Annotated in this window: 112 protein-coding genes, 2 tRNA genes and 1 pseudogene (2 of these 115 only partly in view); 57 read left to right on the forward strand and 58 right to left on the reverse strand. The window is 62.1% G+C overall.

The window, feature by feature from the left end; translation table 11 throughout:
• Positions 1-790, forward strand: partial view of a DUF1217 domain-containing protein gene (locus AC1DIJ_RS12605; protein ID WP_112386492.1) — the final stretch only. It extends 2,039 nt beyond the left edge of the window; 790 of the gene's 2,829 nt are visible here — the last part of the coding sequence; the start codon falls outside the window, past its left edge; the stop codon is at positions 788-790.
• Here the strand turns inward: AC1DIJ_RS12605 and AC1DIJ_RS12610 are convergent.
• Genes AC1DIJ_RS12610 through AC1DIJ_RS12620 form a run of 3 tightly spaced genes read right to left on the reverse strand, consistent with a single transcriptional unit; the run spans position 787 to position 3,863 of the window.
• A complete protein-coding gene (locus AC1DIJ_RS12610; protein ID WP_112386491.1) occupies positions 787-2,211 on the reverse strand; it encodes an FAD-binding oxidoreductase in 1,425 nt (474 codons plus the stop codon). The genes AC1DIJ_RS12605 and AC1DIJ_RS12610 overlap by 4 nt on opposite strands.
• A gap of 16 nt (positions 2,212-2,227) precedes the next feature.
• Positions 2,228-3,202 carry an L-threonylcarbamoyladenylate synthase gene (locus AC1DIJ_RS12615; protein ID WP_112386490.1) on the reverse strand — a complete coding sequence of 325 codons (975 nt, stop codon included), beginning with the start codon at positions 3,200-3,202 and terminating at the stop codon, positions 2,228-2,230.
• 55 nt (positions 3,203-3,257) lie between these two features.
• Positions 3,258-3,863, reverse strand: a complete 606-nt coding sequence (locus AC1DIJ_RS12620; protein ID WP_112386519.1) for a DUF6656 family protein — start codon at positions 3,861-3,863, stop codon at positions 3,258-3,260.
• Positions 3,864-4,259: 396 nt separating this feature from the next.
• Between AC1DIJ_RS12620 and AC1DIJ_RS12625 the strand changes: the two genes are divergently transcribed.
• Positions 4,260-5,504 (forward strand): aromatic ring-hydroxylating oxygenase subunit alpha, encoded by a 1,245-nt coding sequence (locus tag AC1DIJ_RS12625; RefSeq protein ID WP_112386489.1) that lies wholly within the window; start codon positions 4,260-4,262, stop codon positions 5,502-5,504.
• Between the two features lie 160 nt (positions 5,505-5,664).
• Entirely contained in the window at positions 5,665-6,126 is a 462-nt protein-coding gene (locus AC1DIJ_RS12630; protein ID WP_112386488.1) for a BA14K family protein, read from the forward strand.
• A 54-nt stretch (positions 6,127-6,180) separates the two neighbouring features.
• Here the strand turns inward: AC1DIJ_RS12630 and AC1DIJ_RS12635 are convergent, their stop codons facing one another.
• Positions 6,181-7,176, reverse strand: coding sequence for a transporter (locus tag AC1DIJ_RS12635; protein WP_112386487.1), 996 nt, complete (start codon positions 7,174-7,176; stop codon positions 6,181-6,183).
• Between the two features lie 226 nt (positions 7,177-7,402).
• On the opposite strand from AC1DIJ_RS12635, the gene AC1DIJ_RS12640 reads away from it, so the two are divergent.
• From AC1DIJ_RS12640 to mcpU, 3 genes are all read left to right on the forward strand, one after another.
• Positions 7,403-9,181 carry an acyl-CoA dehydrogenase family protein gene (locus AC1DIJ_RS12640; protein ID WP_112386486.1) on the forward strand — a complete coding sequence of 593 codons (1,779 nt, stop codon included), beginning with the start codon at positions 7,403-7,405 and terminating at the stop codon, positions 9,179-9,181.
• 7 nt (positions 9,182-9,188) lie between these two features.
• Positions 9,189-9,941, forward strand: a complete 753-nt coding sequence (locus AC1DIJ_RS12645; protein ID WP_112386485.1) for a crotonase/enoyl-CoA hydratase family protein — start codon at positions 9,189-9,191, stop codon at positions 9,939-9,941.
• A 217-nt stretch (positions 9,942-10,158) separates the two neighbouring features.
• Positions 10,159-12,228, forward strand: coding sequence for a methyl-accepting chemotaxis protein McpU (gene mcpU / locus AC1DIJ_RS12650; protein ID WP_112386484.1), 2,070 nt, complete (start codon positions 10,159-10,161; stop codon positions 12,226-12,228).
• A 230-nt stretch (positions 12,229-12,458) separates the two neighbouring features.
• Here mcpU and AC1DIJ_RS12655 read toward each other — a convergent pair whose 3' ends face one another.
• Positions 12,459-13,709, reverse strand: coding sequence for a class I SAM-dependent RNA methyltransferase (locus AC1DIJ_RS12655; protein ID WP_112386483.1), 1,251 nt, complete (start codon positions 13,707-13,709; stop codon positions 12,459-12,461).
• On the reverse strand, positions 13,706-14,452 hold the full coding sequence (locus AC1DIJ_RS12660) for a TlyA family RNA methyltransferase (protein ID WP_112386482.1): 747 nt from the start codon (positions 14,450-14,452) through the stop codon (positions 13,706-13,708). Before AC1DIJ_RS12660 ends, AC1DIJ_RS12655 begins: the two co-directional genes overlap by 4 nt.
• 128 nt (positions 14,453-14,580) lie before the next feature.
• Between AC1DIJ_RS12660 and AC1DIJ_RS12665 the strand changes: the two genes are divergently transcribed.
• Positions 14,581-15,582, forward strand: coding sequence for a DUF4424 domain-containing protein (locus AC1DIJ_RS12665; RefSeq protein ID WP_477831434.1), 1,002 nt, complete (start codon positions 14,581-14,583; stop codon positions 15,580-15,582).
• A gap of 215 nt (positions 15,583-15,797) precedes the next feature.
• Entirely contained in the window at positions 15,798-17,741 is a 1,944-nt protein-coding gene (locus AC1DIJ_RS12670; RefSeq protein ID WP_477831413.1) for a methyl-accepting chemotaxis protein, read from the forward strand.
• 267 nt (positions 17,742-18,008) lie between these two features.
• Here AC1DIJ_RS12670 and dxs read toward each other — a convergent pair whose 3' ends face one another.
• The 6 genes from dxs to AC1DIJ_RS12700 form a co-directional block, all read right to left on the reverse strand.
• Positions 18,009-19,925: a 1-deoxy-D-xylulose-5-phosphate synthase gene (gene dxs, locus AC1DIJ_RS12675; protein WP_112386479.1), complete on the reverse strand. Its 1,917-nt coding sequence runs from the start codon at positions 19,923-19,925 to the stop codon at positions 18,009-18,011.
• Positions 19,926-20,029: 104 nt separating this feature from the next.
• A complete protein-coding gene (locus AC1DIJ_RS12680; protein WP_112386478.1) occupies positions 20,030-20,953 on the reverse strand; it encodes a pirin family protein in 924 nt (307 codons plus the stop codon).
• A gap of 3 nt (positions 20,954-20,956) precedes the next feature.
• Positions 20,957-21,313 (reverse strand): HepT-like ribonuclease domain-containing protein, encoded by a 357-nt coding sequence (locus tag AC1DIJ_RS12685; protein WP_162705929.1) that lies wholly within the window; start codon positions 21,311-21,313, stop codon positions 20,957-20,959.
• Positions 21,303-21,611, reverse strand: coding sequence for a nucleotidyltransferase domain-containing protein (locus AC1DIJ_RS12690; RefSeq protein ID WP_112386476.1), 309 nt, complete (start codon positions 21,609-21,611; stop codon positions 21,303-21,305). The genes AC1DIJ_RS12685 and AC1DIJ_RS12690 overlap by 11 nt, the downstream gene beginning before the upstream one ends.
• A 44-nt stretch (positions 21,612-21,655) precedes the next feature.
• Positions 21,656-21,907: an exodeoxyribonuclease VII small subunit gene (locus tag AC1DIJ_RS12695; protein ID WP_003545921.1), complete on the reverse strand. Its 252-nt coding sequence runs from the start codon at positions 21,905-21,907 to the stop codon at positions 21,656-21,658.
• Between the two features lie 2 nt (positions 21,908-21,909).
• Positions 21,910-22,845: a histone deacetylase family protein gene (locus AC1DIJ_RS12700; RefSeq protein WP_112386475.1), complete on the reverse strand. Its 936-nt coding sequence runs from the start codon at positions 22,843-22,845 to the stop codon at positions 21,910-21,912.
• Between the two features lie 161 nt (positions 22,846-23,006).
• Here AC1DIJ_RS12700 and AC1DIJ_RS12705 point away from each other — a divergent pair, with 161 nt between their 5' ends.
• Positions 23,007-23,408, forward strand: coding sequence for a hotdog family protein (locus AC1DIJ_RS12705; protein WP_112386474.1), 402 nt, complete (start codon positions 23,007-23,009; stop codon positions 23,406-23,408).
• Here AC1DIJ_RS12705 and AC1DIJ_RS12710 read toward each other — a convergent pair.
• Genes AC1DIJ_RS12710 through AC1DIJ_RS12720 form a run of 3 tightly spaced genes read right to left on the reverse strand, consistent with a single transcriptional unit; the run spans position 23,405 to position 25,275 of the window.
• Complete coding sequence (locus AC1DIJ_RS12710) at positions 23,405-23,968, reverse strand: biotin transporter BioY (protein ID WP_112386473.1); 564 nt, start codon at positions 23,966-23,968, stop codon at positions 23,405-23,407. The genes AC1DIJ_RS12705 and AC1DIJ_RS12710 overlap by 4 nt on opposite strands.
• A gap of 24 nt (positions 23,969-23,992) precedes the next feature.
• The gene (locus tag AC1DIJ_RS12715) at positions 23,993-24,601 is read right to left on the reverse strand and encodes an energy-coupling factor transporter transmembrane component T family protein (RefSeq protein ID WP_112386472.1); all 609 of its coding nucleotides are present in this window, start codon (positions 24,599-24,601) and stop codon (positions 23,993-23,995) included.
• A complete protein-coding gene (locus AC1DIJ_RS12720) occupies positions 24,601-25,275 on the reverse strand; it encodes an ABC transporter ATP-binding protein (RefSeq protein ID WP_112386471.1) in 675 nt (224 codons plus the stop codon). Before AC1DIJ_RS12720 ends, AC1DIJ_RS12715 begins: the two co-directional genes overlap by 1 nt.
• Positions 25,276-25,373: 98 nt before the next feature.
• Between AC1DIJ_RS12720 and AC1DIJ_RS12725 the strand changes: the two genes are divergently transcribed.
• The gene (locus tag AC1DIJ_RS12725; protein WP_112386470.1) at positions 25,374-26,564 is read left to right on the forward strand and encodes a winged helix-turn-helix domain-containing protein; all 1,191 of its coding nucleotides are present in this window, start codon (positions 25,374-25,376) and stop codon (positions 26,562-26,564) included.
• 118 nt (positions 26,565-26,682) lie between these two features.
• Entirely contained in the window at positions 26,683-27,033 is a 351-nt protein-coding gene (locus tag AC1DIJ_RS12730; protein ID WP_112386469.1) for a KTSC domain-containing protein, read from the forward strand.
• A 21-nt stretch (positions 27,034-27,054) separates the two neighbouring features.
• Here AC1DIJ_RS12730 and ribB read toward each other — a convergent pair whose 3' ends face one another.
• The 3 genes from ribB to AC1DIJ_RS12745 all read right to left on the reverse strand — a co-directional run bounded on the left by ribB (position 27,055) and on the right by AC1DIJ_RS12745 (position 32,607).
• Positions 27,055-28,158 carry a 3,4-dihydroxy-2-butanone-4-phosphate synthase gene (ribB, locus tag AC1DIJ_RS12735; RefSeq protein ID WP_112386468.1) on the reverse strand — a complete coding sequence of 368 codons (1,104 nt, stop codon included), beginning with the start codon at positions 28,156-28,158 and terminating at the stop codon, positions 27,055-27,057.
• Between the two features lie 10 nt (positions 28,159-28,168).
• On the reverse strand, positions 28,169-29,266 hold the full coding sequence (gene aroC, locus AC1DIJ_RS12740) for a chorismate synthase (protein WP_112386467.1): 1,098 nt from the start codon (positions 29,264-29,266) through the stop codon (positions 28,169-28,171).
• A 164-nt stretch (positions 29,267-29,430) separates the two neighbouring features.
• Positions 29,431-32,607, reverse strand: coding sequence for an EAL domain-containing protein (locus tag AC1DIJ_RS12745; RefSeq protein WP_112386466.1), 3,177 nt, complete (start codon positions 32,605-32,607; stop codon positions 29,431-29,433).
• A 245-nt stretch (positions 32,608-32,852) separates the two neighbouring features.
• Here AC1DIJ_RS12745 and AC1DIJ_RS12750 point away from each other — a divergent pair, with 245 nt between their 5' ends.
• Entirely contained in the window at positions 32,853-33,113 is a 261-nt protein-coding gene (locus AC1DIJ_RS12750; protein WP_112386465.1) for a DUF1344 domain-containing protein, read from the forward strand.
• 6 nt (positions 33,114-33,119) lie between these two features.
• Here AC1DIJ_RS12750 and AC1DIJ_RS12755 read toward each other — a convergent pair whose 3' ends face one another.
• The 4 genes from AC1DIJ_RS12755 to AC1DIJ_RS12770 all read right to left on the reverse strand — a co-directional run bounded on the left by AC1DIJ_RS12755 (position 33,120) and on the right by AC1DIJ_RS12770 (position 36,559).
• The gene (locus tag AC1DIJ_RS12755; protein WP_112386464.1) at positions 33,120-33,710 is read right to left on the reverse strand and encodes a histidine phosphatase family protein; all 591 of its coding nucleotides are present in this window, start codon (positions 33,708-33,710) and stop codon (positions 33,120-33,122) included.
• Between the two features lie 26 nt (positions 33,711-33,736).
• Entirely contained in the window at positions 33,737-34,555 is an 819-nt protein-coding gene (fabI, locus tag AC1DIJ_RS12760) for an enoyl-ACP reductase FabI (RefSeq protein ID WP_112386463.1), read from the reverse strand.
• A gap of 122 nt (positions 34,556-34,677) precedes the next feature.
• The gene (locus AC1DIJ_RS12765) at positions 34,678-35,859 is read right to left on the reverse strand and encodes a J domain-containing protein (RefSeq protein WP_112386462.1); all 1,182 of its coding nucleotides are present in this window, start codon (positions 35,857-35,859) and stop codon (positions 34,678-34,680) included.
• Positions 35,860-36,100: 241 nt separating this feature from the next.
• A complete protein-coding gene (locus AC1DIJ_RS12770) occupies positions 36,101-36,559 on the reverse strand; it encodes an RT0821/Lpp0805 family surface protein (RefSeq protein ID WP_112386461.1) in 459 nt (152 codons plus the stop codon).
• A gap of 66 nt (positions 36,560-36,625) precedes the next feature.
• Between AC1DIJ_RS12770 and pdxH the strand changes: the two genes are divergently transcribed.
• Positions 36,626-37,246: a pyridoxamine 5'-phosphate oxidase gene (gene pdxH / locus AC1DIJ_RS12775; protein ID WP_112386460.1), complete on the forward strand. Its 621-nt coding sequence runs from the start codon at positions 36,626-36,628 to the stop codon at positions 37,244-37,246.
• A 4-nt stretch (positions 37,247-37,250) separates the two neighbouring features.
• Here pdxH and AC1DIJ_RS12780 read toward each other — a convergent pair whose 3' ends face one another.
• On the reverse strand, positions 37,251-38,297 hold the full coding sequence (locus tag AC1DIJ_RS12780; RefSeq protein WP_112386459.1) for a polysaccharide deacetylase family protein: 1,047 nt from the start codon (positions 38,295-38,297) through the stop codon (positions 37,251-37,253).
• A 221-nt stretch (positions 38,298-38,518) separates the two neighbouring features.
• On the opposite strand from AC1DIJ_RS12780, the gene AC1DIJ_RS12785 reads away from it, so the two are divergent.
• Positions 38,519-39,796 (forward strand): D-alanyl-D-alanine carboxypeptidase family protein, encoded by a 1,278-nt coding sequence (locus AC1DIJ_RS12785; RefSeq protein ID WP_112386458.1) that lies wholly within the window; start codon positions 38,519-38,521, stop codon positions 39,794-39,796.
• A 61-nt stretch (positions 39,797-39,857) separates the two neighbouring features.
• Positions 39,858-40,157, forward strand: coding sequence for a pyrophosphohydrolase domain-containing protein (locus tag AC1DIJ_RS12790; protein WP_112386457.1), 300 nt, complete (start codon positions 39,858-39,860; stop codon positions 40,155-40,157).
• Between the two features lie 10 nt (positions 40,158-40,167).
• Here the strand turns inward: AC1DIJ_RS12790 and AC1DIJ_RS12795 are convergent, their stop codons facing one another.
• The 3 genes from AC1DIJ_RS12795 to AC1DIJ_RS12805 all read right to left on the reverse strand — a co-directional run bounded on the left by AC1DIJ_RS12795 (position 40,168) and on the right by AC1DIJ_RS12805 (position 42,788).
• Positions 40,168-40,662 carry a GNAT family N-acetyltransferase gene (locus AC1DIJ_RS12795; protein WP_112386456.1) on the reverse strand — a complete coding sequence of 165 codons (495 nt, stop codon included), beginning with the start codon at positions 40,660-40,662 and terminating at the stop codon, positions 40,168-40,170.
• 18 nt (positions 40,663-40,680) lie between these two features.
• Positions 40,681-42,096, reverse strand: coding sequence for a metalloprotease TldD (tldD, locus tag AC1DIJ_RS12800; protein ID WP_112386455.1), 1,416 nt, complete (start codon positions 42,094-42,096; stop codon positions 40,681-40,683).
• A gap of 86 nt (positions 42,097-42,182) precedes the next feature.
• Positions 42,183-42,788: an invasion associated locus B family protein gene (locus tag AC1DIJ_RS12805; RefSeq protein WP_112386454.1), complete on the reverse strand. Its 606-nt coding sequence runs from the start codon at positions 42,786-42,788 to the stop codon at positions 42,183-42,185.
• A 340-nt stretch (positions 42,789-43,128) separates the two neighbouring features.
• Between AC1DIJ_RS12805 and coxB the strand changes: the two genes are divergently transcribed.
• The 6 genes from coxB (at position 43,129) to AC1DIJ_RS12835 (ending at position 48,447) form a co-directional block, all read left to right on the forward strand.
• Entirely contained in the window at positions 43,129-44,016 is an 888-nt protein-coding gene (coxB, locus tag AC1DIJ_RS12810; RefSeq protein WP_112386453.1) for a cytochrome c oxidase subunit II, read from the forward strand.
• Between the two features lie 20 nt (positions 44,017-44,036).
• Complete coding sequence (gene ctaD, locus AC1DIJ_RS12815) at positions 44,037-45,737, forward strand: cytochrome c oxidase subunit I (RefSeq protein ID WP_112386452.1); 1,701 nt, start codon at positions 44,037-44,039, stop codon at positions 45,735-45,737.
• Positions 45,738-45,803: 66 nt separating this feature from the next.
• Complete coding sequence (locus tag AC1DIJ_RS12820; RefSeq protein ID WP_112386451.1) at positions 45,804-46,760, forward strand: heme o synthase; 957 nt, start codon at positions 45,804-45,806, stop codon at positions 46,758-46,760.
• Complete coding sequence (locus AC1DIJ_RS12825) at positions 46,757-46,897, forward strand: hypothetical protein (RefSeq protein ID WP_162698648.1); 141 nt, start codon at positions 46,757-46,759, stop codon at positions 46,895-46,897. Before AC1DIJ_RS12820 ends, AC1DIJ_RS12825 begins: the two co-directional genes overlap by 4 nt.
• A gap of 4 nt (positions 46,898-46,901) precedes the next feature.
• Positions 46,902-47,510, forward strand: coding sequence for a cytochrome c oxidase assembly protein (locus AC1DIJ_RS12830; protein WP_112386450.1), 609 nt, complete (start codon positions 46,902-46,904; stop codon positions 47,508-47,510).
• Positions 47,511-47,568: 58 nt separating this feature from the next.
• Positions 47,569-48,447 carry a cytochrome c oxidase subunit 3 gene (locus AC1DIJ_RS12835; RefSeq protein ID WP_112386518.1) on the forward strand — a complete coding sequence of 293 codons (879 nt, stop codon included), beginning with the start codon at positions 47,569-47,571 and terminating at the stop codon, positions 48,445-48,447.
• Between the two features lie 60 nt (positions 48,448-48,507).
• Here AC1DIJ_RS12835 and AC1DIJ_RS12840 read toward each other — a convergent pair whose 3' ends face one another.
• Positions 48,508-49,149 carry a chloramphenicol phosphotransferase CPT family protein gene (locus AC1DIJ_RS12840; protein WP_112386449.1) on the reverse strand — a complete coding sequence of 214 codons (642 nt, stop codon included), beginning with the start codon at positions 49,147-49,149 and terminating at the stop codon, positions 48,508-48,510.
• 128 nt (positions 49,150-49,277) lie between these two features.
• Here AC1DIJ_RS12840 and AC1DIJ_RS12845 point away from each other — a divergent pair, with 128 nt between their 5' ends.
• The 6 genes from AC1DIJ_RS12845 to AC1DIJ_RS12870 all read left to right on the forward strand — a co-directional run bounded on the left by AC1DIJ_RS12845 (position 49,278) and on the right by AC1DIJ_RS12870 (position 53,926).
• Positions 49,278-49,658 carry a DUF983 domain-containing protein gene (locus tag AC1DIJ_RS12845; RefSeq protein WP_112386517.1) on the forward strand — a complete coding sequence of 127 codons (381 nt, stop codon included), beginning with the start codon at positions 49,278-49,280 and terminating at the stop codon, positions 49,656-49,658.
• 1 nt (position 49,659) lies between these two features.
• Positions 49,660-50,409, forward strand: coding sequence for an SURF1 family protein (locus AC1DIJ_RS12850; protein ID WP_477831435.1), 750 nt, complete (start codon positions 49,660-49,662; stop codon positions 50,407-50,409).
• A 62-nt stretch (positions 50,410-50,471) separates the two neighbouring features.
• Positions 50,472-51,473, forward strand: a complete 1,002-nt coding sequence (gene ispH, locus AC1DIJ_RS12855; protein WP_112386516.1) for a 4-hydroxy-3-methylbut-2-enyl diphosphate reductase — start codon at positions 50,472-50,474, stop codon at positions 51,471-51,473.
• A gap of 222 nt (positions 51,474-51,695) precedes the next feature.
• Positions 51,696-52,661 carry a homoserine kinase gene (locus tag AC1DIJ_RS12860; protein WP_112386447.1) on the forward strand — a complete coding sequence of 322 codons (966 nt, stop codon included), beginning with the start codon at positions 51,696-51,698 and terminating at the stop codon, positions 52,659-52,661.
• Positions 52,658-53,098 carry a ribonuclease HI gene (gene rnhA / locus AC1DIJ_RS12865; protein WP_112386446.1) on the forward strand — a complete coding sequence of 147 codons (441 nt, stop codon included), beginning with the start codon at positions 52,658-52,660 and terminating at the stop codon, positions 53,096-53,098. The genes AC1DIJ_RS12860 and rnhA overlap by 4 nt, the downstream gene beginning before the upstream one ends.
• A 24-nt stretch (positions 53,099-53,122) precedes the next feature.
• Positions 53,123-53,926: an endonuclease/exonuclease/phosphatase family protein gene (locus tag AC1DIJ_RS12870; protein WP_112386445.1), complete on the forward strand. Its 804-nt coding sequence runs from the start codon at positions 53,123-53,125 to the stop codon at positions 53,924-53,926.
• On the opposite strand, the gene AC1DIJ_RS12875 is transcribed toward AC1DIJ_RS12870, so the two are convergent.
• Positions 53,923-55,818, reverse strand: coding sequence for a diguanylate cyclase (locus AC1DIJ_RS12875; protein ID WP_112386444.1), 1,896 nt, complete (start codon positions 55,816-55,818; stop codon positions 53,923-53,925). The two genes, AC1DIJ_RS12870 and AC1DIJ_RS12875, sit on opposite strands and share 4 nt — an antisense overlap.
• A 234-nt stretch (positions 55,819-56,052) precedes the next feature.
• On the opposite strand from AC1DIJ_RS12875, the gene AC1DIJ_RS12880 reads away from it, so the two are divergent.
• On the forward strand, positions 56,053-56,454 hold the full coding sequence (locus AC1DIJ_RS12880) for a DoxX family protein (RefSeq protein ID WP_477831414.1): 402 nt from the start codon (positions 56,053-56,055) through the stop codon (positions 56,452-56,454).
• 60 nt (positions 56,455-56,514) lie between these two features.
• Here AC1DIJ_RS12880 and AC1DIJ_RS12885 read toward each other — a convergent pair whose 3' ends face one another.
• Positions 56,515-57,957, reverse strand: a complete 1,443-nt coding sequence (locus tag AC1DIJ_RS12885; protein WP_112386442.1) for an FAD-binding oxidoreductase — start codon at positions 57,955-57,957, stop codon at positions 56,515-56,517.
• A gap of 248 nt (positions 57,958-58,205) precedes the next feature.
• On the opposite strand from AC1DIJ_RS12885, the gene AC1DIJ_RS12890 reads away from it, so the two are divergent.
• Positions 58,206-58,514, forward strand: a complete 309-nt coding sequence (locus AC1DIJ_RS12890; protein WP_112386441.1) for a Dabb family protein — start codon at positions 58,206-58,208, stop codon at positions 58,512-58,514.
• A gap of 37 nt (positions 58,515-58,551) precedes the next feature.
• Here AC1DIJ_RS12890 and AC1DIJ_RS12895 read toward each other — a convergent pair whose 3' ends face one another.
• The 3 genes from AC1DIJ_RS12895 to AC1DIJ_RS12905 are packed head-to-tail and all read right to left on the reverse strand — an operon-like array spanning position 58,552 to position 61,076.
• Positions 58,552-59,451: a metal ABC transporter solute-binding protein, Zn/Mn family gene (locus AC1DIJ_RS12895; protein WP_112386440.1), complete on the reverse strand. Its 900-nt coding sequence runs from the start codon at positions 59,449-59,451 to the stop codon at positions 58,552-58,554.
• 15 nt (positions 59,452-59,466) lie between these two features.
• Complete coding sequence (locus AC1DIJ_RS12900) at positions 59,467-60,339, reverse strand: metal ABC transporter permease (protein ID WP_112386439.1); 873 nt, start codon at positions 60,337-60,339, stop codon at positions 59,467-59,469.
• Positions 60,336-61,076, reverse strand: coding sequence for an ABC transporter ATP-binding protein (locus tag AC1DIJ_RS12905; protein ID WP_112386515.1), 741 nt, complete (start codon positions 61,074-61,076; stop codon positions 60,336-60,338). The genes AC1DIJ_RS12900 and AC1DIJ_RS12905 overlap by 4 nt, the downstream gene beginning before the upstream one ends.
• Before the next feature lie 243 nt (positions 61,077-61,319).
• On the opposite strand from AC1DIJ_RS12905, the gene AC1DIJ_RS12910 reads away from it, so the two are divergent.
• Complete coding sequence (locus tag AC1DIJ_RS12910) at positions 61,320-61,448, forward strand: hypothetical protein (protein ID WP_477831415.1); 129 nt, start codon at positions 61,320-61,322, stop codon at positions 61,446-61,448.
• A 351-nt stretch (positions 61,449-61,799) separates the two neighbouring features.
• Here the strand turns inward: AC1DIJ_RS12910 and AC1DIJ_RS12915 are convergent, their stop codons facing one another.
• Both AC1DIJ_RS12915 and AC1DIJ_RS12920 read right to left on the reverse strand, forming a co-directional pair.
• On the reverse strand, positions 61,800-62,285 hold the full coding sequence (locus AC1DIJ_RS12915) for a peroxiredoxin (protein ID WP_112386438.1): 486 nt from the start codon (positions 62,283-62,285) through the stop codon (positions 61,800-61,802).
• Positions 62,286-62,351: 66 nt separating this feature from the next.
• Entirely contained in the window at positions 62,352-63,188 is an 837-nt protein-coding gene (locus AC1DIJ_RS12920; protein ID WP_112386437.1) for a protein-disulfide reductase DsbD domain-containing protein, read from the reverse strand.
• Positions 63,189-63,330: 142 nt separating this feature from the next.
• Between AC1DIJ_RS12920 and AC1DIJ_RS12925 the strand changes: the two genes are divergently transcribed.
• From AC1DIJ_RS12925 to AC1DIJ_RS12935, 3 genes are all read left to right on the forward strand, one after another.
• Positions 63,331-63,936: a YqgE/AlgH family protein gene (locus AC1DIJ_RS12925; protein ID WP_112386436.1), complete on the forward strand. Its 606-nt coding sequence runs from the start codon at positions 63,331-63,333 to the stop codon at positions 63,934-63,936.
• A gap of 87 nt (positions 63,937-64,023) precedes the next feature.
• On the forward strand, positions 64,024-64,215 hold the full coding sequence (locus AC1DIJ_RS12930; protein WP_112386435.1) for a CsbD family protein: 192 nt from the start codon (positions 64,024-64,026) through the stop codon (positions 64,213-64,215).
• A gap of 85 nt (positions 64,216-64,300) precedes the next feature.
• Complete coding sequence (locus AC1DIJ_RS12935) at positions 64,301-65,386, forward strand: putative zinc-binding metallopeptidase (RefSeq protein ID WP_112386434.1); 1,086 nt, start codon at positions 64,301-64,303, stop codon at positions 65,384-65,386.
• On the opposite strand, the gene AC1DIJ_RS12940 is transcribed toward AC1DIJ_RS12935, so the two are convergent.
• Complete coding sequence (locus tag AC1DIJ_RS12940; protein ID WP_477831416.1) at positions 65,383-65,976, reverse strand: TetR/AcrR family transcriptional regulator; 594 nt, start codon at positions 65,974-65,976, stop codon at positions 65,383-65,385. The two genes, AC1DIJ_RS12935 and AC1DIJ_RS12940, sit on opposite strands and share 4 nt — an antisense overlap.
• Positions 65,977-66,172: 196 nt before the next feature.
• Between AC1DIJ_RS12940 and AC1DIJ_RS12945 the strand changes: the two genes are divergently transcribed.
• Positions 66,173-66,571, forward strand: a complete 399-nt coding sequence (locus AC1DIJ_RS12945) for a RidA family protein (RefSeq protein ID WP_112386432.1) — start codon at positions 66,173-66,175, stop codon at positions 66,569-66,571.
• 62 nt (positions 66,572-66,633) lie between these two features.
• Here the strand turns inward: AC1DIJ_RS12945 and AC1DIJ_RS12950 are convergent, their stop codons facing one another.
• The 5 genes from AC1DIJ_RS12950 to thrC all read right to left on the reverse strand — a co-directional run bounded on the left by AC1DIJ_RS12950 (position 66,634) and on the right by thrC (position 74,289).
• On the reverse strand, positions 66,634-67,734 hold the full coding sequence (locus tag AC1DIJ_RS12950; protein ID WP_112386431.1) for a porin: 1,101 nt from the start codon (positions 67,732-67,734) through the stop codon (positions 66,634-66,636).
• A gap of 279 nt (positions 67,735-68,013) precedes the next feature.
• The gene (locus tag AC1DIJ_RS12955; RefSeq protein ID WP_112386430.1) at positions 68,014-70,926 is read right to left on the reverse strand and encodes a sensor domain-containing phosphodiesterase; all 2,913 of its coding nucleotides are present in this window, start codon (positions 70,924-70,926) and stop codon (positions 68,014-68,016) included.
• Positions 70,923-71,537, reverse strand: a complete 615-nt coding sequence (locus AC1DIJ_RS12960) for a GNAT family N-acetyltransferase (RefSeq protein WP_112386429.1) — start codon at positions 71,535-71,537, stop codon at positions 70,923-70,925. Before AC1DIJ_RS12960 ends, AC1DIJ_RS12955 begins: the two co-directional genes overlap by 4 nt.
• Positions 71,538-71,565: 28 nt before the next feature.
• The gene (locus AC1DIJ_RS12965) at positions 71,566-72,864 is read right to left on the reverse strand and encodes a M16 family metallopeptidase (protein ID WP_112386428.1); all 1,299 of its coding nucleotides are present in this window, start codon (positions 72,862-72,864) and stop codon (positions 71,566-71,568) included.
• 24 nt (positions 72,865-72,888) lie between these two features.
• Positions 72,889-74,289, reverse strand: coding sequence for a threonine synthase (thrC, locus tag AC1DIJ_RS12970; RefSeq protein ID WP_112386514.1), 1,401 nt, complete (start codon positions 74,287-74,289; stop codon positions 72,889-72,891).
• Between the two features lie 198 nt (positions 74,290-74,487).
• On the opposite strand from thrC, the gene AC1DIJ_RS12975 reads away from it, so the two are divergent.
• Positions 74,488-75,186, forward strand: coding sequence for a hypothetical protein (locus AC1DIJ_RS12975; protein ID WP_310293753.1), 699 nt, complete (start codon positions 74,488-74,490; stop codon positions 75,184-75,186).
• A 60-nt stretch (positions 75,187-75,246) separates the two neighbouring features.
• Positions 75,247-76,164: a diacylglycerol/lipid kinase family protein gene (locus AC1DIJ_RS12980; protein WP_112386426.1), complete on the forward strand. Its 918-nt coding sequence runs from the start codon at positions 75,247-75,249 to the stop codon at positions 76,162-76,164.
• On the opposite strand, the gene AC1DIJ_RS12985 is transcribed toward AC1DIJ_RS12980, so the two are convergent.
• Positions 76,165-76,854, reverse strand: a complete 690-nt coding sequence (locus AC1DIJ_RS12985; RefSeq protein ID WP_112386425.1) for an HAD family hydrolase — start codon at positions 76,852-76,854, stop codon at positions 76,165-76,167.
• A 180-nt stretch (positions 76,855-77,034) separates the two neighbouring features.
• Between AC1DIJ_RS12985 and AC1DIJ_RS12990 the strand changes: the two genes are divergently transcribed.
• Positions 77,035-77,700, forward strand: a complete 666-nt coding sequence (locus tag AC1DIJ_RS12990) for a GntR family transcriptional regulator (protein WP_112386424.1) — start codon at positions 77,035-77,037, stop codon at positions 77,698-77,700.
• 5 nt (positions 77,701-77,705) lie between these two features.
• Here the strand turns inward: AC1DIJ_RS12990 and AC1DIJ_RS12995 are convergent, their stop codons facing one another.
• Entirely contained in the window at positions 77,706-78,392 is a 687-nt protein-coding gene (locus tag AC1DIJ_RS12995; RefSeq protein WP_112386423.1) for an ArsR/SmtB family transcription factor, read from the reverse strand.
• 71 nt (positions 78,393-78,463) lie between these two features.
• Between AC1DIJ_RS12995 and AC1DIJ_RS13000 the strand changes: the two genes are divergently transcribed.
• The 5 genes from AC1DIJ_RS13000 (at position 78,464) to AC1DIJ_RS13020 (ending at position 82,642) form a co-directional block, all read left to right on the forward strand.
• On the forward strand, positions 78,464-78,793 hold the full coding sequence (locus AC1DIJ_RS13000) for an NIPSNAP family protein (RefSeq protein ID WP_112386422.1): 330 nt from the start codon (positions 78,464-78,466) through the stop codon (positions 78,791-78,793).
• The gene (locus tag AC1DIJ_RS13005; RefSeq protein ID WP_112386421.1) at positions 78,790-79,146 is read left to right on the forward strand and encodes an antibiotic biosynthesis monooxygenase family protein; all 357 of its coding nucleotides are present in this window, start codon (positions 78,790-78,792) and stop codon (positions 79,144-79,146) included. Before AC1DIJ_RS13000 ends, AC1DIJ_RS13005 begins: the two co-directional genes overlap by 4 nt.
• 203 nt (positions 79,147-79,349) lie before the next feature.
• Positions 79,350-80,723: a pilus assembly protein TadG-related protein gene (locus AC1DIJ_RS13010; RefSeq protein ID WP_112386420.1), complete on the forward strand. Its 1,374-nt coding sequence runs from the start codon at positions 79,350-79,352 to the stop codon at positions 80,721-80,723.
• Between the two features lie 148 nt (positions 80,724-80,871).
• Positions 80,872-82,002, forward strand: a complete 1,131-nt coding sequence (locus tag AC1DIJ_RS13015; RefSeq protein ID WP_112386419.1) for a site-specific DNA-methyltransferase — start codon at positions 80,872-80,874, stop codon at positions 82,000-82,002.
• 169 nt (positions 82,003-82,171) lie between these two features.
• Positions 82,172-82,642, forward strand: a complete 471-nt coding sequence (locus tag AC1DIJ_RS13020) for a DUF6790 family protein (protein ID WP_112386418.1) — start codon at positions 82,172-82,174, stop codon at positions 82,640-82,642.
• Between the two features lie 75 nt (positions 82,643-82,717).
• Here AC1DIJ_RS13020 and AC1DIJ_RS13025 read toward each other — a convergent pair whose 3' ends face one another.
• Genes AC1DIJ_RS13025 through mutY form a run of 5 tightly spaced genes read right to left on the reverse strand, consistent with a single transcriptional unit; the run spans position 82,718 to position 85,964 of the window.
• Positions 82,718-83,638, reverse strand: a complete 921-nt coding sequence (locus AC1DIJ_RS13025; protein WP_112386417.1) for a hypothetical protein — start codon at positions 83,636-83,638, stop codon at positions 82,718-82,720.
• Between the two features lie 9 nt (positions 83,639-83,647).
• Positions 83,648-83,875: a hypothetical protein gene (locus tag AC1DIJ_RS13030; RefSeq protein ID WP_112386416.1), complete on the reverse strand. Its 228-nt coding sequence runs from the start codon at positions 83,873-83,875 to the stop codon at positions 83,648-83,650.
• Positions 83,876-83,892: 17 nt separating this feature from the next.
• Entirely contained in the window at positions 83,893-84,258 is a 366-nt protein-coding gene (locus tag AC1DIJ_RS13035) for a nuclear transport factor 2 family protein (protein WP_112386415.1), read from the reverse strand.
• Positions 84,259-84,260: 2 nt separating this feature from the next.
• On the reverse strand, positions 84,261-84,869 hold the full coding sequence (locus AC1DIJ_RS13040) for an HAD family hydrolase (RefSeq protein ID WP_112386414.1): 609 nt from the start codon (positions 84,867-84,869) through the stop codon (positions 84,261-84,263).
• Positions 84,870-84,872: 3 nt separating this feature from the next.
• Positions 84,873-85,964 carry an A/G-specific adenine glycosylase gene (gene mutY / locus AC1DIJ_RS13045; RefSeq protein ID WP_112386413.1) on the reverse strand — a complete coding sequence of 364 codons (1,092 nt, stop codon included), beginning with the start codon at positions 85,962-85,964 and terminating at the stop codon, positions 84,873-84,875.
• Between the two features lie 95 nt (positions 85,965-86,059).
• Between mutY and AC1DIJ_RS13050 the strand changes: the two genes are divergently transcribed.
• From AC1DIJ_RS13050 to ppdK, 5 genes are all read left to right on the forward strand, one after another.
• Positions 86,060-86,545: a DUF721 domain-containing protein gene (locus AC1DIJ_RS13050; RefSeq protein WP_112386513.1), complete on the forward strand. Its 486-nt coding sequence runs from the start codon at positions 86,060-86,062 to the stop codon at positions 86,543-86,545.
• Positions 86,546-86,595: 50 nt separating this feature from the next.
• The gene (locus AC1DIJ_RS13055) at positions 86,596-86,769 is read left to right on the forward strand and encodes a hypothetical protein (RefSeq protein ID WP_162705928.1); all 174 of its coding nucleotides are present in this window, start codon (positions 86,596-86,598) and stop codon (positions 86,767-86,769) included.
• 128 nt (positions 86,770-86,897) lie between these two features.
• A complete protein-coding gene (locus AC1DIJ_RS13060; protein WP_112386412.1) occupies positions 86,898-87,590 on the forward strand; it encodes a DsbA family protein in 693 nt (230 codons plus the stop codon).
• A 90-nt stretch (positions 87,591-87,680) separates the two neighbouring features.
• The gene (locus AC1DIJ_RS13065; protein WP_112386411.1) at positions 87,681-91,142 is read left to right on the forward strand and encodes a chromosome segregation SMC family protein; all 3,462 of its coding nucleotides are present in this window, start codon (positions 87,681-87,683) and stop codon (positions 91,140-91,142) included.
• 414 nt (positions 91,143-91,556) lie between these two features.
• A complete protein-coding gene (ppdK, locus tag AC1DIJ_RS13070; protein WP_112386410.1) occupies positions 91,557-94,235 on the forward strand; it encodes a pyruvate, phosphate dikinase in 2,679 nt (892 codons plus the stop codon).
• On the opposite strand, the gene AC1DIJ_RS13075 is transcribed toward ppdK, so the two are convergent.
• Entirely contained in the window at positions 94,232-94,495 is a 264-nt protein-coding gene (locus AC1DIJ_RS13075; protein ID WP_477831417.1) for a hypothetical protein, read from the reverse strand. The two genes, ppdK and AC1DIJ_RS13075, sit on opposite strands and share 4 nt — an antisense overlap.
• Before the next feature lie 99 nt (positions 94,496-94,594).
• Positions 94,595-94,984 carry a hypothetical protein gene (locus tag AC1DIJ_RS13080; protein WP_112386409.1) on the reverse strand — a complete coding sequence of 130 codons (390 nt, stop codon included), beginning with the start codon at positions 94,982-94,984 and terminating at the stop codon, positions 94,595-94,597.
• Positions 94,985-95,241: 257 nt separating this feature from the next.
• Between AC1DIJ_RS13080 and AC1DIJ_RS13085 the strand changes: the two genes are divergently transcribed.
• Positions 95,242-96,150, forward strand: a complete 909-nt coding sequence (locus AC1DIJ_RS13085; RefSeq protein ID WP_112386408.1) for a DUF1499 domain-containing protein — start codon at positions 95,242-95,244, stop codon at positions 96,148-96,150.
• On the opposite strand, the gene AC1DIJ_RS13090 is transcribed toward AC1DIJ_RS13085, so the two are convergent.
• Genes AC1DIJ_RS13090 through AC1DIJ_RS13105 form a run of 4 tightly spaced genes read right to left on the reverse strand, consistent with a single transcriptional unit; the run spans position 96,102 to position 99,505 of the window.
• On the reverse strand, positions 96,102-97,835 hold the full coding sequence (locus tag AC1DIJ_RS13090) for a saccharopine dehydrogenase family protein (protein WP_112386407.1): 1,734 nt from the start codon (positions 97,833-97,835) through the stop codon (positions 96,102-96,104). The two genes, AC1DIJ_RS13085 and AC1DIJ_RS13090, sit on opposite strands and share 49 nt — an antisense overlap.
• Positions 97,832-98,290 carry a thiol-disulfide oxidoreductase DCC family protein gene (locus AC1DIJ_RS13095; RefSeq protein ID WP_112386512.1) on the reverse strand — a complete coding sequence of 153 codons (459 nt, stop codon included), beginning with the start codon at positions 98,288-98,290 and terminating at the stop codon, positions 97,832-97,834. Before AC1DIJ_RS13095 ends, AC1DIJ_RS13090 begins: the two co-directional genes overlap by 4 nt.
• Positions 98,290-99,204: an MBL fold metallo-hydrolase gene (locus AC1DIJ_RS13100; RefSeq protein WP_112386406.1), complete on the reverse strand. Its 915-nt coding sequence runs from the start codon at positions 99,202-99,204 to the stop codon at positions 98,290-98,292. Before AC1DIJ_RS13100 ends, AC1DIJ_RS13095 begins: the two co-directional genes overlap by 1 nt.
• 4 nt (positions 99,205-99,208) lie before the next feature.
• Positions 99,209-99,505, reverse strand: a complete 297-nt coding sequence (locus AC1DIJ_RS13105) for a cupin domain-containing protein (protein ID WP_112386405.1) — start codon at positions 99,503-99,505, stop codon at positions 99,209-99,211.
• Between the two features lie 161 nt (positions 99,506-99,666).
• Between AC1DIJ_RS13105 and AC1DIJ_RS13110 the strand changes: the two genes are divergently transcribed.
• A tRNA-Gln gene (locus tag AC1DIJ_RS13110) sits at positions 99,667-99,741 on the forward strand.
• Between the two features lie 139 nt (positions 99,742-99,880).
• On the opposite strand, the gene AC1DIJ_RS13115 is transcribed toward AC1DIJ_RS13110, so the two are convergent.
• The gene (locus tag AC1DIJ_RS13115) at positions 99,881-100,294 is read right to left on the reverse strand and encodes a hypothetical protein (RefSeq protein ID WP_112386511.1); all 414 of its coding nucleotides are present in this window, start codon (positions 100,292-100,294) and stop codon (positions 99,881-99,883) included.
• Positions 100,295-100,565: 271 nt separating this feature from the next.
• Between AC1DIJ_RS13115 and AC1DIJ_RS13120 the strand changes: the two genes are divergently transcribed.
• The 3 genes from AC1DIJ_RS13120 (at position 100,566) to AC1DIJ_RS13130 (ending at position 102,221) form a co-directional block, all read left to right on the forward strand.
• Positions 100,566-100,642 (forward strand) — tRNA-Pro (locus tag AC1DIJ_RS13120).
• A gap of 58 nt (positions 100,643-100,700) precedes the next feature.
• The gene (locus AC1DIJ_RS13125; RefSeq protein WP_112386404.1) at positions 100,701-100,943 is read left to right on the forward strand and encodes a MerR family transcriptional regulator; all 243 of its coding nucleotides are present in this window, start codon (positions 100,701-100,703) and stop codon (positions 100,941-100,943) included.
• Positions 100,944-101,186: 243 nt separating this feature from the next.
• Complete coding sequence (locus tag AC1DIJ_RS13130; RefSeq protein WP_112386403.1) at positions 101,187-102,221, forward strand: LacI family DNA-binding transcriptional regulator; 1,035 nt, start codon at positions 101,187-101,189, stop codon at positions 102,219-102,221.
• A 32-nt stretch (positions 102,222-102,253) separates the two neighbouring features.
• On the opposite strand, the gene cysN is transcribed toward AC1DIJ_RS13130, so the two are convergent.
• The 3 genes from cysN to AC1DIJ_RS13145 all read right to left on the reverse strand — a co-directional run bounded on the left by cysN (position 102,254) and on the right by AC1DIJ_RS13145 (position 105,548).
• Positions 102,254-103,735, reverse strand: a complete 1,482-nt coding sequence (gene cysN / locus AC1DIJ_RS13135; protein ID WP_112386402.1) for a sulfate adenylyltransferase subunit CysN — start codon at positions 103,733-103,735, stop codon at positions 102,254-102,256.
• Position 103,736: 1 nt separating this feature from the next.
• Positions 103,737-104,690, reverse strand: coding sequence for a sulfate adenylyltransferase subunit CysD (gene cysD, locus AC1DIJ_RS13140; RefSeq protein WP_112386401.1), 954 nt, complete (start codon positions 104,688-104,690; stop codon positions 103,737-103,739).
• 114 nt (positions 104,691-104,804) lie between these two features.
• Positions 104,805-105,548, reverse strand: coding sequence for a phosphoadenylyl-sulfate reductase (locus AC1DIJ_RS13145; RefSeq protein WP_112386400.1), 744 nt, complete (start codon positions 105,546-105,548; stop codon positions 104,805-104,807).
• A 420-nt stretch (positions 105,549-105,968) separates the two neighbouring features.
• Between AC1DIJ_RS13145 and AC1DIJ_RS13150 the strand changes: the two genes are divergently transcribed.
• On the forward strand, positions 105,969-106,415 hold the full coding sequence (locus AC1DIJ_RS13150; RefSeq protein WP_112386399.1) for an RrF2 family transcriptional regulator: 447 nt from the start codon (positions 105,969-105,971) through the stop codon (positions 106,413-106,415).
• 108 nt (positions 106,416-106,523) lie between these two features.
• Complete coding sequence (locus tag AC1DIJ_RS13155; RefSeq protein WP_112386398.1) at positions 106,524-107,843, forward strand: hypothetical protein; 1,320 nt, start codon at positions 106,524-106,526, stop codon at positions 107,841-107,843.
• 27 nt (positions 107,844-107,870) lie between these two features.
• Here the strand turns inward: AC1DIJ_RS13155 and AC1DIJ_RS13160 are convergent, their stop codons facing one another.
• Complete coding sequence (locus AC1DIJ_RS13160; RefSeq protein ID WP_112386397.1) at positions 107,871-109,220, reverse strand: chloride channel protein; 1,350 nt, start codon at positions 109,218-109,220, stop codon at positions 107,871-107,873.
• Between the two features lie 149 nt (positions 109,221-109,369).
• Here AC1DIJ_RS13160 and AC1DIJ_RS13165 point away from each other — a divergent pair, with 149 nt between their 5' ends.
• The 3 genes and pseudogenes from AC1DIJ_RS13165 to AC1DIJ_RS13175 all read left to right on the forward strand — a co-directional run.
• Positions 109,370-109,753: a DUF6152 family protein gene (locus tag AC1DIJ_RS13165; protein WP_112386396.1), complete on the forward strand. Its 384-nt coding sequence runs from the start codon at positions 109,370-109,372 to the stop codon at positions 109,751-109,753.
• A gap of 3 nt (positions 109,754-109,756) precedes the next feature.
• Positions 109,757-110,233 (forward strand): annotated as a pseudogene (locus AC1DIJ_RS13170) (DUF6644 family protein).
• Positions 110,234-110,315: 82 nt separating this feature from the next.
• A protein-coding gene (locus tag AC1DIJ_RS13175; protein ID WP_112386395.1) for a ribbon-helix-helix domain-containing protein crosses the window boundary here: on the forward strand, positions 110,316-110,324 show its 5' portion. 207 nt of this gene lie beyond the right edge of the window; 9 of the gene's 216 nt are visible here — the first part of the coding sequence; its start codon is at positions 110,316-110,318; its stop codon lies off the right edge, out of view.

Consider the following 110,324-nt stretch of genomic DNA (forward strand, 5'->3'; position numbering starts at 1 on the left):
GGCGCCGCTCTCCGACGCGTCGATGGCGAAATACGCTACCAATTACAAGTCGCACCTGCTGATGTTCATGGCTGACGGCCCGGCCAAGGACAAGGCATCGAAGGATGCGGCAAAGGACGTCGATGCGTTCGCCAAGGGCATGGACGATGTGAAGTCGCTGGACGACTTGCTGGGCAACAGCAAGCTCACCGACTTCATCCTCAAGTCCGTCGGTCTCGACCCGAAGGACTACAAGAAGGATACGCTGAAGAAGATCTTCACCTCTGATCCCGCCGATCCGAAGAGCTATCTGAACACCAAGGCCGATACCAAGTTCAAGGACATCGTCGCCGACTTCAACTTCGACAAGGACGGCAATCTGACGCGCTCCAAGCTCGGCGCGGTCCAGGACCAGGGTGCGCTCGACCGTACGCAGCAGGGCTATCTGGCGCAGACGCTGGAAACGCAGCAGGGGCAGAACAACGACGGCACCCGTCTTGCGCTCTACTTCACCCGCCAGGCGCCGAACATTACGTCGCTCTACACGATCCTTGGCGACAAGGCGCTGTTCCAGGTCGTCCAGACGGCCTTCAACCTGCCGAGCCAGGTTTCCAGCATGGATGTCGACAAGCAGGTGGCGATGCTGCAGAAGTTCATGGATCTGAAGGATCTCGGCGATCCCAAGAAGGTCGACAAGCTGGTGAAGCGCTTCACGGCGATGTACGATATCCAGAACAGCACGACCCAGGCGCCCGCCCTGCAGATCCTGACGAATGGCGGAACGACCAAGGCGGCCGGCGTACTCGGCTAATCGAGGTTGACGACCTTGCCGGGGTTCATGATGCCGGCGGGGTCGAAGGCGCGCTTGATGCGGCGCATCAGATCCATCTCGATCTCGGAGCGGATCGCGGCCAACTCGTCGCGCTTCAGCTGACCGATACCATGCTCGGCCGAGATCGAGCCGCCATGGGCGCGCACGATGCCATGCACGATCACGTTCATTTCATGCCATCGGGCGATGAAGGCGTTCTTGTCGGCGCCGATGGGCTGCGAGATGTTGTAGTGGATGTTGCCGTCGCCCATGTGGCCGAAGGCGCAGATGCGCGCGCCGGGCATCGCCGCCATCACGGCCTCGGCCGCTTCCGCCATGAAATGCGGGATCCGCGAAACCGGCACCGAGACATCGTGCTTGATCGAACCGCCCTCGGGCTTCTGCGCCTCCGACATGCTTTCGCGCATGTGCCAAAGCGCCTGCTGCTGAGCAACCGATGAGGCGATCGCCGCATCCTGTACCAGGCCTTCCTCAAAACCTTTTTCCAGAAGCGCGTTCATCATCCGCTCGGCGGTTTCTGCCGAATCCGAGGTCGAGATGTCGATCAGCACATACCAGGGGTGCGGGCTTTCCAACGGATCGCGCACGCCGTCGATATGCTTGCTGGTGATCTCGACACCGAAGCGCGGCATCAGCTCGAAACCGGTCAGCGAGGTGCCGCAAAGGCTGCCTGCGAGATTGAAGAGCGCCAGCGCGTCCTCGACGCTGCCGATCCCGGCAAAGGCCACCTGCTTGCCGAGCGGCTGCGGGAAGAGCTTCAGCACTGCGCCGGTAATGATCCCGAGGGTTCCTTCGGCGCCGATGAAGAGGTCGCGCAGGTCGTATCCGGTATTGTCCTTCTTCAGCCGCCGCAGTCCGTCCCAGATTTCACCGGTCGGCAGCACCACCTCGAGGCCGAGGCAGAGCTGGCGCATATTGCCATAGGCCAGCACCGCCGTGCCGCCGGCATTGGTCGACAGGTTGCCGCCGATACGGCAGGAGCCCTCGGAGCCGAGCGACAGCGGAAACAGCCGTCCATGCGCCTCGGCCGCCTTCTGCACTTCGGCCAGAATGGCGCCGCCGTCAGCAACCAAAACGTTGGCGACCGAATCCACATCGCGAATCTTGTTCATGCGCTCCAGCGAGATGATGATGTCCGACTTGCCTTCGCGTGGCGTCTGCCCGCCGACCAGCCCGGTATTGCCTGTCTGCGGCACGACTGCGGTGCCGGTCTCGGTGGCAAGCTTCAGGATCGCTGAGACTTCACCGGCATTGGCAGGCTTCAGGAGGAGAGGGGAGGAGCCGTGATAGAGGCCGCGGTTCTCGACCAGGTGCGGTGCAAGTTCGGCCTCGCTGCGCAGTGCGTATTTTTCGCCGACGATGGCGGTGAAGCGGTCGAGAAGTTCCGGGGATACGCTCATCGGGGCTCGGTCCTTTTTATTCGCGCGGTGCGGCAGCGCGCCTCAAGCGGTCGTTGATCGCCTCGCCAAGTCCCTCATCGGGGATTGGTGAAAACGCGATCGTCGCCGCGCCGCTGGCATCGGCTTTCTTCATGTAGTCAAACAGGTTGGTGGCTGCCTCGGCAAGGTCGCCTGCCGGGCTGAGGTTCAGCTGGATCGCGGCATCTGCAATGCCGCGGATTTCAGCTCGCCCGAACAGGATTACTGCCTCGCCAGGCAGGACGGTATCGGCATCGAGCCGCACGGCGGCACCCGGCGCATAATGCGAGGCAAGCATGCCCGGCGCTTCGATGGCTGCCGAGGCCTTCTTCCTGCGGCGCAGGCGCTTGCCCGCAACGCGCTCGATGTCCGCGGCTGCCAGCCCGCCGGGCCTCAGGAGTGTTATCTCGCCGTTCTCGACCTTGACGATCGTCGACTCGACGCCGACGTCACTTGATCCCGCGTCGAGGATCAAACGGATCTTGCCGCCGAGATCATCGGCAACGTGGTCTGCGCTGGTGGCGCTGATCTTGCCGGATGTATTGGCGCTGGGGGCGGCAAGCGGCCTTCCGAAGGTGCGGATCAGCTCGCCGGCAAAACCCTTCGGAATCCGGATCCCGACGGTGTCGAGCCCGGCGGTTGCCAGGGCATGAATGCCGCTCTGCTCTTTCAGCGGCAGCACCAGGGACAGCGGCCCGGGCCAGAAGGCCTCCGCCAGAAGCCGCGAGAGCGGATCGAACACCGCATATTCCTCCGCCATCGCAAGGTCGGCCATATGGCAGATCAGCGGATTGAACTGCGGGCGGCCCTTGGTCTCATAGATCCGGGCAATGGCGGCGGGGTTGGTGGCATCGGCCGCAAGCCCGTAAACGGTCTCGGTCGGGATCGCCACCGGATAGCCTTCGCCAAGCACGGCAGAGGCTGCGCTGAGCGCTTCTTCGCGGCTTGCGGTAATGTCGATGATACGTGCCATGAACTGCCTATAATCTCAGGCAGTCCCTTATGCTCTTGAGCGCCTGCGATCAATATCAGAGCTGGCGAATGATTTCCCGGAGCTGTTCGTTGCGCGCGCCTAGCAGCAGCACGTTGCGGATCGCCGCCTGCGGATCGTCGGTGCGGAAGAGCACGCCGTTGCCGCGCACCGACCGGTCGATCGTCATCTTCTCGGCCGTATGCTCGCCGGGCTTGATCGCCACGGCGAAATACATGCGCGAATACTGCATGTTGATCTTGTGGAAGAAGTTGTCGTTGTCGCCGATATCGGCATAGAAATTGGCGATATAGAAAGCCCAGCTGACTTCCTCGTAGCGCGCAAACTTGGTGCGCGAGGCCGTCACATGACAGTAGCCGAGATGCGGGCTGTCGCTGAGCGTCCGGTGAAATACCATCTTGGGGAACTGGATAGCCCGATGAAAGCCGTTGATCTGCTGATGTGCCTGGTTTCCGGCCGATTGCAGCTTGCGGCCTGTCTTCTCGGCAACTTCGTCATGCGTCAGGTAGCGGCGCTCTTCCGCCAGCCAGTGAGCGCGGTCACGGGTGATCTTTCCCGTCCGCAGAAACTCGGAATGGGGCGCCGCAGGGGCCTCCTCCGGTCTGGTTTCGTCCTTGGCGTCGAAATAGCGAAGTTTCGCCATGATCCGCATTCCCGCGTTTGTCTCTGCCGCAAGAATAGGAGTTCATGCTTAATGCGCCCTTAAGGCCGCCAATGGCATCGACCCCCGAAAACTTGCAGTGCCATCGTGTCGTATCTGGGATAATATTGCCTTTGGGAAAGCGGAAAGCGGGCGGCGGCAGTTCTTCTTGTGATGTCGCAATCGAATGAAAAGAGTGGAAAATCCATCGGGGCTCCGATTTTCGCAGCCGCTCGTCATCCTGTCGTCAATTTCGAAGCCGATGTCGCTTTACAACCAAGAACCGGGGATGCCCGGTGCTTAAATGCCCCCATGACCAATGCTCCCGGAAGGGAGGGAAGCGATCGCTTCCAAAAGCCATGCCTTTGATGGCTGAGCCGATTGCACGAGGATATGCAAATGGACATTCGAAGCAACGTTTTGCGGCAGCTCAAAAACCGGCGCGAAGGCTTCAGCCTTGAGCAGCCTTTCTATATCGACGAGGATTATTTCAAGCTCGATATGGAAATGATCTATTACCGCGACTGGCTCTTCATGGGCCATGATTGCGAGCTGCCGAAGCCCGGCGCCTATTTCACGGTGCAGATCGGCCAGTATCCCGTCGTCATCGTCCGCGGCCGCGACAATGTCATCCGCGCCTTCCACAATTCCTGCCGCCACCGCGGCTCGCGCGTCTGCACCAAGGAGCATGGCTCGTCGGTCCGCCTCGTCTGTCCCTATCACCAGTGGGCCTACGATCTCGATGGCAAGCTCGCCTTCGCCCGCCACATGGGCGACGATTTCGACAAGAGCGGTTTCAGCCTGAAACCGATCCATTGCGAAAGCTTCGGCGGCTATATCTTCATCTGCCTCGCCGACAAGGCGCCGGACTTCCAGCCAGTTCGCGACATGGTGACGCCTTACATGCTGCCGCATCGTTTGGCCGAAGGTAAGATCGCCTTCCAGAGCACCATCATCGAGAAGGGCAACTGGAAGCTCGTCTGGGAAAACAATCGCGAGTGCTATCACTGCGCCGCAAACCACCCGGAACTCTGCCGCACCTATCCGGAAGCGCCGAGCGTCACCGGTACCGATGGCGGCGCCGATGATCCTGAGATCGCCGGCCACTGGGCTCGCTGCGAGGCCGCCGGCCTGCCGAGCAAGTTCCAGATCTCGCCTGACGGCCAGTTCCGTACCGCGCGCATGCCACTGATCGAGGACGCCGAAAGCTACACCATGTCGGGCCGCCCGGCGGTCAAGCGCAAGCTGTCCGAGGACGTCACCATCGACCGTATCGGCACGATGCTGCTTTTCCATTATCCGACGACCTGGAACCACCTGCTCGGCGACCACGCGATCTCCTTCCGCGTGATCCCGCTCAGCGCCAACGAGACAGCGGTTACGACCAAGTGGATCGTTCACAAGGATGCCGTCGAAGGCGTCGATTACGATCTCGAAGAACTGACGCATGTCTGGACCGAGACCAACGACCAGGACCGCCGCATCGTCGAAGAAAACGCTTTCGGCATTCACTCGCCGGCCTATGAGCCCGGTCCCTATTCGATGCTGCACGAGGGCGGCGTCATGCAGTTCCTCGAATGGTACTCGAACTTCATGGTCAATCGCCTGCAGGGCGATCAGGCGAAGCTCTCAGTCGTCGCCTGACATTTGCGTGATCTTGCCAGCGCCGATGAGCCGGTTAATCTCCGGTTCATCGGCGCTTTCGTAACTTCAACCCGTGCTTGAAGAAAACGGTGCCGGGAACCTTTTCCGTCCCTGCGCGTTTGCTGACAGGCAAATTCCGCTCTTGGGATGGAGAACGACAATGATTGGTCTCAGTAAGAAGATTTCGGCCGCTGTGCTGTCCGCCGCTGTTGTCCTGACGAGCTTCCTGCCGTCTGAGGCCATGCCGCTGGCAGCAGCGCCGAAGGTCATTCAGCAGCAGGAACAGGCTTCCAGCATTCAGGACGTCCAGTATCGCCGCTATTATCCGCGCCGGGGCCCCGGCTGGTATGGCGGCTATCGTGGCTATCCGTATTACCGCAACGGCTACCGCCACTATAACGGCTACTGGTATCCGTTGGCTGCCTTCGGTGCCGGTGCGATCATCGGTGGTGCCATCGCTTCGCAGCCGCGCTACTATGCGCCGCCCCCCCGCTACGCCGCACCGCGCCTGACGGCCGCCCATGTGTCGTGGTGCGAGAACCGCTACCGCTCGTATCGTGTCTACGACAACACCTTCCAGCCGTATAACGGCCCGCGCCAGCAGTGCTACTCGCCCTACTGATGCAAAGCGCATCAAGATGATCGAGGCCCGGCAGAAATGCCGGGCTTTTTGCTGTCAGAGAATGTTGACGCGTTTCAGCAGCCACCAGGCAAATACGATCGAGGCGAGGATCAGCGCCACCGCATATTCCGTCCCGCCCGACCCCTGGGCGAAGGGCAGATTAGCGGTGTTCATGCCGAAGAAGCCTGTGACCAGCGTCGGCGGCAGCAGGAAGGCGGTCATGATCGACAGGATGTAGAGGTGCCGGTTGGTCTCCGACGACAGCTTCGAGTCGATTTCTTCGTGCAGCAGCCGGGCGCGTTCCTGCAGCGCGTAGATGTCGTGATCGACTGTCTCCAGCCGGCTGGTCAGCCGCCCCGCGATGTCGTCGAAACCGAAGGGCATCTCGTCCTCGTCGGATGCCGAAGCCCGGCGCATCAGCGCCAGCACGTTTCTGAGGTGGCGGTGGAGGCGCACGACCGTGCGGCGCACCGGCGCCAGCCGCCGCCGCTCGTCGCGCGGCGTGTTGTCGTAGACAAAGTCTTCGATCAGGTTCAGCTCTTCCGTCAGTTCCATGACGACGGAGATCAGCGTGCGCTGGAATTCGATCACAAGCAGCTCGAAGATATCGACCGGCCGTTCGAACTTTGCCGGGTTCTTTTCGATCATGATGCGCGCCCGGTCGGCGCTGCGCAGCGGCTGCAGCCGGGTGGTGACGATGAAGCGGCCGGAGATCGCAAAATGCAGCCAGCCGAGATCGGCGGTATCCTGGTCGAATTCGCGCTGGCAGTCGATGAGCGTGCCGTAGAGCATCTGCTCGTCGACAGTGAGCGCCGCATGGGTGTCGCGCGTCGTCAGCGCCGACTTGGCATCCTCGGTCAGGCCTTCAAGCGTGTCCAGTAGCGCCGGGACGCGCGCATCGGCCAGGTTCAGATGCAGCCAGTAGAAACCGTCTCCGGCCGTCAGCTCCGCCGCCATCGCGCTGTTATCGAGCCGGATCGCGGTCTTCGAACCTGCCGGGAAACGGTATGCCCAGATGAGGCCGGGGATATTGGCAGGCAGTGTATCCATCAGTCACCGGTCCTTCGCAAAGCCGTCATTCTCTTTTTGGCATTCCGCTCTAGAGATTCTCCATGACGTTTGTTTGCACAACGCTGCGAATAAGCAAGAGGCGAGACAACGTGGCGCAGCCCTGACACGCTTCAAAATCGAAATTGACGTTTACGTAAAAATCAATTAGCCCTGAGGCTGGAGGATGGCCGGTACCGATCACTGGCCGGATATGCGAGGAGACACCATGTACAAGGCGCCCGTCGAAGAGATCGCTTTCACGCTGAAGCATGTCGCCGGCCTGAAGGACGCGTTGGACAAGGGCCTGTTCGGCGATCTCGGCGAAGATCTCGTCGATGCGATCCTGACGGAAGCCGGTCGCTTCGCCACTGATGAGGTCGCGCCGCTCGGGGAGATCGGCGATACGCAGGGCGCCCGACTGATCGATGGCGCGGTCAAGACGCCGGATGGCTGGGCGAAGCTCTATCAGGACTGGATCGCCGGCGGCTGGAACGGCCTGACCGGCCCGGAAGAATTCGGCGGGCAGGGGCTCCCTGTTCTTCTCAATGTCGCCGCTCTCGAAATGTGGAATTCCGGCGCCACCGCCTTCGCGCTCTGCCCGACGCTGACCATGGGCGCCGTGGAAGCACTTCTGGCCCACGGCTCCGAAAACCTGCAACAGACCTATCTGCCGAAACTCGTCTCCGGCGAGTGGACCGGCACGATGAACCTCACCGAGCCGCAGGCAGGCTCCGATGTCGGCGCGCTCAAGAGCCGCGCCGAGCGCCGTGACGATGGCACCTACCGCATCTTCGGCCAGAAGATCTTCATCACCTGGGGCGAACACGACGCTACCGATAATATCATCCACCTCGTCCTCGCCCGCCTGCCGGATGCGCCTGCCGGAACGCGCGGCATCTCGCTGTTCCTGGTGCCGAAATTCCTCGTCAATGCCGACGGCTCGCTCGGCGCCCGCAACGACGTCTTCGTCCATTCGCTCGAGCACAAGATGGGCATCCACGGCTCGCCGACCTGCACGATGATCTATGGCGACGGCAAGTTCGGGGGTGAGAAGGGCGCGATCGGCTGGCTGATCGGCGAGGAGAACAAGGGCCTCAACTGCATGTTCACGATGATGAACAACGCCCGCCTGACGGTCGGCATGCAGGGCGTGGCGATCGCCGAAGCCGCCACCCAGAAGGCGATCGCGTTCGCCAAGGAGCGTACCCAGGGCAAGGCGCCCGGCTGGACCGGCTCCGGCATGAGCCCGATCATCGAGCACCCCGATGTCATCAGGATGCTGCTGACGATGAAAGCGCTCACCCAGGGCTCGCGCGCCATCTCCTACGCCTGCGCCCATGCGATCGACATGTCGCATCACGCAGGCAGCGATACGAAGCACTGGCAAGAGCGCGCCGCTCTCCTGACCCCGATCGCCAAGTCCTTCTCGACCGACGCAGGCGTTGACGTCGCCTCGCTCGGCATCCAGGTGCATGGCGGCATGGGCTTCATCGAGGAAACCGGTGCCGCCCGCTTCCTGCGCGATGCCCGCATCGCCCCGATCTATGAAGGCACCAACGGCATCCAGGCGATCGACCTCGTGACGCGCAAGCTGCCGCTCTCGAATGGCGAGCATGTGAAGGGCTTCATCGCCGAGCTCGGTGCCATCGCCGAAGCGGTACGCGGTTCAAACCTCTCTGCCTTCGGCGAAACCGCAGCCCGCCTCGACACCGCCATCGCCGATCTGACCGAGGCAACGGAGTGGCTGATGAAAGCCCAGGCCGATGGCAAGATCGCCGAAGCACTCTCGGGCGCCACACCCTATCAGCGTCTGTTCGGCCTGGTGCTGACCAGCGCCTATCTCGCCAAGGGCGGCCTCGCCAAGACAGGCGACGGCGCTGAAGACGGCCGCATCGCGCTCTGCCGCTTTGCCGCCGAAAACCTGCTGTCCGAAACCGCTGCCCTGAAGGACCGCACCGTCAATGGTGCCGCGAGCCTTGCCGCAGCCCGCGCCATCCTGGCCTGAGGATCCCATGACCGACCATATCATCGTCGAGCAATCCGCCGGGCATCCGGGTGTCCAGATCATCCGCTTCAACCGGCCGGACAAGAAGAACGCCATCACCCGCGCCATGTATGTGCGGATGACAGAAGCGCTGAAGGCCGCCGATACCGACGAGGCGATCCGTGCCACCGCCTTCCTCGGCACCGAAGGCGCGTTTTCGGCGGGCAACGACATCGCCGATTTCCTGGCCGCCGCGATGGGCGGCAGCCTCGGCCACGAGCTTCTCGATTTCCTCTATGCTCTGGTCAATGCGCAGAAGCCGCTGATCTCGGGCGTCGACGGCCTGGCGATCGGCATCGGCACCACCATGCACATGCATTGCGATCTGACCATCGCCTCCCTCCGCAGCCAGTTCCGCACCCCCTTCGTCGATCTGGCGCTGGTGCCGGAAGCCGCCTCCAGCCTGCTCGCGCCACGCATCATGGGCCACCAGCGCGCCTTCGCGCTGCTGGCCGCAGGCGAAGCTTTCACGGCTGCCGAGGCACGCGATGCCGGATTGATCTGGAAGGTTTGCGCTCCAGGCGAGGTGGAGCATCTGACGCTGTCAACGGCCGCCAAGCTTGCGGCCAAGCCCGCCAAGGCGCTGAAGATCGCCCGCGATCTTGTCCGCGGTCCGCGCGAAGAGATTACCGCACGTATAGATGAAGAAGCACACCACTTCGCCGCACAGTTGAAAAGCGACGAGGCAAGAAAAGCCTTCGAAGCTTTCATGCGGCGCTAATATAAAAACATAGGGTTTTAGCTAAATTTTAAGTGTGTTTTAATGCGACCCTACTAATCAGGAAGTGACGAATTGCCCGTTCGTCCAGGCGCATGACGCGCCTTGTGCAGCTTTGCCCCCAAGCCCCATCCGCCCGATCCGTTCCGCCGCGCAGTCCATCCGCGCAAACGGCAAGGTGGTAGACTTCGAAAGAACGCACTTGAAGAAGACGAATTTGATGACGCGCATTCTCGTCGCCGCGTCCGCAGTTGTCCTGGCGGCCTTTGCCGCCTTCTCCTTTTACATCAACTCCGTCCAGCGCGACGTTACCACCGCCTCGATCGAAGCCAATATCCAGTCCTCTGGCGAGCAGGCCGCCCACAGCCTCGCCAACTGGATGAACGGCCGCGTCACGCTGACCGCCATGGTCGCGAACGCCATTGGCCGTGCGTCCGATCAGGCCGGCACACTCAACGTGCTGCAGAATGACGTCCTCACCAGCCAGTTCGTCAGCACCTATTTCGGCGATGAACAGGGCGTCTTCACCATGTGGCCGAAGCTGCCGATGCCCGATGGCTACGACCCGCGCAAGCGCCCGTGGTATCAGGACGCCGTCAAGGCCAATGCCAGCGTCATGACCGAGCCTTATGTCGATGCATCCAGCGGCGACCTGATCATCAGCGCTGCCGTTCCGGTTCAGCGCGATGGCAAGCTCGCCGGCGTCGTCGGCTCCGACTTCTCGCTCGAAACCATGGTCAAGATGATCAAGGAGATCGATCTCGGCGGCCAGGGCACGGCTTTCCTCGTTAACAAGAGCGGCCAGATCCTCATCCATCCCGATGCCAAGCTGGTCACCAAGACGCTGGCCGATGCCTTCCCGAAGCAGACCCCGAAGATCGGCACCGGCCTCGTCGCCACCGAATTTGCCGGCAAGCCCGTTCTCGTCAGCTTCATGCCGGTCGCCGGGCTGCCGACCGTCGAGTGGTCTCTCGGCTTCGTCGTCGATAGCGACAAGGCCTTTGCCGCACTCAACGAATTCCGCATCGCTGCCACCATTGCCACGCTACTCGCCGTCGGCCTGATGATCGCCGCAATGGCCTGGCTGCTGCACGGCCTCGTCGTCCAGCCGGTCACGGCGATGACCGCCGCGATGCAGAAGCTTGCCGCAGGTGATCTCTCGGCCGCCATTCCCGGCCAGGAGCGCCGCGACCAGATCGGCTCGATGGCCGAGGCCGTTGCGGTCTTCAAGTCGAACGCTATCGATCGCCAGCGTCTCGAAGGCGAGGCCGAGGAAGGCCGCTCGCTGACCGAGCGGGAGCGTCAGGAGCGCGAGGCACAGAAGGCCCGCGAAGCGGCCGAAATCCGCACCGCCGTCGACGCCCTTGGCGGGGCGCTCGGCGCGCTGTCGGACGGCAACCTCGCGCACCGCATCGAGACGCCCTTTGCCGCCCATCTCGACCGCCTGCGCAATGACTACAACAGCGCTGTCGGCAAGCTGCATGGCGCTCTCCAGACCGTCGGCAGCAACGCTAATGCGATCGACGCCGGTGCAACCGAAATCCGCACCGCCGCCGATGGTCTCGCCCGCCGCACCGAGCAGCAGGCCGCTTCCGTCGAAGAAACCGCAGCGGCGCTGGAAGAGATCACCACGACGGTCAAGGATACCGCCCGCCGCGCCGAGGAAGCCGGCAACCTGGTTTCTAACACCCGCAGCGGCGCCGAAAAATCCGGCCAGATCGTCCGCAAGGCTGTCGATGCCATGACCGGCATCGAACAATCCTCGGAGCAGATCTCCAGCATCATCAGCGTCATCGACGACATCGCCTTCCAGACTAACCTTCTGGCGCTGAATGCAGGCGTCGAGGCAGCGCGCGCCGGTGAAGCGGGCAAGGGCTTTGCCGTCGTCGCTCAGGAAGTCCGCGAACTTGCCCAGCGCTCCGCCAAGGCCGCGAAGGAAATCGAGGCGCTGATCACCACCTCGAACGCTCAGGTCCGCTCCGGCGTGACGCTGGTTGGCGAAACAGGCAAGGCGCTGGAAGCCATCGTCACGCAGGTCCAGGAAATCAGCCGTCATGTCGGCGCGATCGTCACCGCCACCCGCGAACAGTCGACCGGTCTCCACGAGATCAACACGGCCGTCAACACCATGGACCAGGGCACGCAGCAGAACGCCGCCATGGTCGAGGAACAGACCGCCGCCAGCCACGGCCTCGCCGCCGAAGCAGCCAAGCTGATGCAGCTGCTGTCGCAGTTCAATCTCGGCAGCGGCCAGTCCGACGCTTCGTCGGGTCACCGCCGCGTCGCTTGATAAGGCCTGCTGTGAACTGAAAATGCCCGCGGAGACGCGGGCATTTTTGTTTTGGGACTCTCCCTCATTCCTGTGCTTGTCACAGGAATCCAGCCGGCCCAAGTCTTTGGGCCGAAAGGACTCTTCCCACCACGCAGACGCGTGGTGACTGGATTCCTGTGACAAGCACAGGAATGAGGGACGGAGAGCGCGCGATTCACAGAAAGATACGCGGCCCGACCAGCTGCGGCCTACTTCTCCAGCGTCGCCACCACTTCCACATGCGCCGTCCAGAGGAACTGGTCGATCGGCGTGACGCTGGTGAGGCGATAGCCACCGGCGATGAGAATGGCGAGATCGCGCGCCAGTGTCAGCGGATTGCAGCTGACGGCGACGACCTTCTTGACCGCGGAGCGCGCCAGCTCCTGGCTCTGGAATTCGGCGCCAGCGCGCGGCGGATCGAAGACCACAGCATCGCAATGCTTGAACTCGGCGGTCATCAGCGGGCGGCGGAAGAGGTCGCGCTTTTCGATGCTGACGGGCTTCAGCCCCTGCGCCTTGCGTGCCGCCTGGTCGAGCGCGGCGAGAGCCTTGTCTTCGCCTTCCACGGCATGCACCCGGCCGATACGGGCAAGCCTCAGCGAGAAGGTGCCCGATCCGGCAAAGAGGTCGGCGATGCGCTTGGCCTTGCCCACATGGGCGACGACCAGCTCGGCCATCGCGTCTTCCGCCGGCTTGGTCGCCTGCGTGAAGCCGCCGGCCGGCGGCGAAACCTGTACGCCGCCGAAATCGACGACCGGCTTGGCAGGCTCGACCAGAATCTCGCCATTCAGCGAAACGCGGGCGATGCCGCGCATGCCGAGCACGGTTTCTACCGCCTTGCGGCGCTGCTGGTCGGAAAGCTTCTTGATGCCCTCGACGGCAAGGTCGAGCCCGGACGCGGTCTCCAGCACGGAGATGCGGAAGGCTTCGGCATTGGCCGCCATGGAGGCGCCGATGGCCTTGATCGCCGGCAGCCGGGCCATGATACCCGCCGCCGAGATGGGACATTCCTCGATATCGACGATGTGGTGGCTTTCGGCCTGATTGAAGCCGATCAGCATATCCTTCTCGGTCTTGCGTGCCGCAAAGACCACGCGGCGGCGCTCGCCGGGATGGGCCACGACCAGATCGCCGACCTCGGCCTCGATGCCCTGCGATTTCAGTGCGTTGACCACCAGCTGCCGCTTGAAGGCGCGGTAGGGCGCATCCGCAAGATGCTGCAGCGTGCAGCCGCCGCAGGTGCCGTTGACGCCGTCGGGACCGAAGTGGCGGCAGGCAGGCTCCTGCCGGTCCGCCGACGCCTTGGCGATCGACATGATCGTGCCCTGGTTCTTCACGCGGGCGATTGCCACCTCTTCGCCGGGCAGCGCAAACGGCACATAGATCGGGCCGTCCTTGCCGCTGGCAATGCCGTCGCCCTGTCCGCCAAGTTTCTGGATGGTGACTGTTTCAGTGCTCACGGCTTTGTTCCTGCGAGTAGATATTCCTGGTTGCCATCGCCGCCGGCAATGGGGGAGGCGATGAGCCCAAGGCTCTTCCAGCCCATCTCCTCTACGAACCAGCGTTCCAGCGAAGCCGCCACATCGGGCGCCGAAGCGGGATCTTTCAGCATGCCGCCCTTGCCGATCGCCTCGCGCCCGGCCTCGAATTGCGGCTTGACGAGCAGAACCGCGGTCGTACCGCTTTCGGCGATCTCGAGCGACGGCGCCAGCGCCAGCCGCAGCGAAATGAACGACACGTCGGAGACGATGAAGGTCACGTCATGGCCGACATCGTCGGCCGTCAGGTTGCGGGCGTTGAAGCCTTCGATATTGGCGACACGCGGATCGCCTGCAATGCGCGGATGCATTTGCCCATGCCCGACGTCGATCGCCGTCACATGGGCCGCACCGCGCTCCAGCAGAACTTCGGTGAATCCACCGGTCGAGGCGCCGATATCAAGACAGTGGTGTCCCGCCGGATCGAGAGAGAAATGGTCGAGCGCCGCCGTCAGCTTCAGGGCTGCGCGCGAGACATAATCCTGCGCCGGATCGTTGATTTCGATCGCGGCTTCCTCGGTAAAGAGCGCTCCGGGCTTGGTGACGGTCTTGCCGCCGACCTTCACCGTGCCGCGGTCGATGGCATCGCGCGCCCGCGAGCGGCTGGCAAAAAGACCGAGGCTGACGAGCAGCTGGTCGAGACGTTGTGGGTTCTGATCGGACATGGGCAGTCCATGACTGGCAAAACCCGCGCTTGCAAGCCTTTTGTTTGCGCCGCCGCCGTTGACGCCCGCGCGTGCTCGGCGATAATTCCGGCTCTGGTCATGGGGCAGGGGAGTGAAACGGCATGCCGATATCAAGAAGCGTGGCTCTGATCGCCGCCGTCATGATTGCCGCCCCGGCACTCGCCAACGACACCATGGCGGAGCTGAAGACCGGCGGCCTGACCTTCATCGAATCTCCTGACGTCAGCATGGAAAGCGAGGCGCTCTTCATCTCGGCCAAGGAAGTCCGCGTCGATTACGTCTTCGAAAACAGCGCGGACAAGGATGTCGAGACCCTCGTCGCCTTCCCGATGCCCGACCTGCCTGGCCATTTGGAGAGCGATATCGCGATCGCCGACGCCGGCAAGGACAATTTTCTCGATTTCACCGTGACACAGGACGGCAGGCCGATCTCGCCGACGCTGCAGCAGCGGGCGATCGCCGCCAGCATCGATGTGACCGATGACCTGAAGGCGCAAAACGTTCCGCCGCTTCCCTATGCCGAAGGCACGGCTGCAGCGCTCGAAAAGCTCCCCGACGCCGTCAAGCAGGACTGGCTGTCGCGCGGCCTGCTCTATGACGACGTCTATGACAATGACGGCAGCGGCATGAAGCATCACATGACGCCGCTCTGGACATTGCGCTCCACCTACTGGTGGAAAACCGTCTTTCCGGCCAGGGCCAAGGTGACGGTCTCGCACCGTTATACGCCGAGCGTCGGCGGCACCGTGGCGATCAGTTTCCTGGATGAAGGGCAGGCCAAGGGCGATCGCTTCGCCGAATATAAAAGCCGCTACTGCATGGACGACGGCTTCGTGAGAGCGGCGCAGAAACTTGACAGGGCGCAGGTGAATGGCGGCCCGAACTACACGGAAAGCTGGATTTCCTACATCCTCAAGACCGGCGCCAACTGGAACGGCCCGATCAAGAACTTTAAGCTGACGCTCGACAAAGGCGATGCGAAGAACCTGATCAGCTTTTGCGGTACCGGCGTGAAGAAGACCGGCCCGACGACCTTCGAGATGACGGCCACTGATTTCTGGCCGGAACGCGACCTCGATATCCTGATCCTCAACGCGCCGCAGGAATAGCGCCATCCCTATTTGTGCGGTGCAAACTTAAGCAATTTTAAAGCGGCGGCCACTAGGTTCCGCCCGATTGCAGCGGTTCGCCTGAATCGCTTCCGCCATGATGGCACGCATTTCCCTGCCCGCAGTTCATGTTCTCTCGTTTTTCAAAACATGTGGCCGCCGCCTCCCAGCGGCCGCGTTTTTGCCGCGCCGAATATTTGCCAGGAGAATTACCGGTGTTCGCCAATATTTCACTCAAGGGGAAGCTCGCGGCCACGTTCGCAGCCCTCATCGTCATTTTCGTTGCCGTCTCGTCCTATGTCTCCGTGAAGGCCAACGCCTCCGCCGACGCTGCCGCCCAGCAGGAAAAGTCCGAGCTGCTCGTCAACCAGATCGACGACGCTCTGCAGGCCATGCTCGAACAGGCCGTCAACCTGCGCGGCTTCATTCTCTTCCGCTCCGACAGCACCTATGGCGATATCTTCGCCAACCGCGAGCGCATGCTGAAGGCGATTGCCGCCGCCAAGGAAACAGCATCCGGCGAGCCGGAAGTGCTCTCCATGATCGACGGCATGCAGAAGGCCGCCGACCTCTATTTCCATGAACTTGCCGAGCCGCAGGCCAAGGCCCGCAAGGAAACCGAGACCCCGATCGAAGACGTCGTCAAGATCGGCGTCAACGCCACCAAGGGCCAGCTCGACGGCTTCCGTCAGGCCTCCGCCAAGATCAAAGCCGCAGCCCGCGACAAGTCCGCGTCGCTCGCCGCCATCCAGGCCGATGCCGACGGCGATCTCAACAACACGCTGCTCTTCGGCGGCATCGGCGCCTCGCTCGCGGCCGCTGTTCTCGCCTGGCTTCTGTCGCGCGCCATCGTCCAGCCGATCATCGGCATGACCACGGCGATGAGCCGCCTTGCGGCCGGCCACCACGATGTCGACGTTCCCGCCCTCGACCGCCGCGACGAAGTCGGCCGCATGGCCCAGTCGGTTCTGGTCTTCAAGGATGCGGCTGCCGAAAAGCTCCGGCTATCAGGTGAAACGGACCGCATGCGCAGCGACGCCGAGCGTCAGCGCCAGTTCTCCGACGAGGAGAAGGCTCGCGAATCCGCCGATATCCGCTTCGTCGTCGATGGTCTCGCAACCGGCCTGTCGAACCTGGCAAACGGCGATGTCGCAAGCCGCATCACCACGCCATTCTCAGCGCAGTTTGACGGTCTGCGCACCGACTTCAACCATGCTGCCGAGAAGCTGCAGGCGACCTTGCAGTCCGTCGGCCGCAACGCTTCGGCGATCAATGCCGGTGCCGGTGAAATCCGCTCGGCCGCCGATGATCTCGCCCGCCGCACCGAACAGCAGGCCGCAGCCGTCGAAGAGACCGCCGCAGCCCTCGAACAGGTCACGACCACCGTTCGCGACAGCGCCAAGCGCGCTGAAGATGTCGGCAAGCTGGTCGAGCGCGCTCGCCTCGGCGCCGAGCGATCCGGCGACGTCGTCCGCAAGGCCGTCACCGCCATGGAGCAGATCGAGAAGTCTTCGGGCGAGATCGGCAACATCATCGGCGTCATCGACGACATCGCCTTCCAGACCAACCTGCTGGCTCTGAACGCCGGCGTCGAAGCCGCGCGTGCCGGTGAAGCCGGCAAGGGCTTTGCCGTGGTCGCCCAGGAAGTCCGTGAGCTTGCCCAGCGTTCGGCGCAGGCCGCGAAGGAAATCAAGGCGCTGATCAACACGTCAGGCGAACAGGTCAATACCGGCGTTTCGCTGGTCGACCAGACTGGCAAGGCGCTGGCCGAAATCGTCAACGAGGTCCAGGAGATCAACCGCCACGTCGGCGCGATCGTCACCGCCACCCGCGAACAATCGATCGGCCTGCAGGAGATCAACACTGCCGTCAACAACATGGACCAAGGCACGCAGCAGAACGCCGCCATGGTCGAGGAACAGACGGCCGCCAGCCACTCACTGGCGCAGGAAGCCGCATCCCTCGACGCTCTCCTGCACCAGTTCAAGCTCGGTGCTGCCGCAGCCGTTGCTGTCGCCCCGCGCGCGGCAACCGCCCAGCCGGCCTCACGCCCGGTCGCCTCTCCGGCCCGCGCTCTGAACAACCGCGTCGCCTCCGCATTCGGCGGCAGGACTGCAACGGCCGCTGCGGCCGTGCAGGAAGATTGGGAAGAGTTTTGAGATCAGCCTGATCGTCTGAGACAGGGCCCCCGAGGGAAACTTCGGGGGCTTTTTTGTTTTTGGGTGCTTGCGGGTGTGGCCCCTCATCCCCGGTGTAACGAGTTGCACCTGAAACCTTCGGGCACCCTCTTCCCGAGGGGAGAAGGGAGTGTGACACTCGCTCGCCCTGTCAGCGAGTGAGAACGAAAGGCCTGTTCCAAACTCGATTTCCCTTTCCCCTCGGGGAGAGGGTAGGGTGAGGGGGTTCCGGATCAGGCGTTTTGCGATTTACCCCGCAACCCCAACCGCAGCACTGCGACCGAGCGCCCGGAATACCGTCGAGACAATCCCGGCGCGATCCAGCCCTGCATGGGCATTCATCGCCTCGGGCTTCGCCTGTTCCATCCAGATGTCGGGCATGACAAGCGAGCGCACCTTGAGCCCGTTGTCGAGCAGGCCTTCCATGGCCAGGAACTGCATCACGTGGCTGCCGAAGCCGCCGACGGAGCCTTCCTCGATGGTGATCAGGATTTCGTGGTGGGCGGCGAGCTGGCGGATCAGCTCGTGGTCGAGCGGCTTGGCAAAGCGCGCATCGGCAACGGTGGTGGAAAGACCGGCCGCATCGAGATCTTCGGCGGCAAGCACGCTGTCGGCGAGGCGGGTGCCGAACGAGAGCAGCGCCACCTTGGTGCCTTCCTTGACGATGCGGCCCTTGCCGATCTGCAGGATTTCGCCGCGCACCGGCATTTCGATGCCGACACCTTCGCCGCGCGGATAGCGGAACGAGATCGGGCCGGCATCATAGGCAGCGGCGGTGCGCACCATATGCTTCAGTTCAGCCTCGTCGGCAGCCGCCATCACCACGAAGCCGGGAAGGGCGGCCAGGAAGGTCGTGTCGAAGGAACCGGCATGCGTCGGCCCGTCGGCGCCCACGAAACCGGCGCGGTCGATCGGGAAACGGACGGGCAGGCCCTGGATGGCGACGTCATGGACGACCTGGTCGTAGGCGCGCTGCAGGAAAGTCGAATAGAGCGCGGCAAACGGCTTGTAGCCTTCGGCGGCGAGACCGGCGGCAAAGGTCACCGCATGCTGCTCGGCAATGCCGACATCGAAACAGCGGGCCGGATAAAGGCTTGCCAGCTTGTCCAGGCCGGTGCCGTTCGGCATCGCGGCGGTGATGCCGACGATCTTGTCGTCGAGCTCGGCTTCCTGCGCCAGCGCTTCGGCGAAGACGCTCGTATAGCTCGGTGCATTCGGCTTCACCTTCGCCTGGGCGCCGGTGATGACGTCGAACTTGTTGACGCCGTGGTACTTGTCGGCTGCGGCTTCCGCCGGCGGATAGCCCTTGCCCTTCTGGGTCACGACATGGATCAGAACAGGTCCTTCCGCATGGTCGCGCACATTGCGCAGAACCGGCAGCAGGTGCTCGAAGGAATGACCGTCGATCGGGCCGATATGATAGAAGCCCATCTCCTCGAACATCGTCCCGCCGGTCACGTAGCCGCGGGCATGCTCGACGGCGCGGGTAATGGCGCGGTCGACCTTCTTGCCGAGATAGGCGGTCAGTTTCTTGCCGAAATCGCGGAAGCCCATATAGGTGCGGCCGGAAGCGAGGCGCGCCAGATAAGCGCTCATCGCACCCGTCGGCGGGGCGATCGACATGTCGTTGTCGTTGAGGATGACGATCAGCCGGGCGTCGAGCGCACCGGCATTGTTCAGCGCCTCATAGGCCATGCCGGCCGACATCGCGCCGTCGCCGATCACGGCGATCACCCGCTTGTCGGTCTTGTCGAGTTCGGCGGCAACGGCCATGCCGAGACCCGCGGAGATCGAGGTCGAGGAATGGGCGGCGCCGAAGGGATCGTATTCGCTTTCGGCACGGCGCGTGAAGCCGGACAGGCCGTTTTCCTGGCGCAGGGTGCGGATGCGGTCGCGACGGCCGGTCAGGATCTTGTGCGGATAACACTGGTGGCCGACGTCGAAGATCAGCCGGTCGTCGGGCGTGTTGAAGACGCTGTGGATAGCGATCGTCAATTCGACGACGCCGAGGCCGGCACCCAGATGTCCGCCCGTTCGCGAGACAGCGTCGATCATCTCGTCGCGGACCTCGCGCGCAAGCTGCGGCAGCTCGCGATCATCGAGCTTGCGCAGGTCGGCGGGATAGGTGACCTGATCAAGCAGCGGTGTCTTCGGCGTTTGTGTCACGGGCGGGCGCTCTTTCTTGTCATTCTAGGCTTATGCTTATTCCGATTAAATTGCGGCAAAACAAGTGCGTTTCAAGAACCGCAACCCCTCCATTCTAGAGAAGTTCAGCCCTCAGGCAAAGGCACGAATTCCTCTTCATCCCCTGGAACGATATCGAAACGGCCGGTGCGCCATTCTTCCTTGGCCTTCTCGATGCGCTCTTTCGAGGAGGAGACGAAATTCCACCATATGTAGCGCTTGGAATTCAGGGCCGCGCCCCCGAAGAGCATCAGGTGACAGCCGTCGCTTCCTGCCTCCAGCGTGATTGGATCGCCCGGCCGGAAAACCAGCAACTGGTCGGCCGCAAAACGGTCTCCGGCGATGACCACTTCGCCCGAGAGCACATAGACCGCGCGTTCTTCATGGGCCGCAGCAAACGGAAACTTGGCGCCCGGCTGGATGTTGATGTCGGCATAGAGCGTATCGGAGAACACCTTGACCGGCGATTTCAGGCCCTCGAACGAACCGATGACGACGCGGCCGCGAATGCCGGTATCCTCGATGACAGGCATCTCGCTCTTTTCGGTATGGGCGAAGGCCGGATCGATCTCTTCCTTGTCGTCGGGCAGCGCGAGCCAGGTCTGCAACCCCGACATCAGCAGCGGATGACCGCGCAGATTGTCGGGCGTGCGTTCCGAATGCACGATGCCGCGCCCGGCCGTCATCAGGTTGATATCGCCCGGCCGGATCACCTTTTCGGTGCCGAGGCTGTCGAGATGACGGATTTCGCCGTCGAAGAGATAGGTGACCGTCGAAAGCCCGATATGCGGATGCGGCTTCACATCCAGCGCCTCATCCGGCTTCAGGATCGCCGGTCCCATCCGGTCGAAGAAGATGAACGGCCCGACCAGCCGCCGCTGCCTTGTCGGAAGCGCACGCCGCACCTGGAAACCGCCGATATCGCTGGTGCGCGGAATGATCAGATTCTCGATCGCATCACAGGCGAAGGCATCGCCGGGCAGGGGGTCTTTACCGGGGAAGAAGGACATGAATTATTTCTCCGCTTCGTCGTGTGCTGCAAGCAACGCTTTCACGTCTGCGAGCAGACGCTCAAAATGCCCGTTGACGGTGTCGTAGATCATCTTTCTGCTGATGCGGTCATAGTCATGACGCAGCACGTTGCCGATCCGGCGCACGGCACCCCAATCATGCTGCGGCAGCATCTCCTCGGCAAAACCATCAAGCTTGACGGCTGCTTCGGAAATGCGAAGGACGCAACGCTCAGTCGCATCGATAGTCTTCTGATCGGCAAGGAACTGTTCGAGCGTCATGCCGTGCATGTAGCTGAGCACGTTTTCGACATTTTCCGCGATATCGGCAAATCGCAGCCAGGGTTTTCTAGAAGGCAACTTTGCGGTCCCGTTCGATCTCCTGAGCGAGACGGGGCCTCCCGATCGGCTCAGTAACGACATCGACAGGGCGCCCTGTAATCTCCTCTAGCCGCTCCTTCAGTTCGCCGACAACGCGGAAGTAGGTCAAGCCCGATTCGAGGATGTGGTCCTCCAACAATACCGCCACATCGATATCGGATGTTTCCGTAGCCTCGTCACGGGCTACCGAGCCAAACAACGACAGGCCGGTGACGCCTGCAGCACGCAGCTCATCCTCGTGATCCCTGATAGTCGAAATGACGGTTTCTCTATCCATACACCCAATATAGGTGTGTTTGGTCAGGCGGTCGAGAGCGCCAATTAAGCCCCGTCGAGCGGCTCCACGCCCTGCGGCTTGCCGGCGCGGTCGAGACGGATCTTCTCGATACGGTTTTCGGCTGCAGAAAGCAGGGTTTCGCAATGCTTCTTCAGCGCTTCGCCGCGCTCGTAGATCTCGATGGATTCGTCCAGCGCCACGTCGCCGCGTTCCAGGCGGGCAACGATGCTTTCGAGTTCGGCCACGGCCTTTTCGAAGGAAAGACCTGAAACTTCAGGCTTGGCGCTGTCAGTCATACTCAACCCTTCATCAATCGAAGCACATGCAGGCCTGCCGATTCGGCGAGGCCTTCGAGATCATATCCGCCTTCCAGCAGGCTGACGACCCGGTTGGAGGCGCTTCTGTCGGCTATCTCCAGCAATCTTCCGGTCGCCCAGTCGAAATCCTCGCCGACCAGATTGATCTGTGCCAGCGGATCGCGGTGATGCGCGTCGAAGCCGGCGGAGATGATGATCAGGTCCGGGCGGAAGTCGTTGAGCGCCGGCAGCACGCGGGACTTGAAGGCTTCGCGAAAGTGGTCGCTGCCGACATTCGGCGAGAGCGGCGCATTGACGATCGTGCCATGCTTGCCGGTTTCGTCCTTGGCGCCGGATCCCGGATAGAGCGGCATCTGGTGCGTCGAGCAGAACAGCACCGAGGGATCGTCCCAGAAAATGTCCTGTGTGCCGTTGCCGTGATGCACGTCCCAGTCGACGATCGCGACACGTTCGGCGCCATAACGCTTCTGCGCATGGCGGGCGGCGATCGCGGCATTGTTGAAGAAGCAGAAACCCATTGCCTTGCTCTTCTCGGCATGGTGGCCGGGCGGGCGCGCGGCGACGAAAACGTTGTCCGCCTTGCCGGTGAACACGTCGTCGACGGCAGCCATGGCGCCGCCGACGCCTGTCAGCACCGCTTGCAGGCTCTTCGAGCTCGCATAGGTGTCGGCTTCCAGCTGGTTGATCTCGCCTTCCTCTTCCGGAATCTGCCGCATGACGGCGATCAGATGCTCTTCCGGATGGGCGAGCAGAACCGCATCCTCGTTGGCCTGCGGTGCCTCCTTGCGGTCCAGCCGCTCGAAGTTCGGATGGCCGAGCGCGACGTTGATCGCGCGCATCCGGTCCGGCCGTTCGGGGTGGCCTTCGGGCGTGACATGCTCAAGAAAGATCGGGTGTTCGTAAAGGCGGGTGCTCATGGCGACACTCTTATCCTCTGGCCCTGTCATGATCCACAGCAGATGGTGCCGGGCATGGCTATTTCAACAGGCGCGCACCGTCGAGTGCCTATCATCGCAAGCGTTTACTTCATCTCTGGCGGCGCCTAGTGTCCCGCGCGGGGCAGGGGGAAGACAATACGATGGCAAAGCCGAAACGCAGCAATGTGGCGCAGATACGAATACCGTTCCGGGATGTGGACATGAACGGTCAGATGTTTCTCGCGTCCTATATTTCCCACGCCGAAGCGGTGCTTGCAGGCTTCTGGTCGATGCGGCCGGAGCTTGATGACGAACCGCTCTATGTGGCGGCCAAAGTATCCTGCACGCTGCACCGCCCGCTTGCCTATGACGAGGAGGCGACCTTTACCGCGACCGTCGACAAGATCGGCCTTCGCTCCGTCGGCTTCATCATTTCTGTCGATGCCAAGGGAGACCGGGCCGCGGAAGTGGAGCTGACCTGGCAGGCGCGCGGGCGCGAGAGTGGCGAGCCGGTCGCGCTGCCGGAAGAGACGCGCGACTGGCTCTATAGTTTTCTCGATTAGGCGCGCACCGGCAGCAGCGGATAGCCGACCATCACGGCGCGGCCGACGAGTGCTGCGACAAAGGCCTTGGCGACGTCACCCGGCACGAAGGCCATTGAGCCGACAAAGGCCTGCTCAAGGTTGACGCCGCTGACCAGCGCCAGATAGCCGATGCCGAAAGCATAGAGCACGACGATCCCGCCGATCATCGCCGACAGGAAGAATCCAACCGTCTGCACGAGGCCGGATTGCTCGGCTTTGACCAGACGCTCGCTGAGATAACCTGTCGTGAAGGCGGCAAACAGCCAGCCGATCAGGAAGCCCGTCGTCGGCGCCGCGAAGGCGGCAAGTCCGCCGCGGCCGCCCGAAAGCACCGGCAGACCGATGGCGACGAGCACCCAGACGATCAGTACGGCAACCACGCCGCGGCGCGCGCCAAGCACGATGCCAGCCATCATCACGCCCATCGATTGCGCGGTGATCGGCACCGGAATGAAGCCGAGCGTGATCGGCGGCAGAATGCCGAGCGCCACGATGATCGCGGCAAAAAGGGCAGAGAGGACAAGGTCGCGGGTGCTCATCATGGGCTCCGTGTTTACGATCGGTTAACTGACATGCCGCCGAATGCCGCGCGCGTCAATTGCCGCGGCAATGTTATCCGCATCTCTGAGCGTCAGGATGATGAGGGGCGCCAGCATCGTCACGGGACGGACCTTTATGCCGCGCGCCGCATGCGCTTCCTTGATCGCCTGATAGCGGCCGAGAATCTCGGGCACGAAGCGGACGACGAGCCCAACCGCCAGCCCGACATCATTGGCCTGCACCAGCCCCAGCCGCTCGAGCGGGCGGGCAAGCAGCGTGATCTCGTCGATGAATTCGGCGATCGTCGTTGTCGCCGTCACGGCGGCGGCAAAGAACATCAGCGACGTCAGCCTGAGAAGCGCGACCACGGCGCCGTGCCAGGGATTGAAGGCAAGACTGAACAGCGCGACGATGCCGATCGTCAGCAGCACCGGCTTCAGCCGCTGCAGTGCCTGGGCAAGGGGAATGCCGAGCCGGAAATAGAGCATGGCACTTGCCAGCACGGCGATTGACAGCAGCGGAATATCGCGCGTCGTGAAAAGAATGACGCCGAGGATAGCCAGCACGAGCAGCTTGGCGCGCGCCGGCAGCCGGTGCATGAGGCTGTTACCCTCGACATAGAGCGATTGCATCAGCCGGCGATCTCCCGGTAGCGCGCGATCGCCTCTGCCGCCGGCGCGTCGGCAGCAAGTGCCCCCTCGTGGAAAACCAGCACGCGGCCGAAACCGGCGATCAGCTCCAGGTCATGGGTGATGACGATCGCATTCTCGGGCAGCCCCTCGATCAGCCGCTGCACCAGGACGCGGTTCTTCAGATCCAGCTGGTTGGTCGGCTCGTCGAGGATCAGGATATCGGGCCCGGTGACCAGCACCGAGGCGAGCGCTGCGATCTGCAGCTCGCCGCCGGAAAGCTCGTGCGCCCGGCGGCTGCCGAGATGGGCGGCGCCGAAACGCGTCAGGACAGCTTCGACCCTTGCCTCGATCTCGGATTTCGGTACGCCGCGGCTCTTCAGGCCGAAGGCAATATCGTCCTTCACGATCGGCAGGATGATCTGGTTCTGCGGCTGCTGGAAGATGAAGCCGACATCGCCGAGCGCGCCGCGCTCATCGGCCGTATCGCGGCCGTTGACGAGCACGCGTCCGGCCGTTGGCTTGGCAAGTCCGTTGATCAGCCGCGCGAAGGTCGTCTTGCCGGAGCCGTTCAGCCCGATCACGCCGATGCGGTTTTCGGCAAGCAGCAGGCTGAGTGGCTGCAGCGCCTGGCGCGCGCCGTAGCTGACCGCAGCGCCTTCGAAACGGATGTCCAAATTCAGTCCCTCATAGATCAGGCGCAAGCTTCTACAGCGACGGCGCGGAAAGTGCAAAAGCGGGTGGCTAGGAAGATTTTCCGACATATGATGAGGCCATGACGAATCTGCTCTCGAATGCCGATGCCCGCCGCGTCTTCATTGCCAAGCAGGGGCTGAGCGCACCGCCGAACCGCGCCTTGACCAAGGACGGGCTCTTGCAGCTCATCCACGATCTCGGCTTCGTGCAGGTCGACAGCATCCAGACGGTCGAGCGCGCCCATCACCAGATCCTGTTCTCCCGCAACCAGACCTACCGGCGCGAACACCTGACCTCGCTTCTGGAAAAGGACGGCGCGCTGTTCGAACACTGGACGCATGACGCCTCGATCCTGCCGAGCGCCTTCTTCAAATACTGGAAGCACAAGTTCGTCCATCAGGAGGAAGTGCTGGTCGAGCGCTGGCGCAAATGGCGTGGCGAGGGTTTTGAGGATGCCTTCGAGGAAACTTACGACCGCGTCGTCGCAAACGGCGCCATTCTGGCCCGTGATATCAAGGCGGATGGCCATGTCTCCGGCGGCTGGTGGAACTGGCATCCGAACAAGACGGCGCTCGAATATTTCTGGCATACGGGCAAGTTCGCCATCGCCGGGCGCTCGAACTTCCAGAAGATTTACGACCTCGTCGAACGCGTGATTCCGGACGAGTTCCGCGAACCCGAAGTAGACCGGGAGGAATTCATCGACTGGGCCTGCCGCAGCGCGCTCTCCCGCCTCGGCTTTGCCACATCGGGAGAGATTGCCGCCTTCTGGAACCTAATTTCCCCTGAAGCCGCAAAGGGGTGGGTTGCCGCCCATCGCGAGGAGCTCACCGAAGTGATCATCGAACCGGCGCTCGGCGGCAAACCGCGCCCGTCCTGGGCGCTTGCCGAATTCCCGGCCACGATAGACGGCTATCCGGATGCGCCGCCCCGCATCCGCGTGCTGAGCCCCTTCGACCCGATGATCCGCGACCGCAACCGCACCGAACGCCTCTTCGGCTTCTTCTACCGCATCGAAATCTTTGTGCCCGAGCCGAAGCGCGAATACGGCTATTACGTCTTCCCGCTGCTGGAGGGCGACAGGCTCATTGGCCGCATCGACATGAAGGCTGACAGGAAGAAGGGCACGCTGGACGTGAAGCGTCTGTGGCTGGAGCCGGGTGTGCGGGCCTCGGCCGGACGTCTCGACAGGCTCGCTGCCGAGCTCGACCGCGTCGCCCGCTTTGCCGGAGTGGAGCGCGTGATCCTTGCCAATGGCTGGCTCGGGTAGTTGATGCCAGACGTTTGAATTTTAAGCAGTTTTTTCGAAATTACCCGGCGTTAATCTTGACGCCGGTTTACCATGCCCATGCCAAAATTGTTAAGCACCGTTCCCCTACGGTTGGCGCATGAAAACGCACCTCATCAGATATGCCGCATGGTTGGCTTGGAACGACCTGGGCCGCAGGGTCAGGGCTCTGATCCGCAACCGCCGCGACGCCCGTGCCGCGGCGGCCTCAACACTCTCGCCGGGCGAGCAGCGAGAGCTGATGAAGCCGGTCGCGGTAAAGTCGGCGCTGATCGACGCGGTCTATTTCAGCCAGGAGGATGGCCGGCTTCGGGTCTGCCTTAGCAATGGCGAGGACCGGACCTTCGAGGGCGTCAACGAGGCGCATGTGATTGCCATGGTCACCTCGCAGTCGCCGGGCAGATATTACATGCGCAACGTCCGCCCCCGCTTCAAGCGTATCGCCGCCTGAGCGCGGGCGCATTTGCTGTGATCAGCCGAGTTCAGTCTTGGTGATCTTGATCCCAAAACCCTCAAGCCCGACATAGTGCCGCTCGCGGCTGGTCAGAAGCTTGATCGAGGTCACGCCGAGATCCTTCAGGATCTGTGCGCCGAGACCGATTTCCAGCCATTCGCTCTCGCGCGTTGCTGCTTCGGCATGCGCCTCGCGGCCCTGGCTGCGGGCCTTGCGGCCGTTGTCGATATGGCCGACACCGACGGAGCCTTCGCGCAGATAGACGATGATGCCGCGGCCTTCCTCGGCGATCTTCTGCATGTAGTGGTCGACAGGGCTCTTCTTGCCGAACAGATCTTCGGCAACATTCTCCGGATGCAGGCGCACCGGAATGTCGATGCCGTCGCGGATGTCGCCGAAGACGACGGCGAGGTGCTGCATCGGATCCCAGGGCAGCGAGTAGGTATGGGCCTTGGCCTTGCCGAACGGGGTTTCAATGTCGAAGCTCGCGCCGAGCTCGATCAGCGTTTCCTTGCGCTGGCGGTAGGCGATCAGATCGGCAACCGACACCTGCTTGAGGCCGTGTTCCTCCGCAAAGCTGCTCACCTGCGGACCGCGCATGACAGTGCCGTTGTCGTTGACGAGCTCGCTGATCACACCGATGAGCGGCAGACCGGCAAGCCTGCAGAGATCGACGGCGGCTTCCGTATGGCCGGAACGCATCAGCACGCCGCCCTCGCGGGCGACCAGCGGGAAAATGTGGCCCGGCCGGACGAAATCGGCAGCACCCACATTCGGGTTGGCGAGGTTGCGCACCGTCAGCGTCCGGTCGTCGGCCGAGATACCCGTCGTCGTGCCGTGCTTGAAGTCCACCGAGACCGTGAAAGCGGTCGTATGCGCCGAGTCGTTTTCGGCGACCATGGCATTGAGGTTCAGGCGCTTGGCCTCTTCCTTCGGCATCGGCGTGCAGACGATGCCCGAGGTGTGGCGAACGATGAAGGCCATCTTCTCCGGCGTACAGTGAACGGCGGCGACGATCAGGTCGCCTTCGTTCTCACGGTCGTCGTCATCCATGACAACGACGATTTCGCCGGCTTCGAAGGCCCGGATGGCATCGACGACGCGCTTCTGGTCATAAGGCATGGAGCAATTCCTATTTCAGCCGGCCGGTCTGGCCGCGGTCGCGGAGGTAATGATCTGCAATGGCGCAGGCAACCATCGCCTCGCCGATCGGCACGGCGCGGATGCCGACGCAGGGGTCGTGACGGCCCTTGGTGCGGATATCGACATTCTTGCCATCGGCATCGATCGACTGGCGCTCGGTCAGGATCGAGGAAGTCGGCTTGATGGCGAAGCGGGCGATGACAGGCTGGCCAGTGGAAATGCCGCCCAGGATGCCGCCTGCGTGGTTGGAGAGGAACAGCGGATTGCCGTCATTGCCCATCCGCATCTCGTCGGCATTCTCCTCGCCGGTGATTTCGGCCGCACCGAAGCCGTTGCCGATCTCGACGCCCTTGACGGCATTGATCGACATCAGCAGCGAGGCGATGTCCTGGTCGAGCTTGGCATAAATCGGTGCGCCGAGACCGGCCGGAACGCCTTCGGCAATGACCTCTACCACCGCACCGACGGATGAGCCGCTCTTGCGGATACCATCGAGATACTCTTCCCAGACGGGAACGATAGCGGCATCGGGCGCAAAGAACGGGTTCTGATCGACCTGAGCCCAATCCCAGTTCTGACGGTTGATCTTGTGCTTGCCGATCTGGATCAGCGCAGCACGCACCTTCATCTCCGGCACGACGAGGCGGGCAATGCCGCCGGCGGCCACACGGGCCGCAGTCTCGCGTGCCGAGGAGCGCCCGCCGCCGCGATAGTCGCGGATCCCGTATTTCACGTCATAGGTATAGTCGGCATGGCCCGGCCGGTATTGGCGGGCGATCTCGCCGTAGTCTTTAGAGCGCTGGTCGGTGTTCTCGATCAGCATCGAGATCGGCGTGCCCGTGGTGATCATCGTCTCGCCATCGGCATCCAGCATCACGCCAGAGAGAACCTTGACCAGATCGTCCTCGCGGCGTTGCGTCACGAACCGCGACTGGCCGGGTTTGCGCTTGTCGAGCCAGACCTGAATGTCCTCGAGCTTGAAGCGCAGGCCGGGTGGCGTGCCATCGACGACGCAGCCGAGTGCCGGACCGTGGCTTTCGCCCCAGGTCGTGACGCGGAAAAGATGACCGAATGTGTTGTGCGACATGTGTTACCGACCAATGGGCGCCGCCTAGGCCGTCGCCGGCAGCGCCAGACTTCCAGAAATTCGCGGTCACTCATAGGCCAAAAAGCAAAGCGGGCAAACGCCTTTCTTTGCCGAAAAGCGGCGCAATCTGAGAATGATGTTTCTGCAATTTGGAAACGATGGGCTTACGACGCGAGGCGCCAGGCGGTGCCGAGTGCAGCCTGCGTGAAGTCTTCGAAGGCGAGCGGCCGCGAGAAGGCATAGCCCTGCAGGATATCGCAGCCGAGATCGCGCAGCATGTCGGCATGGTCGATGCTCTCGACGCCTTCGGCCACCGTCTCGACGCCAAGCGAGCGGGCGATGTCGATGATTGAGCGAACCAGCGTGCGTTCCTGCGAGGAGTGGAGGATCGGCTGCACCAGTTGGCGGTCGATCTTCAGCCGCTTCGGCTTCAGTTTCAGCAGCGAGACGATCGAAGTGTGACCGGTGCCGAAATCGTCGATCTCGATGTCGATGCCGAGCGCCTTGATCCGGTCGAGGTTCTGGGCGGCGACGTCTTCGCTTTCGTCGAGGAAGATCGATTCCACCAGCTCGAAGGAGAGTTCGCCCGGGCGGATATGCAGATGGCTGAGCGACTCGAAGAGGCTGCCGTCATGCAGGCGCCGCGCCGAGACGTTGACCGAGACCTGCGGCACGAGGAGACCATGGGCCGCCCAGCGCATCTTGTCCTTCAGCGCGGTTTCCAGAACGATGCTGTCAAGCGTCTGCACCACGTTGATCTCGTCGGCAATCCGCAGGAACTTGTCCGGCGTCAGCACGCCGCGGGTCGGATGGTGCCAGCGCACCAGCGCTTCGACGCCGGTCAGCTTCATCGAGCGGGCGCAGAACTGCGGCTGATACCAGGCGGTGAACTCGTTGTTGTCGATACCGGCCAGGATCTCGTCGGCCGTGCGCTTGTTGTTGATGATGTCGGCCTGGAGGTTCTGATTGAAGAACTCGTAGCGGTTCCGGCCCAAGCTCTTGGCGCGGTAGAGCGCGATATCGGCATTGATCAGCATCTTGCGCGCATCGACATGGATGCCGTTGGCAAGCGCGATGCCGATCGATACGCCGCAGCGGCACGAGAAGCCCTGGAAGTCGATCGGCTGGCGCATTTCCTCGATGACGCGGCCTGCAAGCTCGGCCATGTCGACGTCGCTGACGTCATGCGCCAGGATCACGAACTCGTCGCCGCCGATGCGCGCCACGAGATCGCTGCCGCGCACATTCTTCGACAGCACCTTGGAAGCATGCACCAGCATCGCATCGCCGGCGGCGTGGCCGAGCGTGTCGTTGATTTCTTTGAAGCGGTCGAGGTCGATATGCAGGATCGCGAATTTCTGGCGCTGCGAGCGCGCGTCGATCGTCAGGCTTTCCAGCGCGATATCAATCTTGCGGCGGTTGGCGAGGCCGGTCAGCGGGTCATGCAGCGAATTATGCTCGATGCGGTTCTTGGCAAGTTCAAGCTCGATATTCTTGGCAACCGCCTCGTCCTTAGCGGCCTTGAGCTCGGCCGTCAGCAGCGCGTCCTCGGTGACGTCGAAGGCAACGCCAATGACCTTGGTGGCGCCCGAGGGTGTCTGGTGTACCTTGCCGGTGGACCGGACATAGCGAACGCCGCCATCGGGGCAGGGGACGCGGCAAATCAGCGTATGCGTATCGCCCGGCTGGTTGAAGAAGCGCGACGCCTCGACCGCGGCCGCGCGATCGTCCGGATGGATGCAGGAGAGCCAGAGATCTTCGGTGACGAAGCCGTTGCGCGGAGCCAGGCCGTAGAGTTCGTGCATGCGCTCGTCCCAGAGCGAACCCTGGTTACCGACCGTGGCATCCCAGACGCCGCACTGATAGGCGTCGAGCGCCAGATCCAGCTTGCCGGACACTTCGGTCAGCTCGGCTTCGCGCCGCGAGATCTCGTCGAGCGCCAGTTCCAGCTCGGCATTCTTGATGTCGCTGGTGTTCTTTGCCCGGCGCAGCGTATCGGCCGCTTCCGCATCGGCGGTTACGTCGGCGACGATGCCGATCGTCCGGCCAACACCGCCGGCGTCGGTATAGAACGAGCCGACTGAGCGCAGATGGCGGACCGTGCCGTCTGCGAGGAAGATGCGGTACTGCGCGGTGCAGGAGGTGCCCGCCACGCTGCAATTGAAGAAATGCGCCTCGGCGATCGGCCGGTCTTCGGCCGCGATCTTCGACAGCCAGCTTTCCAGAGGGTGGCTTCCTTCGCCGGTCCCTTCGCCGTGCAGCGCCGAAGCGCGGCCGTCCCAATAGAGACTGTGGCCGCCGTCCTCGAGTTCCCAGATGCCGATATTGGAGGAATCGAGCGCCAGATTTAGGCGCTGCGAAAGCTCGAGCAGCTTCACCTCGCGGCGTTCCAGCTGCGAGATGTTGCGGTTGCGCTCGCCGAGCAGCAGGGTTGCGAAGAAGATCGGGATGATGATCACGCAGCCGGCGGTGATGATGATCACCCTGAGCTGCGACTGGTTCGGCGGCGCTTCCTCCCAGCCGGTCATCGGCACGGCCGACAGCTCCCAGCGTCCGCCTGCAAAGGCGATCTTGCGGCGCAGCGGCTGCTTGTCGAAAACATCGGTGTCGCCGAAGAAGGGCGCTGCCGAATCGGCCGCTGCCGTCCCAAGATCGCGCACCGCGATCGCCAGGTGATCGAGATGCGGATAGCGCTCCTGGTTTTCGCTGTTTCGCGCCGGCTTCAGGCCGGTGTTCTCATAGAACATGTCGCGGTCGATGGTGACCTCGACAGCGCCCCAGATCTTCCGCTGCCCATCTTCCTTGACGAAGATCGGGAAGAAGATCGCAAACGCATCCTTGCCTTCGGATGTCTTGATCGGGCCGTAGAAGCGCGCCTGCTGGTCGCCGGTATTGCGGGCGACCGATTGCATGCTAGAAAGCACTTCGCGCACATCCTTGCCGATCCGCGACTTGTTGGACTGCGGCGGGTAGACGTTGCTGACGATAAAGCCGGGGGCGACGGCGACATTGATGAAATGCGGGTTCTGGATCAGCAGCCAGTTGATCTGCCGCTCCATCTCTTCGGCATTCGTGCGGGCGCTCAGCGAAATCATGTTCGAGAGGTCACGGACGATGGTGATGTCCATGTTGATCTGTGCAGCCATGCGGGCGCGAATCAGATTAGTCTCGTTTTCCGTGCGGATCTGCAGCTCGCGCAGATGCGCGGCAGTATTGGCGCGATCAAGAGTGATGCCGACAGCAACGATCATGAACGCTACAAAGCCGGAGACCAGCAGCGAAAGCCATGTATTCTTGAAAATTCGCCGCAGTTGCCTGTTGCCGCCCAGCCGGAAAAGCAAAATCAGTCTCCCTTGTTTAACGGCAACTGTAAGAGGAACTTGTTAATTTACGATTTCCTGCAATTTTATATTTCGGATGCCAAAAGAACCCGGGGATAATGGTTAATCGCTGCTGCTGATTATTGTTAAAATGCTATTCATCAATTGGGCGGCGAAAGCCATTGTTCCGGGCAATTTTTGCCATATTCAGAGGGTTATCTGTGTTCCATAAGATTTTTGAGTCGAGTGTGAAGAGGGTCGCCGCGATGCGTTTTTTTGTTGCCACGCTGTTGGCCACCGCCAGTTTCCTGTCGCCGATCAGCGGTTTTGCTGAAAGCGCCGACGTCGAAGCGACAATCAAGAAGGTCGATACGGCCAATCTCAGCCTGACGCTCGACGACGGCAAGACCTATCAGGCGCCGGAAGAATTCAATTTCGATGGTCTGAAGGCTGGCGTGAAGGTCGTGATCTTCTATACTGAGGTCGACGGCAAGCGCGTCATCAACGACCTCGATATCGTCCAGTAACCGGGATCAGATCCAGCCGATCAGCCGTTCCGCCCTGTCGATCTTCAAGATCCGGTCCTGCGGAATGTCGCCTTCGGCGGCTTCGTGCTTCGGCACATCGGCAATCATCTTGAAAAGACTGCGAATGACGCCGCCATGCGTCACGCAAACTGTTGGTTTATCAACGGAATTTAGCCAGGACGCAATCCGCCACGACATGATCTCGTAGCTCTCGGCGTCGTCGCCGGGCGGAATGAAATCCCATTTGTTGAGGTTGCGCTCGGTGACGCGCTCACGCTGAGTCGCCTTCAATTCCTTGATCGTCGAGCCTTCCCAATCGCCGAAGGAAACCTCGACCAGCCGTTCGTCGGTGCGGTAGGCCTTGGGATCGACGCCCATGGCCTCGCGGATGATTTCCATCGTCTGGCGGGTGCGGGTGAGGGGGCTGGCGACGAAGTCGAAGGCAATGCCTTCAACCTTCAGAATCTCTGCGAGATCAATGCCGTTCAGCCGCGCTTGTTCGCGGCCGATGGGGTTCAGCGGAATGTCCTTCTGTCCCTGGAGACGGCGTTCGGCATTCCAATCGGTCTGGCCGTGTCGGACCACATAGATAAGCACGGCATGTCCCGTTTCTTGGAGTTCGGTCAGTCCTTGATAACCGAAATATCCGGCGCGTCCACAGCCTTCATGCCGATGACATGGTAGCCGCTGTCGGCGTGGTGAACTTCACCGGTGACCGAGCGCGACAAGTCGGACAGCATGTAGAGGCCGACGTCGCCGACTTCCTCGATGGTGACCGTGCGGCGCAGCGGCGCGTTGTACTCGTTCCACTTCAGGATGTAGCGGAAGTCGCCGATGCCGGAGGCAGCGAGCGTCTTGATCGGGCCTGCGGAGATCGCGTTGACGCGGATGTTCTTCGGTCCGAGGTCGACGGCCAGATACTTGACGCTGGCTTCGAGAGCGGCCTTGGCAACGCCCATGACGTTATAGTTCGGCATCACCTTCTCGGCACCGTAGTAGGTGAGGGTGAGCAGCGAACCGCCATCCGTCATCAGCTTCTCGGCGCGGCGTGCGACCGAGGTGAAGGAGAAGACGGAGATCTGCATCGTCTTGTTGAAATTGTCGGCAGAGGTATCGACATAGCGGCCGGTCAGCTCGTCCTTGTCGGAGAAGCCGATGGCGTGAACGACGAAGTCGATCTTGCCCCACATCTTTTCGACATTGGCGAAGACTTCATCGATGGTGGATTCGTCGGAGACATCACAGTGGCCGGCCAGAACGCCGCCGAGTTCGGCAGCCAGCGGCTCGACGCGCTTCTTCAGCGCTTCGCCCTGATAGGTAAAGGCGATTTCGCCACCCTGTGCATGAATGGCCTTCGCAATGCCCCACGCGATCGAGCGATTGTTCGCAACGCCCATGATGACGCCGCGCTTGCCTGACATGAGGCCTGTTGCTTGAGCCATATTTTGCCCCCTAATGAACCAATTCAAACGTGCCTATGGCATAGGCAGCTAATCGGTTCAAGATTGCGAGCAATCATCAACTGTTAGGGATCGTAACAAAGGGTGCTCTTGTCACGAAAATTTCACAGGAAAAGCCCTTCGCGCATGCTTCTCATCAGGTCGGTGACCTTATCGTCCGGTTTTTCCCACAGAATAATGCGCAACTCGACGACGAGATCGCCCTTTGCGCCGTTGCCGTCAGGCAGTCCCTGGTTTTGGACGCGGATCGATTTGTCCGAACCGGACCAGGCCGGAACGCTGACCCGGACTTTGCCGTCGGGACCATCGATCTCGGCTTCCGTGCCCAGCACGGCGTTCTCGATGGTCAGCGGCAGAACGGTGTGCAGGTCATAGCCGTGCACGGTAAACTTCGGGTCGGATGCGATGCGCACGCTGATCACGGCGTCGCCGCGCTGCATGTTCGGCAGTTTCAGCCCCTGTCCCTTAAGGCGGACCTGCTGGCCGTCTGTTGTCCCTGAGGAAAGCGTGAAGCTCGCCTCCTGGGCTTCGCCCAGCGGAACGGTGATACGGTTGCCTTTCAGGATGTCTTCGATCGTCACCGTCGCCTGGGCAAACTGGTCCGGCGCCTTTTCGGGTGCCGGGGCAGCGCCGGTGAACCGGCGCACCAGCGATGTCAGAATGCTGAAAGGCTGCAATATGTTGGCTGCTGCTGCAGCGGCATTCGCGTCGGCATTGTCGCCATCCGGCTTGGCCGCGTCCGGCTCGCTCTTGGCAGCCTCGGGTTCGGCAGGTTTTGCCTTTGCCTGCGATTGTGCCTGCTGCTGGGCCTGGCCCGTCGCGCCGGCGCCCGCAGTCTTGGCCTGCGCGTTCGCGCCGAAGATGCGCTCGACGACGTCTTCTGCACTTTCGGAGCCTGCTGCCTTCTGCTTCTGCGCTTCCTCCGCCGCTGCTTTCGCCGCTTTCTGGGCGTTGGCGCGCGCCAGCTCTTCCATCACGCGCTCGGCATTCTCCTGCGCCTGTTTGGCACGGATAGCCGCTTCATGTGCGGCCTGGCGCTGCTGCATGATGGTTTCGCCGCTGACCTTTGCCGCCGCCATGCGCGCAGCCGTGTCGAAGAGGCTGCGCTTCTTCGGATCCTTCAGCGTCTCATAGGCGCGGCCGACCTCGGCGAAACGCGCCGTGGCGTTCGGGTCGCTCTGATTGTGGTCAGGATGGACCGCCTTGGCCATATTGCGCCAAGCAGCCTTGATTTCGTCAGCTCCTGCGTCCCTCTGGACGCCCAAAACCTTATATGGATCGCGCATAGTAATCCGCCGGTGTCCGATCCGGCTGCCACCCTTTGGCAGCCGAAAGCCCAATAACAACTCTTTGCGCGCCATCCGGTTCAACCGGACCTCGCGCTTATGGGCTGGATCGTGCGGGAGAGTTGCTAATCACTTGTTATTTTCGCCGCCGGTGTCGGTGGCTTTCGCGGCAAATGGTTATCGTTCTGCTAAGCATTGTCATGCCGCCGCCGCGCGCATTAAGCATTCCTGTGGAAAAGTTTCAGCCTTCCGGCTGGAAGCTCAGAAGCTGCCAGTTGCCGCCGCCGACCAGGCAGGTCTTGCCCATGAACTTGGCGATGCCGTCATAGGAATGACGGGTGGTGCGGAACTGCCGGCAGACCTGGCCGGAATCGTTGTTCTCGACGATCGTGTCGATCACGCCCGCACTGCCGGTCGAGGCATTGGCCCAGGCCAGCGGCTGCGCGCCGACCTTGCCGACATCGGCAGAGGTCACGGCGTTGCGCACGGTCATTTCGTCTGAAAGCGTATCGGTGCTCGGCGGATTCTGCGGCACGGTACCGGTCGAGACGGAGCGGTCGACCTTGGAATCGCTGAGGAAGTCAAAACCACCGGTCATGCAGCCTGACAGCGAGAGTATCGCCATGCCGATGAGAAGGAGCGAACCACTGCGGCGCAGGAAGCCCTTTGTATGGTGAGTTGACTTTGCTATGACTTCCACCCTGTGTCCTGTCCAGTCGTGAATAGCTGGGCATTTAACCTGATAACCCGGGGCATTTGAGCTAATATGTCGGCAAATGAGTTAACAAGCAGTGACTTTACCGAACGCGGCGAACCATTCAAGCTTTTCGCGGAATGGCTGAAGGAAGCCGAGGCTTCGGAGGTCAACGATCCCAATGCCGTCGCGCTGGCAACCGTCGATGAGGCTGGTCTTCCCAATGTCCGCATGGTCCTCCTGAAGGGATTCGATACCGCAGGCTTCGTGTTCTACACCAATTTCGAGAGCCAGAAAGGTCGCGAAATCTTGGGACAGCAAAAGGCGGCGATGTGCTTCCATTGGAAGACGCTGCGCCGCCAGGTGCGTTTGCGTGGTCCGGTGGAAGTCGTAACCGACGAAGAGGCCGACGTCTATTTTAAATCGCGCGCCCGCGGCAGCCGCATCGGTGCCTGGGCCTCGAAACAGTCCCGTCCGCTCGAAAGCCGCTTCGCACTCGAGAAGTCGGTTGCCGAATATACCGCCCGCTATGCGATCGGTGAAATTCCCCGCCCGTCCTATTGGTCCGGTTTCCGCATCAAGCCTGTCAGCATCGAGTTCTGGAAAGACCAGAATTTCCGTCTCCACGACCGCATCGAGTTTCGCCGTGCAGAGCCCGAGGGCGATTGGGAAAAGGTCCGGATGTATCCGTAACCTCTTATTTCCCCATCAGTTTCAGGGGAATGCCTGAGGCCAGCGCCGTGACGTAGCGCGGCTTCTGGTAGAGGCCGTTCAGCGATAGACGCGGCAGGTAATGGGTGCCGCCGGATAGCCCGGTCTCTATAACGCCGGGCTGCGTTGTCACGGACACCGTGAAGCCGAGGCCGGCGGCGATTGCCGCCTCGCGTTGCGTCGCCGCCTCCCGGGTGCCGTAAGGAAAAGCGATCGTCACGGGCCGATGGCCGGTGACCACTTCTACGTGATCGGCCGAAATCAGCATCTCCTCGCGGGCGTCGGCTTCCGGCAGCCGGGCGAGCGCCCGGTGGCTGATCGTGTGCGCGCCGAGCGAGGCGAGGGGGCTCGCTTCCAGCAGATTGAGCTCGGCCTCGCCCATCACCAGATCGTCGACGATGCCGAGCGGATCGATCTCGTGCTGCCGCGCCAGCGCGTCGAGCCGCGCGATTGTCGCCGTTTCGTCAGTGCTATGGAGAAAGGTGGCAAATCTCGCGAATGCCGCGTATTGATCTGCCGGATTTTCGAGCTTGAGTATCTCATCGCCGCTGCCGAAATCGAAATGCAGCAGATCGGCGCGGCGCAACAGCAGCGTCAGCGTTTCCCACCAGATACTGTGCGTGCGCTCGGTCAGCCCCTTGGCCACGAAGATCGTGAACGGCGCCTCGTGCCTTTCGAAAATCGGATAGGCGTGGACGAGATTGTTGCGATAACCGTCGTCGAGTGTGAAGGCGGCAAACGGCGCATCGCCTGCCGGCGCAGAGAGCAGGGCAGGGACGTCCGAAAGCGCAACGAAGCGATATCCGTCCTTCGTCAGCCGCGACAGCGCCGCATCGAGGAATTCCGGCGTAATTTCGAGATGCGCATTGGGTTCGAAGTCATGCACCTCGTAAGGGCGGACATGGTGCAGGGTGAAGATTGCGCCACGGCCGCGCGCGCCGCGCATCAGCCGCGTAGCGCTGATCAGATGCGCCGCTTCAAGGCCGGCGGTGATGGCGGCCTTTTTCGCCCTTTTTTTCCACAATCCCTGCATGTCAGCTCCGTGAAAGGTCCAGACCCTACCAATTCTGGTGTTAAACCTTGCTGAAGATTGCTTTTCGGACTGAAATCTTTACGTTTCCTTCACCACGGGTGGAAAAAACTCAGAGAACCAGTGTTCGTTGCCTCAAAGTCGCGCCAAAGTGCGGGCTTCTGTCACAGAACGGGACACATTTTGGCAATGCTGCGCGCGCGTGGCACCTAGAGGGGAAATCCATGAACAGGCTGTTGGCCACACTCTTGACTGCGACGCTTGCCTTTTCGGCACCCGTTGCGGCGATCGCCGGCAACGCCTCTTTCATCCTCGATGCCCGCACCGGCAAGGTCCTAGCCTCTGAAAATGCCGACGTGCTGAATCATCCGGCATCGCTAACCAAGATGATGACCCTCTATCTCGCCTTCGAAGCGATCAATCGCGGCAAGCTCAGCTGGGATAGCCAGATCGTCATGTCCAAATATGCCGCGAGCCGCCCGCCGACGAAACTCGGCGTTCGCCCCGGCGGCACGATCACCGTGCGCGAAGCGGTCTATGGCATGATCGTCAAGTCGGCCAACGACGCTGCCGCTGCCATGGGCGAGAAGCTTGGCGGTTCGGAAAGCAACTTTGCCCGGATGATGACGCAGAAGGCCCGGCAGCTCGGCATGAGCCGCACCACCTTCTACAACGCCTCCGGCCTTCCCGACGCCCGTCAGGTAACGACGGCCCGCGACATGTCGACCCTCGGCGTGGCGCTGATCCGCAATTTCCCCAAGGAATACCAGCTCTTCTCGGTGGCCTCCTTCAATTTCCGCGGCAAGACGATCCGCGGCCACAACAATCTCATGTACCGCTACGAAGGCATGGACGGCATCAAGACCGGCTATACCAATGCCTCCGGCTTCAATCTCGTCAGCGCCGTGCGCGATGGCAACCGCCGCGTCGTCGGCGTCGTTCTCGGCGGCCGCACGGCCCGCAGCCGCGATGCCCAGATGGCAGCACTGCTCGACAAGTATCTCGACCGCGCATCGGGTGGTGCCAAGCTGGTTGCCAGTGCCGGCAGCAAGCCGCAGCCGGCAGCGCCCGTTGAAGTCGCTTCCGCTGCGGATGACGGCGATCTGCCGGTTCCGGTGAACGCACCGCGCGCCCAGGGCGATGCCGAGGCAATCCCCTTCGCACTCGGCTACAGCGGCACCACCGTTCCACTCGACCGCCCGGCCGCTCTCGACAAGATGGGCAAGGGCGGCAAGCTGCAGGCATCGGCCAGCGGCTGGCAGATCCAGATCTCCGCGGCGCCAAGCGCCGAGGCCGCACAGGCTCTTCTGGCGCAGGCCAAGACCGAAGGCGGCGCGGCACTGAAATCCGCCTCGCCGCTGACAGAAGCCGTCGGCTCCGGCGCGAGCGCCGTCTACCGCGCCCGCTTTACCGGTTTCGGCAGCCGCGATGCTGCCGCCGCTGCCTGCGATGCCCTGAAGAAGCGCTCCTATGACTGCGTGATGGTCGGCGGTAACGGCTGATCCGGACTGGACAACAGCCAGGAATCACGGCTCTCCTTCATGAGTACGGAAGGAGAACGAAATGCTGTCAGATCTTGCCGAGAAATTCGAGGCGGCCTCAAAGGCCTATGCCGCGGCAAACGGCGTGGAGCGCGATCCCGACTGGTTTCTGCTCAAGCTTCAGGAAGAGATGGGTGAACTCACCCAGGCCTGGAACCGCCTGACGGGGAGGGGACGCGCCAAGGGCCGGACATCCGCCGAGATGAAGCAGGACCTCGCCGACGAGACCGCCGATCTCCTCGGCCACATCCTCCTCTTTGCCCACCACAACGGCATCGACCTCGCACCCTCCGTCGAGCGGAAATGGCTGTTTAGGCCGTGAATGCGCGGGGTTACTTGCCGAGTGCCCGCCGGTAGAACTTGCTGTCGACGCCCATGACAGGGAAGGCGCGGGGGAGGTCGTTCCGGCTGATCTCGCTGAACCCGTTCTTTTCGTAGAACCGGTGGGCGGCAAGGAACCGGTCAGTGGTGCCGAGGAAGATATCGGTGATCTCATGCTCCCCGGCATGCGCAAGGAGCGCGTCGAGCAGGCGGACGGCGACATTGTGCTCGCGGCCGCGTACATGGGCCGCCACGAACATCTTGCGCAACGCCGTCTGGTTATTGCCGATATCCTTGAGGCCGAGCGTCCCGACGATCGTTCCGTCGAGTTCGGCGACCCAGAACTGCCCCTTACGGGCCTGGTAGAAGTCGCGGATCACCGCCAGATCCGGCTGGTCGTCGGCGGTGATGGCGATGCCGAATTCATCCCGCTGGATCGGCAGGATCACCGAGAAGACGCCGTCGATGTCGGCGATGGCAAAGGGCCGTATCAGGATCTCGCTCATCGCCGTCTCCTGAGGTTGTTAGGTTTGCGTACCGCCAACGGTAACCTGGTCCATGCGCAGGTGCGGCTGGCCGACGCCGACGGGCACCCATTGTCCGGCCTTGCCGCAATTGCCGATGCCGGTATCGAGCTTCATGTCGTTGCCGACCATGGAGATGCGCTTCATCGCGTCAGGGCCGTTGCCGATCAGCATCGCGCCCTTGATCGGCGCGCCGATCTTGCCGTTTTCGATCAGGTAGGCTTCGGTGCAGCCGAAAACGAACTTGCCCGAAGTGATATCCACCTGGCCGCCGCCGAAGGAAACGGCATAGATGCCCTTCTTGACCGAGGAAATGATCTCCTCAGGCGTCTTGTCGCCGCCGAGCATATAGGTGTTGGTCATGCGCGGCATCGGCACATGGGCATAGCCCTGGCGGCGCCCGTTGCCAGTCGCCTTCATGCCCATCAGCCGTGCATTCTGCCGGTCCTGCATGTAGCCGACCAGCTTGCCGTTCTCGATCAGCACGTTATAGGCCGAAGGCGTACCCTCGTCGTCGATGGTGATCGAGCCACGGCGGTTGTCGATCGTGCCGTCATCGACGACGGTCACACCGGGAGCGGCGACCATCTGGCCGAGCAGGCCGGCAAAGGCCGAGGTCTTCTTCCTGTTGAAATCGCCTTCCAGCCCGTGGCCGACAGCCTCATGCAGCATGACGCCGGGCCAGCCGGAGCCGAGCACCACGTCCATCGTGCCTGCAGGCGCTTCGATGGCTTCGAGATTGACCAGCGCCTGGCGCAGCGCCTCGTCGGCGCCCGTCTGCCAGCTGCCCTCGGTGATGAAATCGCCAAAGCCGATGCGCCCGCCGGATCCGTAGGAGCCGCTCTCCTGCCGGTCGCCGTCACCCACCATGACCGAGATGTTGATGCGGGTCATCGGCCGGATGTCGCGGACGCGGTGGCCGTCGGCACGCAGGATATCGACGACCTGCCAGCTGGCGGCAACCGAAGCCGTCACCTGCCGCACCTTGTCGTTCTTGCCGCGCAGATAGGCGTCGATATCGGTCAGCACCTTCACCTTCTCTTCGAAGGAGGGCGAGCCGATCGGGTTCTCGTCGTTGTAGAATTTCTTGTTGGTGCCCTGGGGGGCAGCGGCGTAGCTGCCGGAATAGCCGCGGGTAACGGCGCCGACGGCATCGGCGGCGCGCTTCAGCGCCGAAACCGAGAGGTCGCCGGCATGAGCATAACCGACCGCTTCGCCAGCCACGGCGCGCAGGCCGAAACCCTGCTCGGTATTGAAGCTGCCGCCCTTGAGGCGGCCGTTGTCGAACATCAGCGATTCCGCCTGCGCATGCTCGATGTAGAGCTCGCCGTCATCGGAGCCGGAAAGCGCTTCGGCCACGAGCTTGCGCATCGTCGCTTCGTCGGCATCGAAGAGCGTCAGGAGGTCGGTATTCATGATGGTATGCTCCGCTTCAAAGCTGCAATGCTTCAAGCCGATGTAGGTCCGGACGGGTGTTCGAGCAAGCCCCAATCAGGCCCTTATCAGGGAAGCGCGTCGTAGCCTTCGGCAAAGCCCTTCAGATCGACAGGAATGCCGATGCCTTCTTCCGGCGTCTGGAAGACGATGAAGGTGGCGCTGGTGCCGCTGCGGAAGGTCTTGAGCAGCTCGTCCTCGAGCACGACTTCGGCGTAGCAGCCATCGGCGAAGCAACGGACGAAATAGGCGCGGCCGATATCCTTGCCGTCGACATTGAGGCCGAGGCCGTTCGGCAGCAGCACGCCGAGAGGCGCCAGCACGCGCAGGATCTTCGACTTGCGGTCGGCGGTCTTCAGTACGACGACCGAAAGCCCGACCTCCGGCCGGTCTTCGGCGATCACGTTCTGCATCAGCGCGCACTGCTCGGCCGAAGCGCCGGCCGGCTTGTCGCAGACGACGGACCAGGCGCCGTGGTTGGATTTCACCGTGCCCGGTGCCTGCGGCTGGCTCTGGCCGGGAACGGCCTGCTGCTGTCCGGGTGCCGGGGGCGCGGGTTCGGCCTGTGCAGGCGGCTTGGCGGCCGGCTGCTGCTGCGCGAAGACGGGGGTGGCCGCTGCTGCTGCAAGTATGGTGGTCACGGCAAGCGACCGCGCAAGGGAACGGAAACCCATAAAAACCTCTGGATTCGAATCGGTGACGGTATTGTTGAAGGCCGTCGCCGAAAATGAAAAGACCTGCCCCGTGAAAACCGGGGGACTACGGCAGAAATAGGACCTTTCGGCAAGAATGTTCGGGCTTTGGATTGGCCCGCGTAAGGCTTTTCCGTATGATGGTGCAAATCGGCGGTAATGTTTTGTGCCTGCTTGCGAATTTGTCGTTACGCAAAAATGCCGCATAGACAATTGCTTTGGCCAGTTGCGGTCCATGGCAAACTGTGGTTTGAAGCGCAGAAGATGGCAAGGATTCTGCGTTCGATTTATGGCAGGTCAAGCGCTCGAGGGAGATACTAAGGTGATTAAGAAGGCTTATGCAGCTCTGACCGCGCTGGTCTGTCTGCTTTTTGCTTCCGGCACATATGCCGATCAGCCGATGCCGTGGCAGGCAACGCTGCAGCCGGCGGCGACGCCGATTATGCGGGAAATCCGCTGGTTCGAACAATATACGCTGTGGTTCATCGTACCGATCACGCTCTTCGTTCTGATCCTGCTCATCGTTGTCTGTTGGAAGTTCCGTGCGAGCGCCAATCCGGTGCCGTCGAAGACCAGCCACAACACGGTTATTGAAGTCATCTGGACCGTGGGGCCGGTTCTGATCCTTCTCTTCCTCGCTGTTCCGTCGTTCAACCTTCTGACCGCCCAGCTGACGCTGCCGGAAAATCCGGATGTGACGCTGAAGGCAACCGCGACCCAGTGGCAGTGGAATTACGAATATGAAGGCACTGGCGACAATCCGCTGGCCTTCGATTCCTACCTGCTGAAGGATCCGGATCGTGCCGCTGCCGGCAAGACCGACCTCTCCACCTATCCGCGCCTGCTCGCTGTCGACAACGAAGTCGTCCTGCCTGTCGGCAAGACCGTCCGCGTTCTGGTGACCGCCGCTCCGACCGACGTCATCCACGCTTTCGCGATGCCGTCCTTCGGCGTCAAGATCGATGCTGTTCCGGGCCGCCTCAATGAAACCTGGTTCAAGACCGAGCGCGAAGGCCTGTTCTACGGCCAGTGTTCCGAGCTCTGCGGCAAGGACCATGCGTTCATGCCGATCGCGATCCGTGTCGTTTCCGAAGACAAGTACAAGCAGTGGCTGACGGCCGCCGCTTCCGATCTTCCCGGGGCCTACAAAAGCCTCATGGCAGCAACCGATGGTCCGAAGACCGTCGATGTCGCCGAAAACGCTCAGTAATCTAGAAGGGACTCGGGACAATGGCTGGACCTTCCGCTCACGATCATTCTCATGATCAGCATGGCCATGACGCACATGCACATGACGACCATCACAATCACTCGCATACGCCGAGCTTCGTCAATCGCTGGTTCTTCTCGACGAACCACAAGGACATCGGCACGCTCTACCTGATCTTCGCGATCTTCGCCGGCATCATCGGCGGCGCGCTCTCCGTTGCCATGCGCATGGAGCTTCAGGAGCCTGGCATCCAGATCTTCCACGGTCTGGCCTCGATGGTTTACGGCTTCGAAGGCGACGCCGCGATCGACGGCGCCAAGCATATGTTCAACGTCTTCACCACCGCTCACGCCCTGATCATGATCTTCTTCATGGTCATGCCGGCGATGATCGGCGGCTTCGCCAACTGGATGGTGCCGATCATGATCGGTGCGCCTGATATGGCGTTCCCGCGTCTGAACAACATCTCCTTCTGGCTGATCGTTCCGGCCTTCCTGCTGCTCGTGCTGTCGATGTTCGTCGAAGGCCCGGCCGGTGCTTACGGCGCTGGTGGCGGCTGGACGATGTATCCGCCGCTCGCAACCGCAGGCCAGCCTGGCCCGGCCGTCGATCTGGCGATCTTCTCGCTGCATATCGCCGGTGCGTCGTCGATCCTTGGTGCGATCAACTTCATCACCACGATCCTGAACATGCGCGCTCCGGGCATGACGCTGCACAAGATGCCGCTTTTCGCCTGGGCCGTTCTGATCACCGCCTTCCTGCTGCTGCTCTCGCTGCCGGTTCTGGCAGGCGGCATCACCATGCTGCTCACCGACCGCAACTTCGGCACGTCCTTCTTCGCGCCTGAAGGCGGCGGCGACCCGATCCTCTACCAGCACCTGTTCTGGTTCTTCGGTCACCCGGAAGTGTACATCCTGATTCTGCCGGGCTTCGGCATCGTCAGCCACATCATCTCGACCTTCTCGAAGAAGCCGGTTTTCGGTTACCTCGGCATGGCTTACGCCATGGTCGCCATCGGTGCCGTCGGCTTCGTCGTCTGGGCGCACCACATGTACACGGTCGGTCTGTCGCTCGATGCGCAGCGCTACTTCGTCTTCGCAACGATGGTCATCGCCGTTCCGACGGGCGTGAAGATCTTCTCCTGGATCGCAACGATGTGGGGCGGCTCGATCAGCTTCCGCACGCCGATGATCTGGGCAATCGGCTTCATCTTCCTGTTCACGGTCGGTGGCGTCACCGGCGTTCAGCTGGCAAATGCCGGTCTCGACCGCTCGCTGCATGACACCTATTACGTCGTGGCTCACTTCCACTACGTTCTGTCGCTCGGCGCCGTGTTCGCCATCTTCGCTGCCTGGTACTACTGGTTCCCGAAGATGTCGGGCTACATGTACAGCGAGTGGATCGGCAACCTGCACTTCTGGGTCATGTTCATCGGCGTCAACCTGGTGTTCTTCCCGCAGCATTTCCTCGGCCTCGCCGGCATGCCGCGCCGCTACATCGACTATCCGGATGCATTCGCCGGCTGGAACTACGTGTCCTCCATCGGCTCCTACATCTCGGCCTTCGCGGTTCTGATCTTCCTCTTCGGTGTCTTCGAAGCTTTCGCCAAGAAGCGCCTGGCTGGCGACAATCCGTGGGGTGAGGGTGCAACGACGCTCGAATGGCAGCTGCCTTCGCCGCCGCCGTACCACCAGTGGGAACAGCTTCCGCGCATCAAGTAAGATGCTGGAATACCGGACGCCGCACCAAGATGCGGCGTCCGGCCTTAAGGTAAGCAGGACGGAATAATGACGGTCATCGACAATCACGAGGCACTTGCAAACGAAGGCGACTTTCGCCTGTCGGAAGCAGGCGCACGCGATTATTTCGAGCTTCTGAAGCCCCGCGTCATGTCGCTGGTGGTTTTCACGGCCTTTGCCGGCCTCGTGCTGGCGCCCGGACATATCAATCCGATCCTCGGCCTCATCTCGATCCTTTGCATTGCTGTCGGCGCAGGCGCGTCGGGTGCGCTGAACATGTGGTATGACGCCGATATCGACGCCGTCATGACCCGTACCGCGCAGCGCCCGATCCCGGCCGGCCGCATCCAGCCGCGTGAAGCACTGGCTTTCGGCCTCGTGCTCTCGGGCTTCTCGGTCACCATCCTCGGTCTCGCCGTCAACTGGCTCTCGGCCGGGATCCTGGCCTTCACCATTTTCTTCTATGCCGTCGTTTATACGATGTGGCTGAAGCGCTCGACGCCGCAGAACATCGTCATCGGCGGCGCGGCAGGCGCCTTCCCGCCGATGATCGGCTGGGCCTGCGTGACCAATTCGGTCACCATCGAAAGCACCGTTCTCTTCCTGATCATCTTCCTGTGGACGCCGGCGCATTTCTGGGCTCTCGCGCTCTTTAAGATGCACGACTACGAGTCCGTCGGCGTGCCGATGCTGCCGAACGTCTCAGGCGAGCGAACCACCAAGCATCAGATCGTTGCCTATGCGGTGCTGACGGCCGTCTGCGGCGTCGTACCGTCCTTGCTCGGCTTTGCCAGCTTCGGCTACGGCCTCGTCGCGACGCTGCTCGGCGCAATCTTCATAAGCTGTTCCATCGCCGTCTGGCGGATGCCGGATGGCGATCTGAAGATGATCCCGGCAAAGAAGCTGTTCGCGTTCTCGATCTTCTATCTGTTTGCCATCTTCTCTGCTCTCATGTTCGATCGCGTGGCCTCTATCCTGGTGTTCCACGCAGGAGGTTTGATTTGATCGAAACCGTCAAATTGACCGAAGCGCAGCGCAAGTCGCGCCGCAATCGCAACGTTGCGCTTGGCCTCGTGCTGGCAGGTCTTTGCGTGCTGTTCTATGCGATCACCATCGTCAAGTTCACCGGACACGGAGGCTGAGCGAATGAGCGAAACCGTGGACGCGCCGACGAAGAAGGGCCGCAACAACGGTGCCGTCGTTATGATGTGCCTGAGCTTCGTCGTCGGCATGGGCGCGATGAGCTATGCCGCCGTTCCGCTCTACCGCATGTTCTGCCAGATCACCGGCTACAATGGCACGACGCAGCGCGTCGAGCAGGCCTCGACCGTGATCCTCGACCGCAAGATGCGCGTCACCTTCGATGCCAATGTCGCTCCCGGCCTGTTCTGGGAATTCAAGCCGGTGCAGCGCGAAGTCAACCCGCGCATCGGCGAGACGATCCAGGTCAATTTCGTCGCCGAGAACCGCTCGAACGAGACCCAGCGCGGCCAGGCGGTGTTCAACGTCACGCCGGGCGAAGCCGGGGCCTATTTCAACAAGGTCCAGTGCTTCTGCTTCACCGAGACGGACCTGAAGCCGGGCGAAAAGCTTGAAATGCCGGTGGTGTTCTACATCGATCCGGAAATTACCAAGGCCGTGGAGTCGAAAGACATTCACACGGTCACGCTATCCTATACGTTCTACCCGAAAGAGGGACCGAAGCCGGTGGCTTCGAATGAGGGTGGAGCGGAGAAGGTTGAAAAGAAACTTTGATTGAGGTCCGTTTCCGGCTATGCCGGGAACGAGCGAGGAAGAGATCCGGGGATACAAGATGGCCGACGCGCATCAGAAAAACCACGACTACCATATTATTGATCCGAGCCCGTGGCCGCTGCTCGCCTCGATCGGCGCGTTCATCATCACCTTTGGTGGCGTCGGATTCATGCGCTACATCAATGGCGGATCGCTGCACCTTTTCGGTATCGAATGGGCGCATCCGTGGCTGTTCTTCATCGGTCTCGCGCTGATCCTCTACGTCATGTACGGCTGGTGGGCCGATACCGTGAAGGAAGCCCACGAGGGCGCGCATACCCGCGTCGTCTCGCTGCACCTTCGCTACGGCATGATCATGTTCATCGCTTCCGAAGTGATGTTCTTCGTTGCCTGGTTCTGGGCCTATTTCGACGCCAGCCTCTATCCGCATGAAGCCATTCAGGCTTCGCGCCTCGCCTTTACCGGTGGCGTATGGCCGCCGAAGGGCATCGAGGTTCTCGATCCTTGGCACTTGCCGATCTACAACACCGTCATCCTGCTTCTCTCGGGCACCACGGTTACCTGGGCGCACCACGCGCTGCTGCACAATGACCGCAAGGGCCTCATCCAGGGCCTGACGCTTACCGTTCTGCTCGGCATCCTGTTCTCCTGCGTCCAGGCCTACGAATACGCCCACGCTCCGTTCGCCTTCAAGGCATCGATCTACGGCGCGACCTTCTTCATGGCGACCGGCTTCCACGGCTTCCACGTTCTGGTCGGCACGATCTTCCTGATCGTCTGCCTGATCCGCGCCATCCGCGGCGACTTCACGCCGAAGCAGCATTTCGGCTTCGAGGCTGCGGCCTGGTACTGGCACTTCGTCGACGTCGTCTGGCTGTTCCTGTTCTTCTCCATCTACATCTGGGGTGGATGGGGCGCACCGGTTGCCCACGGCTGATCCGGTCCAAGGCTGATATTGAAAAGGCGGGTGCCACTGGCGCCCGCCTTTTCCTTTGCTCTATCGCAGCCCGGCGATCCGCTCGAAGGCGGAAGGTTCGGGAATGCCGATATCGAGCTGATGACGGATCGCCTCGGCGCACTCATAGGGCGTCAGCACAGAGGTATCGAGCTCGAGATCGTAGATGCCGGGCTTGTGGACCTCGTCCTGCCAGCGGCGCACCGCTTCCGGAACCGCTGTTTCGGCCGTTGCCTTGGCATAGAGTTCTTCGCGGCCGGGCTCGTCGATCTCCCGCCGCTTCATGATGACGTCGAGCGGACAGCGCACGCCGACGAACAGCACCGGAAAGCCTTCGAGACGCCTGGCGCAATCGGCCAGGATGCCGAGCGGCTGCGAGTAGGCGTCGTGATGGCCGAGATCAGCCACGACATTGAGCCCGAGCCCGGCATGGATGGCGATCGATTCGTAGAGCGCCGCATAGAAAAACGGCACCAGCTCCTCGAGATCGGGACGCTCGCCCCCGGGCCTGAGGCCGATGCCCGGCAGATACTCGGCCGGCGTCATCGCATTGTAGCCGTCGACCCCGAGATTCATCCAGGGGCCGTCGAATTGCTGCTGGATCGCCCTCGCGATCGTAGTTTTGCCGCTGCGCGGCGCACCGTTCAAAATGACGATCTGCGCGGCGGTGTTGTCGTTGTCCATGCGTCTTCTTCTTCTGTTTGGCGCGAATCGCTGAGGCGAAATCGCGCAGGTATTTCCCTTCGTCCTGCGGATACTCTATGGGAGAGTTAAGGCGGCTTTAGGTGAGATCGCCGCTATCGGGAATGGGTATGAAAGAAGACACAGCTCTTTTTCCACCGGTCGATCCGGTGAAGACCGGCATCAAGGGCTGCTGCCCGCGCTGCGGCAACGGCAAGCTGTTCGATGGCATGCTGTCGCTGAAGCCGCGATGCGCCGCCTGCGGGCTGGATTATGCATTTGCTGATTCGGGCGATGGCCCGGCTGTCTTCGTCATCCTCATTGTCGGCTTCATCGTCATCGGCTCGGTGCTCTGGCTGGAGGTCAACTATTCGCCGCCGATCTGGCTGCATATCCTGCTCTTCGGCCCGCTGACGATCATCCTGTCGCTGCTGACCCTGCGCTGGTGCAAGGGCATCCTGATCGCCATGCAATACCGCCACAATGCCCGCGAAGGACGCCTGAGTGACTGACATGAACATTCCGGCCCCGCGCCGCAAGCTGCCTGTTTTCACCGGCATCGTGGTGCTGATTGCGCTCGCCATCCTGATTTCGCTCGGCACCTGGCAGGTCGAGCGCCTGCACTGGAAGGAAGGCCTTCTCGCCGATATCGCGTCGCGCCGCACCTCGGCCCCCGTCGAGCTCTCCGCCATCGAAGCGATGCACGCCGGTGGCACCGATATCGAATACCGTCCGGTCACCGTCACCGGCCGCTACGTCAACAACAAGGAACGGCACTTCTTCGCCACCTGGCGCGGCCAGACCGGCTTCTACGTCTATACCCCGCTGGAATTGGCCGACGGGCGCTACCTCTTCGTCAATCGCGGCTTCGTTCCCTATGAGAACAAGGAGCCGGAGATGCGTATGCAGGGCCAGCTGACCGGCCAGCAGACCGTCACCGGCCTTGCCCGCAATCGCCTACCCGGCAAGCCCTCCTGGGTCGTGCCCGAGAATGATCCCGTCAAGAATGTCTTCTACTGGAAGGACATCGATGCGATGACGTCGAGCGACGGCTTCGATCCCTCGAAAGTCGTGCCCTTCTTCGTTGATGCGGACTCGACGCCGAACCCGAAGGGCATGCCGATCGGCGGCGTCACCGAAATCGACCTGCCGAACAACCACCTCGAATATGCCTTCACTTGGTATGGTCTGGCGGCAGTGCTCGTCGGCATCGTCGGCGTTTCCTGGTTCCGCAAGCGCAGCAGCAACGCACCGGCGCAATAGTATCGCTTCAATTCCTTCCTATATTGGGCTAGACACCCGAGACGATGGATACCGGACGCAAGATGAACATAGCAGCGAAACCTCCTCTGACGATCAGGCTTTGCGGGCCGCGCGGCTTCTGCGCCGGCGTCGACCGTGCCATCCAGATCGTCGTTCTGGCGCTGAAATCCTACGGCGCGCCCGTCTATGTCCGCCACGAGATCGTTCATAACCGCTATGTCGTCGAGGGCCTGGAAGCCAAGGGCGCCGTCTTCGTCGAGGAGCTGAACGAGATCCCGGAAGAGCATCGCGCCCAGCCGGTGGTGTTCTCCGCGCATGGCGTTCCGAAATCGGTCCCTGAAGATGCCAACAGCCGCAACCTCTTCTATCTCGATGCCACATGTCCGCTGGTCTCCAAGGTCCACAAGCAGGCGATGCGCCACAACCGCCTCGGCCGCCATGTCGTCCTGATAGGCCATGCCGGGCACCCCGAGGTCATCGGCACCATGGGCCAGCTGCCCGAGGGCTCGGTCTCGCTGATCGAGACCGTCGAGGACGCCGATACCTACGAGCCCGCCGATCCCGATAATCTCGGCTATGTGACGCAGACGACGCTGTCGGTCGACGATACCGCCGGCGTCATCGCCAGGCTCCAGCAGCGCTTCCCGAACCTGACTGCACCTGCTGCAGATTCGATCTGCTATGCCACGACCAACCGCCAGGAAGTGGTGAAGCAGGCGGCACCCGGCTGCGACCTCTTCATCATCGTCGGCGCCCCGAATTCCTCCAACTCCAAGCGGCTTGTCGAAGTGGCGCTGAGGGCAGGGGCGAAGAAATCGATCCTCGTGCAGCGCGCCTCCGAGCTCAACTGGGACGACATCGGCCACATCTCGACGCTCGGCCTCTCCGCAGGCGCTTCGGCCCCCGAAGTCATCGTCAACGAAATCATCGAGGCCTTCCGCGCCCGTTTCGATGCGCAGGTCGAGCTTGCCGAAACGGTACAGGAAAACGAACATTTCCTCGTCAATCGCGAGCTGCGCAATATCGAGCTGACGTCGGCGGATATGGCGTTTGTGAATGGTTGAGCAAAGCGCTCCCTCATTCCTGTGCTTGTCACAGGAATCCAGTGCGCCGAAGTCCTTGGGTGCGAAAGACTCTTGATTAGCGCAGGTGTATCGCTTTATTCACGGCGCAGACGCGCCGTGGCTGGATTCCTGTGACAAGCACAGGAATGAGGGGCCTTGCAGGGCCGTCGAGACTCAATGCAAGACCGCCCATCCGCAGCGCCTGTAACGTGAGACCCCACCTTGGCCGTTTACACCGACATCTCCGAAGACGATCTGAAGTGGTTCCTGACGGAATATGATGCTGGCGAGCTGCTCTCCTACAAGGGGATCGCCGAGGGCGTCGAGAATTCGAATTTCCTGCTACACACCACGAAGGATCCGTTGATCCTGACGCTCTATGAGAAGCGTGTCGAAAAGAACGATCTGCCGTTCTTCCTCGGGCTGATGCAGCATCTCTCCGCCCGCGGCCTGTCCTGCCCGCTGCCATTGCCGCGCAAGGATGGCGCGCTGCTCGGCCATCTGTCGGAACGCCCGGCGGCGCTCATCTCCTTCCTCGAAGGCATGTGGCTGCGCAAGCCGGAAGCCAGGCACTGCCGCGAGGTCGGCAAGGCCCTGGCGCAGATGCACATTGCCGGCGAGGGCTTCGAGTTGAAGCGCCCGAATGCGTTGTCGATCGATGGCTGGAAGGTTCTCTGGGACAAGTCGGAAGCGCGCGCCGACGAGGTCGAGAAGGGGCTGTCGGACGAGGTGCGCGGCGAGATGGATTTCCTGTCGGCCAATTGGCCGAAAGAGCTGCCGTCAGGCATCATTCATGCAGATCTCTTCCCCGACAACGTCTTCTTCCTCGGCGATACCTTGTCGGGCGTCATCGACTTCTATTTCGCCTGCAACGATCTGCTTGCCTACGATATTTCGATCGGCCTGAACGCCTGGTGCTTCGAAAAGGACGGCGCCTACAACATCACCAAGGGGACGGCATTCCTCGATGGATACCAGAGTGTGCGGCCGCTCGGCGAAGCTGAACGCGCCGCCCTGCCGATCCTGTCGCGCGGCTCGGCGCTGCGCTTCTTCCTGACCCGCCTCTACGATTGGTTGACGACGCCCGAGGGCGCCATGGTCACCAAGAAGGATCCGCTTGAATATCTGCGCAAGCTGCGCTTTCACCGCCAGATCAAAACGGCCGCAGAATACGGGCTTTCCGCATGAAACACGTCGATATCTTCACCGATGGCGCCTGCTCCGGTAATCCCGGCCCCGGCGGCTGGGGCGCGATCCTGCGCTATGGCGAGGTCGAGAAGGAACTGTCGGGCGGCGAAGCCGAGACCACCAACAACCGTATGGAGTTGCTGGCGGCGATCTCGGCGCTTTCGGCGCTCAACAGCGCCTGCGAAGTCGATCTCCACACCGACAGCAAATACGTCATGGACGGCATCTCCAAGTGGATCTTCGGTTGGAAGAAGAACGGCTGGAAGACCGCCGACAAGAAACCGGTGAAGAATGGCGAGCTGTGGCAGGCACTCGATGCCGCCAACCAGCGCCACAAGGTCAAGTGGCACTGGGTCAAGGGCCATGCCGGCCACCCGGAAAACGAACGCGCCGACGAATTGGCGCGCATGGGCATGGCTCCCTACAAGAAGAAATAGGCCGGGCAGGGCGGGGGAGGCATCGTGCGGATCATCTCGTTGAATGCCTGGGGCGGCAAGATCTACCAGCCGCTGATTGAGTATCTCGCCACCGCGGGTGCGGACGTGCTCTGTCTGCAGGAAATCACCCGCTCGTCAGGTGTCACGGCGGACTGGCTGGAATATCGCGACGGCAGCCATATCCTTCCGCAGCGTCCCAATCTCTTCGATGATCTGAAGACCGTTCTTCCTGAGCATGACGGCTTTTTCGCCCCGTCAACGCGCGGCGAGCTGTTCGATGGCGATCGCGCCGTCACCTCGGAATTCGGCCTTGCCACTTTCATCCACCGCTCCCTGGCGATCACCGGCCAGGCGGCGGATTTCGTCCATGGCCGTTTCTCGCCGGATGGATACGGCACCCATCCACGGGCGCGCAACGCCCATGTCGTCAGGCTGTTCGACTATGCCACGGGCCGCACCGTGACCATCGCGCAGCTGCACGGCCTGCGCGACATGGCGGGCAAAGGCGACACGCCTGAAAGGATCGCACAGGCCGAAGCCCTGGTGGCGCTGATCGGCCGCATCCACCGGCAGGGCGATCCGCTCGTTGTCTGCGGCGACTTCAATGTCCTGCCTGATAGCGCCACGTTCGGGATCCTCGGCAGGCTGGGCCTAACCGATTTCGTGACGTCCCGCGGCTTTGAGGGCACGCGAACGTCTCTCTATCCGAAAGAGGGGAAGTTTGCTGACTACATGCTGGTCTCGGCAGATGTCGAGGTCACCCGCTTCGAGGTCGTCCGCACGCTCGAAGTGTCCGATCACTGCGCCTTGATGCTGGATATCGGCTAGCCGTTTACGGCACGCGTGCTGCTCGCCGGCTCCCAGATCGATACCCGATCACGCCCACCGCGCTTGGCATCGTAAAGCGCCTCGTCGGCATGCTGCATGAATTCGGAGGGTGTCGTCGCCCGGCCGCGGCTCTGCTTGACGGCAACGCCGACGCTCGCCGTCACCCGGGTGAATTCGCTGCCGGTATGCGGCAGGTTCAGCGCGTGCAGCGCATCGCGGAACTGTCCGGCGACGCGGCAGGCATCGGCCTCGTCGGCCTCCGGCATCAGCACCACGAACTCCTCGCCGCCGAAACGGGCAACAATATCGGTGTCGCGTCTTGCCGCTTTGCGCAGGCAGTCGGTCACCGCCTTCAGGCATTCGTCGCCGGCCAGATGGCCATAGGTGTCGTTATAGGCTTTGAAGCGGTCGACATCGATCATCAGCAGGCTGAGCGGCGTGCGCTCGCGAACACTGCGGGCGAGCGCGAGCGCCAGGGCTTCGTCGAAGGCGCGGCGGTTGACGATGCCCGTCAGGCCGTCGGTTTCGGCGAGGCTCTTCATCCGGTCGGCAACGGCACGCAGCGAATGCTCGGCCTGCTTCATCGCTGTTACGTCGGAAACAACCACAAGCGCCATGCCATCGGCCGTCATGCGCGTGCGCAGGCTCAGCCATCGGCCGTCATAGAGGTCGATTTCCTCGTCCTTGTCGCGGTGCAGGTCGCGCGCGGCGGTCTCGATCCATTGCTCATCGACGGCAACGGGAAAGTTGCGGCGCTCCTGCGTCTCGATGGCCTTCCGCAGGATATCGCGGATATTGTAACCGGCGACGCGCACGACGCCTGAGAGCGGGAAGAGGTTGGAATATTGCGGGTTGGCATAAACAAGCTTGCCCTGCGGATCATACATCGCAAACCCATCCGACATGCCGGACATCGCATGCGACAACATGTTGCGGTTGTCGCGCAGCTCCCGCTCGATGCGGCGCTCCTCTGTAATGTCGCGGGTGACGCCGGCAAGCCCGATGATGACGCCGTCGCGGTCGCGCAGCGGCACTTTCGAGGTGCGGAACCAGTGTTCCCGCTCGCCTTGCATTAGGGATTCGATCTTGTTGATCTGCGCTTCGCCCCGGCGCATCAGGTCCTGTTCTTCGGCAAACAGCACTTCGGCGCGGCGTTGTGTGGCGATGTGGAAATCCGTGGTGCCGATCATCGCTTCCGGCGAGCTGAAATGGTGGTGCTCGGCGACATTGCGATTGACCACGACGAAGACGCTATCGCGGTTCTTGACGTATTGGAAATCCGGCGTCTGCGTCAGCGCCGCGGTCAGAAGATCACGGTCCTGCGCCATGTTCTCGAATTGCAGGAGCAGCGAACCGGCAACGGCGATGGCGCCGAAATTCAGCACGATGGCGGGAATGCCGACGAGCTGCAGCGTCATGGCGCTGACCTGATTGGGCAGGATCAGCATCGTCGCCAGCAGCGTCAGCGAGACGGTGGCACCAAGGATGAAGATATCGCTGAGCTTCGCCTTACGCCGCTTCTGCAATATGCGCAGCGTCAGCGAGACCGCACCGGCGCATGCAATGCTGATCACTCCGTCAACCGCACCCGCCCCACCCATGTAGAGCCGGAAGGCGACAGCCATCGGGATCGTCAGAATGGCCGAAGGTGCGCCGCCGAACAGAGCCGATATCGCCACCAGCGAATAGCGCAGGTCGATGAACACGCCGTTGCTCAGCGGCACCGACATCATCATAGAGGCCATCGTTCCGGCCCCCATGACGGCGCCGAAGGCGAGCTTGGTATGCAGATCGCTGAGCTGACGGAATCGGAAATAGATGTGAGCCCAGACCGAGATCACCAATGCAACGATGGCAAGATTGCCCGTTAGTATTTGCCAGGTTGTATTCATACAGTACAAGTGAACCCAGACGCGCCAATCCCCGCATTTCTAAGGCTTTTTCCTTTCAACGGGTTTAACTTAGGGATGGCTACATAAGAAAATCATGCGTCAAACTTAAACGCCTGAAACGGCCGTGTTCCAAACGGACACATCCAGAAGCCGCCGGCCTTCGTATCGACCTTTATTGAGCGACGATCCGAGGATGAGATGGCTGTGCATGCAGGAACCTGGCTTGAGCCATCCTTGGAACCGAGATTCTGGTGGCGTGTCGTGCTGTCGGCGATCTATCTGATCGCCGGTATCCTGCACATGCTGCTGCCGGGGCCATTTCTGCGGATCATGCCAGCCCTGGTGCCGTTTCCAGCCTCTGTGATTTTCGTGACGGGCGCGTGCGAGGTCGCGGGCGCCGCCGGCCTGCTGTCGTCGCCCTATCGCGCTGCCGCGGGCATTGCGCTCGCCGCCTACGCGGTCTGCGTCTACCCCGCCAATATCAAGCATGCGATCGATGGATTGTCGGCGGTGGACGCAAGCATCTACGCCTGGCTCTATCACTTGCCGAGACTCGCTTTTCAGCCGGTCCTCGTCTGGTGGGCGCTTTATGCAGGCGGCGTCATCGACTGGCCCTTCGCGCTACCCAAAGCTTAAGCGGCTGGCGGTTCGCTTCCGCCAGCCGTGTGTTTCGGGCGCACCTGCCGCCAGCGCGCCTCAGCTGGCCGCCCGCATCTCCGCCAGAGGTTTCACATTCTGGTTCATCCGGAAGAGATTCTGCGGATCATAGCGTCTCTTGATTTCCGCGAGACGCTGGTAGTTCATGCCATAAGCCGCTTCCACGCGATCGGCCTCGTCTTCTGGCATGAAATTGATATAGGCCGTGCCGATCGCATGCGGCCTCGTTGCCTCGAAGAGACCCTTTGCCCACCCGATACAGGTCTGGTCCATCGCCTTTTCCCGCCAGCGTGCGTGGACGTTCATCACGAAATGCGAGCTGCGCTGCGGGAAGGCCGTGGCGTCGTGGCCGATCCGTCCTGCCGCGCCGCCGACATGGCCGATGAAGATCTCGCATTCCGGCCCTGGCAGCTTGCGCACCGCATCGAGCAGCACGGAGATGGCAGGATCGGAAAGCCGCGCAAAATCCTGGCTCTTCCAGTAATTGCGCGCTCCGGGCGTCAGAAGCGGATCGAAGGCCTGCTGCCAGGCGGCGAAAGGCGCCGGTCCAACAACATCGGCAATCGGCTTGCCGATCGACCGCAACCCGGCGGTCGCCGTCTCACCGGCCTGCAGATTGCCGCAATAGCACATGGCAAGCACCAGCACCTCCTTGCCATGCCACTCGGCAGGCAGGAATGGCAGCGGTGGCGCCTTGCGCATCACGGCCCAGCAGGTCAGCTCGTCAGGCGCCGTTTCCAACTGTTGGCGGTATTGCTTGAGCACCATCTCCGCATCGGCGAAAGGATGGACGACGAGCCCCGCCAGCACCTCTCCGGGCAGATCGTGCAGCCGGAATTCGAACGAGGTGACAACGCCGAAATTGCCGCCGCCACCGCGCAGCGCCCAGAACAGCTCCGGCTCTTCCTTTTCGCTGACGCGTTTCAGTTCGCCTGCCGCGGTCACGACATCCACCGAGATCAGATTGTCGAGCGTCAACCCGAACTTCCGGGTGGTCCAGCCGAAACCGCCGCCGAGCGTCAGCCCGGCAATGCCTGTCGTGGAGTTGATGCCGGTCGGCAGAATAAGCCCGAAGGCCTGTGTCTCCGCATCGACATCGGCCAGTGTCGCACCGGGCTCGACCCGCATGCGCCGTGTCGCGGGATCGACCCAGACGGATCGCATTCCCGACAGGTCGATGACGACGCCGCCATCGCAGATCGCGTTGCCGGCAATGTTGTGGCCGCCGCCGCGGATCGCCAGAAGCAGGCCGTTGTCGTGCGCAAAACGCACCGCCTTGACGGCATCACCAGCACCGGCACAGCGCACGATCATTGCTGGACGCCGGTCGATCATGCTGTTCCAGATCGTCCGCGCCTCGTCGTAGTCGGCATCGTCCTTGGTGATCAGCCGCCCGCGCAATGCGGCGGCGAACGCCTCTATGGTACTGCCCTTCACCCTGGTTTGGCCCCGTTGCAGGGTCGTGAGGTTCAAGTCGTCCATGATGTCCTCCCTGCGGCAGGAAGCCCCGTCCCCGCCGGGGCCGCATTTTGCGCCCCCCGGCCATGGTTAACAAGCTATCGCTAATAAATGTATCCAGCGATGGAGCGGGCCGTTTTGGCGCCCGCTTGGCGTGTTTTTATGCCGTTAATCTGCAAGCGGGGGCCTATGGCTGGCCTTTGTGCCGCACGGGGTTGCCCTCGGTGGCTTTCCCACTATTCTGGCCGCAACGAAAACAGGGAGGCCACCATATGATCCTGCATTGCGTATTCTTGCGGCTGAAGGCCGCGATGACGGCCGAGGAGAAGCAGGCTCTGTTCGAATCGGTCGTGGCGCTGAAGCAGGTCATTCCCGGGATCATCGACATCCAGCATGGGCCGAACGTCTCGCCGGAAGGGCTGCATGGCGGCTTTGTCGATGGCTTTGCCGTGACATTCGAGAGCCCGGAGGCGCGCGATGCCTATCTCATCCATCCGGAGCATGTGACGGTCGGCCAGCGCATCGTCGAATCCGTCGACGGCGGCCTTGGCGGCCTGCTGGTCTTCGATCTGAATATCTGAAAGGAAAGGCCGCGGATTGCTCCGCGGCCCAAGCTCCTCAGCTCGACTTTGCGATCGCCGCGGTGATCTGGTCGACATTGTAGCGGAACATCTTCTCGTAGGTCGGAGCTGGTCCCTTGGCGTCAGAGAGAGACTCGACATAGAGCTCGCCGCCCGGCTCTGCGCCGGTTGCCTTGGCCACCTGCTTGACGAGACGCGGATCGTTGGAGTTCTCGAAGAAATACGTCTTCACATGCTCGGTCTTGATCTGTTCGATCAGCTTGGCAACGTCGGCGGCCGACGCTTCTGTTTCGGTGGAGACGCCGAGCGGTGCCAGGAAGCTCACCTTGTATTCGCGGCCGAAATAGCCGAAGGCGTCGTGGCTGGTCAGCACCTTGCGCCGGTCTTCAGGCATCGCGTCGAACTTCGCATGCGCATAGCTGTTCAGCTCGTCCAGCGTCCTGGTGTAGCGCTCGGCATTGGCCTTGAAGGCTGCGGCATCGGCAGGATCGGCATCCGATAGCGCCTTTTCGATGTTCTTTACCCAGATCTTCACGTTGACCGGACTGTTCCACACATGCGGATCGGTCACGGTCTTGCCGTCCTCTTCCATGGTGCGGGTGTCGATGCCTTCCGAGACGGTCACCGGCGTGCCCTTGTAGCCGGAGGCGGTGATCAGCCGGTCCATCCAGCCTTCCAGGCCCTCGCCGCTGACGAAGGTGACCTGTGCTGCCTTCAGGTGCTTGGCATCGGCAGGCGAGGGTTCGAACTCATGGGGGTCGCCATTCGGGCCGACCAGGCTGGTGACTGTCACATGATCGCCGCCGACCTGTTTGACGACGTCGGCAAGCACGGTGAAGGAGGCAACGGTCTTCAGCGTTTCCGCCGAGGCCGGCATCGCCGAAGCGGCAATCAGCGCGGGCAATGCGGCTGACAGAAGCAGGGTTTTGGATCTCATGATGGTCTCCTTGGTTCAGCCCTTGAGATGCGGGCGGGGGAAATAGCGCCGGGCAAGGCCGGAAGGTGCGAAGAAGATCGAAAGCGCGTAGAAGCCAGCCGCTGTCATGATGATCGTCGGCCCCGAGGCGAGTTCGAGATGGTAGGAGGCGACAAGGCCGAGATAGCCGGATGCCGTGGCGCTGACCGCGGCAATGGTCATCATCCGGGGCAGGCTGCGCGACCAGAGCTGCGCGATCGCCGCCGGCAGCATCATCAGCCCGACTGCCATCAGTGTGCCGAGTGCCTGGAAGCTCGCAACGAGATTGAGCACCACAAGCAGCAGAAACAGGAAGTGATAGAGCAAGCCGCGTCCGCCGACGGCGCGCAGATAGCCTGGATCGAAACACTCGGCGACCAGCGGCCGGTAGATGATAGCAAGCGCGAGCAGCGTCACCGACGTGATCGCACCGATTTGCGTCAGGGCAGGGGTGTCGATCGCCAGGATCGTGCCGAACAGCACATGCAGCAGATCGATGTTCGAGCCGCGCAGCGAGACGATGAGCACGCCGAGCGCCAGCGAAATCAGGTAGAAGCTCGCAAAACTGGCATCCTCCTGCAGCACCGTCACGCGGCTGACGACGCCCGAAAGCAGTGCCACCGAAAGCCCGGCGACGAGCCCGCCGATGCCCATCGCCGTGAGCGACAGGGACCCGGCAACGAGATAGCCGATCGCCGCCCCCGGCAGCACCGCATGGCTCATCGCATCGCCGACAAGGCTCATGCGCCGGAGCATCAGGAACACGCCGATCGGCCCGGAGCCGAGCCCGAGGCAGAGGCAGGCGACGAGCGCGCGGCGCATGAAACCGTAATCGGCGAAAGGTGCCAGAAAGATATCGTAGGCGGTCATGCGGCGGGCCCGCAGATCGCGGCGTCCTCGTCCCAGCGCTCGGCCATCGCCCGCGCCGTCATCAGGTTCGCTGCCGACATCACCTCCGGGGTCGGCCCCCAGCCGATCAGCTCGCGGGCGATCAGCATCGTCTCGGGGAAATGTGCCCGAACCTGCTCGAAATCGTGCAACACCGCGATGACCGTCCGCCCGTCGCCATGCCAGCGCGCCACAATGTCGAGAAGGTCCCGGGTGGTGCGCGCGTCGATCGCCGTGAATGGTTCGTCGAGCAGGATAACCTTGGCGTCCTGAAGCAGCAGCCGGGCAAACAGCACGCGCTGGAACTGCCCGGCGGACAGCGCGCCGATATGCCGGTTCTCGAAACCTTCGAGCCCGACGGCCGACAGCGCCTCGAGCGCCTTCTGCAGCTCGTTCGCGGCTACCCGTCCGAAGGCCCCGGCCTGCCGCCAGGCGCCCAGCATCACCGTATCCAGAACCGAGATCGGAAAGCGCCGGTTGATATCGGCAGCCTGCGGCAGATAGCCGAAATCGAGCCGCGCCAGCCGGTGACGAATCTGCCCCGCCGCCGGCCTGATCTCGCCGATGAGCGCCTTCAGGAGCGTCGATTTACCCGCCCCATTCGGCCCGGCAATCGCCGTCAGGCTGCCCTCGCGAAGGCTGCCGGAAACATGATGCACCGCTGGATGCCGGTCGTAGCTGACTGTGAGGTTATCGAGCTCGATGAGAACGGCACTCACGGCAGGATCACCGCCCAATGGATCGCCAGCCACAGCGCGGCGATCATCAACAAAACGAAACCGGCACGCACGGTAGCGGATTGCCGGAGCAGGTTGGGAAAGGGGCGGGGCATCGAAGTGCTCTCTAAAATGTAATAACGTAACAGTTATGTTATAACGAATATGGCAAAAGCACGGCGGATGCAAGCGGGAGGGCGCGGCGCCAACGACTTTCTATTAGCCTGTCAGAAAGGGAGCTTCGCCATGAAGGTATCGATCGAAAAGCAGTGGGAAGATTTCGTCGAGAGATTGGTCACCGAGGGGCGCTACCAGTCAGCCGAACAGGTCGTCACCGTAGGATTGAGCCTCGTCGCTCAGAGGAAGCGAAGCTGAAAAAGCTGCGCGATGTCATCGAGGCTTCCATCGCAGCAGGCGGAGACATCGGCGACGAAGAGCTAGGTGTTGCGTTGGAAACTCGGATCGCCGACCTGAGGGCTCAAGGGTAACCGGATATTCGCTACTATCCTCCCTCATTCCTGTGCTCGTCACAGGAATCCAGTCGCCGCGTCGGCGCGGTGGGGAGGCTCTTTTCAGCCCTTGGGCTTGCTGGATGCCTGTGACGAGTACAGGCATGAGGGATATGTCGTGCCAGAGGTCGCATCCCCGCGTGGGAGGGAATAGGGTAAGTGGCTCGGCCTTCAAAAAAGAAAGCGGCGGAACCTGCCCGCCGCCAACTGAAATAGCTTAAAGCTGCTCGATCATCGCAGCCGCGCCCGAGACCGTCGCCTGGCCGGGGCTTTCCTCGACGTTCAGCGACTTCACGACACCATCCTCGATAAGCATCGAATAGCGCTTCGAGCGTACGCCGAGGCCACCGGCGGAGAGGTCGGCTTCCAGGCCGAGTGCCTTGGTGAAACCAGCATCCCAGTCTGCCAGGAAGTGGATCTTGCCGAGGCCGCCGGATTGCTGCGCCCAGGCCCCCATCACGTGCCAGTCGTTGACGGCGACCACGGCGATGTCGTCGACGCCCTTGCCGAGAATCGTATCGCGGTTTTCGAGATAGCCCGGCAGATGGTTCAGCGAGCAGGTGGGGGTGAAGGCGCCGGGAACGGCGAAGAGCACGACCCGCTTGCCCTTGAACAGCTGTTCGGTCGAGGTCTCGACCGGGCCGTCCGATGTCTTTTCCTTGAAGGTGGCGGCCGGAAGGCTGTCGCCGATTGCGATGGTCATGAAACTCTCCTCGTTCGGATGATCAAGCGGCACAGGCCGCAGGCTGGCGGCGACTATAAAAGCCGCTCATTCAAAGGCAAGCGGTGTCTCCATGGCGCGATCGCCGTCGATGACGAGCGCACTCCAGCGCTTGCCCGAAATGCTGTAGTTCTTCGGCAGCTTGCCGATCGCCACGGAGGTCGAGAAGGTCTTGCCGTCGCGCTTGCTCATCAGTTGCTTGGTGAAGACATAGCCGCTTGGCCCGGTAACGATCACCGCCGGCGCCGTGTCGCCGCCGCCGGGCAGCGCGATGTCGAGCCAGAGTTCCTTCATGTCGGGCGAAAGCCTGTGCGACACCACCTTGAAATCCGCGGATGCTGCTTCCGGCAGCGATGCCTCCGCCGTCTTCAGCAACGCTTCCTCCTCCGGCCGCGATTGCTTCGCACTCGACAGCGGCAGCGAAAACGCCGCCTGGAAGGGCACGCAGAGATCCTTGCAGATGCCGATGAAGGCTGTCGCCTTGATTTCGGCGGCTTGGTCTTCCGCCTTGAATGTCAGCGGCAGGATGACGGGCGCGTCATAGGCGATGTCGTCGACCTTGCCGTCATTGATATGCTTCGGCACCGGATAGCGCACCTCCGTCAGCGTCATGCCGCTTCCGGGCGCAACGCTGATCTGCGGCGGAATACCGCTGTTTCCGGGTTCCCGCCAATAGGTGATCCAGCCGGCTTTCGGCTCGATCTGCAGGCCGCCATGAACCGTTCCATCACGCTCCGGCGGCAGCGCGATCAGCCGCATGCGGCCGCCTTCGTTGTCGACCCAGGGGCTCATCTCCGCCCAGGCGGTGCCTGCCAGGCAGCCTGAGGCTGCGGCATAAAGACAGAGGAGCCGGGCGCTGCCGGATGCGAAAGAAATAATCGTCATGGAACAAAGGTTTATCGAAAACTGCACCAGCCTGCCACAAGGACAGCAGGTCTATTTCTTCATTTTCGGTTGATTGATTTGTGACATTGCCCCATGTTTCCAGTGTCGGGGCCTTTTCACCGGTCTGGCAGCAGGAGGAATTATGTCCTTATCGACGCTGAAGAACAGACGGGAACGTGGCTTTTTCGACGGGCAGTTCCTCATTGCCATGCCTGGCATGGAAGACAGGAATTTTGCGCGCACGGTTGTCTATATCTGCGCCCATTCTGACGCCGGAGCCATGGGTTTCGTCATCAATCGCCCGCAGAGCCTGACATTTACCGATGTGCTGCTGCATCTCGACATGATCAAGGACAGCGATTCCATCGTGCTGCCCGATTTCGCCCGCGATTTCCCGATCCAGACCGGCGGCCCGGTCGAGAGCGGCCGCGGTTTCGTGCTGCATTCCGACGATTATCTGAGCGATTCCAGTATCCCGGTCAGCGATGATATCTGCCTGACGGCAACGCTCGATATCGTCCGCGCCATCTCCAAGGGTGGCGGTCCGAAGCGGGCCACGATGCTGCTCGGCTATTCCTCCTGGGGGGCCGGACAGCTCGAGAGCGAAGTCGGAAACAACGGCTGGCTGACCTGCGCTGCCAACGAGACGCTGATCTTCGACCGAGGCCTCGATGACAAATATGAGCGTGCTCTCGCGGGCATGGGTGTGACGGCGGCGATGCTTTCGGCCGATGCCGGTCACGCCTGAATTTCTTCGGAACGAAATCTGACAGGCGACGTTTCCTCTCCGCAAACCCGGGCAAACCTGCCCGGTGCGATTTAGGAGGCATCTCACATGGGTAGCACCAGCGACAAGATTTCCGGCAAGACCAACGAAATTGCAGGCAAGGCCAAGCAGGCCATCGGCAAGGCCACCGACGATCACAGCCTGCAGGCCAAGGGCGCCGTGCAGGAAGGTAAGGGCAAGGCCCAGGTCGCCGCAGGCAAGGCCAAGGACAAGCTGAAGGGCGCCGTCGATCGGCTCTGATCCTTCAACGATTTCAATGACAATGCCTGTTGCGCCTCCGCGCGGCAGGCATTTTTAGTCCGTCCGGTATGCTTGGGGTAGTGCCATGAGGCTTTTCGACTGCGACAATTGCGATCAGGTCGTCCATTTCGACAATCGCCAATGTGTTCGCTGCAATCACCGGCTGGGTTTTCTGCCCGGCGACATGACGATGCATGCGCTGGAGCCGCGTGACGAGACCGCCTGGCAGCTAGTGGCCCGGCCGGAGCGCACGGTCCGCTTCTGCGCCAATGCCGGTCTCGATATCTGCAACTGGCTTGTCGCCTCCGACGATCAGAACCCGTTCTGCATCGCCTGCAGGCACAACCGTCTGGTCCCCAACACCAACACGCAGGACGGCATCGACCGGTGGCGGCGCATCAGCCAGGCGCAGCGCCATCTGTTTTATTCGCTGTTGCGTCTCAATCTGCCGCATCCCGACCGCGAGCAGGATCCGCAGGGCGGCCTCGTCTTCGATTTCCTCGAAGACACGGTTCAGTTCGACGGCAATGTCGTTCCGGCGATGACCGGTCACGAGGAAGGGCTGATCGCCATCCGCGCCGCCGAGGCCGATGACGTGACGCGCGAACTCGCCCGCAGCGCCATGGACGAGAATTACCGGACGCTGCTCGGCCACTTCCGCCATGAGACCGGCCACTTCATCTGGAACAAGCTGGTGCGTGACCGCGGCGCCTTTGATGCCTTCCGTGCCATCTTCGGCGACGAGCGTCAGGATTATGGTGCGGCACTGCAGAACCACTATGCCAATGGCGCTCCTAACGGATGGCAGGAAAGCTATATCAGCGCCTATGCCGCCTCTCACCCATGGGAGGATTTCGCCGAGTGTTTTGCGCACTATCTCCACATCGTCGACACGCTGGAAACGGCGCGCGCCTTCGGCATCGCCATCGATCCGCGTGGTCATGAGGAAATGGCGGCGGAGGTGGACTTTCAGCCCTACCGTGCAAAGAGCGCCGGGCAGCTGATCAGCGCCTGGATACCGCTCAGCGTTGCCATCAATGCCATTCAGCGCAGCATGGGGCAGCCGGATGCCTATCCCTTCGTGCTGTCACCGCCGGTCGTTGCCAAGCTCGAATATCTCCACGCGCTCATACAGAGCGCAACGGAAGCGTCGCAGCGCTTTGCCGCCTAGGCGGTTTTCAGCAACCCGCCGGTCAGCTGGCGGAAGGCATCGACGACATTGGCAAGCACTGTTTCCGGGTCATCCGCCGCGGCGATCCACAGGGCGGCATTGAGGGCGGCGCCGTTGACGAGCCGCGCCGCAGCCTCAGCATTCACTGGGTTCACCGTTCCGTCGTCGATCAGCGCCTGGATCGTCTGTGCGGTCGTGCGCAGGCAGGCATTCTGGTTTTCCCATTGCGAGGGATCGCCAAGAACGGCGGGCCCGTCGAGCAGCATGATCCGCTGGATCTCGGGCTCCAGCGACATCTCGATATAGGCGATGGCCTCGGCCATGAACCCTTCCCAGGGAGTGGCCGCGGCGGCATGCGCCGCGCGCATCCGCAGGAGGATTTCGGCATCCATCTGGTCGATCACCGCCTGCAGCAGACCTTTCTTGTCACCGAAATTGTGATAGAGCGCGCCGCGCGTCAGCCCCGCTTCCGCGGTGAGATCATCCATCGACGATCCGGCGTAACCCTTTGCCGCAAAGGCCTTTCTGGCCGCCTGGATCAGCTTCGCCCGGGTCTCTTCCATCATTTCCGCACGGCGTTTTCCAGCCACGGCGTTCTCCTCGAAGTTCACATACGCCACGTATGTGTATTGACATACGAAATGTATGCCAAATATATAAACATACGGAGCGTATATCAATTGCGCCCCGTATTGTGAAGCGCGGACCTCGCCGGAGAACACGGCAAATGGAACGGGCAGGCGATCGCGTCTGCCCGAGGGTCCGCTATTGTCATCAGGAGTGAACATGACCAAACGCGAAGCAATCTTCCCGGCCGGCCGCCACGCGCTTTATGCCGAACACCGCTATTCCGCAGCGATCCGCTCCGGTGATCTGCTGTTCGTCTCGGGGCAGGTGGGCAGCCGTGCCGACGGCTCACCGGAGCCCGACTTCGCCCGTCAGGTGGAACTGGCCTTCGAAAACCTGAACGCCGTGCTGAAGGCTGCGGGCGCGACGCTCGATGACGTCATCGACGTCACGACCTTCCACACCGACCCGCAAAATCAGTTCGAAACGATCATGGCGGTGCGCAACCGCATCATCGGCGAGCCGCCATATCCGAACTGGACTGCCGTCGGCGTCAACTGGCTGGCGGGCTTCGATTTCGAGATCAAGGTGATCGCAAGGGTTCCGCAGGCAACCTGAGCAGGGGCCCAAAAGACCCGGCATGGTGCCGGGTCTCTCATTTCACATCGATGCGGACAGGCTCAGAAATCCCGCTCCAGCCGGACGAAGCCTTCGACATAATGCGAGTCGTCGGTGCCCGGGAAATCGTGATTTTCAGCCACATAGGTCGCAGCCGTATGCAGTGTCAGGTCGTCGACGATCTTGTAGTCGAACGTCACGCCGCCGCGCCACATGCTGCCATTGTGATATTCATCGTCGGCCTCACGGATCCTGCCGCTATACTGCGCCTCCGGCGTTATGGTGAACTTGTCGTTGATCTTCAGCGCATATTGCGCGATCATCGACCATTCGCTTGCCTGGTAATAGGTATTCGGGCCGCTCGAATAGATGCCGGCAAGCTCGAACAGGCCGGGGCCGATTTCCGCTCCCATGCGGGCCGTGACGGAGCCATCCTGCATGGCAGCGTCATAGCCGCCATAGACCTGCCAGGTGAACCCTCCAGCCTTGCCGCCGACCATCGCGTCGATGCCGAGACCTCTCTCGGCTCCGTCGAAGTCCGCAGGGAGTTCATCCAGCGACAGGCCAGCATTGAAGCTGTCGCTGTCATACTCGTAGCGGATCGCATTCCATTTGGTGTCGTTACCGGTCATCAGATCGGATTCACCGGAGAAGTCGTTGTCCCACCAGCTTGCGAAGCGGCCAGCGCGGATACCGGCGAGTTCCAGATAGGCTTCGTCGATGATCGTATTGTCCGTGCCATAGGCGGCGGCATTCGACCAGCCGACAAACTCGGTGGTACGCGTGGCGGGACCGCCGCCGCCATAGTAGTTGGATTCTAGAACGATGCGACTGGTCAGCGGGCCGTATTCGGTATCGCTCTTGGCATCGACGCTCACATGGGCGCGGGTATGGCTTTCCCAGTCCTCGCCGCCGGCGCCACCCGGCCCGTTGTTCTCATAGCCGTCCCCAAAGCCGTAGCCGACTTCGAAGCGCAGATAGCCGCCGATCTTCAGGCAGGTTTCCGTGCCTGGAATGTAGAAGTAGCCTGTTCCGTACGCGTCGCAGACGCGGACATATTCCACGGATTCCGGCTCGGCGGCGACGATGGCGTCGGCGGCCTGGGCGCCGGAAACTGCTGCAAATGCAGCAGCGGAGCCGAGAAGTAGGCTCTTTATGTTCATGCTGTGTCTCCGTTTTGCAGACCGGCACTGTGGCTGGCCCGTATGTGGCGCGAGGCGTGCGGTGCCGCGAGGGGGGACGCCGGAGAGGGAACGCGCCGATTGGCAACGGAAACAGTAAGCTCGCGGAGAACCGGCTCGTCAATTATATGCTAAACGCATATGTATAAAAAAGTGGCAAAGCACCGCAAACGTGACGCCTTTGCCACATCGTCCTGTCACAATCTGCAATCGGAAGGATGGCCTGCGCGGGATAGTTTCCCGCATAGGCAATGGAATAGCTTACGCCCGCTTCGTCAGCGGAAACCGTTCCTTCAGGAGGCGAAGCACCGATTCCGCCGTCATCGGGGGGCCGAAGAGGTAGCTCTGGCCGTAGCTGCAGCCCATCTTCGCAAGCTCGATCGCATCCTCGTTGGACTCGATGCCTTCGGCGACGACCTTCATGTCCAGTTCTCGGGCCATGTTGATCACCGAGCGCAGGATGGTGGCCTTCTTGTCGGTATTGTCGCGCACCAGCGCCTTGTCGAGCTTGATGGTGTCGAACGGGAAGCGCGTCAGGTAGGAGAGGGAGGAATAGCCCGTGCCGAAGTCGTCGAGTGCCAGGCCGAGGCCCGCCTCTTTCAGCTTCTGCAGCACCAGGCGCGCCTGTTCCGGGTTCTCCATCACCATCGATTCCGTCAGCTCCAGCTTCAGGCGCGAGGGTTCGCAATGGGTTTTGGCCAGCACCGAGCGCACATCGTCATAAAGCTCGTTGTTGAGCAGCTGCACGCTGGAGAGATTTATCGACACGAAGATCGGCAATTCGCCGGTTTGGTTCTGCCAGCCCATCAGGTCGTTGGTCGCCTGTTCCAGCGCAAACAGCCCAAGCGGGCCGATGATGTCGGAGGCTTCCGCGATCGGGATGAACTCGGATGGCGGGATATTGCCGCGCTTCGGATGTTCCCAGCGCATCAGCGCCTCGAAACCGGCGATCTCGACATCCTCGAGCCGGGCGATCGGCTGATAGACCATCGACAGTTCCTTGCGCTCGATGGCGCGGCGCAGATCCGATTCCAGCTGCAGCCTGTCGGCCCCAAAATCGCGGAATGCCGGGCGGAACGGCTCGACGCGATTGCCGCCGGCGCGCTTGGCCCGGTACATGGCCAACTCGGCGTCACTCAGCATGCCGGCCGCATTCTCCTGCTGGTCGACCCAGGAGGAGAGGCCGATCGACGCCGTCAAGACGATCTCGCGATTGGCGAAATTGATCGGCACCATGATCGCCTTGCTGATCGCATCGGCGAAATCGGCGATCTTAGCCGGATCGCGCTCGGAAACCAGGATCAGGCCGAACTGGTCGCCCGCCAGACGCGCCAGCGTGTCCTGCGCCTTCAACAGGCGGCGCAGGCGACGGGTCAGCGCGATCAGGATATTGTCGCCCGCGGCAACGCCGAGCGCATCATTGACCAGCTTGTAGCGGTCGATATCGATCACCATCACGGTCGGGCGCAGCGTATCGCCCGAAGGCGCCAGCGCCAGCACCGATTGCAGGCGGTCGATGAACAGCTGGCGGTTCGGCAGGCCTGTCAGGTTGTCGTGCAGCGCGTCGTGCAGCAGCCGCTCGATGGAATTTTTCTGCTCTGTCACGTCGACGATCGTGCCGACGCAGCGGATGATTTCGCCGTTGGAGCCGAGCACAGGGCGGGCGCGGATCAACAGCCAGTGGAAATGCCCGTCCTCGGCGCGGATGCGGAATTCGTGGTTCAGGCGGCCGCGGCGATGCTCGAGCAGCACGTCGAGCGTGGCGCGGAAACGGTCGCGGTCGTCAGGATGCAGCCGCGGCAGCCAGTTGCGCGCCGCGCCATGCATCGTTCCGGGTGACAGGCCAAGCTTCACGGAAACATCGGGGATAGTGACGACGCGGTCGCGCGCCACGTCCCAGTCCCAGACCATGTCGCCGGAGCCGGTCAGCGCCAGCGACTGGCGTTCGAGATCGGAAAACAGACCCTGCTGGAAAGCGCCGCCCGCAAAGGCGTGCTGCATCACCGTGAAGCCGATCAGCAAGACGATCAGAACCAGACCGCCGCCGAGCGCCGGCTGGATGATGTCGTTGTCGAGCCGGCCGGTGATCGTCAGCCATGCTCCGAATATCCACACAAGGATCAGCGCCCAGGCGGGCACGAGCAGGATGGCGCGGTCATAGCGGTTGAGGCCGAGATAGACGATCAGCACCAGACCCATCGTCGCCGTCAGCGCGAAGGAGAGCCGGGCGATACCAGCAGCGATCGACGGGTCGTAGATCGCCACGCCGAAGAGCAGCGCGAGGCCGAGCACCCAGGCGAGCGTCGCGTAGCCGAGATGCGTATGCCAGCGGTTGAGGTTCAGGTAGGTGAACAGGAAGATGACGAAACTCGAGGCCAGCGCCACTTCCGCGCAGGCGCGCCATATTCGCTGGTCCGCGGAAGCGATGCTGATCAGCTTGCCGAGGAAGCCGAAATCGACGCAGATATAGCCAAGCACCGCCCAGGCGAGTGCTGCCGTTGCCGGCAGCATCGAGGTTCCCTTGACGACGAACAGGATGGTCAGAAACACCGCCAGCAGACCGGCAATGCCGAGCACGATGCCGCGATAGAGCGTAAACGCGTTGATCGTGTCCTTGTAGGCGTCCGGTTCCCAGAGATAGATCTGCGGCAGGTCGGGGCTTGCAAGCTCGGCGACGAACGTGATGACGGCGCCGGGGTTCAGCGTGATGCGGAAGACGTCAGCCTCGTCGCTCGGCTGCCGGTCGAGCGCGAAGCCCTCGCTCGGCGTGATCGCCATGATGCGCTGCGAGCCGAGATCCGGCCAGAAAAGCTTGGAATTCACCAGGCGGAAATGCGGGGCGACGATGACGCGCTCCAGCTGTTCTTCCGAAACGTTGGCGAGCGCGAAAACAGCCCAGTCGCCCTGGTGGTTGTCGGAGCTGGCACGTACCTCAATACGGCGCCGGATACCATCGGCACCGGCTGCTGTGGACACCTGGAACGCTTCGCCCTGGTTGGCGTAGATCTCGGTGGTCTTGGTGAGGTCGAGTGCGGTGTCGTCGCGCGAAATCTTCACCGGCTCAGCCGCATGTGCGGTACCGGCGGCCAGCGCAAGCACCGACAGGAAGAGAGCTGCGATCACCGCGATCAATCGGCCGGACGGTGATGTGTGCAGCATGCGGTTCGTGGTCATCGGCTGTCGGTTTTCCTGCCTGTATCCGTATCGGTGGCGATCAGTGAAAACATCACATGGTCATGCCACTGACCGTTGATTTTCAAGTATCCGCGCAGATAGCCTTCCCGCTGAAACCCGGCTTTCTCAAGCAGGCGAATGCTCCGTGCGTTGTCTGGAATACAGGCTGCTTCGATACGGTGCAACTCAAGCCCTGCGAAGATATAGGGTATAACCAACTGAAGTGCGGCGAACATATGGCCCTGACCGGCGTGTTTCTCGCCCATCCAGTAGCCGATCATGCAGCTCTGCGCCGCCCCGCGGCGGATATAGCCGATGGTGATGCCGCCGAGCAGTTCCATCCCGGGTTTGGAAAACAGAAAGAGCGGGATCGCCTGTCCGGAAGCATATTCCTGCTTGCCGCGGATGACGCGGGCGCGAAAGGCGCCCTCCGTCAGTTCGTCACGCCGCCAGGTCGGCTCCCAGGGTTCCAGGAACTTGCGGCTTTCCGAGCGCAGCTTGTGCCACTGGGTGAAATCCTGATAGCGCGGCAGCCGCAACGCATAGCGGCTGTTCTCCAGTTCGACTGCTTCCGGCTGCCGCGACAGGAACCGAAATACCGATTTGGGCATCGATCACTCCCGGCGGGCTGAAAGCGGTCTAGCGGCTTGCCTGTTTGGATTGCGGCACATGGGCGGAGAGCGAAGCAGTGATGTCTTCCATCGGCGCAAGCTGCTCCAGCGGGCCGATCGCAGACAGCGTCGGAACGGTGTCGAAGAACAGCCGTCCGGCGAGATCGGTCAGGCGCTCGACGGTGATGCCTTCCAGCCGCTCCATCATCTCCGGATTGGCGATCGGACGGCCATAAAGCATCATCTGCCGGGCAATCTGGCCGGCGCGGGCGGCTGGGCTTTCCTGACCCATCAAGAGCTGGGCGCGGATCTGGGCGCGGGCGCGCTCGATTTCCTTCTGCTCGATCGAACCGGCAGACTTGTGCAGCTCGTCGATGATCACAGGCACCAGCTCCGGCAGGTTCTCGCCGCCGGTCGCGGCATGGATGCCGAAGATGCCGGTGTCGGAAAAGCCCCAGTGGAAGGCATAGATCGAGTAGCAGAGGCCGCGAATTTCGCGCACTTCCTGGAACAGCCGGGACGACATGCCGCCGCCGAGGATGTTGGCGAGGATCTGCGAACAGTAGAAGTCGCGGGCGTGATAGGCCTTGCCTTCGAAGCCGAGCAGGATCTGCGCATCCATGAGATCGCGGGTCTCGCGGATATTGCCGCCGATATAGCGCGCGGGCTCCATGACGGGCGTCGCGATCGGCGCTGTCGGCAGGCCGGCGAAGCGCTGCTCCACCATCTTGACGAACTCGTCGTGATCGACGGCACCGGCTGCGACCACGAACATCCGGTCGGTCGTGTAGTTGCGGCCGAGATAGGTGCGGATCTGCTGCGGCGAGAATGAAACGACCGTCTCCGGCGTGCCGAGAATGGCGCGGCCAAGCGTCTGGTCCTTGTAGGCGGTCTCCGAAAACTTGTCGAAAACCACGTCATCGGGCGTGTCGTTGGCGGCGTTGATTTCCTGCAGGATGACCTGCTTTTCGCGCTCCAGCTCATCTTCCTCGAAGGCCGATTCCGTCAGGATGTCGGCGAGGATATCGATGGCGAGCGGCACGTGGTCCTTGAGAACGCGGGCATAGTAGGAGGTCGTTTCGGTCGAGGTTGCGGCGTTCACTTCGCCGCCGACATCCTCGATTTCCTCTGCGATATCGCGTGCCGAGCGGCGTGCGGTTCCCTTGAAAGCCATGTGTTCGAGCAGGTGGGCAATGCCATGCTCGTCTTCCGTTTCGTTGCGCGAACCTGATTTGATCCAGACCCCGAGTGCGGCACTTTCAAGGTGCGGCATGGTCTGTGTCACTACTGTCAGCCCGGATTTGAGCCGGGTGCACTCAACTGTCATTGGCTATCTTTCTGCGCCGCCGAATTACGTCCGGGCATGCTTGCCGATAAAGCTTTCAACGGCCTTAAGTTCCGGATCGATGACTTGGAAGCGCTCCTCCTTAAGCATCAGATCAGCAAGCCACGTCGGGAGCGCCGGGTCAATACCGGAGGCCGATTTTACGGCCGCCGGGAACTTAGCCGGGTGGGCGGTGGCAAGCGTCACCATCGGCGTATTCGGCTTCTCGTGCTTGGCGGCAACGAAGACGCCGATCGCCGAATGCGGATCGAGCAGATAGCCCGTCTCGGCAAGCGTTTCCTTGATCGTCTGGGCCACCTGCTTCTCGCTGGCGCGGCCGGCGCGGAAGTCCTTTTTGATGGCGGCGAGCGCCTTCGGAGCGATCTCGAAACCGTTCGATTGCTTCAGGCTGTCCATGGCGTGGCGCACCTTGGACGCGTCGCGGTCATAGGCCTCGAATAGCAGCCGTTCGAAGTTGGAGGAGATCTGGATATCCATGGACGGAGAGGTGGTCGCCTTGACCTCCTTCATGTCATAGCGGCCGGTCTTCATCGTCCGCGCCAGGATGTCGTTCTCGTTGGTGGCGATAACAAGCTTGCCGATCGGCAGGCCCATCTTCTTGGCGGCATAGCCCGCGAAGATATCCCCGAAATTCCCCGTCGGTACGGTGAACGAAATCTTCCGGTCCGGTCCGCCCAGCGCCACCGAGGTGGTGAAGTAATAGACGATCTGAGCCATGATGCGGGCCCAGTTGATCGAGTTGACGCCCGACAGCTTGACCTTGTCGCGGAAGGCGCCGTCGTTGAACATCGCCTTCACCAGATTCTGGCAGTCGTCGAAATTGCCGTTGACGGCCAGCGCATGCACGTTCGGCGACGTCGAGGTCGTCATCTGGCGCTGCTGCACCGGAGAAACCTTGCCATGCGGGAAGAGAATGAAGATGTCGGTGCGCTCGCGGCCGGCAAAGGCGTCGATCGCCGCGCCGCCGGTATCGCCAGACGTGGCGCCGACGATCGTCGCGCGCTCGCCGCGCTTCTCCAGCGCATAGTCCATCAGGCGGGCCAGCAACTGCATCGCCACGTCCTTGAAGGCGAGCGTCGTGCCGTGGAACAGCTCCATGACGAAGCTGTTCGGGCCGGTCTGCACCAGCGGCGCGATCGCCGGATGGCGGAAGGTGCCATAGGCCTCGTCGATCATCGCCCGGAAGGTTTCGGCCGGAATTTCGCCATTGGTGAAGGGCGAGAGAATCGTGAACGCGATATCCTGATAGCTGTTGCCGCGCAGCGCCCGGATCTCCTTCTTGGAGAACTGCGGCCATTGACGCGGAACGTAGAGACCGCCGTCGCGGGCAAGACCCGTCAGAAGCGCATCGCAAAAGCCGAGAGAAGGGGCCTCGCCGCGGGTCGAGATATAGTCCACGTTCTTCATCCTTGACGTTATGGCCGGAAGCGATCCGGAGAAGGAAAGCAAGCGCCTGAAATGCTGCGAGCCGAAATGTGCATCAAAACAGTGCTTACCCAATCGATTTTTCTTTGCGCCGCTGATATAGACCATCGCAAACTGTGACGAAAGGCCTTGCAAACGCGACTTCGGGCCTGCCAAAAAACTTTGTAAGAGGGTGGAATAATCGTGTTCGGCAAAGTCCCGCGTCTCATCGCTTCCGCATCGTTGGCCGCTCTTCTCGCAGGCTGCAGCTCGCTTGGCATGGGCGGCGACAGCAAGCCGGCAGAGGCTTCCGCGCAGACCGGTGGCACCGCGCAGATCATGCCGATGGCACCGCAGAATCCATCTTCGACAGACAAGCCGATCGGCACCGCTACCAATGCGTCAGGCGCCGTACAGCCGGTCGTTCAGGGCGCTTGCCCGCAGATCTACATGCGCGATCAGGATGCGATTTTCCGCACCTATGCCAAGGGCGGCAAGAAGGCTGTCGTCAACAGCGCCGCCGGCCAGCAGGATGCGCAGCCGACTGATCAGATCGTCTATCAGGCCGCATTCGGCGACTATACGCGCCAGTGCACGCTCAACGACCAGAACCTGACGATGACCATCGTTGCGCAGGTTCGCGTGCTCGCCGGTCCGGCAGGCGGCCCTGGTACCGTGTCGCTGCCGATTCGCATCAGCGCTGTCGACAGCCAGGGTGCAATCAACAGCGAGACCGTGCCCTTCACCGCGCAGATACCGGCTGGCCAGACGTCGACGCAGGTCCTGTTCCGCCATGACGGCTTCAAGCTGCCGGTTGGTTCGGGTTCACTGGTTCGCGTCAATATCGGCTTCGATCAGGGCAACGCCCCGAAGACCAAGAAGAAAGCCAAGAGCTCCTAATAGGCCGCTTGTTTCGGCCTCCCCGTCATGCTTCTGTCATGGCGGGAGAGATTTTTCGCGATGAAAATCGGCATCGTTCTCAATCCGGCGTCGGGAAGGCGGGGCAGGCGGGTGTTCTGGTCCGCGTTGCGGCGTGCGCTCGAAGCCCGCTCGGCCGATATCAGCCTGCGTGAAACCAAGGGTTTCGGCGACGCTAGGCGCCATGGTCGGGAACTCGCCGAAGACGGCTGCGATCTGGTGCTGGCCGTCGGTGGCGATGGCACGGTCGGCGAGGTCGCGGGCGGTATCCTTAGATCAAGGCGTCCGCGCGCTGTCTTCTCCTTCATTCCCACGGGCACCGGCTGCGATTTCGCCCGCAATTTCGCCATCCCCCGTGAACCCTCTAAGATTGCCGAACATCTGTTGACCGCACCGGTGCGCTCCGTCGACGCCGGGCTGCTGACCTGCGAAAACGACGACGGCGTGAGCTGCACCCGGCATTTTATCAATATCGCCAGCTTCGGCGTTTCGGGAAAAATCGTCAGCGCCGTCAACGAAGCGCGGCGGGGCAGGCGGTTACCCGGCCCGATGGTGTTCTTCTATCACAGCCTGATGCAGATCCTGCGCTACAAGCCCTGCAGTATCCGGCTGCGGCTCGATGGCGAGGATGTCTATGACGGCCCGATCACCGCCGTTGCGGTCGCCAACGGTGCCTGGTTCGGCGGCGGCATGAAGGTGGCGCCCGGCGCCGATGTTTCCGACGGGCTCTTCGATGTGGTGATCATCAGGGGTGCCGCGAGGCTGCGCGTGCTGACGCTGATGAACAGCATCTACAGCGGCAAGCACGTGAAAAGCCCGCTGGTCAGCATCCACCGGGCGCGTCTGGTCGAGGTCTGGCCGGCCGGCGAGGCGGCACCTGTCGATAGCGACGGCGAGGCGCCAGGCCATATCCCGGCACGTTTCGAGATACTGCCCGGCGCCGTCAACCTGCTCGTCTGATCAGAGCGCGCCTTCCCATTCGGAAAGTGCGGCAACGACACCCGGAAGATCGCTCATCCGCGAGATCACCGTTTCCGCACCCGCATCCGTAAGGTGGTCGGCATGCGAGGGATAGCTGTGCGACGCACCGGTAAAGCCGATGACGCGCATACCGGCGCTACGGGCCGCATGGACGCCATGAACGGAGTCCTCGACGACAACGGTGCGCGACGGCGAAACGCCCATCTTCTCTGCGCCATGCAGGAAAATGTCCGGCTTCGGCTTGGTGCGGTCGGGCCCGAGATCCTTTGCCGAAAAGATGTTCGGCGCAAACAGCGGCTTGAGGCCGACCTTGCCGAGCATCATGTCGAGGCGCGCAGAGCTCGAATTGGAGCAGATGCAGCGCTGCAGATCGAGCTTGGCGATAGCAGCGGCGACACCGGCGATCGCCTCGACATCCTGCTGGAGCTTGAGGTCGAGCAGCTTCTCGGACTTGTCGAGCAGCGAGGCCGAAAGCGGGATACTGGCATCACGCTCGACCTGCAGAAGAATGTTCTTCCAGGTCAGGCCTGCAAAGCGCTCGGCCATCTCTTCCGGGCTGATCGGGTAACCGGCCTCGGTGAGAAGGGCGGATTCGACTTGCGCCGCGATGATTTCGGAATCGACCAGAACGCCGTCACAGTCGAAGATAATGAGGTCGAAGCCCTGCATGTTCGTCCAGCCTTGTTGGGGATGGCGGCGGTTTACACGATGGCGTTCCAAAGCTCAACGGGGGCGTTGACATGGCAGCGATGCGCGCTGTGGGCGGCTTGTCGCCGCCGAATGCCATTTGCGCCGGAAGGCACCGCAGGATAGCCTCGCCAAGCCGATTCCCGCGCATTACTGGACAGCATGGCCAAGGAACCCGAAGACACGATCGCAAGCCGCATCAGCCGCATCCTGGCGGAGCGTATCGTGCATGGTGAACTGGCCGCCGGCGTCAGGCTTCGGCAGGACCATATCGCCGAGGAATTCGGCACCAGCCATGTGCCGGTGCGCGAAGCCTTCCGCCGCCTCGAAGCGCAGGGGCTGGCGATCAGCGAGCCGCGCCGCGGTGTGCGCGTTGCCTCTTTCGATCTGGAAGAGGTGCGTGAAGTCGCCGAAATGCGCGCGGCGCTTGAGGTTCTGGCGCTCCGCCACGCCGCCAAGCATCTGACATCGGCGATCCTCGATGCCGCCGAGCAGGCGACCCGGGATGGCGATGCGGCAGCCGACGTGCATGCCTGGGAAGAGGCGAACCGCCGCTTCCACCGGCTGATCCTCGCGCCCTGCAACATGAACCGCCTATTGGCGGCGATCGACGATCTGCATGCGGCAAGCGCCCGGTTTCTGTTCTCGGCCTGGCGTTCCGGATGGGAAAAGCGCACCGACCACGATCACCGCGCCATCCTGCTGGCGCTACGCCAGGGCCGCATCGATGAGGCAGCCGTCATCCTGCAGAAGCATGTGCAATGGATCGGCCGTTCTCCCTCGGCGCGAAAGCCCGGCGAGCCGGAAGCCTTCGCCATCGTCGGCTGATTGGCTCAGGCCTCGACCGGAAAGAGCTGCAGAAACTGGCGCTCGCCTTCGGGCGAAAAGATCACCGAGCGGCTTTCTGCCGTGCGCCGCGCCCAGCCCTTGTCGAAGAAGTTGGAAAGCAGCGCCTTGCCGAGGCTGCCCGCCAGATGCGCGCGCCGCTCGCTCCAGTCGAGGCAGGAGCGGCAGAGCGGGCGGCGCGAGGATTTCAGGCCGTGCAGGTCTATGCCGATGCACTGGAACCGGTCCTCGCCCTTTGCCGTCACTGCCAGTCCATCGCCGATGGCGTCGATCGCCCCGGAGGCGACGAGGCTGTCCAGCATCCGCACGCCGTAATCGCCAGCCAGATGATCGTAGCAGATGCGTGCCTTGCGCAGCGCCGGTTCTTTCGGTCCCGGCTGGTGGCGCAGATGCCCGCGCCCGGCGGCAAAGCCCATGATGCTTTCGAGCAGCTTGCCGACGCCATCATCGGCAAGAGTGAAATAGCGGTGGCGCCCCTGCTTGCGTTGCGAAAGCAGGCTGCCGGCCTCAAGCTTGGCAAGATGCGTGCTTGCCGTCTGCAGCGTAATGCCGCCGGCAGCCGCAAGCTCCGTCGCCGTCAGCGCCTTGCCACCCATCAGCGCCGTCAGCATGTTGGCGCGGGCGGGATCGCCGATAAGCGAGCCGATCTGAGCGATATCTGGTCCTTCTTTCATACTTCGATCGTAACCGAAGCATGTCGGCGCCGCAACATGGCAATCTCGTCTCACAACAACAGGAGAAAGAGATGCTCACCTGCTTCATCCGCTACGAGATCGACCCGTTCAAGAAGGAAGCCTTCGCCGAATATGCCCGCACCTGGGGGCAGGCGATCCCGCAGAACGGCGCCGACCTGATCGGCTATTTCGCCCCGCACGAGGGCTCGCTGACAACAGCTTACGGTGTCTACAACATCGAAAGCCTTGCCGCCTACGAAGCCTACCGTGCGAGGCTCGCCGCCGATCCGCGCGGCCGCGAAAACTACGAATTTGCCAAGCGCGAGCGCTTCATCCTCAGGGAGGACCGGATCTTCCTGAAAAATGTCTCCGCACCCCATGCTAAGCTGGTGCTGCCATGATCGCCGTCATCTTCGAGGTCGTACCCTTCCTGGGCGAGCGCCACAAATATCTCGATCTGGCGGGAGAGCTGCGCGCCGAACTGGAGAGCATGGATGGCTTCGTCTCCATCGAGCGCTTCGAAAGCCTGACGATGCGCGGCAAGATCCTGTCGCTCTCCTTCTGGCGCGATGAGGAGGCCATCAAGGGCTGGCGCAACCGCGAGGCGCACCGCAATGCACAGGCGGCCGGCCGCAACGGCGTCTTTGCCGATTACCGCCTGCGTATCGGCCACATCGTCCGCGATTACGGCATGTTCGAGCGCGAAGAGGCGCCGGATGACAGCCGCAAGGTCCACGACACCGCCGGCGCTTGAAAGGGCCAAGACAACGAAGGCGTGCCGGCGAAAATTCCGGCATGCCACCAGTGATAGAATAAAATTGAAATATCACTTCTATCTAAAGTATTTATCGCCTTTCTATTTCAGTCACGAAGCCGTGAAAACGCTTCCATGCTTACTCTATATTATCGAATGGTGTGCATAACGGCACTATATTTTAGCTCCGAGGCATACTCAAAATGCGTTCTTTACGTCCCTTTCTCAAGGACCGGCGTGGCAATTTCGGTGTCATGACGGCAATCCTGATGGTGCCGCTGCTCGGCGCTGCAGGTCTTGCTGTCGACTACAGCGACCAGAGCGAGCTTCGGACCGAACTGATGGAGGCAGCCGATGCCGCAGCCCTCGGCGCCATCTCCCCGCAGTCGTCAGGCTACAAGGCGATCCAGTCGATGACCGGCGACGGTGAGGTCAGCATTGCCGAGCAGGATGCGCAACAGATGTTCATGGCACAGCGCTCAAGCGGCCTTAGCCAGACTGCCGGCTCGCTGCCTATCAACGTTTCGATCAAGGTCGCCAAGCAAAGCGGTGTCGTCACCTCCACCGTCAATTTCGGGACGCAGGCGCCGACCACGTTCATGAAGATCCTGGGCATCAATTCCATGCCTGTCAGCGGCACGGCGACCGCCTCCAGCGGCGGCATGTCAAGCGCCAGCTACACCGATTTTTACCTGCTGCTCGACAATACCCCGTCGATGGGCATCGGCGCGACGCAGGCCGATATCGACGCGCTTGTGAAGGCGACCGCAAATGCCCCGGATGCCGCGGGCCGCAACTGTGCCTTCGCCTGCCATATGGTCTGGGGCAGCGGCGTCGAAAACACGGACAGCAACTATCTCATCGCCCGCGCCAACGATATCACGCTGCGGATCGACGTGGTGACCGAGGCCGTCAAGGGGCTTATGGACGACGCGGCCGGGGAAACCCAGCCGAACCAGTACCGCTTCGCCGCCTATACGTTTGGCGCCGCGGCCTCTGAAACGGCGCCCTATTACGGCATCCAGCGGATCGCAACCCTGACCGGCGATCTCTCGACCATGCGCAACGCCATTGGCCAGATCAACCTGATGACGACGCAGCACCACCAGTTCAACGAGGATGCGCTGACGAGCTTCGACACGGCGTTGACCAGCATCGGCAAGGAAATCAAGACCGATGGCGGCACCGGCGCCAGCACCGGCGACCGCCAGGAAGTGGTGTTCTTCGTGACCGACGGCCTGGGCGACAGCCGCAAAAGCAGCTGCACCGGCGGCTCCTGGTGGTCCAACCCCGACCGCTGTCTGCAGCCGATCGACCCGAAGCTCTGCTCGGCGCTGAAGGATCGCGGCATCAAGGTCGCCGTGCTCTACACCACCTACCTGCCGATCCCCACCGATCCGATCTGGAACCAGGCGATCAATCCGGTCTTTGCCAAGAATATCGGACCGAACCTGAAAGCCTGCGCCACCGAGGGGCTGTTCTTTGAGGTCAAACCCACCGACGACATGGCCGCCTCGATGTCGGCCTTGTTCAGCAAGGCGGCGAGCGCCACGAGCGGCCTCAGGCTGACGAATTGAGGGGAGGCGGGCCAGGTGCCTGCCTTTTCATTTTCTGCGTGTATAGTTCGATAATTTCCCGAAATCGCTCACCGCTTCAGGCTTTGGTAACCAAACTGGGTAACCATAACGGTCAGTTAAAAGCGTAAGTGTATGAGCGAGTAACATAATGGCGTCTGTCTTTCCGCTTGCCGATCTTAAGACCTCCGTTAAGCCGGATTCCTGGATCGACACGATCATCAAGGGTGATTGTGTCGCGGCCCTCGAGGCCCTGCCGACCAATTCCGTCGATGTGATCTTTGCCGACCCGCCCTATAACCTGCAGCTCGGTGGCACGCTGCACCGTCCCGATCAGTCGCTGGTCGATGCCGTCGATGACGAGTGGGACCAGTTCGCTTCCTTCGAGGCCTATGATGCCTTCACGCGCGCATGGCTGCTGGCCTGCCGCCGCGTTCTGAAGCCGACGGGCACGATCTGGGTCATCGGTTCCTATCACAACATCTTCCGCGTCGGCGCCACACTGCAGGATCTCAATTTCTGGATCCTCAATGACATCGTCTGGCGCAAGACCAACCCGATGCCGAACTTCAAGGGCCGCCGGTTCCAGAACGCCCATGAGACGATGATCTGGGCAAGCCCGGATGCCAAGGCCAAGGGCTACACCTTCAATTACGATGCGCTGAAGGCATCGAACGACGATGTGCAGATGCGCTCGGATTGGCTGTTCCCGATCTGCAGCGGTGGCGAGCGCCTGAAGGGCGACGACGGCAAGAAGGTTCATCCGACCCAGAAGCCGGAAGCACTGCTCGCCCGCGTCATCATGGCCTCCTCGAAGCCCGGCGATGTGATCCTCGATCCGTTCTTCGGTTCGGGCACGACGGGCGCCGTCGCCAAGCGCCTCGGCCGCCACTTCGTCGGCATCGAGCGCGAGCAGGATTATATCGATGCGGCGTCCGCCCGCATCGCCGCCGTCGAGCCGCTCGGCAAGGCGGAGCTGACCGTCATGACCGGCAAGAAGCAGGAAGTGCGCGTCGCGTTCAACGTTCTGGTCGAAAGCGGCCTGATCAAGCCCGGCCAGGTGCTCTACGATGCACGCCGCCGCCACAGCGCGATCGTCCGCGCCGATGGAACCGTGGCCTCCGGCGGCGACGCCGGCTCCATTCATCGCCTGGGCGCGAAGGTCCAGGGCCTTGATGCATGCAACGGATGGACATTCTGGCATTTCGAAGACGGGCAGACCCTGCGCCCGATCGACGATCTCCGGGCCGTCATCCGCAGTGATCTGGCAAAGGCCGAATAACGTAAGCCTTTACCGATCGAGACTACCTTCTTCCGGTGTTTGTACCTCCAGTTACGGAAGAAGGCTCATGGCGCCCGGGATCAACACCCCGGGCGCCTTTCTTTTGATCTTGCTAACTTGCCGCGTCCCATCGTTAACTGGCAGCCAATGCGTGATCTTGGGGGCTGTCATGTATTTCGCAACAGTGCTTTTGTTGATGCTGGTATTGCCCGTCGTTTCCGTGATTTCGGAAGCGGTCTTCGCCGGCAATGCCGATCTGCTTTTTCTCGTCGGCAGGTGGTTCGTGTTCTGGGGCGTCGGCCTGCGCCTTCTGCTCGCTGGTCTCAAGCAGGTCGCCCAGCCGTCCTTTACGGCTGAAAAGATCTTCGGCATCACTGACGAGAAAGCCTTTGCGCTGGTCCAGGAGATCGGCTTCGGCAATCTGTCGATCGGATTGCTGGGTGCAGCGAGCCTTTTCCAGCCGAACTGGGTAGTGCCGGCTGCACTGGTCGGCTGCATTTTCTTCGGTCTGGCTGGGCTGAAACACCTTACGCAGCCGTCGAGGAACAGAAACGAGACCATTGCCATGCTCTCCGACATCGGCATCTCTGCCGTGCTTGCCATCTATCTCGCCGCCCACGTCCTGACTTTCGCAGCGTAGAAACGCGTCGCGTCAGGCAAACAGAAAAACGCCCGGAACGTATCCGGGCGTCTAGTTTGATCGCAGGTCGGGCTTTCAGTGTCTCAGAAGCGCCTCGCGCTCTTCATCGTCATCCCGCTGGCGTCCACCGATCGCGGCCGACACACTGGCGATGAAGGCGCCGACGAGCAGCGACATGGCGCCGATCAGCGCAACACCCGATGCCGTCTTGCGGGCCGTATCGGCGGCCTTCTGCGCCGCTACCTTCGCATCATCGATACGCTTCAGCACACCATCGACGCGGGTTTTTGCATCGGCTTCGGAAAGCCCGGTGCGCGAGGCAACCACTTGGTCGAGATAGGCACGATCGTCGGCAGAGATTTCGCCCTGCGCGGCACCGCTGACCAGCACGCGGGAAATCTCGGCGCTGACCGCTTCGTTGCTCTGGTTCTCAGGCGCAGCTCTGCCATCAGCCGGGCGCAGCAGCGCATCGGTGAAGTAGGATGTCGAGAAGCCGCCCGTATTGTCTGAACCGGACACTGCAGCCGCGGCTCCCGCGCCACCCACTGCCGCCGTTGCTCCAACCGCAGTCGCGGTCGCACTGGCACCGGCACTGACGAGCGAGGATACCGCCGAGCCCAGCAGGCCGATAACAATAAGCGTTGCCAATGCCCAGGCCAGAAAGCCATGCGCCGTATCGCGGAAGAACACCTCATAGGTGTGAACCCCGACCCACTTTGAGCGAAGCCGGCCGGTGATATAGCCGCCGAGCGCCGACGACGCCCATTGCACGACGATCAGCCACACAGCCGCCGTCGCCCCGATCGTCGCCAGCGAACTGCTGCTGTTGGCGAAGGGTGAAATCATCGTCAGCCCCAGTCCGGAGCCGATCAGCATGAATATCAGGGTGATCGCCGTGGCGGCCAGCGTGCCGGCGAGAATCGGTCCCCAGCTGACGGCCGAGGACGACGATTCCTGCGGAGCGCCGGTAACGACGCTCGATACGGGTTGCGACATCGTGATCTCCTAGTGCCAGAACAGAAGGATGATCAGGATCAGCGGAATCGGAACCCCGAGAAACCAAAGCAAAATACCTCTACCCATCCTATTCCTCCTGCCGGCTCTGCCGGGCTGCTGATTGATGCCTGCCGCAAGTGAAGCGGCTGAGATCAAAACAACCGGAAAAGAAGAATGTTCCTGAAGTCTTTCAGCTGGTTGTGCGATTTGCAGAAATTGTTGCGCAAAGGGCGGCATCGCTGCCGCCCTTCTGGTCAGAATGCCTGATAATCGGTTACCTGCACATGCGTGACGCGGCCATCCTCGTTGAAGGTGATGGTTTCCTCGCCCTCGCGGATCAGCGGCTTGCCGGTGCCGCTATGCGTTGCCCGGACCGACCAGACCGCGCGCCCGGCCCGCGGGCTCACCTTTTCCACCAGCATGTCGATCGCCGTCTGATCCGGGTAATCGTCGAAATACTTGCGGAACGCCGTCATGATCTGCTCGCGCCCGGCAAGGCTGCCGACGCCGTTCGAGACGTAGGTCGCGTCATCGGCGAAATAGTTCTCGATCGTCTGGAAATCGAGCGCATTGATCGCGCCATGGAAAAGCTTGATCTCTTCAACCGGATCGAATGCCATGATCAGATCTCCACGCCATGTGTTCTGAGGTCGGCGCGCAGCTTGTCCGCACCGGTGAAATGCACGGCCTGCCAGCCGGCTTTCTGCGCGCCTTCGACATTGGCGACGGTGTCGTCGATGAAGATGGATGTTGCCGGATCGAGGCCGAAGCTGTCGGCATGCATCTCGTAGATCGCCACATCCGGCTTGATCAGCTTCACATCGCCTGAGACGGTAACGCCGCGCGTCTTCGTCAGGAAGGGATAGCGAACCTGCGCCTCGCGAAACGTGTCGGACGCGAAATTCGTCAGCATCGTCACGTCATGGCCCCGGGCGATCAGCTCTTCCATCACCACGACGCTGTCGTCATAGGCATGCGGCACCATCTCGTGCCAGTATTTGCGGAAGTGCCGGATCTGCTCTTCGCGCTCCGGATGCGCGTCGATCAGCAGCGCCTCGGCTTCTTCCCAGGAGCGACCGCGGTCCTGCTCGATGTTCCAGTCATGGGTGCAGACATTGTCGAAGAACCACTTGCGCTCTCCGGCATCGGGGATCAGCCGCTGGTAGGGCAGGCTCGGATCGTAGTGGATCAGCACTTTACCGATATCGAAGACAATATGATTGATGGGCATCTATCATTCCTTGACTGATTTGAACGCGAGAGGAATAGCCGCTGCGATCGCTTTTTTCATGATCGTCGGCAGCGCCTGGGCTTCAAGATTTGTAACCGGTTCCCACCATCCGTCATTGATTTCAACGGGATCGGCGATCGCCACTCGATAGATCTGCAGCCTGAGCTCGAAATGGGTGAAGACGTGGATGACGGTGCCGCAGGGCTGCCATTCCGCAGGGAAGGGCGCGGCATCCGTGCCCGTCGCGCCGTCGATCCGCGCCGTCCACCCCGTTGTCGGAACCTCCGTCATGCCGCCGAGCAGCCCGCTTTCGATCCGCCGCCGCAGCAGAATCTCGCCCTCTTCGGTGACCGCGACGAAAGCCGCACCCTGCCGCACCGGCCTATCTTTCTTCGCAGCCTTCACCGGAAACAGCTCCGGATCGTGCAGCCGCAATGCCTCGCACGATCCGTTGAACGGACAGAGCGAACAGGCAGGACGCTTCGGCGTGCAGATCGTGGCGCCGAGATCCATCATCGCCTGGGCGAAATCGCCCGGCCGGTCGGCGGGCGTCAGCAGCACCACCTTCTGCTTCATCAGCGGCTTGCCCGTGGGCAGCGGCGTCGAAATGGCATAGAGCCTGGAAATCACCCGCTCGACATTGCCGTCCATCACGGCCGCCTGCCGGTTGAAGGCGATCGCGGCAACGGCTGCCGCTGTATAGTCGCCGATCCCGGGCAGCGATTTCAGCCCCTCTTCGCTATCCGGAAAGATGCCGCCATGTTCGGCGGCCACGGCCTCGGCGCATTTCTTCAGATTGCGGGCGCGGGCGTAATAGCCGAGCCCCGCCCAGGCCGCCATCACGTCGTCGCTGGGCGCTGCCGCCAGATCGTTGACCGTCGGCCAGCGCGCCAGGAAATTGGCGAAATAGGGCTTTACCGCCTGCACCGTCGTCTGCTGCAGCATGACCTCGGACAGCCAGATGCGATAGGGATTGGCCTTGACGCCGCGCGCCGCCATCGGCGGCGAGATGCGCCAGGGCAGATCGCGATGGTGGCGGTCGTACCATTCGAGCAGGGGCTTTGCGCTAGGCGCGGTCAATGTCTTTGAAGTCATCGTTTACCGGAGGCAGGGGAGTGGCCTATAATTGGCGAAGCATTGCCGCGGATCAAGGCGGCCCTGCCGATTGGCGGCAGCATCAGAAGGTTTCGATGAGTTATCCACGCAAAGGTGAGAAGCAGATCTCCGAACTGGCCAACGGCCTGATCGATCCGGTGCTCGCCAAGCGCGCCGGCATCAACACCGCGCTGCTCGGCTCCTGGGACGAGATCGCCGGCGAGGACTTTGCCGATTGCACCCGGCCCGAAAAGATCGCCTGGGCCCGCGGCGGCGAGGACGGCACCTACAAGCCCGGCGTCTTGACGATCGCCTGCGAGGGTGCTCGCGCGCTCTTCCTCACCCACGCCCAGAGCGAACTGATCCAGCGCATCAACAGCTTCTTCGGCTTCTCCGCCGTCCACCAGATCCGCATCGTCCAGAAACCCGTCTCGCAGGCCAGCAAACGCTCCCGCACCCCGCCGCCGCTGAAAGGCGAGGCGGCCCGCAAGCTCGAAGGCATGCTGGAAGGCATCGAGGGCGACAAGCTGCGCGAGGCGGTGAAGCGGCTGGGTACGGCGGTGCTGGGGAAACGGCGGTAGGTTTGCGATTTGGACGACCTCTGGATCGGGTTTCAGGCGAGGAGCGGGCGATGTGTGAGGACAAGGCGATTGATAGTGATTGTGAGGCATCGGACGAAACGATGCACCGGAGCATCCGGGACTCGATCAATGACTCAGGTATCGATATCGACGCCGAAACCGTCTTCGATCGCATTGAGGAGCATCACGCGAAGCGGATTTCCACTTCTGACCAGGTCAGATGAAGAACAATTCATCCCTTAGCCTTTGCAAGGTCACAATTCTTTGAAGAAAGTTGGCGAAGCGTGCCTTGTTCGCGGCCTTTAGCCGTTATATCGCACATTCAGCCGCTACTCTTGCTTATGGGGAATCCATGCACATCTCTGAAATGCAAATGACGAAACGCCAGCTCCTGAGCGGTGTCGCCGCTGCAGGCGCGACTTTGGCGCTCTCCACGGCAGCGCAGGCGGCGGTCGAAATTCCGCAGCCGGAAGGCGATGTCGACATGGAAGCGGTGCTGAAGCACGGCGAACTGCCGGAAATGGCGCTCGGTCCGGAAGATGCCAAGGTTAAGATCGTCGAATACATGTCGATGACCTGCCCGCACTGCGCCCACTTCCACAACACCACCTTCGACGAGATCAAGAAGAAGTATGTCGAGACCGGCAAGGTCCGCTTCATCATCCGCGAATTCCCGTTCGATCCGGCCGCTGCCGCAGCCTTCATGCTGGCCCGCTGCAACGCTTCCGATCCGACGAAGCTCAGCACGCCGGAACAGTATTTCCCGATGGTCTCGATGCTCTTCAAGCAGCAGGAAACCTGGGCCGCAGCCGACGATCGCCGCGCAGCCCTTCTGCAGATGTCCAAACTTGCTGGATTTAGTGAGGATAGCTTTACGAAGTGCTTGACGAACCAGAAGCTTCTGGATGAAGTGAATGCTACGCGGGAAAGGGGCTCCAAGGAGTTCGGCGTCAACGCGACGCCTACTTTCCTGATCAACGGCAAGCGTTACGCTGGGGACATGACGGTTGACTCCATGTCGGCACTTATCGACAGCCTGCTCTGAACCGTACCCTCTTGATTTGACGGGCGGCCCTTTCGGGCTGCCCGTCTTTTATTTTGTGCCTCTTCTTTTCCCCGTCGGGGAGAGGGCCGCATGAAGTTCAACAAGCTGCGCCTTGTCGGCTTCAAATCCTTCGTCGAACCGGCTGAATTCATCATCGAGCGCGGGCTGACCGGCGTCGTTGGTCCGAATGGCTGCGGCAAGTCCAATCTCGTGGAAGCGCTCCGCTGGGTGATGGGCGAGAATTCCTACAAGAACATGCGTGCATCCGGCATGGATGACGTGATCTTCTCGGGCTCCGGCAACCGCCCGGCGCGAAACACCGCTGAAGTCGCGCTCTATCTCGACAATGCCGATCGTACCGCGCCTGCCGCCTTCAACGACAGCGACGAAATCCAGGTGACGCGCCGCATCGAGCGTGAGCAGGGATCGGTCTACCGCATCAACGGCAAGGAAAGCCGCGCCAAGGACGTGCAGCTGCTGTTTGCCGATGCCTCCACCGGCGCCCGGTCACCGTCGATGGTCGGGCAGGGCCGTATCGGCGAGCTGATCTCAGCAAAGCCTCAGGCCCGCCGCCAGCTGCTCGAAGAAGCGGCCGGCATCTCAGGCCTGCATTCGCGCCGCCATGAGGCCGAGCTTCGCCTGCGCGCCGCCGAAGGCAATCTCGAGCGTCTCGACGACGTCACCTCGCAGCTCGAAAGCCAGATCGAAAGCCTGAAGCGTCAGGCTCGCCAGGCCAACCGCTTCAAGACGCTGTCTGCCGATATTCGTGCCCGCGAGGCCATGCTTCTGCATATTCGCTGGGTGCAGGCCAAGGAGACCGAAGCCGAGGCCGACAGCGCGCTGAACCAGGCCACCGTCGTCGTCGCCGAAAAGGCGCAGATGCAGATGGAGGCGGCGAAGACTCAAGGGATCGCCAGCCTGAAACTGCCGGAACTGCGCGAAGGGGAAGCTCGGGTCGCCGCCGCGCTGCAGCGCCTGCAGATCGCCAAGACGCAGCTGGAAGAGGATGCCAACCGCATCCTGCGCCGCCGCGACGAGCTGACCCGCCGTCTGGCCCAGCTTGCCGAGGACATCCGCCGCGAAGAGCGGCTGGTCTCCGACAATGCCGAAATCCTCGCCCGGCTCGATGCCGAAGAGGCCGAGATCAACGATATCCTCGCCGATTCCGGCCGCCATGCAGAGGAGCTGCGGGAAGCCTTCGAGGAAGCGGCGGCCAAGCTTGCCGACAGCGAACGCATCTTCACATCTGTGACCGCCGAGCGCGCTGAAGCCGCTGCCGGCCGCAATCAGCTGGAACGCGCCACCCGCGATCTCACGGATCGCAAGATGCGTCTGGAACGCCAGATGGACGAGGCGAACCGCGAACTGACGGCGATCGCCGAGAAGGTCTCGGCTCTGCCGGATCCGGAAGAGAAGCGCGCCATGGTCGAGGCAGGCGAGATTGCCCTTGCCGAAGCCGAGGCAGGCATCCAGGCCGTCGAGCAGGCGCTTGCCGAAGCCCGGCGTACGGAAGCCCTGTCGCGCGCGCCTGTCGATGAGGCGCGCTCTAAGCTGAACGGCCTGGAAACCGAGGCCCGCACCATCCAGCGGATGCTGGCGGCCGGTGCCGCCGCAGGCGAGTTTCCGCCGGTCGCCGAAGAGCTGCGGGTCGATCGCGGCTTCGAAACGGCGCTCGGCGCCGCGCTTGGTGACGATCTGGAATCCCCACTCGATCCGAAGGCGCCGGCGCACTGGTCGGAGAATGGCGACGGATTGGCCGATCCGGCACTGCCGTCAGGCGCTGTCCCGCTGTTGAACCATGTGCGGGCGCCATCGGCACTTACCCGCCGCCTGAAGCAGATCGGCCTCGTCGCCGCGGCCGATGCCCATCGTCTTGTGCGCGACTTGAAGCCCGGCCAGCGGCTTGTGACCCCCGAAGGCGCCGTCTACCGCTGGGATGGCCATGTCACCGGTGCCGATGCCCCGAGTGCTGCGGCACTCCGGCTCGCTCAGAAAAACCGCCTGGCGGAGCTCGAAAACGAAGTCTCGATCGCCCGCGATGTGCTTGCCGAGGCCGAAGAACAGCTTGCCGTTGCCGCTGAAGCGATCCGCGGCGAGGAGCGCCGGCTGAACGACGCCCGCGACATGAGCCGCCTGTCCGCCCGTCATCTGGCCGAAGCGCGCGAGGCGCTGGCCGCGGCCGAGCGGGCCTCCGGTGATCTCGTCCGCCGCCGTGACGTGGTGGCCGAGGCCGTCAGCCAGCTGCAGTCGCAGCAGGAAGACATCGCTATCCAGGAAGAGAATGCCCGCATCGAGCTCGAGGATGCGCCGGATCTGACGGCGATCGACGAGCGCCTGCGCCTGCAGCAGATGGAAGTCGCGACCGACCGGGGGCTCGCTGCCGAAGCGCGCGCCCGCCACGACAGCCTGAACCGCGAAAACGATGCCCGCCAGCGCCGCATCGTCGCCATTGGTCAGGAGCGTGAAACCTGGCGCCAGCGCGCGTCAAGCGCCGAAGACCATATTGCCACGCTGCGCGACCGCGAAGAGGAAGCACGCGAAGAAGCCTCAGAGCTGGAAATGGCGCCGGATGAATTCGACGACAAGCGCCGCGCGCTGCTGACCGAACTGCGGAAGGCCGACGAGGCCCGCCGCGCTGCCGCCGATCTTCTGGCCGCCGCCGAGCTCGTCCAGCGTGACGCGGACCACAAGGCCGCCACCGCGCTATCCGAACTTGCCGAAAGCCGCGAGCGCCGCGGCCGCGCCGAAGAGCGTCTCGTCTCGGCCCGCGAAAAGCGGCAGGAAAGCGAGGGCCGCATTCGCGAGGCGCTGAACGTCGCGCCGCATGAAGCCTTCCGCCTGACCGGCCTTCAGCCTATGCAGTCGATCCCTGATCCACGCGAAGTCGAGCGTGATCTGGAACGGCTGAAGATCGAGCGCGAGCGCCTCGGCGCGGTCAACCTGCGCGCCGAGGAAGAGCAGAAAGAACTCAGCGACAAGCTGGAAGCGCTGATCAAGGAGCGCGACGACGTCATCGACGCGATCCGCAAGCTGCGTGGAGCGATCCAGAGCCTCAACCGCGAGGGCCGCGAGCGCCTCATTGCCGCCTTCGATATCGTCAACGCCCAGTTCCAGCGGCTCTTCACCCATCTCTTCGGCGGCGGTACCGCCGAGCTGCAGCTGATCGAATCCGACGACCCCCTGGAAGCTGGCCTCGAAATCCTCGCCCGCCCGCCCGGCAAGAAGCCGCAGACCATGACGCTGCTCTCCGGCGGCGAGCAGGCGCTGACGGCGATGGCGCTGATCTTCGCGGTCTTCCTCACCAATCCGGCGCCGATCTGTGTGCTCGACGAAGTGGACGCGCCGCTCGACGATCACAACGTCGAACGCTATTGCAACCTGATGGATGAAATGGCCGCTTCGACCGAAACTCGATTCGTGATCATCACTCACAATCCGATCACGATGGCCCGCATGAATCGCCTCTTTGGTGTAACGATGGCCGAGCAGGGTGTCTCGCAGCTTGTATCCGTCGACCTGCAGACTGCTGAGCGTCTGCGCGAAACCGCTTGAAAACAAAGGCGTTTCGAGAAAACCCCAAAAAAGTTAGGGTCTTGCTCATACGTTAACCCAATTGGGTGATGCTTTCCCCTTGTTTTTGCATTAGAAGTTGTCCTTAGCGAATGAGGAGATCGCCGAAAAACGATTTCTGTCGCGCATGTTGGATAATGCTGACAACTCCGGGACGAGGGCAAAACCGGGCTTGATGGCATAGGTGGACCCCCCGTCCAGTTTTCCTGGCTGGACGGAAATAAGGCTTTGCGGGACCGTTGTTGCAGTCCCGCAAAGCTTTTTTTATGCGTTCCCCACATTCAAACGGTTTGATGTGCTGCATTGATTGTGCGGTGCAACATTTTGTCGTATTTGTCGATTTTCATTTCCGGACCAAGGGATTAAGGTGGTCCCGGAGAATGAGGCGGGGGAAATATGTCCAAGCTGGTCTATACGTTCGGAAACGGGCAGGCGGAAGGCCGTGCGCGTGATCGTGACGTGCTGGGCGGCAAGGGCGCCAACCTTGCCGAAATGTGCGCGCTGGGGCTGCCGGTCCCGCCCGGTCTAACGATCGTCGCCGATGCCTGCGCCACATATTACAACAATTCCCGCAAGCTCGATGATGACCTGAAGACACAGATCCGCGCCGGCGTGGAAGGCATTGAAAAGGCCACCGGCCGCCGTTTCGGCGCCACTGATCATCCGTTGCTTCTCTCCGTGCGCTCCGGCGCCCGCGTCTCGATGCCGGGCATGATGGACACTGTCCTCAACCTTGGTCTCAACGACGAGACGGTGCAGGCGCTCGGCCATGATGCCGGCGACGCCCGTTTTGCCTGGGATAGCTACCGGCGCTTCATCCAGATGTATGCCGATGTCGTCATGGGCCTCGACAACGAGGTGTTCGAGGAAATCCTCGAAGACGAAAAGGCGCGGCTCGGCCACGAATACGATACCGAGCTTTCGGCCGGCGACTGGCAGCATGTCGTCTCGCTCTACAAGGACATGATCGAGGAAGAGCTTGGCGAAGCCTTCCCGCAGGAGCCGGAAGTCCAGCTCTGGGGCGCTGTCGGCGCTGTCTTCGCCAGTTGGATGAGCGCCCGTGCCGTCACCTACCGGATGCTGCACAATATCCCCGAAGTCTGGGGCACGGCGATCAATATCCAGGCCATGGTCTTCGGCAATCTCGGCAATGCCTCGGCGACCGGAGTCGCCTTCACCCGCAATCCATCGACCGGCGAAAAGTCCTTCTACGGCGAATTCCTGGTCAATGCGCAGGGCGAGGATGTCGTCGCCGGTATCCGCACGCCGCAGAGCATCACCGAGGATGGACGCCTGAACTCAGGCTCCGAGCGTCCGTCGCTCGAAAAACTGATGCCGGAGGCTTTTGCCGAGCTCACCCGTATCTGTTCCGAGCTCGAAGCCCATTACCGCGAAATGCAGGACATCGAGTTCACAATCGAGCGCGGCAAGCTCTGGATGCTGCAGACGCGGTCCGGCAAGCGTTCGACACGCGCCGCCATGCGGATCGCCGTCGATATGGTAGACGAAAAGCTGATCACCGAGGAAGAAGCGGTGCTGCGCATCGAGCCCTCGACGCTCGACCAGCTGCTGCACCCGACGATCGATCCGCGCGTTCAGCGCCAGGTGATCGGCAGCGGCCTGCCGGCATCGCCGGGGGCTGCGACGGGGGCCATCGTCTTCACCGCCGAAGAGGCGGTGGCAGCCGAGGAGGAGGGGCGCAAGGTCATCCTGCTGCGCGTCGAGACCAGCCCCGAAGACATCCACGGCATGCACGCCGCCGAAGGCATCCTGACGACGCGCGGCGGCATGACCAGCCACGCGGCTGTCGTCGCCCGCGGCATGGGCATCCCCTGCGTCGTCGGCGCCGGCACCATGCGCATCGATCTGCGCAACGAACGCCTGATCGGCGTCGGCGTGACGCTGAAGAAGGGCGACATCATCACCATCGACGGTTCGGCCGGCCAGGTGCTGAAGGGCGAAGTGCCGATGATCCAGCCGGAGCTCTCCGGCGATTTCGGCCGCATCATGGGCTGGGCCGATCGCGTCCGCCGCATGACCGTGCGCACCAATGCCGACACCCCGGCGGATGCCCGCGCGGCCCGCTCGTTTGGCGCCGAAGGCATCGGGCTCTGCCGTACCGAGCACATGTTCTTCGAAGGCGACCGTATCCATGTGATGCGCGAGATGATCCTCGCCGAAGACGAGAAGGGCCGCCGTCTGGCGCTCGACAAGCTTCTGCCGATGCAGCGGCTGGATTTCACCAGCCTGTTCAACGTCATGCACGGCCTGCCGGTCACCATCCGCCTGCTCGATCCGCCGCTGCACGAATTCCTGCCGAAGACGGATGAGGAAATCGCCGATGTGGCGGCGGCCATGGGCATGGAGCCCCTGGCGCTTCGCCAGCGCGTCGATGCGCTGCACGAATTCAATCCGATGCTCGGCCACCGCGGCTGCCGCCTGGCCATCTCCTATCCTGAAATCGTCGAGATGCAGGCCCGCGCCATCTTCGAGGCGGCGATCGCTGCGGCCCACGAAACCGGCGCCGCCGTCGTCCCGGAAATCATGGTGCCGCTCGTCGGCCTCCGCTCGGAGCTCGACTACGTCAAGGAGCGGATCGATACGATCGCCAAGGCTGTCATGGCGGAAGCGGACATCAAGATCGACTATCTGGTCGGCACGATGATCGAGCTGCCACGCGCAGCTCTGCGGGCGCATACGATTGCGGAAGCAGCCGAATTCTTCTCATTCGGCACCAACGACCTGACACAGACCACCTTCGGCATCTCGCGCGACGACGCCTCGGCCTTCATCCCGACCTATCAGCGCAAGGGCATCATCGAACATGACCCCTTCATCTCGCTGGATTTCGATGGTGTCGGCGAGCTGATCAGCATCGCCGCCGAGCGCGGCAGGCGCACCCGCAACGATATGAAGCTCGGCATCTGCGGCGAACATGGCGGCGATCCCGCCTCGATCCATTTCTGCGAACGGATCGGTCTCGACTACGTCTCCTGCTCGCCCTTCCGCGTACCGATCGCCCGGATGGCAGCCGCACAGGCCGCCATTAGCGGCGGCGCTAAAGACCGATACTAGCGGCGATAGTAGTAACGCGGTCCGGCCATGAAGTCGTCGAAGTTCTCGTCGGCCTGGATACGGAAGGCGCGGGCATCGGCACGCCGGTCGAGATCGATGCGCTGCAGGCAGGTGGCAAAAGCGCTGGTTCCGGGTTTGAAGCCGTAGCTCAGGCACTGCCGCTCATCGGCGGCGCGCCGCTCTTCAGGCGTCATCGTCTGGCAGGCCGAAAGGCCGATCGCCAGCGCTGCGAGCGTGAAGGGAAGGGCGGAAAAACGCATGTTACAGTCTCCGGTGCGGGAAGCGGTGCTGCGGACATGAGGCGATTTGCCGGGCCGCGTCAACTCCACATCAATCCGCAGCGGAAAACGCGCGGTACATCAGATTCGTTCCAGAACCTCGATGAAGGCATCGGCGAACCGCACGAGATGCACGGTCTCGTCGTCCGGCGCCTGCATGCGGATCTCGATGCCGTCGCGATCGAGAACGGCAAGCACCACGCGCATGTCCGACCCGGACGTCGGAACGCGCAGCACCGCGATACGGCGGCAATCGTCGATCAGCCCGGCAGCCGGAAGATCGAACAGGAATTCGCCGCCGGCCTTTCCGGCAGCCGTCCGCACCGCTTCGCAGAAGCCGGCCTCGCCGCCGGTATAGCCTTCCAGCGAGAGCTCCAGTTCCAGAAGCTCCATCGGCAGGAAAGGCTCGGATGTATCGACGGCACCCAGCGCCGGCGCCTTATGTCGTTCTGTCATTTCCGGTGAAAGCATGGCTCTTCTCCTGAAACGCGCATGCCTCGCTGACGAAACATGCCCCACAACCTCCCAATCGGCAGGAAAACCCGCCAGAATGGCCTTTTTACGGCATATCAGATATTGCTCATGCAGGCCATCTCCGCCTTTTGGTGGATTGAGGCCTCCCGCAAGAGACAACAGTTTCAAAATCTAGGCGAATCTTGCCATAAACAAGATGCGGGTGCTTCGTGCCTCCGCGCCGGGCGTGTGCCCGCCTGTAACTGGTAAGTTTGATGGCCATCCGTTTCGACCGCCCCGTTTCCAGTTCGGCCCGCTTCGCGCGGCGTTTCGGGGCGTTTGCGCTGGTGCTTTGGGCTGCCGTGCTTCTGGCGCACCGCTTCGGCGGGCTGGCGACGCCCTATATGGTGCTGCTCGTTCTGGTATCGACGGGATTTGCGCTGCTCGCCTTCCTGCTGGCCTTCGCGGGCTTGAGAAGCCTCTGGATATCGGGTGCCGAAGGCGGCCTCGATGCCATGAAGGCCATCATTTTCGCCGCGGCCCCGCTGGCTTTCGGCGCTCTGGCAGCCGAGCGCTACTTCACCCTGCCTGCCATCTACGACGTCTCGACCGATCTCGTCTCGGCGCCGGAATGGCTGTCTCCGCCGCATGCCGACCAGATCTGGATGAAGCGCAGCACGGAGATTGCCGGTACCGATCGCGAAAAGCAGCTGGAAGCCTATCCCGAACTGACCGGCCGCCGCTATGAGGGCGCCATCGACCGCGTTCTCGATGCGGTGAAGAAGGTCGCGCGCCAGAACGGCATCACCATCACCAAGAGCAAGGGTGAAAGCGAACCGGCCCGCGATCTGGAAGATGCCCCGGCCAAGCCGCCACAGCCGAATGGCGATGCCGTTGCCGAGGCCCCGGACCAGGTGCCCGTGCCGACGCCGCGCCCCTTTGATGATGATGTCGCCAAACTGATCCGCGGCGCCAATGGCGTGACGCTGCAGGGCGAACGCCGCACGCTGATCCTCGGCCTGCGCTTCGACATCGTCATCCGCCTGCGCGAAGAAGCCGAAACCACCTTCGTCGATATCCGCGTTGCCTCGCGCTATGGCCAGAACGACCTCGGTTTCAGCGCCGGGATCGCCGATCAGTTTCTCGAAGCGCTCGATGTCGAGCTGCTCGGCATCGCCGGCTGATCCGGCTCGAGCCAGCCGGTATAGCGGACGATCAAACCCGTCAGCCGCCCGCCGATCTCGACGTGGAAATGGAAGCGCCCGTCACGCTGCTCTTCGAATGTATTGCCGTCGGGCGCCAGAAACAGCGGTAGCGGCAGACCGAAAATCCGCCAACCGCGGATGAGGAGCCGCAGCCGCTCGCCCTCGGGCACCAGCGCGATAAACACACGGACCGGCCCGAAATCCTCCACCAGCAGATGCGCGTGTCGTCCCGACGCTTCCGATTGACGGCTGCGGAAACGTCGGCCGTCGAAGTTCCGCGTCCACGTCTCCCGCCCGTGCTCTGCCTTGAACGTCACGCTGACAGGGATATCGTCAGCGGCACGCGGAAAGCCGATGATTGCCGCGACGAGGCCGGCAAGCAGGCCGCTCCCGCGCTCCACTCGCGCCTGGCCGCAAACACGCAGCTCACCATCGTTTAACGCATGCATCGCCGCCACCGCCGGCGGCAGCATCCCCCATGCTTCATCGCCCAACACCCGCTGATAGAGCGAAAGGCGCCGATCGCCAGAACGCTGCCGCCGGATGCCTGTGTGGATCGCCAGGGGCCGAAACCCATCCTCGAAGGCGCCAAGCGGAAGCTCCGCTATCGCCGCCCGCGCCCCGCTGCCCGGCCGCTTCCCGTCTGCAAGCGCGCGCAACAACACGGCTGCACCCATCGCCGGAATGAAGGGACCATCATCCCCTTCGGCAACCAGATGCCAGGTGGCGGCAAGCGCTTGCCTGTCGTGTCCCAATCCTTCCAAGCGCACGAACATGCCGCCGCGGGCTTCGCCGGATGCAAGGCTGCGGCTCGCGGCATGGATCAGCGGCGCAAGTGGCGCAAGCGACGGCAGCAGCCGGTAGCGAACGAGGCGGGCGGCAAATGTCAGGAGTGATTGCAGCCATTGCGGCTCCGTACCAGCCCCGGTAAAGGCCTCCCGCAAATGGCGAAACCGCTGCGGTAGCAGTGAAAGATCTGGCGTATCGGCCAGCAGAAAGCGGCGCCAGCGGAGCGGAACGCAGCCGGGCGGCGCGATCACCATGCCTGGTCCTCCGGCAAGCCCCGTACTCTCTGCCGGGATGCCGCCCCGCGTGACCTTGACCGGCTTTCCGGCATAGCTGGCGATCGCCCTGATGACGTTGAGCCCGATCGCGGCGCGTGGCGAGGGGGCAATTCCGCTGCTGACCTTGTGGACCTCGGCGAATTCGATCGCGAGCATTTCGGCGGCCGCAAAGGAGAGCGCCGGAAAGCTGCTGAGCCCGGAAAGCACGAAGACGCCGCGCGCCTTGGCCTCGCCGTCGAGCGCGTCGATGCCGCTGACAAAATCGCGGCTGTCTGAAACGTCGATGTAGTCGATCCCGAGCGCTATCGCCGCGCGGGCGACCCGATAGCGATCCTCACCCATCTCCTGAAACGGACCTGAGAGATCGGCGACGACCGCGGGCCTTAGCAACGCAAGCTGGGCCTGCACATCGCCATCGCGGTCGAAGACCACGCCCTCTGCGCCTCGCTCGATCCCGGCGGCAAATGTCTCGGCCTTCTCCGCCGACCGCCCGCCGACAAGCAGATGGAAGCGCGGATCGCCGGCCAGCAAGCGTGCCAGCCGGCTGCCGAACGCGCCGTAGCCGCCGATGATCAGCACGCGAAGCCCGCTTGTACTCATCCGAGAAAGCGGCTCCTGACCTCAGACGTCGGCACAAAGCAACTGTCGCTGCGGCCTGCGATCCGCAGCCGGTTGCGAGCGATGAATTCGTAGAGCCGGTCGGCAAGCGGACGCGGCAGTATGCGCAGCAGAGAGACGAGGGACCATGGGAAGCCAAGCCCAGCAATCATCCGGATTGATCCCTCGGACTTGAAATAGGCGCGTCCGCCGTCGATGAAGATGTTGGTCTCGTAGTCGCGGTCATCAAGCCCATAATGCCGGTAAAGCGCCTCGCCGAGCGGCGATTGCGCGGTCAGGAAACGGTAGCGCCCGGTTCTGTCATGTTTCAGTGCGAATTTCACCCAGCCGGAACAGAAGATGCATTCGCCGTCAAAGACGATGACGGGCGCGTCATCGGCAAAGGCCGGAACGCTGTCATCCATCCGGTAGCTGTAGGCTGCCTGCCCGTTTGCCATCATTCCGCCGCCCAATATTCGCCCATCAGTGCCGGTGGTCCGTGGGTCTTCACCTTGCCGCGCTCCACCAGATCCTCGATATGCGCCAGCACCGAAAGGCCGGCCGCTCCATGCAGCCGCGGATCGGTATCGCGATAGATCGCCTTGACCATGTCGGGGATAAGCCGGTCGCCGCCCTTGATGCGTTCCAGGATCGCCCGCTCCCGCATTCGCCGGTGCGTTTTCAGCGCGCGCAGGAATGTCAGCGGATGCTTCACCGGCCCGCCATGGCCGGGCAGCAGCAGATGGTCGCGCCTTGCAATCAGCTTGTCGAGCGACGCCATGTACTCATGCATCGAGCCGTCGGGCGGCGCAACGATCGACGTCGCCCATGCCATGACATGGTCGCCTGAAAACAGGATCTCCGTGCCCTCGAGCGCGAAGGCCGCATGGTTCGCGGCATGCCCGGGCGTCAGCAAGGCGCGGAGTGCAAATCCTTCGCCTTCGATCACGTCGCCATCCGAAAGCGTGATATCGGGCACGAAGCCGGTATCCGAGCTCTCGGCAAAGGGATTGATCTCGCCGGCATGCAGCGGCCGCGAGGCACGGTGCGGGCCTTCGCCCGCCGTCAGTGCCCCGGTTGCGGCTTTCAGCCGGGCGGCAAGCGGCGAGTGGTCGCGATGTGTATGGGTGATCAGGATATGCGAGACGCAGCGCCCGGAAAGGGCTGCCATCAGTGCCTCGAAATGCGCATCGCCCTCGGGCCCCGGATCGATGACCGCAACAGAGGATCCGGTGCCGACGATATAGCTGTTGGTGCCGTGAAATGTGAAGGGGCTCGGATTGTTCACCGTCAGCCGCTGGATGCCGGGCGCCACCGTCACCGGCACGCCATGGGAGGGCACGAATGTCAGGTCGAAACGCGGGCTCGGCATTGGCTTATTTGTATTCGATCTCGATGAAGGACATCGGCTCGTCGCCAGCATTGACGACGTTGTGTTCGGTACCCGCTTCGCGCCGGTAGGCCGCACCCTTGGCAATATCGACGCGGCGGCTCTCGGCCCCTTCCTCGATCAGAAACCGGCAATCGGTCATCGGCACTACGACATAGCCGTAACCATGCGTATGCACGCCGGTATCCGCGCCCGGCTCGAAATCCCAGCGGGTGATCCGCACCACGGCGTCATCGAGCAGCAGCGTTGCGAGGGCAGGCGGGCGGGCACGGTACTGGCTCATCACTACTCCAGAAAGGCGTTCTCGTCTGATCAAAGACCTATCATGCCTCCCGCCGCATCGCACAGAAATATGCGGCTGCGCCGAACTTAGTGATTGTGACGAGGCGGCACCTTTGCTAATCAGGCCTCGCTTCGGCACAGCGGTTTCCGCTCAATGCCTGGTGGGGCGTCGCCAAGCGGTAAGGCACCGGTTTTTGGTACCGGCATTCCCAGGTTCGAATCCTGGCGCCCCAGCCACTATCTCTTCAGCGTCTTTGCATAGCATTCCAGAACCGCGTTCATCCGCGTCGATCGGCTTTTCCGCGCGACACATATCCGCAAACGAAAACAGGCGGTCTCTCGACCGCCTGCCATAAGTCTCGAACACTGATTCCGATCAGCCGGCCGGCTGGGCCGGGGCCAGGAACTCGGCGCAATAGGACTTGCCGCTTTCGCCCGGGATATCGTTGACCGTGCGGATGTTGCGGATCGTGTAGTCGGAATTGGTGGTGATTTCGGCCTGGCAGCGCAGGTAGAGCGTGCGGGCAGGGGCCGTCTGCTTGCCGCGCTTGCCGTTTTCGCCTTCGGCATATTTCGCCGGAACGCGCACGGTCTTGTAGCCGCCCTTCCAGGTGTAGACGACGGAGGAGCCATTTTCGGCGTCGCTGAGCGGCGGGCCGTAGGCGGCAAAGAACTTGCCGGCCGACTGGCCGTTCCAGCGTGCGGAAACGGGATCGCCGGCAGAAGGAATGGTCGTGCAGCCGGCAAGCGCAATGGCAAGCCCGGCCGCGGCAAAGGTGCGGAGTTTCATATGTATCGTCCCTGAATTGTCGCGCATTCGACGGCGGGAATCGCTGCAATGGAGCGGTTTCCGCTTGTCCCGGAAAGCGCTTTAGCGCGGAACCCGGCAAAAGAAAATTGCCCCGCCTTCGCGTTTGCGAAATTTGCTGCAGGTGTGTCTTTTTGTTGCAGGTTCGCAAGGCCTTGCGGGCGCCGCGCAAGGTGCTGCTGAATGCGTCAGTTTTTTGAAATTTGGCGCTTGCGCAATAACAGGCGCCGTTCTATAGAGGCGCCGCTGGTCACGGAGTGTAGCGCAGTCTGGTAGCGCACCACGTTCGGGACGTGGGGGTCGCAAGTTCGAATCTTGCCACTCCGACCAGCCGAAAACCCCGCTCCGGCGGGGTTTTTTCTTTTGCGGTATCGCAGGTGCATACACGATGAAAATGGATGGCAAGACATCGGTCGAGACGCTGGGCGAGCGCGCCTGCATCGACAGCAATGGTCTGCCGGTCAGGCTTTACGAGCGCCGCCATCTGATCGTCACGAAAACCGCCGCCGGTATACGCCGCTATCCCGGCGCCCGCTTCTGGTGCACGGGCGAGGGCGCTGCGGTGCGTCTCATCGACAGCTCGATGTTCGAAGTCGTCGATAGCGGCGAGCTGCTGGTCGTCATGGAATAGCGCACCGCGCTCATTCCCTCGAAGTGCCGGATGACAAAAGGCTATTTTGCAGTCAATTTCCGCCTGCGGTGATCCGGCATAGGATATCCCGCGTAGAAGCATTTCAGCGCGAATTCCGCCTGCCCGGTTTTGCTACACCTTTCGTCGCAAAACGGAGAAGGGTTAGTGGACTCTAATTTAATTTCTCTTCACAAAGGTATGGCGAGTCGAAGGGGAGGCAGGTTCGCAGCGTGTAATGCCGGAATGGGGAATGCAGTGCCTGGTAGGGACAGTAAGCGCTTTGCGCATGTGAGATTGAGTGACGTTGCCAAGAAGGTGGGGGTCAGCCCTATCACCATTTCCCGGGCACTCCGCAATCCCGAAATCGTTTCCGAAGATTTGCGCCAGCTTATCCTGCGCACCGTCGATGAAATGGGCTACGTGCCCAACCTGGCCGCCCGCGCGCTTGCCAGCCGCCACAGCGGCGTCGTCGGCGTCATTACGCCTGCGCTCCATCAGCACGCCTTTACCGACATCATGACCGGTATCGAGGATCGCCTGCGGGCGACGGATCTGCGCGTGCAATATGCCAATACGCTCTATGATCCCGATCAGGAAGTGAGCCAGCTGAAATCTTTCCTGGCGCAGAAACCGGCGGGCATCATCGTTGCCGGTGCAGAATATTACGATGCCCTGGCGCCGTTGCTCAGCGCCGCCGCCTGTCCGGTTGCTCATATCGTCGATGTCAGCCAGAAGGCGGAGGGACTGGTGGCCGCTGTCGATCACTACGAGGCCGGCGCCGCCGCCACCCGCATGCTTCTGTCGAAGAATTACCGCCGTATCGCCTTTGTCGGATGCCGCCGCGATACCCGTCCGCGCCGCCGTTTCGAAGGCTATGCGGATGTGATGCGCCAGGCCGGGCATTTTGACGAGGCGCTCGTTGCAAGCTGCCTCGGGATGAACGGCATTGGCGCCGGACGCGAACTCTTCAGCAATCTGGTGGAAGCTGCACCCGATGTGGATGCGGTGTTCTGCCAGAACGACGATCTTGCCGTCGGTGCGCTTCTTGAATGCTGGACCCGCGGCCTGCGCGTTCCCGACGATATCGGCATCTGCGGTTTCAACGATCTCGACTACGCAATCCACTGCGAGCCTGCGCTGACGACCGTCAGCATTCCGCGCTATCAGATGGGCCATCGCGTTGCCGATATGCTGCTGAACGCGGTCCGTGAGGAGGAGCCCGGCACAGCCCATATCGACTTCGGCTTCCAGATCATCGAGCGCGGCTCGACCCGGTAAAGCAAAGGGGCCTTTCGGCCCCTTTTTTCGTCTCAGATGTCGCTTGCGGCGTTCTTCCAGAGATCGGCGGCTTCCGCTGCCGTCATCCGCTGCACATGCGCCTCGTCACGGCGGCTGGCGAAGAGCTCGCTTGCCATGATTTGCTCGGCGAGATCGGCCGGCAGCGAGAGGATGACGCGGGCCTCGTTGCCATGCAGGCCGCTGACTTCGCTGCGCTTGCCGCTGACCATGCCGCCGGCGATCGTGTTGTTGGTCTCCGGATCGATCAGGATGAACGAGCCCGATGCACGGTTCATCTCATAGGGATCGAAGATCGCGGTTTCGTCGAAGATCAGCCGCACCTTGCCGATGGCATTCATGTAGAGTCGCTCGGCCGGAGCCCAAGCGCCGCTCTTCAGCTCCAGCTGGGCGATCGGCTGCACCTGGACGCGCTGGCGGCGGCTGCCGCTCTTCAGCCAGTAGCGCTTGCCTGATTCGATCCCCTCGGGCTGCAGTGCGACGATCTGGGCGTCGAAGTTCACACCCGTCTGCGGCTGTGCATCGATCGAGACGATCATGTCGCCGCGGGCAACGTCCACCTGGCGGTCGAGCACCAGCGTGATCGCATCGCCTGCAACGGCCGCATTGCGCACCAGGTCGAAGGTAACGATCTTGGAGACATTGGCGACCATGCCCGACGGCAGGATCATGACGCTGTCACCCGGCTTTACCGAGCCGCCGGCAACTGTGCCCTGATAGCCGCGGAAGCTTTCGCCGGGGCGCGAGACGCGCTGCACCGAGAAGCGGAAGCCGGTCGACTGGCCGGAGCGGACGCTTGCCAGTTCCAGCGTCTCGACCAGCGTCGGGCCGTTATACCAGGGCATTGCGGCCTGGCCGGAATAGACGACGTTCTCGCCCTTCAGCGCCGACATCGGGATGGCCGTGATCTGCTTGACGCCGAGCGATAGCGCGAATTCTTTGAACTCGTGGACGATCTTGTCGAAACCGGCGCGGTCGTAATTCGTCAGGTCGATCTTGTTGATCGCAAGCACGAACTGTTTGATGCCCATCAGCGAGGCGATCGTCGCGTGGCGGCGGGTCTGTTCGAGGATGCCGGCGCGGGCATCGACCAGCAGAACGGCCAGATCGGCGGTCGAGGCGCCGGTTGCCATGTTGCGGGTATACTGCTCGTGGCCGGGCGTATCGGCAACGATGAAGGAGCGCTTGTCGGTCGAGAAATAGCGATAGGCGACATCGATGGTGATGCCCTGTTCGCGCTCGGCCTGCAGGCCGTCGAGCAGCAATGCGAAATCAGGCAGGCCGAGATCGTTCTGCTTGCCGGTGGAATCGCGCTGCAGCGTTGCCGCCTGGTCTTCCTTGACTGCCTTGGTGTCCCAAAGCAGACGGCCGATCAGCGTCGACTTTCCGTCATCGACAGAGCCGCAGGTGATGAGGCGCAACGGCCGCGTATCGCGCACGGCTGCCACCGGCTCGGCTGCAGGGGCGACGGCGTTGGCGAGGTTTGCTGCGGTCATCTCAGAAATATCCTTCACGCTTCTTCTTTTCCATGGAGCCGGATTGATCCCGGTCGATGGCGCGGCCCTGGCGTTCGGAAACCGTGGCGATCTCCAGCTCCGCGATGATGTCTTCAAGGGTGGTTGCCGTCGAGCGGATCGCGCCCGTCAGCGGGAAGCAGCCGAGCGTGCGGAAACGGATCGAATCCTCCTGCTTGACTTCGCCGGGCAAAAGCTCGAGGCGCGGATCGGTCGCATCGATCATCATGCCGTCGCGCTCGACGAACGGGCGCCTGGCGGCGAAATAGAGCGGCACGATCGGGATCTGCTCGGCCTGGATGTAGCGCCAGATATCGACTTCGGTCCAGTTCGACAGCGGGAAGGCGCGAACGCTTTCGCCCTGCCGGATCTGGCCATTATAGATGTTCCAGAGCTCGGGGCGCTGGTTGCGCGGGTCCCAGCGGTGGTCGGGCGTGCGGAACGAATAGATGCGTTCCTTGGCGCGGCTGGCTTCTTCGTCGCGGCGCGCGCCGCCAAAGGCAGCGTCGAACTTGCCGGCGTCGAGCGCATTGCGCAGCGCTTCCGTCTTCATGATGTCGGTATAGCGGGCCGATCCATAAGTGAACGGCGTGATGTTTTCGGCCGCACCGCGCGGATTGATGTGCTCGATCAGGTCGAGATCATATTCCTTCACGATCTTGTCGCGGAAGGTGATCATCTCCGCAAACTTCCAGCCGGTGTTGACATGCAGCAGCGGGAAGGGGACGCGGCCGGGATAGAAGGCCTTGCGCGCCAGATGCAGCAGGACGGATGAGTCCTTGCCGATCGAATAGAGCATGACGGGGCGTTCGAACTCGGCGGCGACCTCACGGAAAATATGGATCGCTTCGTTTTCCAGTGCCTTCAGATGCGGATCGAGCGGCGGCTTGCTGCTCTGCGGATTGCTGAGTTCCGTATCCTGACGGGTATCGGGCATGTGTTACTCCAGACTTCTCACTCATTGCCGGACGGGAGGTTGCCGCAATGAAATCTTGTGACAGCTGGTTTCCGGTTGGCGGCGGTGGCCGCATCTGATCCGGAAACCGGCAGGTTATTGTTGGGCCGGGATCGCCGATGCCTCTTCGGCAACATGCAGGCCGCATTCGCGCTTCTCATCCTGTTCCCACCACCAGCGGCCGGCGCGCTCGGGCTCGCCGGGCTTGATGGCGCGGGTGCAGGGCTCGCAGCCGATCGAGGGATAGCCGCGGGCATGCAGCGGGTTAACCGGCACGCTGTTATCGGCGACATAGGCCTTGATCACCTCAATATCCCAATCGGCCAGCGGATTGACCTTCAGGAGATGACGCTCGGCGTCATATTCGGCAAAGGGCGTATCGGCGCGATTGTTGGATTGGCCGCGGCGCAGGCCGGTGATCCAGATGGTTGCCCCATTGAGTGCGCGCGCAAGCGGCTTCAGCTTGCGCACGCCACAACAGGCATGCCTGGCTTCGACGCTCTCGTAAAAGCCGTTCAGGCCGTATTTCGCCGCATAGGCGTCGATATCGGCCTGTTCGGGCTCGTAGCGGGAAATCTTGATGTCGTACTGGCTTTCGGTCTCGTCGATCAGCGAAAGCGTTTCCGGAAAGAGGCGTCCGGTCTGCAGCGTCACGACGTCGATCGGCAGGCGGTGATTGCCGATTTCGGCGGTGATCACCTGGTCCTCGATGCCGAGCGAGGTCGTGAAGACCACGCGGCCGCCGAGACCGGCGACAAAGGCCAGCCTTCCGGCAAGGTCGAGAGACGCGAGCTTCGCATTCAGCGCCTCGGCCTCTTCGATTGTATGGATAACAGTCATGGCAATCCTGTCCTCAAGTTGGCCGGAGTATCGCAGCAACAGGATGGGTCGGACAGAAAAAGGGATTTCGAAAGCAGCATAAGCAGGAGCAAATATCTCTCCTAAGCTGCCGCAATGCAGAAAAGCAGCCGCCCCGGCGTCAAAACTCCGTCAGGCAACTCAATCTCTAGTGATTTAGTAGAGTTACACGGCGCCTGTCAATTCGAAATCTGAAGTGATGCGCGAAAACATGCGAAAGGCGCAATTTTGACGTAGAATTACGCCCATTGGCCGAGGTTCAAAAACAGGGCCAAAATGCTTGTATCTCAAGGCTTTTGCCGGCACGTTCAAATTCCGTTCATGCTGGCTGTGCCATAGGGGATAAGCAAAGCTTGAAAAGCGGCAGGGCTCAAGGGCCGCTGGTGTGTGTGACGGTCTAAAATGATTACGCAGAAAGCAAAATATGCGCTCCGGGCGCTGACGGTGCTGGCCGAGGCCGACGCCCGCGAACCGGTGATGATCTCGGACATTGCTGCACAGCAGAAAATCCCGAAAAAGTTCCTCGAGCAGATCCTTCTCGACCTCAAGCACCAGGGCATCGTCGCCAGCCGCCGCGGCAAGGCAGGCGGCTATCTGCTGCTGAAACCCGCCGACATGATCACCTTCGGCGAGATCCTGCGCATCATCGACGGCCCGATCGCGCCGCTCCCCTGCCTGTCGATCACCGCCTATCGCAAATGCGACGACTGCGACGGCGAACAAAACTGCGAAATCCGCCACGTCTTCGCCAAGGTCGCCGACGCCACCCGCAAGGTGCTGTTCTCGACCACGATCGCCGACGCCGTCGCGCCCGCCAAGGGCGCCGTGGTCACGCGGATGCTGGCTTAGCCCTAACCTGTGTCGGACTCCTCTGGCTGCGCCGTAAAAATCGCTCTATGAGAGTGGCGAGCAATTAGCGGCGCCGGGATACCCATGGGGCGAACTTCTGTATTTCTGTTGGTCATCATCACATCGATATGGCTAGGCTCCGCATCTTCAGCAAAAGAAGTCTCCAATAGTGACGACGCTCCGGCACGTAGCCCGAAGTCCATAAAGGACTCGATTTCCCGATTCCTTGGTATCGATGCAAGCAGCCAGGATTTTCTTCTTGTTGAGGATGATGGACCGGTCAAATTCTTGACTGTTGCAACAGATGTTTTTTTGGAAGCGATCGGGGCACAGGCCTTTGCCTATCTGATGCCACCCGTTGCACATTTTCGTGCCGAGCCGGAGAATGACGGATGGGAGATAACGTCGATCGCCGCTGCCGGCTATGCCAACCATTCGGCCGATAGCCAGGCCAAGGTCAAGACGACAGTTGGCGCAGAGAACTTCAATGCGAAGCTTGCTTACGAACTGGCCGGCGAGAGCCGCGCCACCGTCGAACTTGACCACGTCAATTCCGCAACCAGCATCGGCGGTGACAGCAATGTCAGATCCTTTGCCACGATCTACCTGTGGAGCCGACTGAAGGATGCGTCTGCGCCGGTTGCACGGCTCGATGGCGGCCTCGCCTTTTCCGATATGCGCTTGGAGAACTGGCGATCCGGGGTGTTGTCTCTGCAGACTGTCGGATCGACGTCGATTAACTGGAGTTTGAAGGGTGATGTTTCTGATGTCCGGAAAGACGTTGTCGCTGGCTATTCGTTGCGCGATGCATTGCGGAAGAATCTGGGCGACGGTCAGGGCATACTCTTTTCGCCCACTAGCGAATACGAACTGACACTGAAATCAAAGAATATCGTCAACAAGCCAGAGCTGAATCTGCGCTTTGGCATCGACGAAGTATCCTGGACCATCCGTAATGGTGAGCGGCCTGGAATACTCGATCTCGACGGCGTTGTATCCAATTTTCGCGGTTTGAACGGTTATTTCAGTTCCGCACTTGGGCAGCTTCTCCCTTTCGATGCAAAGGTCAACGGTCAGCTGAAGTTTGAGCCTGTTCCCCAGTCTCTCGGTGGAAAATCTACCGCAGGCGTCTCGCCGATAGAATTGAGCCGCTTTTCAGCTTCGATTGACGGCAAACAATACAATGTCGAAGTCGAGGGCTCAGGCAGTTTCGCTGCGGATACCCACAAATTCAACGGAAGGCTTGATATTCAGGCGAAAGGGCTAAAGACCGTCGTTGAAAAGACGGTACTGCCGAATCTTCAAAAATACAGGCTACTTGAGGCTGATGGTGCGTCGCTTATGGCTTTGTTTGCTCTGGGCAAAACGTCCGACGATGTCACGAGCTGGACAATAGCTTTCAAAGATGGCGCTGCGGTAGGGCCGTGAGCGATTTTTGCCCCTGCAATTCCATGCCTAGCCCGCCGCTTCTTCCCTCTCGACTGCCCGCCGCGCCCGGATGGCGGCGGCGATGAATACCCTCGACAGGCCGTGATAGAGCGGTTCGCGGGAGAGGATGCGTGATGTCACGTAGCCGATCATCGATACCGCCATGATCGGGATGACGGCCTGGTGGTCGCCGGTCATTTCGAGAATGATGACGAAGGCTGTCATCGGCGCCTGCACGACGCCGGCGAAATATCCGGCCATGCCGAGGATCGCCGCCAGCGCGATGCTGGTGCCGAGAGCCGATCCGACCGTGCTGCCGAAACCGGCGCCGACCGCAAGCGACGGCGCGAAGATGCCGCCGGGAATCCCTGAAAGCATCGACAGGAAGCTGGCGGCCAGTTTCTCGACGAAGAACAGCAGCGGCAGCGCATGTCCCTCGACGGCGCCGCGGGCCTGCTCGTAGCCGGTGCCGAAGGTGGTGCCGCCGGAGAGGATGCCGATCACGGCGATCGCCAGTCCGCAGGTGCCGGCCAGCACGAGCATGCGCTTCAAGGGTTGCGGTTGCGCCCAGCGGCGGATCTTCTGGCCGAAATGCAGGGCAAAGCCGCTGAAGGCAGCACCCAGCGCCCCGCCGCCGATGCCGCAGACGAGCACGAGGCCCCAGTCGCGCAATTGCGTTGGCGCAACAGAGGCTTCGCCGAAATAGTTGTAGCTGCCCGCCAGCCCGAGGGCCGCGAGACCGGAGAGGATGACGGCGGTCAGCACCAGCCCGTTGGCCCGCGCTTCATAGGTGCGGCTCATCTCCTCGATGGCAAAGACGATACCGGCAAGCGGCGTGTTGAAAGCGGCCGCAATGCCCGCCGCCGAACCGGCGAGGATCAGCCCGCGCGCCTGCGCCATACCGCCGAAGCGGGCAACCGCAAGCATGATCGATGCACCCACCTGTACCGTCGGCCCTTCGCGGCCGATCGAGGCGCCAGAGAACAGCCCGAGCACTGTCAGCACGATCTTGCCGAAGGCAATCCGGAGCGACAGCAGCCGCGTCCGGTCGTCCTCTTCGCGCAGATGCCGCGCGGCGATTGCCTGCGGAATGCCGCTGCCCTGCGAATTCGGAAACAGCGTGGCCGCCAGGTAGGCCGACAGCATGAAGACCGTGGGCGTCAGGATTAGCGGCAGCAGGAAGGCCCATTCGCCTGATGATGTCAGGCTGCCGAACGCCTTCTGCGCCAGATCGGCAAGCTTGGCGAAACCGACGCTGATCACCCCGATCGCCAAGGCACCGCACCAGAACACCAGCCGCGGCCGCCAGAGGGAGAAGGATCCCCAGAAGATACGGGAACGGCGGAGCAGCTTGGAATTGCGATAGGAGGCAGGCATGGGGGACTCTGGCACGTGATGGGGGCTTAACCTTCTAGTCCCAATCGGCGCGAAAGATCACCCCTTGTTTCAACATTTGGTGAAATACCTTCCGAAGCCCGGGCGCCGCGCCACTTGCCCCTTGACGCAACAGGGTAGGGAGACCTCATATGCGCATATCCTTGATCCAAAAATCGATCGCTGCCGCAGCACTCGCGGCGATCTTCGCAACCGGCGCTGCCGCACATCACGGCTGGTCCTGGGCCGAAGCCGAGCAGATGGAGCTGAAGGGCACGATCCAGCAGATCTCGATGGGCGGCCCGCATCCGTCGCTTTATGTCGCCGCGGCCGATGGCGTCTGGCGGGTCGAGCTCGGCAATCCGCGCCAGACGGAGCGATCCGGCTTCGTCGAGGGTTCGGCCAGGAACGGCGATGCGATCGTCGCACTCGGCAACCGTTCGCAGGACGCCAGTGAGAAACGCATGAAGGCCGTGCGCATCACGGTATCAGGCAAGCGCTACGACATCTATCCCGAACGCATCCAGACGAACTGACGGATGGCCGCAGAGCTCTTCGAATGGATCGCCGCAGCGCCGCCTGCCGTCGCCCTCAGGCGCTCGGCGCTGCTCTACATCGTCGTCAATGCCGCCCATATTCTTTCGATCGCGCTGCTGATCGGCGCGATCCTGCCGCTCGATCTCCGGCTCATGGGCTGGTTCCCATCGGTGCCGCTCGCCGTCATCGGCCCGTTCCTCTCCGCCGCGGCAGCCACCGGCCTCGCGCTGGCGATCGTCACTGGCACGCTCCTCTTCAGCGTCCGCCCCGCCGAGTAAGCCGAAAACCCCGCCCTCCTCGCCAAGCTTTCGATCATCGCCCTCGGCATTGCCAACGCGGCGCTCGTCCACGCGGGGAGGGGCTGGCACAAGACACTCGCCGACGAGATCGCGCCAACACGCATCCGCATCGCCGCCGCCATCTCCGCCGCCGCCTGGATTGCGAGTCTGCTCGCAGGACGTTGGATCGGCTTCCTCTAGTTGATTCTGAACTTGAAGTTCGGCATCGATTTGAGCCGCAGTTCGCGATACGATATACATATATGATATCGCGGAGAGACTGATGCGCGCA

This window comes from Rhizobium sp. 10N427 (genome assembly GCF_056394605.1).

Bases quoted from the DNA above. Each gene is read 5' to 3' on its own strand.
- AC1DIJ_RS12610 (WP_112386491.1), bottom strand. From the start codon at position 2,211: ATGAGCGTATCCCCGGAACTTCTCGACCGCTTCACCGCCATCGTCGGC.
- AC1DIJ_RS12615 (WP_112386490.1), bottom strand. From the start codon at position 3,202: ATGGCACGTATCATCGACATTACCGCAAGCCGCGAAGAAGCGCTCAGC.
- AC1DIJ_RS12620 (WP_112386519.1), bottom strand. From the start codon at position 3,863: ATGGCGAAACTTCGCTATTTCGACGCCAAGGACGAAACCAGACCGGAG.
- AC1DIJ_RS12625 (WP_112386489.1), top strand. From the start codon at position 4,260: ATGGACATTCGAAGCAACGTTTTGCGGCAGCTCAAAAACCGGCGCGAA.
- AC1DIJ_RS12630 (WP_112386488.1), top strand. From the start codon at position 5,665: ATGATTGGTCTCAGTAAGAAGATTTCGGCCGCTGTGCTGTCCGCCGCT.
- AC1DIJ_RS12635 (WP_112386487.1), bottom strand. From the start codon at position 7,176: ATGGATACACTGCCTGCCAATATCCCCGGCCTCATCTGGGCATACCGT.
- AC1DIJ_RS12640 (WP_112386486.1), top strand. From the start codon at position 7,403: ATGTACAAGGCGCCCGTCGAAGAGATCGCTTTCACGCTGAAGCATGTC.
- AC1DIJ_RS12645 (WP_112386485.1), top strand. From the start codon at position 9,189: ATGACCGACCATATCATCGTCGAGCAATCCGCCGGGCATCCGGGTGTC.
- mcpU (WP_112386484.1), top strand. From the start codon at position 10,159: ATGACGCGCATTCTCGTCGCCGCGTCCGCAGTTGTCCTGGCGGCCTTT.
- AC1DIJ_RS12660 (WP_112386482.1), bottom strand. From the start codon at position 14,452: ATGTCCGATCAGAACCCACAACGTCTCGACCAGCTGCTCGTCAGCCTC.
- AC1DIJ_RS12680 (WP_112386478.1), bottom strand. From the start codon at position 20,953: ATGTCCTTCTTCCCCGGTAAAGACCCCCTGCCCGGCGATGCCTTCGCC.
- AC1DIJ_RS12690 (WP_112386476.1), bottom strand. From the start codon at position 21,611: ATGGATAGAGAAACCGTCATTTCGACTATCAGGGATCACGAGGATGAG.
- AC1DIJ_RS12695 (WP_003545921.1), bottom strand. From the start codon at position 21,907: ATGACTGACAGCGCCAAGCCTGAAGTTTCAGGTCTTTCCTTCGAAAAG.
- AC1DIJ_RS12700 (WP_112386475.1), bottom strand. From the start codon at position 22,845: ATGAGCACCCGCCTTTACGAACACCCGATCTTTCTTGAGCATGTCACG.
- AC1DIJ_RS12705 (WP_112386474.1), top strand. From the start codon at position 23,007: ATGGCAAAGCCGAAACGCAGCAATGTGGCGCAGATACGAATACCGTTC.
- AC1DIJ_RS12710 (WP_112386473.1), bottom strand. From the start codon at position 23,968: ATGAGCACCCGCGACCTTGTCCTCTCTGCCCTTTTTGCCGCGATCATC.
- AC1DIJ_RS12715 (WP_112386472.1), bottom strand. From the start codon at position 24,601: ATGCAATCGCTCTATGTCGAGGGTAACAGCCTCATGCACCGGCTGCCG.
- AC1DIJ_RS12725 (WP_112386470.1), top strand. From the start codon at position 25,374: ATGACGAATCTGCTCTCGAATGCCGATGCCCGCCGCGTCTTCATTGCC.
- AC1DIJ_RS12730 (WP_112386469.1), top strand. From the start codon at position 26,683: ATGAAAACGCACCTCATCAGATATGCCGCATGGTTGGCTTGGAACGAC.
- ribB (WP_112386468.1), bottom strand. From the start codon at position 28,158: ATGCCTTATGACCAGAAGCGCGTCGTCGATGCCATCCGGGCCTTCGAA.
- aroC (WP_112386467.1), bottom strand. From the start codon at position 29,266: ATGTCGCACAACACATTCGGTCATCTTTTCCGCGTCACGACCTGGGGC.
- AC1DIJ_RS12750 (WP_112386465.1), top strand. From the start codon at position 32,853: ATGCGTTTTTTTGTTGCCACGCTGTTGGCCACCGCCAGTTTCCTGTCG.
- fabI (WP_112386463.1), bottom strand. From the start codon at position 34,555: ATGGCTCAAGCAACAGGCCTCATGTCAGGCAAGCGCGGCGTCATCATG.
- AC1DIJ_RS12765 (WP_112386462.1), bottom strand. From the start codon at position 35,859: ATGCGCGATCCATATAAGGTTTTGGGCGTCCAGAGGGACGCAGGAGCT.
- pdxH (WP_112386460.1), top strand. From the start codon at position 36,626: ATGTCGGCAAATGAGTTAACAAGCAGTGACTTTACCGAACGCGGCGAA.
- AC1DIJ_RS12780 (WP_112386459.1), bottom strand. From the start codon at position 38,297: ATGCAGGGATTGTGGAAAAAAAGGGCGAAAAAGGCCGCCATCACCGCC.
- AC1DIJ_RS12785 (WP_112386458.1), top strand. From the start codon at position 38,519: ATGAACAGGCTGTTGGCCACACTCTTGACTGCGACGCTTGCCTTTTCG.
- AC1DIJ_RS12790 (WP_112386457.1), top strand. From the start codon at position 39,858: ATGCTGTCAGATCTTGCCGAGAAATTCGAGGCGGCCTCAAAGGCCTAT.
- AC1DIJ_RS12795 (WP_112386456.1), bottom strand. From the start codon at position 40,662: ATGAGCGAGATCCTGATACGGCCCTTTGCCATCGCCGACATCGACGGC.
- tldD (WP_112386455.1), bottom strand. From the start codon at position 42,096: ATGAATACCGACCTCCTGACGCTCTTCGATGCCGACGAAGCGACGATG.
- AC1DIJ_RS12805 (WP_112386454.1), bottom strand. From the start codon at position 42,788: ATGGGTTTCCGTTCCCTTGCGCGGTCGCTTGCCGTGACCACCATACTT.
- ctaD (WP_112386452.1), top strand. From the start codon at position 44,037: ATGGCTGGACCTTCCGCTCACGATCATTCTCATGATCAGCATGGCCAT.
- AC1DIJ_RS12820 (WP_112386451.1), top strand. From the start codon at position 45,804: ATGACGGTCATCGACAATCACGAGGCACTTGCAAACGAAGGCGACTTT.
- AC1DIJ_RS12830 (WP_112386450.1), top strand. From the start codon at position 46,902: ATGAGCGAAACCGTGGACGCGCCGACGAAGAAGGGCCGCAACAACGGT.
- AC1DIJ_RS12835 (WP_112386518.1), top strand. From the start codon at position 47,569: ATGGCCGACGCGCATCAGAAAAACCACGACTACCATATTATTGATCCG.
- AC1DIJ_RS12840 (WP_112386449.1), bottom strand. From the start codon at position 49,149: ATGGACAACGACAACACCGCCGCGCAGATCGTCATTTTGAACGGTGCG.
- AC1DIJ_RS12845 (WP_112386517.1), top strand. From the start codon at position 49,278: ATGAAAGAAGACACAGCTCTTTTTCCACCGGTCGATCCGGTGAAGACC.
- AC1DIJ_RS12850 (WP_477831435.1), top strand. From the start codon at position 49,660: ATGAACATTCCGGCCCCGCGCCGCAAGCTGCCTGTTTTCACCGGCATC.
- ispH (WP_112386516.1), top strand. From the start codon at position 50,472: ATGAACATAGCAGCGAAACCTCCTCTGACGATCAGGCTTTGCGGGCCG.
- rnhA (WP_112386446.1), top strand. From the start codon at position 52,658: ATGAAACACGTCGATATCTTCACCGATGGCGCCTGCTCCGGTAATCCC.
- AC1DIJ_RS12875 (WP_112386444.1), bottom strand. From the start codon at position 55,818: ATGAATACAACCTGGCAAATACTAACGGGCAATCTTGCCATCGTTGCA.
- AC1DIJ_RS12885 (WP_112386442.1), bottom strand. From the start codon at position 57,957: ATGGACGACTTGAACCTCACGACCCTGCAACGGGGCCAAACCAGGGTG.
- AC1DIJ_RS12890 (WP_112386441.1), top strand. From the start codon at position 58,206: ATGATCCTGCATTGCGTATTCTTGCGGCTGAAGGCCGCGATGACGGCC.
- AC1DIJ_RS12895 (WP_112386440.1), bottom strand. From the start codon at position 59,451: ATGAGATCCAAAACCCTGCTTCTGTCAGCCGCATTGCCCGCGCTGATT.
- AC1DIJ_RS12900 (WP_112386439.1), bottom strand. From the start codon at position 60,339: ATGACCGCCTACGATATCTTTCTGGCACCTTTCGCCGATTACGGTTTC.
- AC1DIJ_RS12910 (WP_477831415.1), top strand. From the start codon at position 61,320: ATGAAGGTATCGATCGAAAAGCAGTGGGAAGATTTCGTCGAGAGATTG.
- AC1DIJ_RS12915 (WP_112386438.1), bottom strand. From the start codon at position 62,285: ATGACCATCGCAATCGGCGACAGCCTTCCGGCCGCCACCTTCAAGGAA.
- AC1DIJ_RS12920 (WP_112386437.1), bottom strand. From the start codon at position 63,188: ATGACGATTATTTCTTTCGCATCCGGCAGCGCCCGGCTCCTCTGTCTT.
- AC1DIJ_RS12925 (WP_112386436.1), top strand. From the start codon at position 63,331: ATGTCCTTATCGACGCTGAAGAACAGACGGGAACGTGGCTTTTTCGAC.
- AC1DIJ_RS12930 (WP_112386435.1), top strand. From the start codon at position 64,024: ATGGGTAGCACCAGCGACAAGATTTCCGGCAAGACCAACGAAATTGCA.
- AC1DIJ_RS12935 (WP_112386434.1), top strand. From the start codon at position 64,301: ATGAGGCTTTTCGACTGCGACAATTGCGATCAGGTCGTCCATTTCGAC.
- AC1DIJ_RS12945 (WP_112386432.1), top strand. From the start codon at position 66,173: ATGACCAAACGCGAAGCAATCTTCCCGGCCGGCCGCCACGCGCTTTAT.
- AC1DIJ_RS12950 (WP_112386431.1), bottom strand. From the start codon at position 67,734: ATGAACATAAAGAGCCTACTTCTCGGCTCCGCTGCTGCATTTGCAGCA.
- AC1DIJ_RS12955 (WP_112386430.1), bottom strand. From the start codon at position 70,926: ATGACCACGAACCGCATGCTGCACACATCACCGTCCGGCCGATTGATC.
- AC1DIJ_RS12960 (WP_112386429.1), bottom strand. From the start codon at position 71,537: ATGCCCAAATCGGTATTTCGGTTCCTGTCGCGGCAGCCGGAAGCAGTC.
- AC1DIJ_RS12965 (WP_112386428.1), bottom strand. From the start codon at position 72,864: ATGACAGTTGAGTGCACCCGGCTCAAATCCGGGCTGACAGTAGTGACA.
- thrC (WP_112386514.1), bottom strand. From the start codon at position 74,289: ATGAAGAACGTGGACTATATCTCGACCCGCGGCGAGGCCCCTTCTCTC.
- AC1DIJ_RS12980 (WP_112386426.1), top strand. From the start codon at position 75,247: ATGAAAATCGGCATCGTTCTCAATCCGGCGTCGGGAAGGCGGGGCAGG.
- AC1DIJ_RS12985 (WP_112386425.1), bottom strand. From the start codon at position 76,854: ATGCAGGGCTTCGACCTCATTATCTTCGACTGTGACGGCGTTCTGGTC.
- AC1DIJ_RS12990 (WP_112386424.1), top strand. From the start codon at position 77,035: ATGGCCAAGGAACCCGAAGACACGATCGCAAGCCGCATCAGCCGCATC.
- AC1DIJ_RS12995 (WP_112386423.1), bottom strand. From the start codon at position 78,392: ATGAAAGAAGGACCAGATATCGCTCAGATCGGCTCGCTTATCGGCGAT.
- AC1DIJ_RS13000 (WP_112386422.1), top strand. From the start codon at position 78,464: ATGCTCACCTGCTTCATCCGCTACGAGATCGACCCGTTCAAGAAGGAA.
- AC1DIJ_RS13005 (WP_112386421.1), top strand. From the start codon at position 78,790: ATGATCGCCGTCATCTTCGAGGTCGTACCCTTCCTGGGCGAGCGCCAC.
- AC1DIJ_RS13010 (WP_112386420.1), top strand. From the start codon at position 79,350: ATGCGTTCTTTACGTCCCTTTCTCAAGGACCGGCGTGGCAATTTCGGT.
- AC1DIJ_RS13015 (WP_112386419.1), top strand. From the start codon at position 80,872: ATGGCGTCTGTCTTTCCGCTTGCCGATCTTAAGACCTCCGTTAAGCCG.
- AC1DIJ_RS13020 (WP_112386418.1), top strand. From the start codon at position 82,172: ATGTATTTCGCAACAGTGCTTTTGTTGATGCTGGTATTGCCCGTCGTT.
- AC1DIJ_RS13025 (WP_112386417.1), bottom strand. From the start codon at position 83,638: ATGTCGCAACCCGTATCGAGCGTCGTTACCGGCGCTCCGCAGGAATCG.
- AC1DIJ_RS13030 (WP_112386416.1), bottom strand. From the start codon at position 83,875: ATGCCGCCCTTTGCGCAACAATTTCTGCAAATCGCACAACCAGCTGAA.
- AC1DIJ_RS13035 (WP_112386415.1), bottom strand. From the start codon at position 84,258: ATGGCATTCGATCCGGTTGAAGAGATCAAGCTTTTCCATGGCGCGATC.
- AC1DIJ_RS13040 (WP_112386414.1), bottom strand. From the start codon at position 84,869: ATGCCCATCAATCATATTGTCTTCGATATCGGTAAAGTGCTGATCCAC.
- mutY (WP_112386413.1), bottom strand. From the start codon at position 85,964: ATGACTTCAAAGACATTGACCGCGCCTAGCGCAAAGCCCCTGCTCGAA.
- AC1DIJ_RS13050 (WP_112386513.1), top strand. From the start codon at position 86,060: ATGAGTTATCCACGCAAAGGTGAGAAGCAGATCTCCGAACTGGCCAAC.
- AC1DIJ_RS13055 (WP_162705928.1), top strand. From the start codon at position 86,596: ATGTGTGAGGACAAGGCGATTGATAGTGATTGTGAGGCATCGGACGAA.
- AC1DIJ_RS13060 (WP_112386412.1), top strand. From the start codon at position 86,898: ATGCACATCTCTGAAATGCAAATGACGAAACGCCAGCTCCTGAGCGGT.
- AC1DIJ_RS13065 (WP_112386411.1), top strand. From the start codon at position 87,681: ATGAAGTTCAACAAGCTGCGCCTTGTCGGCTTCAAATCCTTCGTCGAA.
- ppdK (WP_112386410.1), top strand. From the start codon at position 91,557: ATGTCCAAGCTGGTCTATACGTTCGGAAACGGGCAGGCGGAAGGCCGT.
- AC1DIJ_RS13075 (WP_477831417.1), bottom strand. From the start codon at position 94,495: ATGCGTTTTTCCGCCCTTCCCTTCACGCTCGCAGCGCTGGCGATCGGC.
- AC1DIJ_RS13080 (WP_112386409.1), bottom strand. From the start codon at position 94,984: ATGCTTTCACCGGAAATGACAGAACGACATAAGGCGCCGGCGCTGGGT.
- AC1DIJ_RS13085 (WP_112386408.1), top strand. From the start codon at position 95,242: ATGGCCATCCGTTTCGACCGCCCCGTTTCCAGTTCGGCCCGCTTCGCG.
- AC1DIJ_RS13090 (WP_112386407.1), bottom strand. From the start codon at position 97,835: ATGAGTACAAGCGGGCTTCGCGTGCTGATCATCGGCGGCTACGGCGCG.
- AC1DIJ_RS13095 (WP_112386512.1), bottom strand. From the start codon at position 98,290: ATGGCAAACGGGCAGGCAGCCTACAGCTACCGGATGGATGACAGCGTT.
- AC1DIJ_RS13100 (WP_112386406.1), bottom strand. From the start codon at position 99,204: ATGCCGAGCCCGCGTTTCGACCTGACATTCGTGCCCTCCCATGGCGTG.
- AC1DIJ_RS13105 (WP_112386405.1), bottom strand. From the start codon at position 99,505: ATGAGCCAGTACCGTGCCCGCCCGCCTGCCCTCGCAACGCTGCTGCTC.
- AC1DIJ_RS13115 (WP_112386511.1), bottom strand. From the start codon at position 100,294: ATGAAACTCCGCACCTTTGCCGCGGCCGGGCTTGCCATTGCGCTTGCC.
- AC1DIJ_RS13125 (WP_112386404.1), top strand. From the start codon at position 100,701: ATGAAAATGGATGGCAAGACATCGGTCGAGACGCTGGGCGAGCGCGCC.
- AC1DIJ_RS13130 (WP_112386403.1), top strand. From the start codon at position 101,187: ATGGGGAATGCAGTGCCTGGTAGGGACAGTAAGCGCTTTGCGCATGTG.
- cysN (WP_112386402.1), bottom strand. From the start codon at position 103,735: ATGACCGCAGCAAACCTCGCCAACGCCGTCGCCCCTGCAGCCGAGCCG.
- cysD (WP_112386401.1), bottom strand. From the start codon at position 104,690: ATGCCCGATACCCGTCAGGATACGGAACTCAGCAATCCGCAGAGCAGC.
- AC1DIJ_RS13145 (WP_112386400.1), bottom strand. From the start codon at position 105,548: ATGACTGTTATCCATACAATCGAAGAGGCCGAGGCGCTGAATGCGAAG.
- AC1DIJ_RS13150 (WP_112386399.1), top strand. From the start codon at position 105,969: ATGATTACGCAGAAAGCAAAATATGCGCTCCGGGCGCTGACGGTGCTG.
- AC1DIJ_RS13160 (WP_112386397.1), bottom strand. From the start codon at position 109,220: ATGCCTGCCTCCTATCGCAATTCCAAGCTGCTCCGCCGTTCCCGTATC.
- AC1DIJ_RS13165 (WP_112386396.1), top strand. From the start codon at position 109,370: ATGCGCATATCCTTGATCCAAAAATCGATCGCTGCCGCAGCACTCGCG.